The organism is Streptomyces sp. QH1-20, assembly GCF_041283565.1.
Lineage (GTDB): Bacteria > Actinomycetota > Actinomycetes > Streptomycetales > Streptomycetaceae > Streptomyces > Streptomyces syringius.
Genome location: NZ_CP166299.1, coordinates 1,723,193 through 1,836,979, shown reverse-complemented (window position 1 = coordinate 1,836,979; position 113,787 = coordinate 1,723,193). Strand labels below are relative to the sequence as shown.

The 113,787-nt window shown below is 72.0% G+C and carries 100 protein-coding genes, 1 tRNA gene and 4 pseudogenes (1 of these 105 running past the window's edge); 72 read left to right on the top strand and 33 right to left on the bottom strand.

Features of this window, described 5'->3' with window-relative positions:
• A protein-coding gene (locus AB8O64_RS08170) for a hypothetical protein (RefSeq protein ID WP_370418566.1) crosses the window boundary here: on the top strand, positions 1 to 266 show its 3' end. It extends 466 nt beyond the left edge of the window; the window shows 266 of its 732 coding nt (coding positions 467–732); the start codon falls outside the window, past its left edge; the stop codon is at positions 264 to 266.
• Between the two features lie 73 nt (positions 267 to 339).
• Here the strand turns inward: AB8O64_RS08170 and AB8O64_RS08165 are convergent, their stop codons facing one another.
• Complete coding sequence (locus tag AB8O64_RS08165; protein ID WP_370418565.1) at positions 340 to 2,643, bottom strand: helix-hairpin-helix domain-containing protein; 2,304 nt, start codon at positions 2,641 to 2,643, stop codon at positions 340 to 342.
• The gene (locus AB8O64_RS08160) at positions 2,640 to 3,623 is read right to left on the bottom strand and encodes an aldo/keto reductase (RefSeq protein WP_370418564.1); all 984 of its coding nucleotides are present in this window, start codon (positions 3,621 to 3,623) and stop codon (positions 2,640 to 2,642) included. The genes AB8O64_RS08165 and AB8O64_RS08160 overlap by 4 nt, the downstream gene beginning before the upstream one ends.
• Before the next feature lie 151 nt (positions 3,624 to 3,774).
• On the opposite strand from AB8O64_RS08160, the gene AB8O64_RS08155 reads away from it, so the two are divergent.
• Positions 3,775 to 4,824 (top strand): LLM class F420-dependent oxidoreductase, encoded by a 1,050-nt coding sequence (locus tag AB8O64_RS08155; protein WP_356454769.1) that lies wholly within the window; start codon positions 3,775 to 3,777, stop codon positions 4,822 to 4,824.
• Between the two features lie 290 nt (positions 4,825 to 5,114).
• Positions 5,115 to 5,903 (top strand): ferritin-like domain-containing protein, encoded by a 789-nt coding sequence (locus tag AB8O64_RS08150; protein WP_370418563.1) that lies wholly within the window; start codon positions 5,115 to 5,117, stop codon positions 5,901 to 5,903.
• Between the two features lie 17 nt (positions 5,904 to 5,920).
• Here AB8O64_RS08150 and AB8O64_RS08145 read toward each other — a convergent pair whose 3' ends face one another.
• Positions 5,921 to 6,913: a magnesium and cobalt transport protein CorA gene (locus tag AB8O64_RS08145; protein ID WP_370418562.1), complete on the bottom strand. Its 993-nt coding sequence runs from the start codon at positions 6,911 to 6,913 to the stop codon at positions 5,921 to 5,923.
• A 73-nt stretch (positions 6,914 to 6,986) separates the two neighbouring features.
• On the opposite strand from AB8O64_RS08145, the gene AB8O64_RS08140 reads away from it, so the two are divergent.
• The 4 genes from AB8O64_RS08140 (at position 6,987) to mshC (ending at position 10,558) form a co-directional block, all read left to right on the top strand.
• The gene (locus tag AB8O64_RS08140; protein ID WP_365375391.1) at positions 6,987 to 7,682 is read left to right on the top strand and encodes a histidine phosphatase family protein; all 696 of its coding nucleotides are present in this window, start codon (positions 6,987 to 6,989) and stop codon (positions 7,680 to 7,682) included.
• Positions 7,683 to 7,837: 155 nt separating this feature from the next.
• A complete protein-coding gene (locus tag AB8O64_RS08135) occupies positions 7,838 to 8,428 on the top strand; it encodes a DUF3090 domain-containing protein (RefSeq protein ID WP_130877003.1) in 591 nt (196 codons plus the stop codon).
• Positions 8,392 to 9,222: an SCO1664 family protein gene (locus tag AB8O64_RS08130; protein ID WP_370418561.1), complete on the top strand. Its 831-nt coding sequence runs from the start codon at positions 8,392 to 8,394 to the stop codon at positions 9,220 to 9,222. Before AB8O64_RS08135 ends, AB8O64_RS08130 begins: the two co-directional genes overlap by 37 nt.
• A 106-nt stretch (positions 9,223 to 9,328) precedes the next feature.
• The gene (gene mshC / locus AB8O64_RS08125) at positions 9,329 to 10,558 is read left to right on the top strand and encodes a cysteine--1-D-myo-inosityl 2-amino-2-deoxy-alpha-D-glucopyranoside ligase (protein ID WP_370418560.1); all 1,230 of its coding nucleotides are present in this window, start codon (positions 9,329 to 9,331) and stop codon (positions 10,556 to 10,558) included.
• Positions 10,559 to 10,722: 164 nt separating this feature from the next.
• Here mshC and AB8O64_RS08120 read toward each other — a convergent pair whose 3' ends face one another.
• The 5 genes from AB8O64_RS08120 to AB8O64_RS08100 form a co-directional block, all read right to left on the bottom strand.
• Positions 10,723 to 11,775 carry a PAC2 family protein gene (locus tag AB8O64_RS08120; RefSeq protein WP_370418559.1) on the bottom strand — a complete coding sequence of 351 codons (1,053 nt, stop codon included), beginning with the start codon at positions 11,773 to 11,775 and terminating at the stop codon, positions 10,723 to 10,725.
• Positions 11,776 to 12,069: 294 nt separating this feature from the next.
• Positions 12,070 to 13,677, bottom strand: coding sequence for a glycerol-3-phosphate dehydrogenase/oxidase (locus tag AB8O64_RS08115; protein ID WP_130876999.1), 1,608 nt, complete (start codon positions 13,675 to 13,677; stop codon positions 12,070 to 12,072).
• A 2-nt stretch (positions 13,678 to 13,679) separates the two neighbouring features.
• The gene (glpK, locus tag AB8O64_RS08110) at positions 13,680 to 15,224 is read right to left on the bottom strand and encodes a glycerol kinase GlpK (protein WP_370418558.1); all 1,545 of its coding nucleotides are present in this window, start codon (positions 15,222 to 15,224) and stop codon (positions 13,680 to 13,682) included.
• A gap of 46 nt (positions 15,225 to 15,270) precedes the next feature.
• Positions 15,271 to 16,053 carry an MIP/aquaporin family protein gene (locus tag AB8O64_RS08105; RefSeq protein WP_356454748.1) on the bottom strand — a complete coding sequence of 261 codons (783 nt, stop codon included), beginning with the start codon at positions 16,051 to 16,053 and terminating at the stop codon, positions 15,271 to 15,273.
• Positions 16,054 to 16,503: 450 nt separating this feature from the next.
• A complete protein-coding gene (locus AB8O64_RS08100; protein WP_130876996.1) occupies positions 16,504 to 17,268 on the bottom strand; it encodes an IclR family transcriptional regulator in 765 nt (254 codons plus the stop codon).
• 283 nt (positions 17,269 to 17,551) lie between these two features.
• Between AB8O64_RS08100 and metH the strand changes: the two genes are divergently transcribed.
• The 4 genes from metH to AB8O64_RS08080 all read left to right on the top strand — a co-directional run bounded on the left by metH (position 17,552) and on the right by AB8O64_RS08080 (position 25,720).
• Positions 17,552 to 21,058 (top strand): methionine synthase, encoded by a 3,507-nt coding sequence (gene metH / locus AB8O64_RS08095; protein ID WP_370418557.1) that lies wholly within the window; start codon positions 17,552 to 17,554, stop codon positions 21,056 to 21,058.
• A 271-nt stretch (positions 21,059 to 21,329) separates the two neighbouring features.
• On the top strand, positions 21,330 to 22,031 hold the full coding sequence (locus tag AB8O64_RS08090) for an HAD family hydrolase (RefSeq protein ID WP_370418556.1): 702 nt from the start codon (positions 21,330 to 21,332) through the stop codon (positions 22,029 to 22,031).
• Positions 22,032 to 22,455: 424 nt separating this feature from the next.
• Positions 22,456 to 24,054, top strand: coding sequence for an ABC transporter substrate-binding protein (locus tag AB8O64_RS08085; protein WP_370418555.1), 1,599 nt, complete (start codon positions 22,456 to 22,458; stop codon positions 24,052 to 24,054).
• Positions 24,055 to 24,121: 67 nt separating this feature from the next.
• A complete protein-coding gene (locus tag AB8O64_RS08080; protein ID WP_356454758.1) occupies positions 24,122 to 25,720 on the top strand; it encodes an ABC transporter substrate-binding protein in 1,599 nt (532 codons plus the stop codon).
• A 121-nt stretch (positions 25,721 to 25,841) separates the two neighbouring features.
• Here AB8O64_RS08080 and AB8O64_RS08075 read toward each other — a convergent pair whose 3' ends face one another.
• Both AB8O64_RS08075 and AB8O64_RS08070 read right to left on the bottom strand, forming a co-directional pair.
• Positions 25,842 to 26,513 (bottom strand): response regulator transcription factor, encoded by a 672-nt coding sequence (locus AB8O64_RS08075; RefSeq protein WP_087928839.1) that lies wholly within the window; start codon positions 26,511 to 26,513, stop codon positions 25,842 to 25,844.
• A 13-nt stretch (positions 26,514 to 26,526) separates the two neighbouring features.
• On the bottom strand, positions 26,527 to 27,567 hold the full coding sequence (locus tag AB8O64_RS08070) for a RecB family exonuclease (protein WP_370418554.1): 1,041 nt from the start codon (positions 27,565 to 27,567) through the stop codon (positions 26,527 to 26,529).
• Between the two features lie 124 nt (positions 27,568 to 27,691).
• Between AB8O64_RS08070 and AB8O64_RS08065 the strand changes: the two genes are divergently transcribed.
• The 3 genes from AB8O64_RS08065 to AB8O64_RS08055 all read left to right on the top strand — a co-directional run bounded on the left by AB8O64_RS08065 (position 27,692) and on the right by AB8O64_RS08055 (position 30,842).
• The gene (locus AB8O64_RS08065; RefSeq protein ID WP_370418553.1) at positions 27,692 to 28,933 is read left to right on the top strand and encodes a site-2 protease family protein; all 1,242 of its coding nucleotides are present in this window, start codon (positions 27,692 to 27,694) and stop codon (positions 28,931 to 28,933) included.
• Between the two features lie 66 nt (positions 28,934 to 28,999).
• On the top strand, positions 29,000 to 29,905 hold the full coding sequence (locus tag AB8O64_RS08060) for a tRNA (adenine-N1)-methyltransferase (RefSeq protein WP_356459076.1): 906 nt from the start codon (positions 29,000 to 29,002) through the stop codon (positions 29,903 to 29,905).
• Positions 29,906 to 30,278: 373 nt separating this feature from the next.
• Positions 30,279 to 30,842 carry a hypothetical protein gene (locus AB8O64_RS08055; protein ID WP_370423818.1) on the top strand — a complete coding sequence of 188 codons (564 nt, stop codon included), beginning with the start codon at positions 30,279 to 30,281 and terminating at the stop codon, positions 30,840 to 30,842.
• 4 nt (positions 30,843 to 30,846) lie between these two features.
• On the opposite strand, the gene AB8O64_RS08050 is transcribed toward AB8O64_RS08055, so the two are convergent.
• Entirely contained in the window at positions 30,847 to 31,143 is a 297-nt protein-coding gene (locus tag AB8O64_RS08050; protein WP_130876987.1) for a ferredoxin, read from the bottom strand.
• Positions 31,144 to 31,385: 242 nt separating this feature from the next.
• Here AB8O64_RS08050 and arc point away from each other — a divergent pair, with 242 nt between their 5' ends.
• From arc to prcA, 5 genes are all read left to right on the top strand, one after another.
• Positions 31,386 to 33,152 carry a proteasome ATPase gene (arc, locus tag AB8O64_RS08045; RefSeq protein ID WP_370418552.1) on the top strand — a complete coding sequence of 589 codons (1,767 nt, stop codon included), beginning with the start codon at positions 31,386 to 31,388 and terminating at the stop codon, positions 33,150 to 33,152.
• A gap of 339 nt (positions 33,153 to 33,491) precedes the next feature.
• A complete protein-coding gene (gene dop / locus AB8O64_RS08040) occupies positions 33,492 to 35,003 on the top strand; it encodes a depupylase/deamidase Dop (protein ID WP_356459073.1) in 1,512 nt (503 codons plus the stop codon).
• Positions 35,004 to 35,148: 145 nt separating this feature from the next.
• On the top strand, positions 35,149 to 35,367 hold the full coding sequence (locus AB8O64_RS08035; RefSeq protein WP_011027899.1) for a ubiquitin-like protein Pup: 219 nt from the start codon (positions 35,149 to 35,151) through the stop codon (positions 35,365 to 35,367).
• Between the two features lie 235 nt (positions 35,368 to 35,602).
• Positions 35,603 to 36,448, top strand: a complete 846-nt coding sequence (prcB, locus tag AB8O64_RS08030) for a proteasome subunit beta (protein ID WP_370418551.1) — start codon at positions 35,603 to 35,605, stop codon at positions 36,446 to 36,448.
• A 49-nt stretch (positions 36,449 to 36,497) separates the two neighbouring features.
• Positions 36,498 to 37,274, top strand: coding sequence for a proteasome subunit alpha (gene prcA / locus AB8O64_RS08025; RefSeq protein WP_370418550.1), 777 nt, complete (start codon positions 36,498 to 36,500; stop codon positions 37,272 to 37,274).
• Positions 37,275 to 37,404: 130 nt separating this feature from the next.
• On the opposite strand, the gene AB8O64_RS08020 is transcribed toward prcA, so the two are convergent.
• The gene (locus AB8O64_RS08020) at positions 37,405 to 38,436 is read right to left on the bottom strand and encodes a LacI family DNA-binding transcriptional regulator (RefSeq protein ID WP_370423817.1); all 1,032 of its coding nucleotides are present in this window, start codon (positions 38,434 to 38,436) and stop codon (positions 37,405 to 37,407) included.
• Between the two features lie 218 nt (positions 38,437 to 38,654).
• Here AB8O64_RS08020 and AB8O64_RS08015 point away from each other — a divergent pair, with 218 nt between their 5' ends.
• The 13 genes and pseudogenes from AB8O64_RS08015 (at position 38,655) to AB8O64_RS07955 (ending at position 51,270) form a co-directional block, all read left to right on the top strand.
• Positions 38,655 to 39,914, top strand: a complete 1,260-nt coding sequence (locus AB8O64_RS08015) for an MFS transporter (protein ID WP_370423816.1) — start codon at positions 38,655 to 38,657, stop codon at positions 39,912 to 39,914.
• A gap of 9 nt (positions 39,915 to 39,923) precedes the next feature.
• A complete protein-coding gene (gene pafA / locus AB8O64_RS08010) occupies positions 39,924 to 41,285 on the top strand; it encodes a Pup--protein ligase (RefSeq protein WP_356458563.1) in 1,362 nt (453 codons plus the stop codon).
• Positions 41,286 to 41,451: 166 nt separating this feature from the next.
• Positions 41,452 to 42,462 carry an FKBP-type peptidyl-prolyl cis-trans isomerase gene (locus AB8O64_RS08005; RefSeq protein ID WP_370418549.1) on the top strand — a complete coding sequence of 337 codons (1,011 nt, stop codon included), beginning with the start codon at positions 41,452 to 41,454 and terminating at the stop codon, positions 42,460 to 42,462.
• Positions 42,463 to 42,530: 68 nt separating this feature from the next.
• The gene (locus AB8O64_RS08000; protein ID WP_370418548.1) at positions 42,531 to 42,902 is read left to right on the top strand and encodes an FKBP-type peptidyl-prolyl cis-trans isomerase; all 372 of its coding nucleotides are present in this window, start codon (positions 42,531 to 42,533) and stop codon (positions 42,900 to 42,902) included.
• A 116-nt stretch (positions 42,903 to 43,018) separates the two neighbouring features.
• Positions 43,019 to 43,132 (top strand): annotated as a pseudogene (locus AB8O64_RS07995) (WYL domain-containing protein); the annotation flags it as partial.
• Positions 43,133 to 43,273: 141 nt separating this feature from the next.
• A pseudogene (locus AB8O64_RS07990) lies at positions 43,274 to 44,113 on the top strand (helix-turn-helix transcriptional regulator); the annotation flags it as partial.
• Between the two features lie 71 nt (positions 44,114 to 44,184).
• Positions 44,185 to 45,147 carry a WYL domain-containing protein gene (locus tag AB8O64_RS07985; protein WP_356458558.1) on the top strand — a complete coding sequence of 321 codons (963 nt, stop codon included), beginning with the start codon at positions 44,185 to 44,187 and terminating at the stop codon, positions 45,145 to 45,147.
• A gap of 35 nt (positions 45,148 to 45,182) precedes the next feature.
• The gene (locus tag AB8O64_RS07980; protein WP_184733662.1) at positions 45,183 to 45,422 is read left to right on the top strand and encodes a hypothetical protein; all 240 of its coding nucleotides are present in this window, start codon (positions 45,183 to 45,185) and stop codon (positions 45,420 to 45,422) included.
• Between the two features lie 107 nt (positions 45,423 to 45,529).
• Positions 45,530 to 45,739, top strand: a complete 210-nt coding sequence (locus AB8O64_RS07975) for a hypothetical protein (protein ID WP_130876975.1) — start codon at positions 45,530 to 45,532, stop codon at positions 45,737 to 45,739.
• A 227-nt stretch (positions 45,740 to 45,966) separates the two neighbouring features.
• Entirely contained in the window at positions 45,967 to 46,248 is a 282-nt protein-coding gene (tatA, locus tag AB8O64_RS07970) for a Sec-independent protein translocase subunit TatA (protein ID WP_370418547.1), read from the top strand.
• 128 nt (positions 46,249 to 46,376) lie between these two features.
• Complete coding sequence (gene tatC, locus AB8O64_RS07965) at positions 46,377 to 47,282, top strand: twin-arginine translocase subunit TatC (RefSeq protein ID WP_370423815.1); 906 nt, start codon at positions 46,377 to 46,379, stop codon at positions 47,280 to 47,282.
• 142 nt (positions 47,283 to 47,424) lie between these two features.
• A complete protein-coding gene (locus AB8O64_RS07960) occupies positions 47,425 to 48,396 on the top strand; it encodes a diacylglycerol kinase (RefSeq protein ID WP_370418546.1) in 972 nt (323 codons plus the stop codon).
• A gap of 45 nt (positions 48,397 to 48,441) precedes the next feature.
• Entirely contained in the window at positions 48,442 to 51,270 is a 2,829-nt protein-coding gene (locus AB8O64_RS07955) for a DEAD/DEAH box helicase (protein ID WP_365378646.1), read from the top strand.
• Between the two features lie 151 nt (positions 51,271 to 51,421).
• Here AB8O64_RS07955 and AB8O64_RS07950 read toward each other — a convergent pair whose 3' ends face one another.
• The 4 genes from AB8O64_RS07950 to AB8O64_RS07935 form a co-directional block, all read right to left on the bottom strand.
• Positions 51,422 to 52,351 (bottom strand): ADP-ribosylglycohydrolase family protein, encoded by a 930-nt coding sequence (locus AB8O64_RS07950; RefSeq protein WP_370418545.1) that lies wholly within the window; start codon positions 52,349 to 52,351, stop codon positions 51,422 to 51,424.
• Between the two features lie 102 nt (positions 52,352 to 52,453).
• Entirely contained in the window at positions 52,454 to 53,104 is a 651-nt protein-coding gene (locus tag AB8O64_RS07945) for a hypothetical protein (protein ID WP_370418544.1), read from the bottom strand.
• Positions 53,105 to 53,141: 37 nt separating this feature from the next.
• Positions 53,142 to 54,032: a siderophore-interacting protein gene (locus tag AB8O64_RS07940; RefSeq protein WP_370418543.1), complete on the bottom strand. Its 891-nt coding sequence runs from the start codon at positions 54,030 to 54,032 to the stop codon at positions 53,142 to 53,144.
• Between the two features lie 79 nt (positions 54,033 to 54,111).
• Positions 54,112 to 55,017, bottom strand: a complete 906-nt coding sequence (locus AB8O64_RS07935; protein ID WP_370423814.1) for a 5'-3' exonuclease H3TH domain-containing protein — start codon at positions 55,015 to 55,017, stop codon at positions 54,112 to 54,114.
• Between the two features lie 262 nt (positions 55,018 to 55,279).
• Here AB8O64_RS07935 and AB8O64_RS07930 point away from each other — a divergent pair, with 262 nt between their 5' ends.
• The 3 genes and pseudogenes from AB8O64_RS07930 (at position 55,280) to AB8O64_RS07920 (ending at position 59,112) form a co-directional block, all read left to right on the top strand.
• Positions 55,280 to 56,416: a glycine betaine/L-proline ABC transporter ATP-binding protein gene (locus AB8O64_RS07930; RefSeq protein WP_370418542.1), complete on the top strand. Its 1,137-nt coding sequence runs from the start codon at positions 55,280 to 55,282 to the stop codon at positions 56,414 to 56,416.
• Positions 56,409 to 58,264, top strand: a pseudogene (locus AB8O64_RS07925) (ABC transporter permease/substrate binding protein); the annotation flags it as partial. The gene AB8O64_RS07930 and the pseudogene AB8O64_RS07925, both read left to right, overlap by 8 nt.
• Before the next feature lie 107 nt (positions 58,265 to 58,371).
• Complete coding sequence (locus AB8O64_RS07920) at positions 58,372 to 59,112, top strand: helical backbone metal receptor (protein WP_370418541.1); 741 nt, start codon at positions 58,372 to 58,374, stop codon at positions 59,110 to 59,112.
• Here AB8O64_RS07920 and AB8O64_RS07915 read toward each other — a convergent pair.
• On the bottom strand, positions 59,039 to 60,196 hold the full coding sequence (locus tag AB8O64_RS07915; RefSeq protein ID WP_370418540.1) for a TDT family transporter: 1,158 nt from the start codon (positions 60,194 to 60,196) through the stop codon (positions 59,039 to 59,041). The genes AB8O64_RS07920 and AB8O64_RS07915 overlap by 74 nt on opposite strands.
• A gap of 70 nt (positions 60,197 to 60,266) precedes the next feature.
• On the opposite strand from AB8O64_RS07915, the gene AB8O64_RS07910 reads away from it, so the two are divergent.
• Positions 60,267 to 61,217 carry a LysR family transcriptional regulator gene (locus tag AB8O64_RS07910; protein ID WP_370418539.1) on the top strand — a complete coding sequence of 317 codons (951 nt, stop codon included), beginning with the start codon at positions 60,267 to 60,269 and terminating at the stop codon, positions 61,215 to 61,217.
• Between the two features lie 19 nt (positions 61,218 to 61,236).
• Here AB8O64_RS07910 and AB8O64_RS07905 read toward each other — a convergent pair whose 3' ends face one another.
• The 3 genes from AB8O64_RS07905 to AB8O64_RS07895 all read right to left on the bottom strand — a co-directional run bounded on the left by AB8O64_RS07905 (position 61,237) and on the right by AB8O64_RS07895 (position 64,318).
• Positions 61,237 to 61,947, bottom strand: coding sequence for a gamma-glutamyl-gamma-aminobutyrate hydrolase family protein (locus tag AB8O64_RS07905; RefSeq protein WP_370418538.1), 711 nt, complete (start codon positions 61,945 to 61,947; stop codon positions 61,237 to 61,239).
• 47 nt (positions 61,948 to 61,994) lie between these two features.
• The gene (gene eat, locus AB8O64_RS07900) at positions 61,995 to 63,464 is read right to left on the bottom strand and encodes an ethanolamine permease (RefSeq protein WP_370418537.1); all 1,470 of its coding nucleotides are present in this window, start codon (positions 63,462 to 63,464) and stop codon (positions 61,995 to 61,997) included.
• 104 nt (positions 63,465 to 63,568) lie between these two features.
• Positions 63,569 to 64,318 (bottom strand): FadR/GntR family transcriptional regulator, encoded by a 750-nt coding sequence (locus AB8O64_RS07895; RefSeq protein ID WP_370418536.1) that lies wholly within the window; start codon positions 64,316 to 64,318, stop codon positions 63,569 to 63,571.
• Positions 64,319 to 64,390: 72 nt separating this feature from the next.
• On the opposite strand from AB8O64_RS07895, the gene AB8O64_RS07890 reads away from it, so the two are divergent.
• The 4 genes from AB8O64_RS07890 (at position 64,391) to AB8O64_RS07875 (ending at position 69,375) form a co-directional block, all read left to right on the top strand.
• Entirely contained in the window at positions 64,391 to 65,758 is a 1,368-nt protein-coding gene (locus tag AB8O64_RS07890) for a glutamine synthetase family protein (RefSeq protein WP_370418535.1), read from the top strand.
• Between the two features lie 11 nt (positions 65,759 to 65,769).
• The gene (locus tag AB8O64_RS07885) at positions 65,770 to 67,125 is read left to right on the top strand and encodes an aldehyde dehydrogenase (protein ID WP_370418534.1); all 1,356 of its coding nucleotides are present in this window, start codon (positions 65,770 to 65,772) and stop codon (positions 67,123 to 67,125) included.
• Positions 67,126 to 67,243: 118 nt separating this feature from the next.
• Positions 67,244 to 68,029 (top strand): 3-oxoacyl-ACP reductase, encoded by a 786-nt coding sequence (locus tag AB8O64_RS07880; RefSeq protein ID WP_370418533.1) that lies wholly within the window; start codon positions 67,244 to 67,246, stop codon positions 68,027 to 68,029.
• Between the two features lie 77 nt (positions 68,030 to 68,106).
• Entirely contained in the window at positions 68,107 to 69,375 is a 1,269-nt protein-coding gene (locus AB8O64_RS07875; RefSeq protein WP_370418532.1) for a haloacid dehalogenase-like hydrolase, read from the top strand.
• A gap of 83 nt (positions 69,376 to 69,458) precedes the next feature.
• Here the strand turns inward: AB8O64_RS07875 and AB8O64_RS07870 are convergent, their stop codons facing one another.
• Positions 69,459 to 70,676: an alanine racemase gene (locus AB8O64_RS07870; protein WP_370418531.1), complete on the bottom strand. Its 1,218-nt coding sequence runs from the start codon at positions 70,674 to 70,676 to the stop codon at positions 69,459 to 69,461.
• Positions 70,677 to 70,874: 198 nt separating this feature from the next.
• Here AB8O64_RS07870 and AB8O64_RS07865 point away from each other — a divergent pair, with 198 nt between their 5' ends.
• The 4 genes from AB8O64_RS07865 (at position 70,875) to AB8O64_RS07850 (ending at position 74,808) form a co-directional block, all read left to right on the top strand.
• On the top strand, positions 70,875 to 71,774 hold the full coding sequence (locus AB8O64_RS07865; protein ID WP_370418530.1) for a hypothetical protein: 900 nt from the start codon (positions 70,875 to 70,877) through the stop codon (positions 71,772 to 71,774).
• Entirely contained in the window at positions 71,771 to 72,943 is a 1,173-nt protein-coding gene (mycP, locus tag AB8O64_RS07860) for a type VII secretion-associated serine protease mycosin (RefSeq protein WP_370418529.1), read from the top strand. The genes AB8O64_RS07865 and mycP overlap by 4 nt, the downstream gene beginning before the upstream one ends.
• A 170-nt stretch (positions 72,944 to 73,113) precedes the next feature.
• The gene (locus AB8O64_RS07855) at positions 73,114 to 73,857 is read left to right on the top strand and encodes an SseB family protein (RefSeq protein ID WP_370418528.1); all 744 of its coding nucleotides are present in this window, start codon (positions 73,114 to 73,116) and stop codon (positions 73,855 to 73,857) included.
• Positions 73,858 to 74,076: 219 nt separating this feature from the next.
• Positions 74,077 to 74,808, top strand: a complete 732-nt coding sequence (locus tag AB8O64_RS07850) for an MIP family channel protein (RefSeq protein ID WP_365378743.1) — start codon at positions 74,077 to 74,079, stop codon at positions 74,806 to 74,808.
• Between the two features lie 25 nt (positions 74,809 to 74,833).
• Here AB8O64_RS07850 and AB8O64_RS07845 read toward each other — a convergent pair whose 3' ends face one another.
• A complete protein-coding gene (locus AB8O64_RS07845; RefSeq protein WP_370418527.1) occupies positions 74,834 to 75,226 on the bottom strand; it encodes a DUF1844 domain-containing protein in 393 nt (130 codons plus the stop codon).
• Positions 75,227 to 75,663: 437 nt separating this feature from the next.
• Here AB8O64_RS07845 and infC point away from each other — a divergent pair, with 437 nt between their 5' ends.
• From infC to AB8O64_RS07795, 10 genes are all read left to right on the top strand, one after another.
• Complete coding sequence (gene infC, locus AB8O64_RS07840) at positions 75,664 to 76,326, top strand: translation initiation factor IF-3 (protein WP_130877080.1); 663 nt, start codon at positions 75,664 to 75,666, stop codon at positions 76,324 to 76,326.
• A gap of 130 nt (positions 76,327 to 76,456) precedes the next feature.
• Positions 76,457 to 76,651 carry a 50S ribosomal protein L35 gene (rpmI, locus tag AB8O64_RS07835; RefSeq protein WP_071964711.1) on the top strand — a complete coding sequence of 65 codons (195 nt, stop codon included), beginning with the start codon at positions 76,457 to 76,459 and terminating at the stop codon, positions 76,649 to 76,651.
• A 101-nt stretch (positions 76,652 to 76,752) separates the two neighbouring features.
• Positions 76,753 to 77,139, top strand: a complete 387-nt coding sequence (rplT, locus tag AB8O64_RS07830) for a 50S ribosomal protein L20 (RefSeq protein ID WP_102921913.1) — start codon at positions 76,753 to 76,755, stop codon at positions 77,137 to 77,139.
• Between the two features lie 135 nt (positions 77,140 to 77,274).
• The gene (locus AB8O64_RS07825; protein ID WP_130876953.1) at positions 77,275 to 78,126 is read left to right on the top strand and encodes an RNA methyltransferase; all 852 of its coding nucleotides are present in this window, start codon (positions 77,275 to 77,277) and stop codon (positions 78,124 to 78,126) included.
• 135 nt (positions 78,127 to 78,261) lie between these two features.
• Positions 78,262 to 79,311 (top strand): ATP-binding protein, encoded by a 1,050-nt coding sequence (locus AB8O64_RS07820; RefSeq protein ID WP_365215185.1) that lies wholly within the window; start codon positions 78,262 to 78,264, stop codon positions 79,309 to 79,311.
• 138 nt (positions 79,312 to 79,449) lie between these two features.
• Positions 79,450 to 80,571 (top strand): phenylalanine--tRNA ligase subunit alpha, encoded by a 1,122-nt coding sequence (gene pheS, locus AB8O64_RS07815; protein ID WP_184733637.1) that lies wholly within the window; start codon positions 79,450 to 79,452, stop codon positions 80,569 to 80,571.
• Complete coding sequence (gene pheT, locus AB8O64_RS07810; RefSeq protein ID WP_370418526.1) at positions 80,571 to 83,099, top strand: phenylalanine--tRNA ligase subunit beta; 2,529 nt, start codon at positions 80,571 to 80,573, stop codon at positions 83,097 to 83,099. Before pheS ends, pheT begins: the two co-directional genes overlap by 1 nt.
• 225 nt (positions 83,100 to 83,324) lie before the next feature.
• Entirely contained in the window at positions 83,325 to 84,533 is a 1,209-nt protein-coding gene (locus tag AB8O64_RS07805; protein ID WP_370418525.1) for a PP2C family protein-serine/threonine phosphatase, read from the top strand.
• 127 nt (positions 84,534 to 84,660) lie between these two features.
• Positions 84,661 to 85,998 carry a tetratricopeptide repeat protein gene (locus AB8O64_RS07800; RefSeq protein ID WP_370418524.1) on the top strand — a complete coding sequence of 446 codons (1,338 nt, stop codon included), beginning with the start codon at positions 84,661 to 84,663 and terminating at the stop codon, positions 85,996 to 85,998.
• A 46-nt stretch (positions 85,999 to 86,044) separates the two neighbouring features.
• A complete protein-coding gene (locus AB8O64_RS07795; protein WP_130876947.1) occupies positions 86,045 to 86,575 on the top strand; it encodes an NUDIX hydrolase in 531 nt (176 codons plus the stop codon).
• Positions 86,576 to 86,613: 38 nt separating this feature from the next.
• On the opposite strand, the gene AB8O64_RS07790 is transcribed toward AB8O64_RS07795, so the two are convergent.
• Positions 86,614 to 86,871: a hypothetical protein gene (locus AB8O64_RS07790; protein WP_130876946.1), complete on the bottom strand. Its 258-nt coding sequence runs from the start codon at positions 86,869 to 86,871 to the stop codon at positions 86,614 to 86,616.
• A gap of 175 nt (positions 86,872 to 87,046) precedes the next feature.
• Positions 87,047 to 87,904, bottom strand: coding sequence for a 3-hydroxybutyryl-CoA dehydrogenase (locus tag AB8O64_RS07785; RefSeq protein WP_130876945.1), 858 nt, complete (start codon positions 87,902 to 87,904; stop codon positions 87,047 to 87,049).
• Positions 87,905 to 88,102: 198 nt separating this feature from the next.
• Between AB8O64_RS07785 and AB8O64_RS07780 the strand changes: the two genes are divergently transcribed.
• On the top strand, positions 88,103 to 89,356 hold the full coding sequence (locus AB8O64_RS07780; protein ID WP_370418523.1) for a glycoside hydrolase family 10 protein: 1,254 nt from the start codon (positions 88,103 to 88,105) through the stop codon (positions 89,354 to 89,356).
• A gap of 41 nt (positions 89,357 to 89,397) precedes the next feature.
• On the opposite strand, the gene AB8O64_RS07775 is transcribed toward AB8O64_RS07780, so the two are convergent.
• Both AB8O64_RS07775 and AB8O64_RS07770 read right to left on the bottom strand, forming a co-directional pair.
• Complete coding sequence (locus AB8O64_RS07775; protein ID WP_130876943.1) at positions 89,398 to 89,598, bottom strand: DUF1918 domain-containing protein; 201 nt, start codon at positions 89,596 to 89,598, stop codon at positions 89,398 to 89,400.
• A 165-nt stretch (positions 89,599 to 89,763) separates the two neighbouring features.
• Positions 89,764 to 90,729, bottom strand: a complete 966-nt coding sequence (locus AB8O64_RS07770) for a DMT family transporter (RefSeq protein WP_370418522.1) — start codon at positions 90,727 to 90,729, stop codon at positions 89,764 to 89,766.
• On the opposite strand from AB8O64_RS07770, the gene AB8O64_RS07765 reads away from it, so the two are divergent.
• The 3 genes from AB8O64_RS07765 (at position 90,728) to AB8O64_RS07755 (ending at position 93,795) form a co-directional block, all read left to right on the top strand.
• Complete coding sequence (locus tag AB8O64_RS07765; RefSeq protein WP_356458869.1) at positions 90,728 to 92,173, top strand: PLP-dependent aminotransferase family protein; 1,446 nt, start codon at positions 90,728 to 90,730, stop codon at positions 92,171 to 92,173. The genes AB8O64_RS07770 and AB8O64_RS07765 overlap by 2 nt on opposite strands.
• 53 nt (positions 92,174 to 92,226) lie before the next feature.
• Complete coding sequence (locus AB8O64_RS07760; RefSeq protein WP_370418521.1) at positions 92,227 to 93,384, top strand: methyltransferase; 1,158 nt, start codon at positions 92,227 to 92,229, stop codon at positions 93,382 to 93,384.
• Between the two features lie 123 nt (positions 93,385 to 93,507).
• Positions 93,508 to 93,795, top strand: coding sequence for a hypothetical protein (locus AB8O64_RS07755; protein WP_370418520.1), 288 nt, complete (start codon positions 93,508 to 93,510; stop codon positions 93,793 to 93,795).
• A gap of 40 nt (positions 93,796 to 93,835) precedes the next feature.
• Here the strand turns inward: AB8O64_RS07755 and AB8O64_RS07750 are convergent.
• Positions 93,836 to 94,997 (bottom strand): annotated as a pseudogene (locus AB8O64_RS07750) (RNA polymerase sigma factor).
• Between the two features lie 8 nt (positions 94,998 to 95,005).
• Entirely contained in the window at positions 95,006 to 95,416 is a 411-nt protein-coding gene (locus AB8O64_RS07745) for a YciI family protein (protein WP_365378717.1), read from the bottom strand.
• A gap of 152 nt (positions 95,417 to 95,568) precedes the next feature.
• Between AB8O64_RS07745 and argC the strand changes: the two genes are divergently transcribed.
• The 5 genes from argC (at position 95,569) to AB8O64_RS07720 (ending at position 100,599) form a co-directional block, all read left to right on the top strand.
• Entirely contained in the window at positions 95,569 to 96,597 is a 1,029-nt protein-coding gene (argC, locus tag AB8O64_RS07740) for an N-acetyl-gamma-glutamyl-phosphate reductase (RefSeq protein ID WP_370418519.1), read from the top strand.
• A 130-nt stretch (positions 96,598 to 96,727) separates the two neighbouring features.
• The gene (argJ, locus tag AB8O64_RS07735) at positions 96,728 to 97,879 is read left to right on the top strand and encodes a bifunctional glutamate N-acetyltransferase/amino-acid acetyltransferase ArgJ (RefSeq protein ID WP_370418518.1); all 1,152 of its coding nucleotides are present in this window, start codon (positions 96,728 to 96,730) and stop codon (positions 97,877 to 97,879) included.
• A complete protein-coding gene (gene argB, locus AB8O64_RS07730; protein ID WP_370418517.1) occupies positions 97,876 to 98,832 on the top strand; it encodes an acetylglutamate kinase in 957 nt (318 codons plus the stop codon). Before argJ ends, argB begins: the two co-directional genes overlap by 4 nt.
• On the top strand, positions 98,829 to 100,049 hold the full coding sequence (locus tag AB8O64_RS07725) for an acetylornithine transaminase (protein ID WP_370418516.1): 1,221 nt from the start codon (positions 98,829 to 98,831) through the stop codon (positions 100,047 to 100,049). Before argB ends, AB8O64_RS07725 begins: the two co-directional genes overlap by 4 nt.
• A gap of 7 nt (positions 100,050 to 100,056) precedes the next feature.
• Positions 100,057 to 100,599, top strand: a complete 543-nt coding sequence (locus AB8O64_RS07720; protein WP_356458852.1) for an arginine repressor — start codon at positions 100,057 to 100,059, stop codon at positions 100,597 to 100,599.
• A gap of 85 nt (positions 100,600 to 100,684) precedes the next feature.
• Here the strand turns inward: AB8O64_RS07720 and AB8O64_RS07715 are convergent, their stop codons facing one another.
• On the bottom strand, positions 100,685 to 101,761 hold the full coding sequence (locus AB8O64_RS07715; RefSeq protein ID WP_370423813.1) for a glutamate--cysteine ligase: 1,077 nt from the start codon (positions 101,759 to 101,761) through the stop codon (positions 100,685 to 100,687).
• 163 nt (positions 101,762 to 101,924) lie between these two features.
• Here AB8O64_RS07715 and AB8O64_RS07710 point away from each other — a divergent pair, with 163 nt between their 5' ends.
• On the top strand, positions 101,925 to 102,845 hold the full coding sequence (locus AB8O64_RS07710) for a DUF72 domain-containing protein (RefSeq protein ID WP_370418515.1): 921 nt from the start codon (positions 101,925 to 101,927) through the stop codon (positions 102,843 to 102,845).
• A 72-nt stretch (positions 102,846 to 102,917) separates the two neighbouring features.
• On the opposite strand, the gene AB8O64_RS07705 is transcribed toward AB8O64_RS07710, so the two are convergent.
• Positions 102,918 to 102,991 (bottom strand) — tRNA-Pro (locus AB8O64_RS07705).
• Between the two features lie 253 nt (positions 102,992 to 103,244).
• Here AB8O64_RS07705 and AB8O64_RS07700 point away from each other — a divergent pair.
• The 5 genes from AB8O64_RS07700 (at position 103,245) to AB8O64_RS07680 (ending at position 109,241) form a co-directional block, all read left to right on the top strand.
• The gene (locus AB8O64_RS07700) at positions 103,245 to 104,438 is read left to right on the top strand and encodes an argininosuccinate synthase (RefSeq protein ID WP_356459192.1); all 1,194 of its coding nucleotides are present in this window, start codon (positions 103,245 to 103,247) and stop codon (positions 104,436 to 104,438) included.
• 118 nt (positions 104,439 to 104,556) lie between these two features.
• Positions 104,557 to 105,990 carry an argininosuccinate lyase gene (gene argH / locus AB8O64_RS07695; protein ID WP_370418514.1) on the top strand — a complete coding sequence of 478 codons (1,434 nt, stop codon included), beginning with the start codon at positions 104,557 to 104,559 and terminating at the stop codon, positions 105,988 to 105,990.
• 77 nt (positions 105,991 to 106,067) lie between these two features.
• Positions 106,068 to 106,616: a TetR/AcrR family transcriptional regulator gene (locus AB8O64_RS07690; protein WP_184733615.1), complete on the top strand. Its 549-nt coding sequence runs from the start codon at positions 106,068 to 106,070 to the stop codon at positions 106,614 to 106,616.
• Positions 106,613 to 108,169 (top strand): MFS transporter, encoded by a 1,557-nt coding sequence (locus tag AB8O64_RS07685; RefSeq protein WP_370418513.1) that lies wholly within the window; start codon positions 106,613 to 106,615, stop codon positions 108,167 to 108,169. The genes AB8O64_RS07690 and AB8O64_RS07685 overlap by 4 nt, the downstream gene beginning before the upstream one ends.
• Before the next feature lie 244 nt (positions 108,170 to 108,413).
• Complete coding sequence (locus AB8O64_RS07680; protein WP_370418512.1) at positions 108,414 to 109,241, top strand: alpha/beta fold hydrolase; 828 nt, start codon at positions 108,414 to 108,416, stop codon at positions 109,239 to 109,241.
• A 133-nt stretch (positions 109,242 to 109,374) separates the two neighbouring features.
• On the opposite strand, the gene AB8O64_RS07675 is transcribed toward AB8O64_RS07680, so the two are convergent.
• Positions 109,375 to 110,046 (bottom strand): 1-acyl-sn-glycerol-3-phosphate acyltransferase, encoded by a 672-nt coding sequence (locus tag AB8O64_RS07675; RefSeq protein ID WP_130876926.1) that lies wholly within the window; start codon positions 110,044 to 110,046, stop codon positions 109,375 to 109,377.
• A gap of 231 nt (positions 110,047 to 110,277) precedes the next feature.
• Here AB8O64_RS07675 and AB8O64_RS07670 point away from each other — a divergent pair, with 231 nt between their 5' ends.
• From AB8O64_RS07670 to AB8O64_RS07660, 3 genes are all read left to right on the top strand, one after another.
• The gene (locus AB8O64_RS07670; RefSeq protein WP_370418511.1) at positions 110,278 to 111,453 is read left to right on the top strand and encodes a glycerophosphodiester phosphodiesterase; all 1,176 of its coding nucleotides are present in this window, start codon (positions 110,278 to 110,280) and stop codon (positions 111,451 to 111,453) included.
• Positions 111,454 to 111,697: 244 nt separating this feature from the next.
• On the top strand, positions 111,698 to 112,249 hold the full coding sequence (locus tag AB8O64_RS07665; protein ID WP_370418510.1) for a sigma-70 family RNA polymerase sigma factor: 552 nt from the start codon (positions 111,698 to 111,700) through the stop codon (positions 112,247 to 112,249).
• An 81-nt stretch (positions 112,250 to 112,330) separates the two neighbouring features.
• Entirely contained in the window at positions 112,331 to 112,861 is a 531-nt protein-coding gene (locus tag AB8O64_RS07660; RefSeq protein ID WP_370418509.1) for a GNAT family N-acetyltransferase, read from the top strand.
• 67 nt (positions 112,862 to 112,928) lie between these two features.
• Here the strand turns inward: AB8O64_RS07660 and AB8O64_RS07655 are convergent, their stop codons facing one another.
• Positions 112,929 to 113,411, bottom strand: a complete 483-nt coding sequence (locus tag AB8O64_RS07655; protein WP_370418508.1) for a hypothetical protein — start codon at positions 113,409 to 113,411, stop codon at positions 112,929 to 112,931.
• A 2-nt stretch (positions 113,412 to 113,413) separates the two neighbouring features.
• Positions 113,414 to 113,773: a hypothetical protein gene (locus tag AB8O64_RS07650; protein WP_370418507.1), complete on the bottom strand. Its 360-nt coding sequence runs from the start codon at positions 113,771 to 113,773 to the stop codon at positions 113,414 to 113,416.
• Between the last annotated feature and the right edge of the window lie 14 nt (positions 113,774 to 113,787).

The window sequence follows — 113,787 nt, the reverse complement described above, 5'->3', positions numbered from 1 at the left end:
GGCACAAGGAATTCGGCCTGGAGGAAGGCGATTCCACCCTGTGGGTGGCGGCGGCCGACGACCCCGCCGAGCCCGGCGAATGGCTGTCCGCCCCCTTCGAGCAGGCCGATCCGCAGCGGGTCATCTGCCGCTTCGACGTCAGCGCCGTCTTCGACGAGGAACTCGACCTCGACGAGGACGGTGACGACGAGGACGGCGACGAGGGGGCCCCGAAGGGTGCGGAGCCGCAGGACGGGGACGCGAGGTCCCCGGGCCCCGGGCACTGAGGGACTCCGCTCATCGAGGTCGGGTGACCCCGGGGCGCGGGCGGCGGCCCGCCCCGGGGTCACCCGTCGGTGCTCAGGCCTCGGACTGGGGTGCCCGCAGCAGGGACCGCAGCCGGGTGGTCCGCTCCTTCGCCGGGATCTCGGCCACCGCGCGGGGCAGTGCCTGGTCCACGCCGTGCACGACCGACAGATGCCGCTCGCCCCGGCTGAACGCGGTGTAGATCCACGACCTCGTCAGCTCCTGGGCGGCGTCGCCGGGCAGCACCACCACGGCCGCCGGCCAGCGCGTACCGGCAGCCTGGTGCGCGGTGACGGCCCAGCCGTGCCGCACCGTCCCGCCCACCCGCTCGGGCGGGACGACGACGGGCGAGCCCGCGCAGTCCAGCCGGAGCCCCGCCGCGTCCGCCGAGACGACCGTGCCGGGGACCATACGGCCCGGCGCCGGTACGTAGGCGATGCGGTCGCCGGGGTCGAAGCCGCCGAACCGGCCCGGGCCGGGGTTGAGCCGCTCCTTCAGCGCCGCGTTGAGCGCCCGGGTGCCGACGGCACCGCCGTGGCCCGGGGTGATCACCTGGGTGTGCTCGGCGGGCACGCCGATGGCGCGCGGCACCGAGTCCGCGACGAGCTGCACCGTGCGGTGCACGGCTTCGCCCGCGTCCCGGACCGGGACGATCACGACCTCCTTGCCGGGGGCGTCCACGGTGGTCAGCTCACCGATCCCGATGCCCGACACCAGCTCGCCGATCGGGCCCGCGTCCGGGGTGCGCGAGACGACCGCGGGGCAGGCCCGCGCGGCCACCACGTCCGCGAAGACCCGGCCGGGGCCGGCCGACCACAGCACGCCGGGGTCACCGCTCAGCACCAGCCGGGTGCCGTCCGTCAGCGACTCCACCAGCATCGCCGCCGTCTCCACGTCCAGCTGCGGGGCGTCCAGCACGGCCAGCACATCGAGCGCGAGGGCGCCTTCCGCGTCCCGCCCGGGGCCCTCCTGGCCGGACAGTAGTCCGGTGACGGTGACCGCGTCGGGGTCGCCGAGCGCGACCAGACGCCGCTTGCCGTCCTCGGTGTGCGCGGCGGCACAGGCCCGCAGGCCCAGGGCGCGGGCCGCGAGGACGAGGGCGAGGGGCTCCGCGCGGGCCGCCTCGCCACCGCTGTGCGTCACCAGCCCGGAGGCCGCGACGGCACGGATCAGCTCCGCGGCGGAGGGGGAGGGCGCGGCGGCAGCGGCGGCCTCCCAGTCGGGTGCCGCGTCGGATGCCGCCGGGCTGTCAGTGGGGGGTTCCGCACCGGATCCGGCTCCGGCCTCCTGCTCGTCCCCACCGCCGTCCGCGACAGCGTCGGCATCCGCGGCGGCGCGCGCCGGCTCCGTGCCCAAGGTGCTGATCAGCCGGGCGAGGCCGTCGGCCAGGCTTTCCTCCGCCATCGCGTAGCGGTCCAGCCCCAGCAGCAGCCGGACCGGGACCTCCGCCTCCGAGCCGTCCGGCTCGGGGCGGGCGGCACCCGGGGTCTCCAGGGCCTCCTGGAACACCAGCACCGAGCCCTCCGCGAGCGCGCTCTGCAGCGCCTCGTCCGGCTCCGGCACGGACTGCTTGCCGAGCGCGGTGCGCAGCACCGACGCCTCCAGCACGGTGTGCCCGGCGAGCGCGGCGCGCTCCAGCAGCCAGCCGACCAGGGCCTGGCCCCGGCGCTCGTCACCCGGACCGCACTCCGGGCCCAGCAGTGCCCGCGCGAAGCCGTCCGCCTGCTCCGGGCGCACGCCCGGGACGGCCAGCAGCTGCCAGGGGTCGTCGCGCAGGGCCTCGGCGGCCTGCTCCCCGAGCACGCCGACCACCTGCTCGGCCAGCGTCTGGGGGGCGCCGCCCGCGGTGAGCACCTGCCGTACGCCGTCCAGCCCCTCGGCGCTGATGTGCAGGGCCGGGCGCGGGGGAGCGGCGGGGGCCGCGGGTGCCGTCGGCGCGGGCGCGGTGGCCCGCTCGGGCCGGGGCGCGGCGCCGCTGTCCGGCGCCGGCGCGGCGGGGACCCGCCTGCCGCCGGACGGTCCGGTGAAGAACGACGCTGCCGGGCGCTCCCCGCTCTCCACGGCCCGCACCGCGGCCGCCAGCGCCTCCGCGGCGGCGGACCGGCTCCCGCCGCCCGAGGCGGGGGCCCCGGCCTCGGCCGCCGGAGCCGGCTGCTCCGCCGGCTGCTCCGGGGACCCTTCCTCCCGCGCGCCGTCCTCGGCCTCACGACCGTCGCCGTCCGTCCCGGCCCCGGTGTCGTCGGCGGGGGCGGCCGGTGACGCGGCGTCGCCCGGCTCGCCCGGCTCGGCCGGGGCGGCCTCCTCGGGGGAGGGCGCGGACGCGTCCTCGACGGCGAGGGGGTCGCGGTCGGTACTCACAGCGTGCTCCAGTCCTGATCGGGATAGCGGTGCACGGGCGCCGACACATCGTCGAGCGCCTGGCAGATCTCGTCTGGAAGAGTAAGGCTCTCCACTGACAACGCGGCTCCGAGCTGCGCCGCGTTCCGCGCGCCGACGATCGGGGCGACCACGCCGGGCCGGTCGCGCACCCACGCGAGAGCCACCTGCAAGGGGGTCGTGGCGAGCCCGTGGGCGGCCGTGGTGACGGCGTCGACGACGCGGGTGGCGTCGGCGTCCAGATAGGGCTCGACGAAGGAGGCGAGATGGTCGGAGGCCCCCCGTGAGTCGGTGGGCGTCCCGTGGCGGTACTTGCCCGTCAGCACGCCCCGGCCGAGCGGTGAGGACGGCAGCACCCCGATGCCCAGGTCGAGCGCGGCGGGCAGCACCTCGCGCTCGATGCCGCGCTGCAGCAGCGAATACTCCATCTGCGTGCTGGCCAGCCGGGTGCGTGTGCCTGGCCCGGCGAGCTGCCAGGTGGCGGCCTTGGCGAGCTGCCAGCCGCAGAAGTTGGACACCCCGGCATAGCGGGCCCGGCCGCTGCCGACCGCTATGTCGAGCGCCTGCAGCGTCTCCTCGATCGGGGTGAAGGGGTCGAAGGCGTGGATCTGCCACAGGTCGACGTAGTCCGTGCCCAGCCGCGTCAGCGAGGCGTCGAGCGCGGAGAGCAGATGGCCCCGCGAGCCGTCGAAGCGCCGGTCGGGGTCGGGGACGCTGCCCGCCTTGGTCGCGACGACCAGGTCGCGGCGCGGTACGAGGTCCTCCATCAGCCGGCCGAGGACGTACTCCGCGCCGCCGTCCGCGTAGACATCGGCGGTGTCGACGAGGGTGCCGCCCGCCTCCCAGAACATCTTGAGCTGCTCGGCGGCGTCGAATTCGCCGGTGTCCCGGGCCCAGGTGAGGGTGCCGAGCCCGATCCTCGAGACCCGCAGTCCCGTGCGGCCGAGATGCCTTGACTCCATGAGCGCTGAGGTTACTGGCCGTGGCCTGGGCCGTGGCCGCCTGTGGACAGCCGCCTGTGGACAACGTGCCGATGACGTACCCCAGGTCGGCGCGCTACAGTCCCCGGAACAACGACGTTACTGATCGGTAAGGGGCGCCCGCATGGCTCGCATGAGGCTCGGAATCAACCTCGGCTACTGGGGAGCCGGGATGGACGCGGACAACCTCGCGGTCGCCCGCGAGGCCGACCGGCTGGGCTACGCGGTCTGCTGGGCGGCCGAGGCGTACGGCTCCGACGCGCCCACCGTGCTCGCCTGGGTCGCGGCGCAGACCGAACGGATCGACGTCGGTTCGGCGATCTTCCAGATCCCGGCCCGTACGCCCACGATGACGGCCATGACGGCCGCGACCCTCGACTCGCTCTCCGGCGGCCGGTTCCGCCTCGGCCTCGGGGTGTCCGGCCCGCAGGTCTCCGAGGGCTGGTACGGCGTGAAGTTCGACAAGCCGCTCGCCCGCACCCGTGAGTACGTCGAGATCATCCGCAAGGCCATGTCCCGTGAGCGCGTCGCCCACGACGGCGACCACTGGACGCTGCCGCTGCCCGGCGGCCCGGGCAAGCCCATCAAGCTCACCGTCCACCCGGTGCGCGAGCACATCCCGCTCTACATCGCGGCCATCGGCCCGAAGAACCTGGAGCAGACCGGCGAGATCGCCGACGGCGCCCTCGTCGTCTTCTTCGCGCCCGAGCACGCCGAGGAGACCACCCTGGGCGCCCTGCGGGCCGGCCGTGAGAAGGCGGGCAAGGACCTCGACGGCTTCGACCTCGTGCCGACCGTGCCCATGGCCGTCGGTGACGACGTGGACGCCCTCGCGGACCTCTTCCGCCCGTACACCGCCCTCTACGTCGGCGGCATGGGCAGCGCCAAGCAGAACTTCTACAACAAGCTCGCCCAGCGCATGGGGTACGAGAAGGCCGCCGCCGAGATCCAGGAGAAGTACCTCGCCGGGGACAAGGCGGGCGCCGCGGCCGCGGTGCCGCGCGAGCTGATCGACTCCACCACCCTGCTCGGCCCGGTGGAGCGCGTCGCCGACCGGATGCAGGCGTACGCGGAGGCCGGGGTCACCACCCTGTCGCTGGCCCCCGCGGGCTTCACCCTGGACGAGCGGATCGCGAGCCTGCGGGCCGGCGTGGACGCCCTGGAGCGAGCCGGTCTCGCCTAGGCCTGTCCGGCGGGTCCCCGGGTGCACCCCCGCCGCGCGGTGCGCGTAGTGGTCCGCGGGACGACTGCGGCCGTGGTGGGGGCTCGGGGGGCCTTCCCCGCCACGGCCGTCACCGAGGACAACGCCCCGTACGGCCCCGTGGTTACGCACCGCGGGGCCCTTCGTCGTTCCTTGACCCGCCGTTCCCCCGCCGTCCGGCATTCGGCCGAGCGGGCGGCCCGAGCGTTTGCCGCACCCTGCCCGGCGCAGTTGACTTTGCCTTCGGGGCGTCGTGCACGGAGGTGGCAGCCATGCTCTCGGCCAGAAGCGTGTTCCAGGAGATCCTCGACAACGACGAGTCGTACCGGCTCTTCTGCTCCATCGCCGCCGGCGGCGAATCGCAGGGGGCCTGGGAGAACGGCCGGATCGCCGCGCTGGCGCCGCCCGAGCTGCAGACCCTCGCACCCAAGATCGCCCGGCACGGCGCGGACGAGGACAAGCACGGCCGGATCTTCCTCGCCCTGCTCCGCAGACGGGGGCTGGAGCCGGTGCCGGTCCCGCCGGAGACCGATTACACAGCCATCCTCGAACGCCGGGGCATCGGGCTTCCCCACACCAAGCTGCGTGCCGACACCCCGCTCACCGAGCGGGACATCGTCGCCTACCTCTCTCACAGCCGGGTCACCGAGCAACGCGCCTCCGAGCAGATGGGCCTGCTCACCAAGCACTTCGGCGAGCACCCCGAGGTCGGCAGGGCGATCAAGATGATCTGTCACGACGAGGCCAATCACCTCGCCTACTGCCACGAGGAGCTGCTGCGGCTCGCCGCCGCCGGATACGGCCGGACGATCCAGGCGATCCTCCGGGAGAGCGCGCTCGCCGAGATCGTGGTCTACCGGGACGTCAGCCTCGCGGTGATGGGCCACATGGGCCGCATCCTGCGGTGGCCGAAGGCCAAGTCCACGGCGCTCACGGCGGGCATCCGCGCCCTGCACGGGTACGAGCGGCTCGGCGGCTGGCGGCGGATGGTCGGACTGCGACTGCCCGACCGCCTCGACGCGCTGCACGGCCCCGCCGACCCCGCCCCCGGGTTCGCCTGACCCCACCCGCCGCGCCCTCAGAGCCAGCCGCGCCGCTTGAAGAGCCGGTGCAGCAGGAACTCCAGCACGACCAACAGGCCCAGCACCGCGGGATACCCCCAGGGCTCGCGCAACTCCGGCATGTGGTCGAAGTTCATCCCGTACACCCCGGCGATCATCGTCGGGAGGGCCGCCATGGCCGCCCACGCCGAGATCTTGCGCATGTCGTCGTTCTGCTGGACGCCGGTCTGCGCGAGGTGGGCCGACAGGATGTCCGAAAGCAGTCGGTCCAGGCCCTCCGCGGACTCGTTGACCCGGGTCAGGTGATCACTCACATCGCGGAAGAACGGCTGGGATCCGCTGTCCACGAACGGCAGCCGCGCCTCCGCGAGCCGGGTCATCGGCTCGGCCAGCGGGACCGTCGCCCGCCGGAACTCCACGACCTGCCGTTTGAAGGCGTAGATCCGCGAGGCGGTGTTCCTGTTGTCCCCGCCGACCGGCGCGAACACCTCGGCCTCCAGCTCCTCCAGGTCCACCTGGAGCGCCGCCGCCACATCGATGTAGTGGTCCACGACGGCGTCGCTCACCGCGTACATCACCGATGTCGGACCGTGCTTGAGCACCTCCGGCTCGTGTTCCAGCCGCTGCCGCACGCGCGCGAGCGGGCTGCCCTCGCCGTGGCGGACGGAGACGACGAAGCAGTCGCCGACGAACAGCATCAGCTCACCGGTGGTGACGGTGCCCGCCGCGTCGTCGTAGGTGAGGGGCTTGAGCACCATGAACAGCGAGTCGTCGTACACCTCCAGCTTCGGACGCTGGTGCGCGTTGAGCGCGTCCTCGACGGCCAGCGGGTGCAGCTCGAACTCGTTCGTCACCAGGTCGAACTCGTCCTCCGTGGGCTCGTACAGCCCGACCCACACGAAGGAGTGCCCCTTGGCGCGCGCCTCCCGCAGCGCGTCCGAGAGGTCGGTGGGGCCCTCCGTCCGTTGCCCGTCCCGGTAAATGCCGACGTCGACGATCACGACAGGCATTCTTCCGCCAATCCGTCCGCAGCGCACCGGAGGGGCGCCTGGGGCGCCCGGTTACGGACGTAGGCTGGTCGTCATGCCCACGCTGATCCTGCTCCGGCACGGCCGGTCCACCGCCAACACCGGGGGAGTGCTCGCCGGGTGGACCCCCGGGGTCGCCCTCGACGAGCGCGGCGCCGCCCAGGCGGCCGCCCTCCCCGCCCGGCTCCGCGACGTGCCGCTCGCCGTCGCCGTCGCCAGCCCGCTCCAGCGCTGTCAGGAGACCCTGGCACCGCTGCTCGCCGCGCGGCCGGAGCTGCCGTCGCACACCGACGAGCGGATCGGCGAATGCCACTACGGCGACTGGTCGGGCCGCAAGCTCGCCGAACTGCACGACGAGCCGCTGATGGCTGTCGTGCAGCAGCACCCCTCCGCCGCCGCCTTCCCCGGCGGGGAGTCCGTACGCGCCATGCAAGCGAGGGCGCTGGACGCGGTCCGCGACTGGAACGAGCGGATCGAGCGGGAACACGGCCCGGACGCCGTCTACCTCATGTGCACGCACGGCGACATCATCAAGGCGCTCGTCGCCGACGCGCTCGGCCTCCACCTCGACCTCTTCCAGCGGATCGCCGTCGACCCCTGCTCGGTCACGGCCATCCGCTACACCCGGCTGCGGCCCTATCTGGCGCGCCTCGGCGACACCGGTGACCTGGCCGATCTCGCCCCGAGCGGGCAGCCGCCGACGGAGCGCGAGGGGGACGCGGCCGTCGGGGGTGGTGCGGGAGCACCGTGATCGTCGTGCGCAGTAGGGTGGTGAGGCGGGGGTGCCCGCCTCGCTGCCGGTGATCACCTCGCCGGAGCAGGCCGTACCGCACCGCGCACGACTCACACCGACCCGCCCCGAGCCGTACAACCACTCCGACCACCCGAACCAAATGGAGCAGGACGTTGTCCCGTCAGGTGTTCCTCTATGACCCGCCGGACCGATTCGTCGCCGGTACGGTCGGGCTGCCGGGCCGCCGCATTTTCTTCCTCCAGGCCTCGGCGGCCGGCCGGACCACCAGCGTCATGCTGGAGAAGACCCAGGTGGAAGCGCTCGCCGAGCGCATCGACGAGCTGCTGGACGAGGTGGTCCGGCGCACCGGCGGCAATGCCCCGGTGCCGGCCGTGGCCCCCGCCGAACTGGCCGACACCGCCCCCCTGGACACCCCCGTCGAGGAGGAGTTCCGGGTCGGCACCATGGCGCTGGCCTGGGACGGCGAGCACGAGCGGATGGTGGTGGAGGCGCAGGCCCTCGTGGAGCTGGCGGCCGACACCGAGGAGGACCTCGCCGAGGCCGAGGAGCGGTTGCTCAAGGACGAGGCGAACGGGCCGCCGATGCTGCGGGTGCGGCTGACCGGCACCATGGCCCGCGCGTTCGCCAAGCGTGCCCTCGAAGTCGTCAACGCCGGCCGCCCGCCGTGCCCGCTGTGCAGCCTGCCGCTCGACCCGGAGGGACACGTATGTCCGCGCCAGAACGGATACCGCCGCGGAGCGTGACCCCGCACGAGCTGCTGGCACTGGGCGAGCTGACGGTGCGCGGCCGGGTCCGCGAGGCGTCCAACGCGGTCCTGTACTGCACGGTCGCCTACGAGGGCGTCACCGCCTCCTGTGTCTACAAGCCGGTCGCCGGGGAGCGCCCGCTGTGGGACTTCCCCGACGGGACGCTGGCGCAGCGCGAGGTGGCGGCGTACGAACTCTCCGAGGCCATGGGCTGGGGACTGATCCCGCCGACGGTGCTGCGCGACGGCCCGTACGGCGAGGGCATGTGCCAGCTGTGGATCGAGGGCCCGGACGAGGAGACCGCCGGCGCGGAGCTGTTGGCGCTGGTCGAGGGCGAGGAGCCGGGCCCGGGCTGGAAGGCCGTCGGCTTCGCGGAGGTGGGGGAGGACCGCACCGCGCTGCTGGTGCACGCCGACGACGTGCGGCTGCGGCGGCTGGCCGTGCTCGACGCGGTGATCAACAACGGTGACCGCAAGGTCGGCCATCTGCTGCCCGCGGCCGACGGGCGGCTGTACGCGATCGACCACGGCGTGACCTTCAACGCCGACGACAAGCTGCGCACCCTGCTGTGGGGCTGGGCCGGCGAGCCACTGCCCGAGGAGGCCCTGGAGGCCCTACGGCGACTTTCGGCCGATCTGGCCGAGGAGCGCCCGCTCGCCGCCCGACTGGCCGAGTTGATCACCCCCGCCGAGATCGAGGCGCTGCGCGCCCGGGTCGCGGACCTCCTGCGGACCGGACGGCACCGCGAACCCAGTGGACAGTGGCCCGCCATCCCCTGGCCGCCGGTCTGACCGGGCCTGTCCGTGCGGATTGGCCGAGATCGCGCAAGAGCCGGTCTTCGGCCAACAGCCGAGTCCGGTTCGTATCCGGAACATGCGTCCGGTTAGGCTTCAGGACATGCATGCCTGGCCCGCTTCTGAGGTACCCGCCCTGCCTGGCAGTGGCCGCGACCTCCGGATCCACGACACCGCGACCGGCGAGCGAGTGACCCTCGTCCCCGGTCCCGTCGCCCGTATCTATGTCTGCGGCATCACGCCGTACGACGCCACCCACATGGGGCACGCGGCGACCTACAACGCGTTCGACCTCGTGCAGCGCGTGTGGCTCGACACCAAGCGGCAGGTCCATTACGTCCAGAACGTCACCGACGTCGACGACCCGCTGCTCGAGCGGGCCCTCGCCAACGGCGACGACTGGACCGCGCTCGCCGAGCGCGAGACCGCCCTCTTCCGCGAGGACATGACCGCGCTGCGGATGCTTCCGCCGCGGCACTACGTGGGCGCCGTGGAGTCGATACCCAAGATCGTTCCCCTGGTGGAGCGGCTGCGTGACGCCGGTGCCGCCTACGAGCTCGAAGGCGACGTCTACTTCTCCGTCGCGTCCGACAGCCACTTCGGCGAGGTCTCCGGCCTCGACGCGGAGGCGATGCGACTGCTGTCCGCCGAGCGCGGCGGCGACCCGGACCGCCCCGGCAAGAAGAACCCCCTCGACCCGATGCTGTGGATGGCCGCCCGCCCGGGCGAGCCCAGCTGGGACGGCGCCTCCCTCGGCCCCGGCCGCCCGGGCTGGCACATCGAGTGCGTCGCGATCGCCCTCGAACACTTCGGCATGGGCTTCGACGTCCAGGGCGGCGGCAGCGACCTCGTCTTCCCGCACCACGAGATGGGCGCCTCGCACGCCCAGGCGCTCACCGGCGAGCACCCGTTCGCCAAGACCTACGTGCACGCGGGCATGGTCGCCCTGGACGGGCAGAAGATGTCCAAGTCCAAGGGCAATCTGGTCTTCGTCTCCCGGCTGCGCCGCGACGGCGTCGACCCCGCCGCCATCCGGCTCGCCCTGCTCGCCCACCACTACCGGGCCGACTGGGAGTGGACCGACGCCGTCCTGACCGAGGCCGTCGAGCGCCTCGGCCGCTGGCGTGCGGCCGTCTCCCGCCCGGACGGGCCGTCCGCCGACGCCCTGGTCGAGGAGATCCGCGACGCCCTCGCGGACGACCTCGACGCCCCGGCCGCGCTCGCCGCGGTCGACCGCTGGGCCGCCGCCCAGACCGCCGACGGCGGCAGCGACGAGGGGGCGCCCGGCGTCGTCTCCCGGGCCGTCGACGCGCTGCTCGGCGTGGCCCTGTGACGGGCTGACCCCCGCGCTTTCCCCAGGAGGGTGCTCCCCGGCTCCAACGGCCGGGGAGCACCCTCCTTCGTTTCCGCCGCCGAAGGCTTCTGGGACGACGGCGCCCGGGGCGCCCGCGTCGGTCCCGGTCATCCCGGGCGCTGTCGCGTCACGGTCCTGGGCGGTCAGTCCTTGCCGTCCGGCCCCTTGTCGTTCGGCCCCTCGGGGGCCGGTCCGGTGCCGGGGTCCTCGTCGGACGCCGGCGCCTGCGACTCGTCCTTGGGCTGGGGCTTCGGCGGCCGCGTACGGCCGCTGGAGGTGTCGCGGAGGTACGAGGAGTCCCGGCCGTCGGCGACGCCGGGGTCGGTGCCGAGGCCGGGCTGGCCCGGCCCGGGCTGGCCGTCGCGGCGCCGCAGATAACGCTCGAACTCCCGGGCGATGGCCTCGCCGGAGGCCTCCGGCAGCTCGGCGGTGTCCCGCGCCTCCTCCAGCGACTGGACGTACTCCGCGACCTCGCTGTCCTCCGCCGCCAGTTGGTCCACGCCCAGCTGCCAGGCCCGCGCGTCCTCCGGCAGGTCGCCGAGCGGAATCCGCAGATTGACCAGGTCCTCCAGGCGGTTGAGGAGCGCCAGGGTCGCCTTCGGGTTCGGCGGCTGCGAGACGTAGTGCGGCACGGCCGCCCACAGGCTCACCGTCGGGATGCCCGCGTGCGTGCACGCCTCCTGGAGAATGCCGACGATGCCGGTCGGGCCCTCGTAGCGGGACTCCTCCAGATCCATGGTGCGCGCCAGGTCCGGGTCGGAGGTGACGCTGCTGACCGGCACGGGCCGGGTGTGCGGGGTGTCACCGAGCAGCGAGCCCAGGATCACGACCATCTCCACCCCCAACTCATGGGCGAAGCCGAGGATCTCGTTGCAGAACGAGCGCCAGCGCATGCTCGGCTCGATGCCCCGGACCAGGACCAGATCGCGCGGCGTCGCCCCGCCCGTGCGCACCACGGAGAGCCGGGTGGTCGGCCAGGTGACCTTGCGGACCCCGCCGTCCAGCCACACCGTGGGCCGGTTGACCTGGAAGTCGTAGTAGTCCTCGGCGTCGAGCGCCCCGAAGACCTCGCCCTTCCACTCGCGGTCGAGGTGCGCGACCGCGTTGGAGGCGGCGTCCCCGGCGTCGTTCCACCCCTCGAAGGCACAGATCATGACCGGGTCGATCAGCTCGGGAACCCCCTCAAGCTCGATCACCCAGCGCCTCCTTCCGACCGGGGCGGAACGGAGGTCCGTGCCACCGCCGGTTGCAGTTCCGTGCAGTTCTGTCGTGGGTCCGCGGGCCCGTCGGTCGCCCGTCGTCGGCCCGCTCCCCGCGTGCGACCTCAAGCCTACGGCTTCCGCGTCCCGCGGTCGCGACCCCGTACGACCGGAGGTGCCCCCGCGGTCGCTCCCCGGGCCGCCGGGGGCGCCCGCGGGACACGCGTCGAGGGGAGAGACGCAGCGTCTCTCCCCTCGACGGGTGATGCGGTGCCGCGGTGCGGCCGGGCGTCAGCCCTTGTCGCCCAGCATGTCCTTGACCTTGGCGCGGACGTCCTCGGAGTCCAGGCCGCGGATCGTCAGGGTCGTGCGGCGGCGCAGCACGTCGTCGACCGTCTCGGCCCACTCGTGGTCACGGGCGTAGACGACCTGGGCCCAGATCTCGGGGCCGTCGGGGTGGATGCGCTCGGCCAGCTCCGGGTTCTCGTTCGCCAGGCGCGCGATGTCGAAGGACAGCGAGCCGTAGTGCGAGGCGAGGTGACGGGCGGTCAGCGGGTCCATGCGGCTGCCGGGCTCACGGTCCACCAGCAGTCGGTGGGCGACCGCGTTGGGGTTGGAGATACCGGGCAGCGGGGTGCGGCGGACCAGGTTGGAGATGGGCTCCATGTCCTCGGTCAGCGGGCTGCCGGGGAGCTTGGCGAGCTTGCTCATGACCGTACGGCCGATGTGGCGGTAGGTCGTCCACTTGCCGCCGGCGACGGACAGCATGCCGCCCTTGCCCTCGGAGACGACCGTCTCGCGCTTGGCCTGGGCCACGTCGCCGGGGCCGCCCGGCAGCACGCGCAGGCCCGCGAAGGCGTACGTCATCAGATCGCGGTCGAGGTCCGCGTCCTGGATGGAGAACGCCGCCTCGTCGAGGATCTGCTGGATGTCCTCCTCCGTGGCGCGGACGTCGGCCGGGTCGCCCTCGTACGCGGTGTCGGTGGTGCCGAGGAGCAGCTGGTCCTCCCACGGCAGGGCGAAGGTGATGCGGTACTTGTCGATCGGGGTGGCCATGGCGGCCTTCCACGGCGACTTGCGCTTCATCACGATGTGCGCGCCCTTGGAGAGGCGGATGGAGGGGGCGGCGCCCTTGTCCTCCATGGTGCGCAGGTGGTCGACCCAGGGACCGGTGGCGTTGAGCACGACGCGGGCGTTGACGCCGAACTCGGTGCCGTCGGTGCGGTCCTTGAGCTCCGCGCCGGTCACCTTGCCGTGCGTGAAGCGCAGACCGGTCACCTCGGCGTGGTTGAGCACCACGGCGCCGGACTCGACGGCCGCGCGGACCGTCATGACGGCCACGCGCGAGTCGTTCATCTGGTGGTCGTAGTAGACCGCGACGGCCTTGAGGTTGTCCGTGCGCAGACCCGGGTTGGCGGCCTGGGCCTTCGCCGGGGAGATGACCTTGCCGACGCCGTCGCCGAAGGCGGACAGCGCGGAGTAGGCGAAGACACCGGCGCCCAGCTTGGCGGCGCCGACCGGGCCGCCCTTGTAGACCGGCAGGTAGAAGGTGAGCGGGTTGACCAGGTGCGGGGCCACGTCCTTGGCCAGCACCCGACGCTCGTGGTGGTTCTCCGCCACCAGCTTGACCGCGCCGGTCTGCAGGTAGCGCAGACCGCCGTGGACGAGCTTGGAGGAGGCGGAGGAGGTGGCGCCGGCGAAGTCGCCGGCGTCCACCATCGCGACCCGCAGTCCGGACTGCGCGGCGTGCCAGGCCACCGAGGTGCCCAGGATGCCGCCGCCGATCACCAGGAGGTCGTACGTCGCGTTGGACAGTCGGTCCCGGGTCTCGGCGCGGCTCGGGTTGGAACCGGCAGCCGGGTGCGTCCCGAGGGTCGGGACGCTCTGCAGGGTGCTCATGATTACTCCTCGTCCTCGATCCAGCCCATGGTCCGCTCGACGGCCTTGAGCCAGCTCTTGTACTCGCGGTCACGCGTGTCCGCGTCCATCCGGGGTGTCCACTCGGCGGCCCGGCGCCAGTTGGCGCGCAGGGCGTCGGTGTCCGGCCAGAAGCCGACGGCGAGGCCGGCGGCGTAGGCGGCGCCGAGGCAGGTGGTCTCGGCGACCATCGGGCGCACCACGGGGGCGTCCAGGAAGTCCGAGAGCGTCTGCATCAGCAAGTTGTTGGAGGTCATGCCGCCGTCGACCTTGAGCGCGGTCAGCTCGACGCCGGAGTCCTTCGTCATGGCGTCGGTGATCTCGCGGGTCTGCCAGGCGGTGGCCTCGAGCACGGCGCGGGCGATGTGCGCCTTGGTGACGTAGCGGGTCAGACCCGCGATGACACCACGCGCGTCGGAGCGCCAGTAGGGGGCGAACAGGCCGGAGAAGGCCGGCACGAAGTACGCGCCGCCGTTGTCCTCGACGGAGCTGGCGAGCGTCTCGATCTCGGCCGCGCTCTTGATCAGGCCCATCTGGTCGCGCATCCACTGCACGAGGGAGCCGGTGACGGCGATGGAGCCCTCGAGGGCGTAGACCGGCTTCTCGTCACCGATGCGGTAACCGACGGTCGTCAGCAGGCCGTTGTAGGAGTTGACGGGCTCGTCGCCGGTGTTCATCAGCATGAACGTGCCGGTGCCGTACGTCGACTTGGCCTCGCCCTCGGAGAAGCAGGTCTGGCCGAACAGGGCCGCCTGCTGGTCGCCGAGCGCGGAGGCGACGGGCACGCCGTCCAGCGCGCCGCCCTTGGCGGTGCCGTAGACCTCGGCGGAGGAGCGGATCTCCGGCAGCACGGCGACGGGGATCTCCATCGACTCCGCGATGCGCTCGTCCCAGGCGAGGCTGCGCAGGTTCATCAGCATCGTGCGGGAGGCGTTGGTGACGTCGGTGACGTGCACGCCGCCGTCGGTGCCACCGGTGAGGTTCCAGATGACCCAGGAGTCCATGGTGCCGAAGAGGATGTCGCCGGCCTCGGCGCGCTGGCGCAGGCCCTCGACGTTGTCCAGCAGCCAGCGGACCTTCGGGCCGGAGAAGTAGCTCGCCAGCGGCAGGCCGGTCTCGCGGCGGAAGCGGTCCTGGCCGACGTTGCGGCCGAGCTCCTTGCAGAGACCGTCGGTGCGGGTGTCCTGCCAGACGATCGCGTTGTGGACCGGCTCGCCGGTGTTCTTGTCCCACAGCAGCGTGGTCTCACGCTGGTTGGTGATGCCGATCGCCTTGACGTCGGCGGCGGTGATGCCCGCCTTCTCGATCGCGCCGGCGACGACCTGCTGGACGTTGGCCCAGATCTCGGTGGCGTCGTGCTCGACCCAGCCCGGCTTCGGGAAGATCTGCTCGTGTTCCTTCTGGTCGACGGAGACGATGCGGCCGTCCCGATCGAAGACGATGCAGCGGGACGAGGTGGTGCCCTGGTCGATCGCGGCGATGAACGGGCCCGTGCCGTGGGAGCCGGTCGTGGTGTTCGCGTCGGTCATGGTGTGTGTGCTCCTGGGAAAGTCTGAAGGTCTCGGCGGCGGGTGCTCAGAACGCGATCTTGTGGATGCCTGCGGCGAGCGCGGCACCGATGAGCGGTCCGACCACCGGTACCCAGGCGTAGCCCCAGTCCGAACCGCCCTTGTTGGGCAGCGGCAGCAGCGCGTGCACGATGCGCGGGCCGAGGTCGCGGGCGGGGTTGATGGCGTAACCGGTCGGGCCACCGAGCGAGAGGCCGATGCCGACGACGACGAGGGCGACCATCAGGGTGCCGGTGCCGCTCACGGCCAGGCCCTTGGTCAGGCCCAGGGTGAGGATGAAGAGCACCAGCGCGGCGGTTCCGATGATCTCCGTGACGAGGTTCTGCACCGCGTTACGGATCTCGGGGCCGGTGGAGAAGATGCCCAGCACCGGGCCGGCCTGGGGGGTCGCGGTCTGGTCGACCATGCCCTCCTTGGGGTTCAGGCTCGCGACCAGCTCCGGGTCGGTCAGGTGAGCCCTGAACTGACCGTAGTAGGCGAGCCAGACCAGCGTGGCGCCTATCATCGCGCCGAGCAGCTGGGAGCCGATGTAGAGCGGCACATCGCTCCACTCGACCGCACCGTCTATGGCGAGGCCGAACGTGACGGCGGGGTTGAGGTGCGCACCGGACTTGGCGCCGATGTAGGCACCGGCCAGTACGGCGAAGCCCCAGCCGAATGTGATGGCCAGCCAGCCCGCGTTGAGCGCCTTCGAGCGCTTCAGAGTGACGGCGGCGCACACGCCGCCGCCGAGCAGAATCAATACTGCTGTACCGATGAGCTCACCGGTGAAGATGTCGGAGCTGGACACCCGCGACTCCTTTGTCCTTCGTCCAGGGGAAGGCGAACCCCGGGTCCCTCCGGTGGTCCGCACCCTCCGAGAGGGCGGTGATCGGTCCCGCGGCAGTGTCCACCATAGCGAATATTGTCGTTAGGTGTTCGACAATGCCGACCGATGAACGGCAGTTTTCTGCACTGTTAAGGGCGCGTCAAGGGTCCTGTGACTGAAAACTCGTGGTTGACGCGGCCGAAAATCATCGTTCGGCTACTGGCTGGTACGCAGTGCTACTGGCCGGTATCCGACGGTGCCGATCTTGGTGAGATGTCGATCTTGAGCCGTTTTCCCGGAGCGGTCGCGCCGTGGCCCGCCGGTCGATTCTCGCCCCGCGCCCGCCCCTGGCTCAGACTGTTTCCGGTCGGCGGCTGATCGTTTCTCGGCCAGCGCATGCCCAGGCCAAAGGCCCAGTGCCGGGCCCGGGGCTCAGAAACGCCCCGCGCCCAGGTCGCGGGAGACCGCCCGCGCGCAGTCCCGCACCGCGGCCACCAGCTGCGCGCTCAGCTCCCCGCCCTCGCGCACGCGCTCCACCGCGCCGGTGATGCCCACCGCGCCCACCGGCATCCGCCGCCGGTCGTGGATGGGGGCGGCGACCGAGGCCACGCCCTCCCAGGTCTCCTCGACGTCGGCGGCCCAGCCCCGGGCCCGGGTCAGGTCCAGGATCTCCTCGAAGTCGCCGAGGCCCGTCACCGTGTGCGGCGTGAACGCCTCGCGCTCGGCCTCCGCCACCTCGCTGTGCGCCACCGGGTCATAGGCGCACAGCACCTTGCCCAGGGCGGTGCTGTGCAGCGGCTGCATCGCGCCGACCTCCAGCACCTGACGGCTGTCGTCGGGTCGGAAGACATGGTGGATGATCAGCACGCCCTGCTGGTGGAGCACGCCCAGATAGACGCTCTCACCGCTGGAACGCGCCAGGTCGTCGGCCCATACGAGCGCCCGCGCCCGCAGTTCGTGGACGTCCAGATAGCTGTTGCCCAGGCGCAGCAGTTCCGCGCCGAGCTGATAGCGCCCGGAGGCGGGGTCCTGCTCGACGAAGCCCTCCTGCTGCAACGTGCGCAGGATGCCGTGCGCGGTGCCCTTCGCGAGCCCCAGCGCCGAGGCCACATCGGACAGACCGAGCCGTCGCTCACCCCCTGCGAGCAGCCGCAGCATCGCCGCCGCCCGTTCGAGCGACTGGATGGTCCGAGCCATCGAGCAACCTCCCTCACATGCCGTTCGGCAATGCTGAACACTATCGGCCGATGCCGACCAAGGGGTAGCTGACCGCGGACCCTTCCATGATCGCCGAGAGCGCGGGGCGGCTCGCACCAGGGCTCCGACCAGCCAGTATCGGACGACTGTTTCAGGCCGCACCAGTGCGCCCGTCAGATGAGATGCCCTCTCCCATCCATGGTGGTGCCAGCTACGCTGACGACGTGCGCCTTCTGCCGGAAGGCGTAAAGCCGACAGCCGTCGCAACCCCGGGAGCACTTCCATGGCCTCGTACACGCCATCGACCGCCAGTTCCGCCCGAGCCTCCGCCCTGCGTGAGGCGCTCGCCACCCGCGTCGTGGTGGCCGACGGGGCGATGGGCACGATGCTCCAGGCGCAGGACCCCAGCCTCGAGGACTTCCAGCAGCTGGAGGGCTGCAACGAGATCCTGAACGTCACGCGGCCCGACATCGTGCGCTCGGTGCACGAGGAGTACTTCGCCGTCGGCGTGGACTGCGTGGAGACCAACACCTTCGGCGCCAACCTCGCCGCCCTCGGCGAGTACGACATCCCCGAGCGCATCTTCGAGCTGTCGGAGTCGGGCGCGCGGATCGCCCGCGAGGTCGCGGACGAGTTCGCCGCGCGCGACGGCCGCACCCGCTGGGTGCTCGGCTCCGTCGGCCCCGGCACGAAGCTGCCGACCCTCGGCCACGCCCCGTACGTCAAGCTGCGCGACGCCTACCAGCAGAACATCGAGGGCCTGATCACCGGCGGCGCCGACGCGATCCTGGTGGAGACCACCCAGGACCTGCTCCAGACGAAGGCGTCCGTCATCGGCGCCCGCCGCGCCCTGAAGGCGACCGGCGCCGATCTGCCGCTGCTGGTCCAGGTGACCGTCGAGACGACCGGCACCATGCTGCTCGGCTCCGAGATCGGCGCGGCGCTCACCGCCCTGGAGCCGCTGGGCATCGACATGATCGGCCTCAACTGCGCGACCGGCCCGGCCGAGATGAGCGAGCACCTGCGCTATCTCTCCCGCCACGCCCGCACCCGGGTCTCCGCGATGCCCAACGCCGGCCTGCCGGTCCTGGGGAAGAACGGGGCGCACTACCCCCTGACGCCCGCGGAGCTGGCGGACGCGCACGAGACGTTCGTCCGGGAGTACGGGCTCTCGCTCGTCGGCGGCTGCTGCGGCACGACCCCCGAGCATCTGCGGCAGGTCGTCGAGCGGGTCCGGGACATGCGGCCCACCGAGCGGCAGCCGCGGCCCGAGCCGGGCGCCGCCTCGCTCTACCAGACGGTCCCCTTCCGCCAGGACACCTCGTACCTGGCCATCGGCGAGCGGACGAACGCCAACGGCTCGAAGAAGTTCCGCGAGGCCATGCTGGAAGGCCGCTGGGACGACTGCGTCGAGATGGCCCGCGAGCAGATCCGCGAGGGCGCCCACCTGCTCGACCTCTGCGTCGACTACGTAGGCCGGGACGGCGTCGCGGACATGGCGGAGATCGCCGGCCGGTTCGCCACCGCCTCCACGCTGCCGATCGTGCTGGACTCCACCGAGCTGGAGGTCATCCGGGCGGGCCTGGAGAAGCTCGGCGGCCGGGCCGTCATCAACTCGGTGAACTACGAGGACGGCGACGGGCCCGAGTCCCGCTTCGCCAAGGTCACCGAGCTCGCCGTCGAGCACGGCGCGGCGCTCATCGCGCTGACCATCGACGAGGAGGGCCAGGCCCGCACCGTCGAGCACAAGGTCGCCATCGCCGAGCGGCTCATCGAGGACCTCACCACCAACTGGGGGGTGCTGGAGTCGGACATCCTCATCGACTGCCTCACCTTCACCATCTGCACCGGCCAGGAGGAGTCCAGGGGCGACGGCATCGCCACCATCGAGGCGATCCGCGAGCTCAAGCGCCGCCACCCCGAGGTGCAGACCACGCTCGGCCTGTCCAACATCTCCTTCGGCCTCAACCCGGCCGCCCGGATCGTGCTCAACTCCGTCTTCCTGGACGAGTGCGTCAAGGCCGGGCTCGACTCGGCGATCGTGCACGCCTCGAAGATCCTGCCGATCGCCCGGCTGGAGGAGGAGCAGGTCAAGGTCGCGCTGGACCTGATCTACGACCGCCGCGCCGAGGGCTACGACCCGCTGCAGCGGCTCATGGAGCTCTTCGAGGGCGTCAACACCAAGTCGATGAAGGCCGGCCGGGCCGAGGAGCTCCTCGCCCTGCCGCTGGACGAGCGGCTCCAGCGCCGCATCATCGACGGCGAGAAGAACGGCCTGGAGACCGACCTCGACGAGGCGCTCACCACCCGCCCCGCCCTGGACATCGTCAACGACACCCTGCTGGAGGGCATGAAGGTCGTCGGCGAGCTGTTCGGCTCCGGCCAGATGCAGCTGCCGTTCGTCCTGCAGTCCGCCGAGGTCATGAAGACCGCGGTCGCCTATCTCGAGCCGCACATGGAGAAGAGCGACGCGGAGGGCAAGGGCACCATCGTGCTGGCCACGGTCCGCGGCGACGTCCACGACATCGGCAAGAACCTCGTGGACATCATCCTCTCCAACAACGGCTACAACGTCGTCAACCTCGGCATCAAGCAGCCCGTCTCCGCGATCCTGGAGGCCGCCGAGGAGCACCGGGCGGACGTGATCGGCATGTCCGGGCTGCTGGTGAAGTCCACCGTGATCATGAAGGAGAACCTGGAGGAGCTGAACCAGCGCAAGCTGGCGGCCGACTACCCGGTGATCCTCGGCGGGGCCGCGCTGACCCGCGCCTACGTCGAGCAGGACCTGCACGAGATCTACGAGGGCGAGGTCCGCTACGCCCGAGACGCGTTCGAGGGCCTGCGGCTGATGGACGCCCTGATCGCCGTCAAGCGCGGCGTGCCCGGCGCGACGCTCCCCGAGCTGAAGCAGCGCCGGGTGCCCAAGCGCGAGACCGCGGTCGTCGAGGAGGAGGAGCCGGAGGGCTCCGTGCGCTCCGACGTCGCCGTCGACAACCGCGTCCCCGAGCCGCCGTTCTGGGGCACCCGGGTCATCAAGGGCATCCCCCTGAAGGACTACGCGTCCTGGCTGGACGAGGGCGCGCTCTTCAAGGGCCAGTGGGGCCTCAAGCAGGCCCGGGCCGGCGGCCCCACGTACGAGGAGCTGGTGGAGACCGAGGGCCGGCCCCGGCTGCGCGGCTGGCTGGACAAGCTCCACACGGAGAACCTGCTGGAGGCGGCCGTCGTCTACGGCTACTTCCCGTGCGTCTCCAAGGGCGACGACCTGATCCTGCTGCACGAGGACGGCACCGAGCGCACCCGCTTCACCTTCCCCCGCCAGCGCCGCGGGCGCCGGCTGTGCCTCGCGGACTACTTCCGCCCGGAGGAGTCCGGCGAGACGGACGTCGTGGGCCTGCAGGTCGTCACGGTCGGCTCGCGGATCGGCGGGGCCACGGCCGAGCTGTTCGCCGCCGACGCCTACCGCGACTACCTCGAGCTGCACGGGCTGTCGGTGCAGCTGGCGGAGGCCCTCGCCGAGTACTGGCACGCGCGGGTCCGGTCCGAGCTGGGCTTCGCGGGCGAGGACCCGGCGGACGTGGAGGACATGTTCGCGCTCAAGTACCGCGGCGCCCGCTTCTCCCTCGGCTACGGTGCCTGCCCCAACCTGGAGGACCGCGCGAAGATCGCCGACCTGCTGGAGCCCGAGCGGATCGGCGTCCAGCTCTCGGAGGAGTTCCAGCTCCACCCGGAGCAGTCCACGGACGCCATCGTCATCCACCACCCGGAGGCGAAGTACTTCAACGCGCGGTAGCGCGGGGAAGGGGCTGGGGTCCGGGGTCAACCCCGGGTGGGCACGGCAACGCGCGGTAGCGCGGGGAAGGGGCTGGGGTCCGGGGTTACCCCCGGGTGGGCACGGCAACGCGCGGTAGCGCGTAAGCGCGGGGGAGCGGGCCCGGGCCCGACGAGTCCTGAATATCGAAGTGACGCACGGTAATGACCGCCGTACACTTGTCTGTCCGGTGAAGGCCGGTCCGCCCCACGTGGCGGACCGGCCTTCTCGTCCCCCCTGGAGGTGTGCCCGTATGACCAGCAGCATTCCCGCTGTGGACGCCCGCTCGGCAGCCGGCTCGGCCCTTCAGGCCGTTCTGCTCGACATGGACGGCACCCTCGTCGACACGGAGGGTTTCTGGTGGGACGTGGAGGTCGCGGTCTTCGCCGAGCTCGGGCACCAGCTCCTCGAGGAGTACCGCCAGGTCGTCGTCGGCGGCCCCATGACCCGTAGCGCCTCGTTCCTGATTCAGGCCACCGGCGCGAAGATCGCCCTCACCGAGCTGACCGTCCTGCTCAACATGCGCTTCGCCGAGATGATCGGCCAGGGCGTGCCGCTGATGCCGGGTGCCAGACGGCTGCTCGCGGAGCTGGCCGCGCACGGCGTCCCGACCGCCCTGGTCTCCGCCTCGCACCGGCACATCATCGACCGGGTGCTGGACACCCTCGGGGCGGAGAACTTCGCCCTGACCGTCGCGGGCGACGAGATCGCGCGGACGAAGCCGCACCCGGACCCGTATCTGGAGGCCGCGGCCAGGCTCGGCGTGGACCCGGCGCGGTGTGCCGTGATCGAGGACACCATGACCGGTGTCGCGGCCGCCGAGGCGGCCGGCTGCCGGGTGCTGGCGGTGCCGTCCGTGGCCCCGATCCCGCCCGCCGCGGGACGCACGGTCGTCGGTTCGCTGGAGGAAGTCGATCTCACTTTCCTGCGCGGCCTGATTACGGGAATGCACTGAACCATGCACTGAGCGTGCCCCGCGTAATGACCAAGGAACTCTCGGCGCCGGAGTGATTGTTTTCCGTGACGAATGCGCTGGCTGAATTCCCGTAGTCGGCGATGGGGCGGCATGAGTGACGTTCGTCACCGGATTCAGGGGTGTCCGGCAGGCCTCAGGCGCCCTCGAAGTGCTTCCGTGCGGGCCGGAGCGCACCCTTGTGTCCCGATTGATGATCTCCTGCGTGAATCGTTCCGGCGTCCGGATATCGGTGATCCGTCGGCTGTTATCACCGCGTGATATTCCTTCAACTTCGCCGTGTTCCGGGGGCAGTGGCCTCGCGCACTAATCTTTTCGCGAGAACTTCACGGCTGCCCGGGTGACCAGCACAACCGACATCGGTATGGTCCCGGGACCGATCGCATCGCAGGGAGAACCCCAGACAATGAACCGCAAGACGTTGGTGCTGCCGACCGTGGCAGGCCTGCTGGCCCCCGTCCTCGTCGCTTGTGGCGGGACCGACGGAGCCGGAGCGGGCAAGAGCGCCATCGTCATCGGCACCACCGACCGGTTCGAGGAGACGACGGACGCCCCGGCGCCCTTCGACCCCGCCGTCGCGTACGACATCGGCGCCTGGAACGTCCTGCACAGCACCTTCCAGACGCTGCTGCGGCTGCCCCGCTCGGGCACCGCCCCGATCGCCGACGCCGCCTCCAAGTGCACCTTCGGGGACCGCCGCAACGAGCAGTTCCGCTGCACGCTGCGCAGCGGGCTGAAATTCTCCAACGGCCACGCGCTCACCGCCGAGGACGTCAAGTTCTCCATCGACCGCGCCCGCGCCATCAACTTCGAGAACGGCCCGGTCTCGCTGCTCAACAACATCGACTCGGTGGAGACACCGAGCGACCTCGAGGTGGTCTTCCACCTCAAGTCGCCCGACGCGACGTTCCCGCAGAAGATCGCCACTCCGGCCGCGGCCATCGTCGACAGCGAGACGTACTCCAAGAACAAGCTCGACAACGGCTTCAAGATGGCCGGCTCCGGCCCGTACACCCTGGAGACCGAGCAGAAGGACGGCCGTGTCGTCAAGGCCGTCTTCACCAAGAACAAGGACTACCAGGGTCCGCTGAAGCTGCAGAACGACAAGGTCGAAATGCGCTTCTACGACGACTCGCAGACGATGGAGAAGGCGCTCAAGTCCGGCGACATCGACATCATCAACCGGACGCTGTCCCCGCAGCAGATCAGCCGGCTGCGGTCCACCACGACCAAGGGCGTCCGCTTCATCGAGGCCCCGGGCCAGGAGATCAGCATCCTCGCGTTCAACACCGAGGACGCGGCGGTCAAGCCGAAGGCCGTGCGCCAGGCCATCGCCCAGCTGGTCGACCGGCAGTCCCTGGCCAAGGAGGACTCGGACCGCACGAACGACCCGCTGTACTCGATCGTGCCCAGCGGCATCACCGGTCACCAGAACTCCTTCTCCAACCGGTACGAGGCGCCCAGCGTCGACAAGGCCCGCGCCATTCTGCGCGCCGCGCACATCGACGCCCCGGTGCCGCTGACCCTCTCGTACACCACGGACCACTACGGCGAGGCCACCGGCAAGGCCTTCAAGAACCTGCAGAAGCAGCTGAACTCCAGCGGGCTCTTCAAGGCGAAGCTCCAGGGCGTGAAGTGGTCGGAGTTCCGTCCCAACGCCTCGGCCGGCAAGTACGCCGTCTACGGCATGGGCTGGTTCCCCGACTTCCCGGACCCGGACAACTTCGTCGCGCCGTTCATCGGCAAGGACAACTTCCTGCAGTCCCCGTACCGGAACGCGAAGATCAGCAACGAACTGATCCCGCAGTCCCGTCAGGTGACCCAGCGGGACGCGGCAGCCAAGTACTTCCAGCAGGCCCAGGACATCGTGGCCGAGGAAGTCCCGGTGCTGCCGCTGTGGCAGGGCAAGCAGTACGTGGCCGCCCGGGACCGGATCACCGGTGCCGAGTGGGCGCTCAACTCCGCCTCCGAGATGCAGCCGTGGGAGCTCGGCCGCGGCAAGTGAGGCACAGCTGTTCAGTCCCATCCTTCCGATCTCTTCAGACGATCAAGAAACTGTGAGGAACGTGCACGTGAGGAAACGTGACCAGTGGCTTGCCGCCCCGCTCGGCGCGGGGCTCGCCGCCGCCCTGCTCACCGGGTGCGGTTCGGACGACGGCGAGGCGGCCGGCACCGGTGAGTCGGTGGTCATGGGGATGTCCGACGAGGTCGTGTCCACCGACCCGGCCTCCGGCTACGACCCGGGCTCCTGGCTGCTCTTCAACAACGTCTTCCAGTCGCTCCTGAGCTTCCCCAAGGGCAGCACGACGCCCCAGCCGGAGGCCGCCAAGGAGTGCAGCTTCAAGGACGGGGGCAGCACGGTCTACCAGTGCAAGCTCCGGGACGGCCTGAAGTTCAGCAACGGCCACGACCTCACCTCCGAGGACGTCGCCCACTCCTTCCGCCGCACGCTGAAGATCAACGACAAGAAGGGTCCGGCGTCCTCCCTGCTCTCCTCGATCAAGGAGATCAAGACCCCGGACAAGTCGACGGTCGTCTTCCAGCTCAAGCGGCCCGACGCGACGTTCCCGCAGAAGATCGCCTCCGGCGCCGGCTCCATCGTGGACCACCACGAGTACCCGATGGACAAGCTGCGCACCGACGGCAAGGCCGTCGGCTCGGGTGTCTACAAGCTCGATTCGTTCGACAAGAAGCAGGCCAAGTTCTCGGTCAGCAGCACCTACCAGGGTGCCGCGAAGGTCCAGAACCGCGGCGTCACGATGAAGTTCTTCCACGGCCAGCAGGAGGAGCTGAAGACCGCGGTCCAGAAGGGCGACGTCGACATCGCCTACCGTGGTCTGGCCATGAAGGACATCGCCGACCTCGAGGCCGCCGAAGCCGGCGACAAGAAGAACCTCGAGGTCGTCGAAGGCAGCAGCGCCGAGGTCCAGCACCTGGTGTTCAACACCAAGGACCCGGTGGTCGGCAAGGTCGGCGTGCGCAAGGCCATCGCGTACCTGATCGACCGCAGCACCCTCGTCCGTGACGTCTACAAGCGGACCGCCGAGCCGCTGTACTCGATCGTCCCGAGCGGCATCACCGGCCACAAGACGCCGTTCTTCGAGGCCTACGGCGACCGCCCGCAGCCCGACAAGGCCGCCGCGGCCCTGCGGTCCGCGAACGTCTCCGGCAAGGTCAAGCTCACCCTGTGGGCCACGCCGATCCGTTACGGACCGGGCACCGTGCCCGCGTTCAAGGAGATCGCCAAGCAGCTCAACGCGAGCGGCCTCTTCGACGCGGACGTGCAGAGCGTCCCGTTCGACGAGTACGACAAGGGCATCACCGAGGGCAAGTACGGCGTCTACGTGAAGGGCTGGGTCCCCGACTACCCGGACCCGGACAACTTCACGGCGCCCTTCTTCGGCAAGGACAACGTGCTCTCCAACAACTACGAGTCGAAGGAGATCACGGGGAAGATCCTGCCGACGACCGCCGCCCAGGGCAGCCGCCCGGCGACCGTCCCGGACTTCGCCCGTCTGCAGACCACCGTCGCCCAGGACCTGCCGATCCTGCCGCTGTGGCAGGGCAAGCAGTACGCGGTGGCGAACAAGCAGATCACCGGTCTGCAGTGGACCCTGGACTCCTCGACCGTCTTCCGGTTCTGGGAGATCAGCAAGGCCGCCAAGGACTGACCGTGAACGACTGAGAGGGGCCGGTACGCCGTCGACGGCGTACCGGCCCCTCTCGGTTTTCCCGTTCCGGGACGAGCTCTCTGCGTTCCGCTTCGAGCGCGGGGCGCTGCCCGCCGGGCGGCTACTGCGCGCCGGGGCGCACCAGGCCGCTCTCGTAGGCGTAGACCGCGGCCTGGACCCGGTCCCGCAGCCCCAGCTTCGTCAGCACATGCCCCACGTGCGTCTTGACCGTCGTCTCGCTGACGAACAGATCCGCCGCGATCTCCGCGTTCGACAAGCCGCGGGCCACCAGCTTCAGGACCTCGACCTCGCGGTCGGTCAGCGTGTGCAGCGTGTCCGGCAGCGGTTCCTCGCCGGACGGCAGATGCCCAGCGTACTTGTCCAGCAGCCGCCGGGTGATGCTCGGCGCCAGCATCGCCTCGCCGCCCGCCACCACCCGGATCGCCTGCACCAGCTCATGGGCCGGCGCGTCCTTGAGCAGAAAGCCACTGGCCCCCGCCCGCAGCGCCTCCACCACGTACTCGTCGAGGTCGAAGGTGGTCAGCACCAGGACCTTGGCCGGGCCGTTCCGCTCGGGGCCGGTGATCTGGCGGGTCGCCTCGACCCCGTCCATCCGCGGCATCCGGATGTCCATCAGCACCACATCGGGCTGCAGCGCCCGGACCTGGTCCAGTGCCTGGAGACCGTCCCCGGCCTCGCCGACGACCGCGAGGTCCTGCTCGGCCTCGAGGATCATGCGGAAGCCGGTGCGCAGCAGCGGCTGGTCGTCGACCAGTAGGACGCGGATCGCCACAGGAACTCCTTCGCTAGACCGGGTCCATTCTGCCCTGACCCTCCCCGTCGGCCACCACCCGGCCGCCGGCGTCGGCACCGGTCTCCGCACCGGCGTCGGCACCGGCCCCGGGGGCGCGCTGTGCGGGCAGGGGCAGCGGGTACGGCGGGGGAGTGCCCCCGAACTCCGGACAGACGGCCTGGTGGTCGCACCAGCCGCACAGCTTGGTGGGCCGCGGCCGCCAGTCGCCGGTCTCCGTCGCCAGCGAAATGGCCTCCCACAGCGCACGCAGCCTGCGCTCCACGGCCAGCAGCTCCGCCTCCGTCGGGTCGTACGTCAGCACATCACCACTGCCCAGGTAGACCAGCTGGAGCCGGCGCGGGACCTGCCCGCGCAGCCGCCACATCACCAGGGCGTAGAACGTCATCTGGAACAGGGCTTCCGACCGGTACTGCGGAGCGGGGGCCTTGCCCGTCTTGTAATCGACGATCCGCACCTCTCCCGACGGCGCCACGTCCACCCGGTCGATGAAGCCGCGCAGCGTCAGCCCCGCCTCCCCGGCGGCCCCCTCGCCCCCGCGGCCTTCGAGCACCGTCTCCACGTACAGCTCGCGGTCGGCGGGCTCCAGGCGCGTCGGGTCCTCCAGCGTGAACCACCGCTCGACCAGCCGCTCCGCGTCCGCCAGCCAGCGGGCCAGCCGCTCGCCGTCCTGCTCGCCGTCCTCCCCGAGGAACAGCTCCGCGAGCTCCGGCCGGGCCGCCAGCAGCTTCTCCCACTCGCCCGGCACCAGGCCCTTGGCCCGTCCGGCCGTGCGCTCGGCCGCCGGGGCGTCGAAGAGCCGCTCCAGCACCGCGTGCACCACCGTGCCCCGGGTCGCCGCCGCGCTCGGCTTCTCCGGCAGTTTGTCGATCACCCGGAAGCGGTAGAGCAGCGGGCACCGCATGAAATCGGCCGCGCGCGACGGCGACAGCGCGGCCGGCCGCGCCGCCCCGGCAGGCCTGGCGGCAGGCCCGGCGGACCGGTCGGCCGCGCGCTCGGAGCCCGGCCCGGTGGAATTGTCGGTGGCGATACCCATGACAGATAACCCTACGGCCCGTCACTGACAGTCGGGCGAATACCATCGACGACAGACCCCCTCGCACTGCATGATCAGTGAACGGCACCAGCGGTGCGGGGGCCGCAGCCGACGAGGGGACACCGTGGACAACAGCGGGAAGGGCCAGTCCGGCGGGGGCGCCGGTCACGGGGCCGGGCCCGGCGACGGCAAACCGGGACGGCCGCGGACGGGCGGCGGCATCCTCATGGGCCGCCCCTTCGGCGTCCCCGTCTACGTCGCCCCCAGCTGGTTCCTCGTCGCCGCCCTCATCACCTGGGTCTTCGGCGGCCAGCTCGACCGGGTGCTGCCCGAGCTCGGACGCGCCCGGTATCTCGTCGCCCTCTTCTTCGCCGTGGCCTTCTACGCCTCGGTGCTCGTCCATGAACTCGCGCACACGGTCGCGGCCCTCCGCTTCAAGCTCCCGGTGCGCCGCATCCAGCTCCAGTTCTTCGGCGGCGTCTCCGAGATCGAGAAGGAGACCGAGACCCCCGGCCGCGAATTCGTCCTCGCCTTCGTCGGCCCGCTGCTCTCCCTCGTCCTCGCCGGCGTCTTCTACCTCGGCATGCAGGGTGTCGAGCCCGGCACCGTCCCCGGCGTCCTGCTCGCCGGCCTGATGATCTCCAACCTGCTCGTCGCGGCCTTCAACCTGCTGCCCGGCCTGCCGCTGGACGGCGGCCGGATGCTCCGCGCCGTCGTCTGGAAGATCAGCGGCAAGCCCATGACCGGCACCGTCGCCGCCGCCTGGGTCGGCCGCGCGCTCGCCGTCGCCGTGCTCATCGGCCTCCCGCTCCTGACCCACGCCCGCGGCGGCCTCGGCGACGGCGACTCCGAGAGCCTCGGCGGCCTCGACTCGCTCACCGACGCCCTGCTCGCCGCCATCCTCGCCGCGATCATCTGGACCGGGGCGGGCAACGCCCTGCGCATGGCCCGGCTGCGCGAGCGGCTGCCCCACCTCAGCGCCCGCACCCTCACCCGGCGCGCCGTGCCCGTGGAGGCCGCCACCCCGCTCTCCGAGGCCCTGCGGCGGGCCAACGAGGCGGGGGCCCGGGCGCTGGTCGTCGTCGACGGACAGGGCCGGCCCGCCGCCCTCGTCCGCGAGGCCGCCATCGTCGGCGTCCCCGAGCACCGCCGCCCCTGGGTCGCCGTCAGCGGCCTGGCCACCGACCTCAAGGACGGCATGCGGGTCTCCGCGGAGCTCTCCGGCGAAGAGCTCCTCGACACCCTCCGGGCCACCCCCGCCACCGAATACCTCGTGGTCGAGGAGACCGGGGAGGTCTACGGCGTCCTCGCCACCACCGACGTCGAGCGGGCCTTCGTCGCCGCCATGGCGCGGCCCTCCTCCTGACCCCCGCGGCGGCCGGCCGGCCCGCCGTGGTCAACAGGCGCCGCGCACGCCCGGTAGTCTGGTCACATGTCCGAACCGACCGGTGCCGCCCGCCGACGCGGGCCCTTCCAGGTCGGGGACCAGGTCCAGCTCACCGACCCCAAGGGACGCCACTACACCTTCACGCTCGAAGCCGGGAAGCAGTTCCACACCCACAAGGGTGCCTTCCCGCACGACGAGCTGATCGGTGCTCCCGAGGGCAGTGTTGTCCGTACCACGGGAAACGTCGCCTACCTCGCGCTGCGCCCCCTGCTCCCCGACTATGTCCTGTCCATGCCGCGCGGAGCCGCCGTGGTCTACCCCAAGGACGCGGGGCAGATCCTGGCGATGGCCGACATCTTCCCCGGCGCCCGCGTCGTGGAAGCGGGTGTCGGCTCCGGCTCCCTCAGCAGCTTCCTGCTGCGCGCCATCGGCGACCAGGGCATGCTGCACTCCTACGAGCGCCGCGCCGACTTCGCCGAGATCGCCACCCAGAACGTGGAGCGCTACTTCGGTGGCCCCCACCCCGCGTGGCAGCTCACCGTCGGCGACCTCCAGGACAATCTGTCCGACACGGACGTCGACCGGGTCATCCTCGACATGCTCGCCCCCTGGGAGTGCCTGGAGGTCGTCCGCAAGGCACTCGTGCCCGGCGGCATCCTGTGCTGCTACGTGGCGACCACCACGCAGCTCGCCCGGACCGTCGAGTCCATCCGTGAGATCGGCTGCTTCGCCGAGCCGTCGGCGTGGGAGTCCATGGTCCGCACCTGGCACGTCGAGGGCCTGGCCGTACGCCCCGACCACCGGATGATCGGTCACACCGGCTTCCTGCTCACCGCCCGCCGCCTCGCGGACGGCGTGGAGCCGCCGCTGCGCCGCCGCCGTCCCGCCAAGGGCGCCTACGGCGACGACTACACCGGCCCCGGCAGCACCAGCGGATCCGCCGAGCGCTGACCCCCACTCGACCCCGGTGCCGCCACCGGGTTCCGTGCGCACACCACGCGCGGAACTCGGTGGCGGCACTTCTGCGTTGAGGCACGCGGAAGGCACATCCGCGACGTCACCTCCACGGTGACCGGCCGAGGGAACCCCATCGAGCGGCACCCTCCGCCCGCTGTTCCCCGGCACCGGACCGTGTGGCACGATGCTGGGCACCCCCCGCAGCCACAGCTCTCACAGGAGTTCAGCCCGCGTGCAGCCTCCGGCCGGCCCCGAATCGTTCCCGCCGCCCCACTCTGCGTCCTTCCCGCCGCCCCGCCCTGCGGCTTCCCCGCCGCCCCACCCCGCGTCGGTCCCCGAACGGCCCGCGCACAACCGCAGCCGCCCCGTGCACTGGATCGCGACCGCCGCGGCACTGGCCGCCGTGCTCCTCGGCGCCGCGCTCGCCGGCCCCGACGACGCGACCGCGACCACCACCGTCACCGCCTCCGCGCCCGGTTCGGCGCCCGGCTCCGTGCCCGACGCCGGCACCCCGCCCGCGGCGGCCCCCGATCCCCGGACGGCGCGCTACCCGGTCGACTGCGGCGGAACATCGGTGGACGTCGTGCGACGGGCCGCGGCCGACCTCGACGGCGACGGACGGCCGGAGACGGTCGCCGTGGTGCGCTGCCACTCGGAGACGGGCACCCGGCCCAGCGGGATCTACGTCCTCGCGCCGCCGCCCGCGAAGGACGCCGCACCCCGCGTCATGGCGACCCTGGTCGACCCCGGGCAGAAGATGAGCGTCACCGGCTTCGCGGTGAGCGGCAGCGGTACGGTTTCGGCCACGCTGCTCGGCTACTCCGACAAGAAGGTGCCGCGTTGCTGCCCGGATCTGCGCCGGGCCGTCGAATGGCGGTGGAAGGGCGGCAAGTTCGCCCTCACGGCACTCCCCGTCGCGGGGAGTGCGTGAGACGTCACTCGGCGTCGGGTCCGTAGACCTCGACCTTGTCGGCGACGCGGCGGACGTGGATGCAGTCCCCCGGGCACTCCTTCGCCGAGTCCCGGACATCGCTCAGCAGCGGCAGCGGCACGGGCGTGGTGGCGCCCTTGTCCTGCAGCAGCTCGTCGTCCGCGCTCTTCACATACGCCAGCCCGTCGATATCCAGCTCGAAGACCTCCGGGGCGTACTGCACGCAAATGCCGTCGCCCGTGCACAGGTCCTGGTCGATCCAGACTTCCAGCTCGTCGAGGCCTTCGTTCCGCACGGTCATCTCGCCTGCCGTTTCCTACCTACGTGAACCAATTGGAGCCAGCACTGACGGGTGTTGACCGACTCGACGATACAACCGCCCGCTTTCCGATGTTGATGGGTGGGTATTCCCCTGACGTGAGGACGTGCGCAAGGGTGAAGATCGGACACACTCCGACCGGGTTTGTGATCTAGGGGTTTCAACCTGCACCAGCCCAGGTAGGGTCTGGAAGCGTCCAGCTCCCCTTGGAGGAGGTGAGGACCGTGGCAGCCCACGACGACGACATGAACCGCGGCATCCGGCCCGGGCGAGGGTCTGACGACCCCGCGGGCCAGGTTGCCTATCTCGAGCAGGAGATCGCCGTCCTGCGGCGCAAGCTCGCCGACTCTCCGCGTCACACGAGGATTCTCGAAGAGCGGATCGTCGAGCTCCAGACCAACCTGGCCGGGGTGTCCGCTCAGAACGAGCGGCTCGCCAACACCCTCCGCGAGGCCCGCGACCAGATCGTGGCCCTCAAGGAGGAAGTGGACCGGCTCGCACAGCCGCCGGCCGGCTTCGGTGTCTTCCTGCAGACCAATGAGGACGGCACGGCCGACATCTTCACCGGAGGGCGGAAACTCCGGGTCAATGTCAGCCCGAGCGTCGAGGCCGAGGACCTCAGGCGTGGCCAGGAGGTCATGCTCAACGAGGCGCTCAATGTGGTCGAGGCCATGGCCTTCGAGCGGGCCGGGGACATCGTCACCCTCAAGGAGATCCTCGAGGACGGCGAGCGGGCCCTGGTCATCGGGCACACCGACGAGGAGCGGGTGGTGCGGCTCGCCGAGCCGCTGCTGGACGTCACCATCCGCCCCGGCGACGCCCTGCTGCTCGAATCCCGGTCCGGCTACGTCTATGAGGTCATCCCGAAGAGCGAGGTCGAGGAGCTCGTCCTCGAAGAGGTCCCGGACATCGACTACACGAAGATCGGCGGACTGGGAAACCAGATCGAGCTGATCCGCGACGCGGTCGAGCTGCCGTACCTCTACCCCGACCTCTTCAAGGAGCACGAACTGCGGCCGCCCAAGGGCGTGCTGCTCTACGGCCCGCCCGGCTGCGGCAAGACGCTCATCGCCAAGGCGGTGGCCAACTCCCTTGCCAAGAAGGTCGCCGAGGTCACCGGCAAGCCCGCGGGGAAGAGCTTCTTCCTCAATATCAAGGGCCCCGAACTGCTCAACAAGTACGTCGGGGAGACCGAGCGGCACATCCGGCTCATCTTCCAGCGCGCCAGGGAGAAGGCGAGCGAGGGCACACCCGTCATCGTCTTCTTCGACGAGATGGACTCCCTCTTCCGCACCCGCGGCTCCGGAGTCAGCTCGGACGTGGAGAACACCATCGTCCCGCAGCTGCTCTCCGAGATCGACGGCGTGGAGGGCCTGGAGAACGTCATCGTCATCGGTGCCTCGAACCGCGAGGACATGATCGACCCCGCGATCCTGCGGCCCGGCCGGCTCGACGTCAAGATCAAGATCGAGCGTCCGGACGCCGAGGCGGCCAAGGACATCTTCTCCAAGTACCTCACCGAGACCCTGCCGGTCCACGCGGACGACCTGGCCGAGCACGGCGGGTCGGCCAGGGCCGCCGTCGCCGGCATGATCCAGTCGGTCGTCGAGCAGATGTACGCGGAATCCGAGGAGAACCGCTTCCTCGAGGTCACGTACGCCAACGGCGACAAGGAAGTCCTGTATTTCAAGGACTTCAACTCGGGCGCGATGATCCAGAACATTGTGGACCGGGCGAAGAAAATGGCCATCAAGGCATTCCTCGACCAGAACCAGAAGGGCATTCGCGTCTCCCATCTGCTCGCCGCCTGTGTGGACGAGTTCAAGGAGAACGAGGACCTTCCCAACACCACCAACCCGGACGACTGGGCCCGGATCTCCGGCAAGAAGGGCGAGCGGATTGTCTTCATCCGCACCCTCGTCACCGGAAAGCAGGGCGCGGACACCGGTCGCTCGATCGACACCGTGGCCAATACCGGCCAGTATCTGTAACACCGTCGTCCGGCTGCGGATGTCCTCGTCCCGCCCTTGGCGCCTCGGTGCCGGGTCGGGTGCTCCGGGGGCGTCCGCAGCCGGACGCTTTTGCGCCGGGCGGGCCCCGGCGCGTCCGAAAAACACCCGGGAGGCCCCGGCGGGCACGAGGCGGCCCGGCCGGGCCGGGCGCGGCACGAACCGGAGCAATGACTGTAATGATCTCCCCACCGCCGCAAAGCCGTTCTAGGCTCTTCGGTACCGGGCCACGAAGCACGTGGGGGAAGCGCACGGACCGGAAGAGCAGCGGTACTTGAGCGGCGACCCCACCACGGGGCGCCGCCGGGCTAGGAGGGCCGCATGACCGTACGGCGAGTAATGGGCATCGAGACGGAGTACGGGATCTCCGTCCCCGGTCACCCGAACGCCAATGCCATGCTCACCTCGTCCCAGATCGTCAATGCCTACGCGGCTGCGATGCACCGGGCGCGACGAGCCCGCTGGGACTTCGAGGAGGAGAACCCGCTGCGGGACGCCCGCGGCTTCGACCTCGCCCGCGAGGCCGCAGACTCCAGCCAGCTCACCGACGAGGACATCGGCCTGGCCAATGTCATCCTCACCAACGGCGCACGGCTCTACGTGGACCACGCCCACCCCGAGTACAGCTCGCCGGAGATCACCAATCCGCGCGACGCCGTGCTGTGGGACAAGGCGGGCGAGCGCATCATGGCCGAGGCCGCCGAGCGCGCCGCCCAGCTGCCCGGCGCGCAGCCGATCCACCTCTACAAGAACAACACCGACAACAAGGGCGCCTCCTACGGCACCCACGAGAACTACCTGATGAAGCGGGAGACCCCCTTCTCGGACATCGTGCGCCATCTGACGCCGTTCTTCGTCTGCCGGCAGGTCGTCACCGGCGCCGGCCGCGTCGGCATCGGCCAGGACGGCCGCGAGCACGGCTTCCAGCTCAGCCAGCGCGCGGACTACTTCGAGGTCGAGGTCGGCCTCGAGACCACCCTCAAGCGGCCCATCATCAACACCCGCGACGAGCCGCACGCCGACGCCGAGAAGTACCGCAGGCTGCACGTCATCATCGGTGACGCCAATCTCTCCGAGATCTCCACCTACCTCAAGCTCGGCACCACCGCCCTGGTGCTGTCGATGATCGAGGACGGCTTCATCGCCGCCGACCTGGCCGTGGACCAGCCGGTCCGCACCCTCCACCAGGTGAGCCACGACCCCACGCTGCGCCGGCTCATCACGCTGCGTAGCGGCCGTACGCTCACGGCCGTACAGCTCCAGATGGAGTACTTCGAGCTGGCCCGCAAGTACGTGGAGGACCGCTTCGGCGCGGACGCGGACGAGCAGACCAAGGACGTCCTCGGCCGCTGGGAGGACGTGCTGAACCGGCTGGAGCGCGATCCGATGAGCCTCGCCGGCGAGCTGGACTGGGTGGCCAAGCGCGAGCTGCTGGAGGGCTACCGCCGCCGGGACACCCTGGACTGGGACGCCGCCCGGCTGCATCTGGTCGATCTGCAGTACGCGGACGTACGCCCCGACAAGGGCCTGTACAACCGGCTGGCGGCCCGCGGCCGGATGAAGCGGCTCCTGGAGGAGGACGAGGTCCAGCGGGCCATCACGGCCCCGCCGGAGGACACCCGGGCCTATTTCCGCGGCCGCTGCCTGGAGCAGTACGCGGACGACGTGGCCGCCGCCTCCTGGGACTCGGTGATCTTCGATCTGCCCGGCCGTGACTCTCTGCAACGGGTGCCCACGCTGGAGCCACTGCGCGGGACCCGCAATCACGTCAAGGAGCTCCTGGACCGCTGTCGCACGGCCGAGGAACTGGTCCGCGTCCTGTCCGGGGGCTGAGTGGGGTCTGAGGAGACTGCGTTCTGGGAATCATCACGGTGGCCCCGGGACGTTGTAGCAAGTGCAGGGCCGATCGCGGACCCTGCTTGTAGGGTCTGAACAGGTACATCTGATCTTGTACGTCGAACCGAGCGGGGTGAGGGATATGGCGACCAAGGACACCGGCGGCGGGCAGCAGAAGGCCACGCGTTCCACGGAGGAGGTCGAGGAGCAGGCGCAGGACGCGCAGGCTTCGGAAGACCTCAAGGAGCGCCAGGAGAAGCTGTCGGACGACGTGGACTCCGTGCTGGACGAAATCGACGATGTACTCGAGGAGAACGCCGAGGACTTCGTTCGCTCGTTCGTCCAAAAGGGCGGGGAGTAGCAGGCAGTGCCCGTGATGAACGGGATCTCCACCGGGACGAGTTACGTGCTCCGGCGGAGCGGCGGGACGGGGCACGCGTGAGGTGTCCCGCCGCTCCGGGCGGGCAGATGAACAGCGATCATGGGACGGGTAAGGTCCCTGGCATACGGTGCTCCGGCCGCGGTGCGGCACCGGGGCGGTTCAAGGACCAGGCGGACGTGATGGGGCGGGCCGCCGCATATCTGGAAGGAAACGCGTGGAAGCCAACACTCGTAGCATCGGGCGTCTGCCGGCTGCCTTCCTGACGCCCGGCTCCTCGTCGTTCATGGATTTCCTCGGCGCGCACTCCCCGGACCTGCTGCCGGGCAATCGGCAGCTGCCTCCGCTGAAGGGCGCCGTCGAGGCGCCGCACGGCACGACCATCGTCGCCGCGTCCTTCCCCGGCGGTGTGGTGCTCGCCGGTGACCGGCGGGCGACGATGGGCAATGTCATCGCGCAGCGGGACATCGAGAAGGTCTTCCCGGCCGATGAGTACTCGGCCGTCGGCATCGCCGGCACGGCCGGGCTGGCCGTCGAGATGGTCAAGCTCTTCCAGCTCGAGCTCGAGCACTTCGAGAAGGTCGAGGGCGTCCAACTCTCCCTGGAGGGCAAGGCGAACCGGCTGTCCACCATGATCCGCAGCAACCTCGGCATGGCCATGCAGGGCCTCGCCGTGGTGCCGCTCTTCGCCGGCTGGGACGTCGATCGCAACAAGGGCCGCATCTTCTCCTACGACGTGACCGGCGGGCGCTCCGAGGAGCACGGCTTCGCGGCGACCGGCTCCGGCTCGGTCTTCGCGCGCGGTGCGCTGAAGAAGCTCTTCCGGGAGGACCTGACGGAGGATCAGGCCACCACGCTCGTCGTCCAGGCGCTGTACGACGCGGCCGATGACGACTCGGCGACCGGTGGGCCCGACCTCGCCCGCCGTATCTATCCGATCGTCACCGTCATCACCGACGAGGGGTTCCGGAGGCTGACCGACGCGCAGTGCGCCGAGGTCGTCCGCGCGATCCACGAGCGGCGCCTGCAGGAGCCGGACGGCCCGCGGGCCGCGCTGCTCTGACGCCCCACGGAACCTTTACCCGCCACTGACAGAAAGGGACGGAGAGCCGGTGTCGACGCCGTTCTATGTCTCACCCCAGCAGGCCATGGCCGACCGCGCCGAGTACGCCCGCAAGGGCATCGCCCGCGGCCGTAGCGTCGTCGTACTCCAGTACACCGACGGCGTTCTCTTCGTCGCCGAGAACCCATCCCGCGCCTTGCACAAGGTCAGCGAGATCTACGACCGGATCGCCTTCGCCGCGGTCGGGAAGTACAACGAGTTCGAGAATCTGCGGATCGGCGGTGTGCGCTACGCCGATCTGCGCGGCTACACCTACGACCGCGACGACGTGACGGCCCGGGGTCTCGCGAACGTCTACGCCCAGACGCTGGGCACGATCTTCTCCAGCGCCGCGGAGAAGCCCTACGAGGTCGAGCTGATCGTCGCCGAGGTCGGGGCCGGCCCCGAGGACGACCAGATCTACCGGCTGCCCCACGACGGCTCGATCGTCGACGAGCACGGCTCGGTCGCGGTCGGTGGCAACGCCGACCAGATCAGCAGCTACCTCGACCAGCGGCACCGGGACGGGATGACCCTCGCCGAGGCGCTCAAGCTCGCCGTCGAGTCGCTCACCCGCGACAACAACGGCGGTGAGCGCACCCTGACCGCCGAGCAGCTAGAGGTGGCGGTCCTGGACCGGACGCGACCGCAGCAGCGCAAGTTCAAGCGGCTGCTGGGCCGTCAGCTCTCCCGACTGCTCGAGGGCCACGCCACCGATGTGAGCGTCGACGAATCCGAGGAGGCCGCTCCCGGCGCGGGCGCGGACGAGACGCCGGGTGCGCCGTAGGGCCACGGTGTCTGCACCACCGCTGCGCGGCGGTGTCCTCAAACGCCGGACGGGCTGAAATCAGCCCGTCCGGCGTTTGAGGACGCGCCCGCAGGGCGCTGGCCGCCGCAGGCGGCACGACAGCCCGCGGTCACCTCACTCCGTCGGCGCGAGCGCCGTCATGCGAGGAGGAGCCGCGGGCGACGAGCTCCACCGGCAGCGTCGTGGGGGCGGCCGGCCTACCGTCCAGGACGGTCATCAGGGCCCGCATGCCCGCCTCGCCCACGGCCTCGGCCGGCAGCCGCACCGTCGTCAGCTCCGGCTCGACGGCCGTCGCCAGCGGAAGATCGTCGAAACCGGTCACCGAGACGTCGTCGGGCACGCGCAGCCCCAGCCGCCGGGCGGCCTTGCAGGCGCCCGCCGCCAGGATGTCGCTGTCGCAGATCAGCGCGGTGGGCCTCGGCCCGGGGCCGGTGAGGGCCCGCTCGGCGGCCGCCCGGCCCGCCCGCACGTCGAGGGCCGCGGGCTCCGTCGCCAGCACCGCGTCCACGACCCCGCTCAGGGTGTCCGCCAGCGCCCGGGCCCGTACGTGGAAGGTCCAGGAGTCGACGTCGGCCGCGAGATGGGCGAACCGGCGGTGGCCGAGCCCCAGCAGATACTCGGTGACCTGGCGCATGCCGTCGGCGATGTCGAGGTTGACGGTCGCCGACGCCTCCGTCCGCCCGGGGTCGCTGTCGAGCATGACGAGGGGAAGATCGCCGTCGCGGATGTCGGCCAGGGCGTCCACCGCCATGGAGGAGGCGATGACGCCGTCCAGGGTCGCGCGGGCGGAGGCGAAGGGGTCGCGAGCGGGCCCGGTGCCCTCCGGTGAGGGATAGAGGACCACGCCGACCCCGTGCTCGGCCGCGGCCCGGGCGGCACCGGTGTAGACGCGGGCGAAGAACTCATTGGTGAGCGCGGGGACCACCAGCAGCGCCGTACGGGTGCGGCCCAGCCGCAGATTGCGCGCCGCGAGATTCGGCCGGTAGCCCAGCTCCCGCGCGGCGGTGCGCACGGCCTCGGCGGTCCGCTCGGAGACCCGGCCGCGCCACTTGTCGCCCATGACCAGCGAGACGGTGGCCTGCGACACCCCCGCGGCCCGCGCCACGTCCCGGCTGGTGACCCGCGCGCGCGGCTGCCCCAGCTCCCGGACGTTCGGCCACCGCTCGTCACCGCGCGCCGCCGCCCGCCCGCGCCACGACCCCTGCTCTGTCTCCGCCACCGGTCCGCGCCCCTTTTCCTGTTCCCCGCCTGTTTCCCGCCTCCCCGCGAGTGGACCCCCGGGTTGCCGACATGGTACGTATAACGCCGAAGGTTATACGTAAAACCCGAGGTGTCTCGGTCAGTGAAGGTGGACAGATGATGGCGGCCGGCTACGGCGAAATGCTCAGGACGCGGCACGCGGCGCGCTTGCTCGCGGGCACGCTGGTGGGGCGGCTGCCGAGCGCCACCGCCGCCCTGGCGATCGTGCTCTTCGCCCGCGCGGAGGGCGGCAGCTACGCCCTCGCGGGCGCGCTGTCGGCCGTCTACGGCGTGGGCAACGCCATCGGCCAGCCGCTGCTGGGCCGGGCCGTGGACCTCTTCGGCCAGCCCCGCGTGATGCTGCCCTCCGCCGTGCTCTCCGCGCTCGGCATGGTGCTGTTCTGCCTGATCGGCCTGGAGCCGCTGCCGCTGGCCTACGCGGCCATGGTCGTCGCCGGATTCTTCACCCCGCCCCTGGAGGGCGGTCTGCGCGCCCTGTGGCCGGACGTCCTCAAGCGCGAGGACCGCATCCACGCCGCGTACGCGCTGGACGCCATCGCCCAGGAAGTCATGTACGCCGTCGGCCCGCTGGCCGTCACCCTGATCGTGGCCGCCTGGTCCGAGGCCGCCGCGCTGCTCGTCATCAACGCGATAGGCGTCCTCGGCGCCCTGGCCGTGGTCACCTCCCCGCCCTCCCGCAAGTGGCGCAGCGCGCCCCGTGAGGCGCACTGGCTCGGGGCGCTGCGCTCGCGCGGTCTGCTCGTGCTGCTCGGGGCGTTCTTCTTCGTCGGCTCGGCCCTCGGCTCGATATCCGTGGCGTCGGTGGCGTACGCCGACGAGCACGGCGGCGGGATGGTCTCCAGCTATCTGCTGTCCGCCCTCGGCGTGGGCGCGCTCATCGGCGGTGTCGTCTACGGCGGCCGGCAGTGGCCGGGCGAGCCCGAGCGCCGGCTGCGGATGCTCGTCGCGGGTCTCGCGGTCTGCTATCTGCCGCTCCTGCTCGTCCCGGGCGTCGTCGCCATGACCGTGCTCGCCGGTGTGGCCGGAGTCTTCCTCGCGCCGTCGCTCGCCTGCGCGTTCGTCGTCGTGGACCGCCACGCGCCGCGCGGCACCGTCACCGAGGCCTTCTCCTGGCTGGTGACCGCCTTCGGTGTGGGTGCCTCGATCGGTATCGCCGTCGTCGGCCCGGCCGTGGAGTACGGCGGCTCGAAGGCCGGTTTCGCGGTCGCCGTGGGCGGTGGCGCGGTCGCCCTGCTGGTGCTCCTGGCGGCGCAGCGCTCCTTCGGGCCCCCGGTCGCCGTGGCCGAAGCCGGTGTGTTGCCGGAAAATGATCGAATCGGTGCTGTCGAACCCGGTTTCAGCGCAGGGCATCAGGCGTAATGTTCAGACATGGATCGCCGCATTTTCGGGCTGGAGAACGAGTACGGCGTCACGTGCACGTTCAGGGGACAGCGCCGACTGTCACCTGACGAAGTGGCGCGCTACCTCTTCCGCCGTGTCGTTTCCTGGGGCCGCAGCAGCAATGTCTTCCTGCGGAACGGCGCCCGCCTCTATCTGGACGTGGGATCGCACCCGGAATACGCAACACCCGAGTGCGACAACGTGATCGAGCTGGTCACGCACGACAAAGCGGGCGAGCGCATTCTCGAAGGTCTGCTCGTCGACGCCGAGCGCCGCCTGCACGAGGAGGGGATCGCGGGCGACGTCTATCTGTTCAAGAACAACACCGATTCCGCCGGAAACTCCTACGGATGCCATGAGAACTACCTCGTGGCCCGGCACGGGGAGTTCTCCCGGCTGGCGGACATCCTCATCCCCTTCCTCGTCACCCGGCAGTTGCTGTGCGGGGCGGGGAAGGTGCTCCAGACCCCGCGCGGCGCGGTGTACTGCGTCAGCCAGCGCGCCGAGCACATCTGGGAAGGCGTCAGTTCCGCCACCACCCGCTCGCGTCCGATCATCAACACCCGGGACGAGCCGCACGCGGACGCCGAGCGCTACCGCCGACTGCACGTCATCGTCGGCGATTCGAACATGTCCGAGACGACCATGCTGCTGAAGGTCGGTGCCACCGATCTCGTCCTGCGCATGATCGAGGCGGGCACCGTGATGCGGGACCTGACCCTGGAGAATCCGATCAGGGCCATCCGCGAGGTCAGCCACGACACCACCGGCACCCGCAAGGTGCGCCTCGCCAGCGGCCGGGAGGCCTCCGCCCTGGAGGTCCAACAGGAGTACTACGAGAAGGCCGTGGACTTCTGCGAGCGCCGGGGCATCCGCACCGGCACGGTCGAGCGCGTCCTGGAGCTGTGGGGCCGCACGCTGGAGGCCATCCGGGACGAGGACCTGGACCGGATCTCCACCGAGATCGACTGGGTGATGAAGTACCAGCTGATCGAGAAGTACCGCGCGAAGAACAACATCACCATGTCCCATCCGCGGGTCGCCCAGATAGATCTGGCCTACCACGACATCCACCGCCGCCGGGGGTTGTACTACCTCCTGGAGCGGCGCGGCCAGGCCGCCCGGGTCTGTAACGACCTCAAGATCTTCGAGGGCAAGTCCGTACCCCCGCAGACCACCCGGGCCCGGCTGCGCGGCGACTTCATCCGCCGCGCGCAGGAGCAGCGCCGGGACTTCACCGTCGACTGGGTGCATCTCAAGCTCAACGACCAGGCCCAGCGCACGGTGTTGTGCAAGGACCCCTTCCGGTCGGTGGACGACCGGGTGGAGAAGCTGATCGCCGGGATGTGATCCCGGGCTCCGCTCCGCATGAAGGTTGTATGAGAGTGGTACGAGCGCGGTCGGTGCCGGGCCCCGGGGTCCGGCATCCGACCGTGTCGGGCAGGGTTGATCGACAGAGCACAAGCCGTAAAGTGGCGGGCACTGCCAAGCCACCCCCCTAGCCCGAGTTGGACTGATGCTGCAATTCCTCGGGGGCCGACCCCCGCTCTCTCGCTCGTACTCGAAGAACCCGCGTCGCTTCGCCGTCGCGTTGGCCGTGCCCGCCCTGCTCTTCGCCGCCACGGCGTGCGGGTCGGAGGACGGTGGCTCCTCCGACGCGCAGGTGAAGGTGGAGGGGAAGTTCGGGGAGAAGCCCGAGATCTCCACCCCCAAGGACGCGAAGCCCGCCGACAAGCTCGTCGTCAAGACGCTCACCGAGGGCTCGGGCGAGAAGGTGGAGAAGGGCGGCTTCGTGCGGCTCGACTTCGCCGGGCAGACGATGAAGGACAACAAGTCCCTGGGCGGTACGTGGACGACCCAGCCGGGCGCCAAGGGCCCCCGCCGCCAGATGGTGGCGCAGGTCGGCCAGCCCAGCCAGGAGATGCCCGCCAAGGTGCTGGACGAGGTGATCGGCAAGAAGGCGGGCACCCGCTTCGAGGTCGAGGGCACGGCGAAGGCGCTGATCGGGGATCAGCTCAACCCGCAGGCGGGCGTCAAGCCGGAGGACGGCCTGGTGTGGGTGATCGACGTCGTGGCGACGACGAAGGTCGACCCCAAGAGTGAGGTCAAGGGCGACCAGGCCGCCCCGGCCTCGGGCATGCCCGAGGTGAAGTACAACTCCCGGAAGGCCGCGAGCATCACCATCCCCAAGGGGGAGAAGGCGCCGACCGACCTCAAGGAGCAGGTGCTGATCAAGGGCAACGGCCCGGAGGTCAAGGCGGGTGACGGCCTGATCGCGCAGTACACCGGTGTGAAGTGGGAGAACGGCGAGAAGTTCGACTCCTCCTGGGACCACAACGGCGCCACGGCCTTCCAGATCGGCACCGGCTCGGTCGTCCAGGGCTGGGACAAGGGCCTGGTCGGCAAGCGCGTGGGGGACCGGGTCGAGCTGGTCATCCCGCCGAAGCTGGGTTACGAGGGCCAGCCGCAGAGCGGTCTCGACAAGAACACGCTGGTCTTCGTCGTGGACATCGTGGGCAAGGTCTGACCGTCTCCAGGTTGGAGATCTGCCAGAATTGCACGGTTGTCTGCAAGATTCTTTCGTAGGAGCACTTCGTGAGCATCGACAAGCCCGAGATCGACTTCCCGGGCGGCGAGCCGCCGGCCGACCTTGAGATCAAGGACATCTGGGAGGGCGACGGCGCCGTCGCCAAGGCCGGCGACACGGTCAAGGTCCACTACGTGGGCGTTGCCTTCTCCACCGGCGAAGAGTTCGACGCGAGCTGGAACCACGGCACCCCGCTCCAGTTCCGGCTGGGTGCCGGCCAGGTCATCGCCGGCTGGGACCAGGGCATCCAGGGCATGAAGGTCGGCGGCCGCCGCCGGCTGACCATTCCCGCGCACCTCGCCTACGGCGACCGTGGCGCGGGCAACCGGATCGCCCCGGGCGAGACGCTGATCTTCGTCTGTGACCTGATCGCGGTCTGAGACGGTCGTAAGTGAAGGCCGAGGGCCCATGCCTCCTGGCATGGGCCCTCGGCTTTTGCCGTACGACGCGCGAGCGGTACGGTCAACGGTTGAGAGCACAAGTAGAGAGGGCGTCGATGGCGATTGCCAAGGCCGAGCGGCTGATGAACCTGGCGCTGTGCCTGTTGGGCACCCGCCGGCCGCTCAGCAAGCGGGAGTTGCGGGGCTCGATCGAGGCGTACTTGGAGGCCTTCGGGCCGGGGAACGCCGCGGCTTTCGGGCCGGGGAACGCTGCGGCCTTCGGGCCGGGGAACGCCGCGCCTGCCGGGCAGCCGGGGGAGGCCGGGGCGGATGCCGTCGGCGCGGCACCGGGCAAGCGCTCCGGGGCGGGCAGCTCCGAGGACGCCTTCAACCGGATGTTCGAGCGCGACAAGGACGATCTGCGCGAGCTGGGCCTGATCATCGAGACCGTCGAGGGCATCGACGGGGAGATCGGCTATCTCGCCCGCCGTGACAGCAACCGGCTGCCTCCGATCACTCTCGACGTCGAGGAGGCCGCCGCCCTGGGCCTGGCCGCGAAGGTCTGGCAGCAGGCCCGGCTCGCGGGTGCCGCCAGTGGCGCGCTGCAGAAGCTGCGCGCGGCCGGCATGCCGCTCGCGGAGGACGCGTACGAGAGCCAGAGCGCCCTCGAGCCGCGCATCCCCGTGCACGAGGCGGCCTTCGAGCCGCTGATGCTCGCCGCCCGTGACCGCCGGACCGTCGTCTTCGACTACCACAAGGCCAATGCCGCCCGCCCCGAGCAGCGGCACGTCGAGCCGTGGACCTTGGAGTGCTGGCGCGGCCATTGGTATCTGGCCGGCTGGGACCGTGACCGGGGTGCCGAGCGGGTCTTCCGGCTCTCCCGCATCACGGGGAAGGTCCGTTCGCGGGCCGTGCCGTTCACCGTGCCGGTGCCGGACCACGTCACGGTCCGCGAGACGGTCGAGAGCTGGTCGGGCGAGACGGCGACCCGTACGGCCCGGATCACCGTGCGGGCCGGTCACGGTTATCCGCTGCGGGCCCGTGCCACCGTCACCCGGGATCTGGGCGACGGCTGGGACGAGCTGGAGATTCCTTACGGGCACGGGCTGGACGCCTGGCTGGTGGAGTTCGGCCCCGATGTGAAGGTGCTCGAACCGGCCGAGCTGCGGGCCGATGTGCTCGACCGGCTGCGCGCCGTGGCCAAGGGCTGAGCCCGCCCCGCCCGAGCGGGACCAGTTCGGACCAGAGTTGACCAGAGTGGAAGGGCACGGACCGACTTCTTATGGCCGGCAACGCCATTGACCAGACCCGGCGGATGCTTTCGCTGGTGACCTACCTGCGCGAGCGCCCCGGCGCCCGTGTCACCGATGTGGCCCGCGCCTTCGGCATCACCGAGGACGAGCTGATCGGTGACCTCGACGTGCTGCCGATGTGCGGGACGAGCTTCCGGGGCGGCGATCTGCTGGACATCGACACCGACGGCGACCGCATCTGGTGGCACAACCCCGACGCGTCGGGCACCAGCACGGGCGAGCCGCTGCGGCTGGCGGCCGACGAGGCCACCGCGCTGCTGGTGGCCGCGCGTGCCGTCGCCACCCTCCCCGGGCTGCGCGAGAGCGACCGGCAGGCCCTGCTGCGCGCCACCGCCAAGCTGGAGGCCGCGGCCGGGGAGGCCGCGGGCGCCAGCTCCCGGCTCTCGGTCACCTTCGAGTCCGAGGGCGGGGTCTTCGCGGACGTCGACCGGGCCATCGCCGAGCGCCGCCGGCTGTGGCTGCGCTACTACTCGCCCGCGCGGGACGAGCTCACCGAGCGCGAGGTCGACCCGATCCGGCTGTTCGCCGTGGGCCACACCTATATGGAGGCGTGGTGCCGGCTTTCAGAGGCCCGCCGCACCTTCCGGCTCGACCGGGTCGCCGAGATCAGGCTGCTCGACGAGCCCTCCGACCCGCCGCCGGTCGAGCTGCGCGATCTGTCCGAGAGCCTGGTGCAGCCCGCGGCCGAGGACCCCGAGGTGGTCGTCGAGGTCGGCCCCGGCGGACGCTGGGTCGCCGAGTACTACCCCCACGACAGTGCCGAGGAGCTGCCCGACGGCGGTCTGCGGATCACGCTGCGCACCCCCGACCCGGCCTCGCTGCGCCGGCTGGCGCTGCGGCTCGGCCGGGACGGGCGGATCGTCTCCCCGCTCGCGCTGGCCGACAGCGCGCGGGACGCGGCCCGCGAGGCGCTCGCGGCGTACGGAGAGTAGGAGGGCGGGGCCAGGTGAAAGCGACAGGGGACGTGATGAACGTGAGGACCACGGCCGCCGCCGTCTTCAAGGCGGCCTGCCCCGACTGCCGGGGGCGCTTCGAGCTGGCCGCGGGCGCGCTGCGGCTGGCGATCGGGGCCAGCCACCGGACCACCTTCTACTCCTTCACCTGTCCGGACTGCGGTTCGGCGGTCCGCAAGCCGGCCGGGGAGCGGATCGTGGAGCTGCTGACCGGTGGCGGCGTGCGGACCCTGCGGCTGCACTCGACGGTGTGACCCGCCTCTTCCAGCCAGCTCCCGGCTCTTTCCCGCCCGTTTCCCGCCCCCTTCCGGCCGTGCCCCTCCCGCTCCGCCGGTCCTTTTCCGCCCGATAGGCTCCTCCCATGCTCTGGCCCATGCTCGCCATCGCCCTCGCCTTCTGCGGCATCGCCGTGCTGGGTGTCCTCGCCGCACGGGTGTTCGTCGAAGTGCGCCGGCTGGCCCGGCAGGTGGCGACGAGTTCGCAGCGCATCACCCGTGCCGCCGAGGACCTCGAACGGGCCGCGACCCCGCTCGCCGCGCAGACCGCACACACGCTGCGTCAGGACGGATGACCGGTGGTCACCGGGCTCGCACGGCCCCTGCTGGGGGTTCGGGCCGGGCGGTAGTCTGGACCGGATGGCCCTGAGGCGAGGCGCAGGGTCACGTACGGGAGTACGCACAGGGATTGCCCAGCGTTTACCCCTGCGCGTTACGATCGCTGACGTACGCCTGGTGGACATATGTCCGATCAGTCGGCCAGCCCCACACCCATGCCGCTTCGGTGAGAAGGTAATCGCTTATGTTCGGAAGGCTCGGCGCCCCCGAGATCATTCTCATTCTCGTCGTCATCGTCCTGCTGTTCGGTGCGAAGAAGCTTCCGGACATGGCGCGCTCCCTCGGCAAGTCCGCCCGGATCCTCAAGAGCGAGGCCAAGGCCATGAAGTCCGAGGGCCAGGACAACGCCTCCGCCCCGGCCGACCCGCCGGCCTCCACCACGCCTCGTACGATCAAGGCCGCTCCCGGTGATGTCGCCGGTGCCCGCCCGGTGACCGAGCCGGGCGACCGCACCACGCAGCACTGAGCAGCCGTACAGACCCAGCACTGACCGAGGGATCGGGCCGGCCGTCCTTGGCGTCCGCCTGCCGCACGAGATAGGGACGTGGGTTGCTCAAGTCTGCCCGCAAGAAGGAGAAGGACCCCGAGGGGCGGATGCCGCTCGCGGAGCACCTGCGGGAACTGCGGAACCGCCTGGCGAAGGCGGTGCTGGCCATTGTCGTGGTGGCGCTCCTCGCCGCGTTCTACAACACGCAGCTGATGGACTTCCTGTCCAGCCCCGTTCCCAAGTGCCCCGACCGCGACCTGGCCCAGAGCCACGGCGGCAACTGCGCGGTCCTGACGTTCAACTCCTTGGGAGCGCCGTTCGGGACGGTGGTGAAGGTGTGCCTGCTCGCGGGCGTCACGATCTCCTCCCCGGTCTGGCTCTACCAGCTGTGGGCGTTCCTCGCCCCCGGTCTGCACAAGAACGAGAAGAAGTACACGGTCGCCTTCGTGGCGACGGCCGCTCCCCTCTTCGTCGCGGGCGCCTACCTCGCCTACCTGATCATGCCCATGAGCATGCGGGTGCTGCTCAGCATCACCCCGGAGACCGCGGCCAACACCCTCAGCCTGAACGACATCCTCGACTTCACGGTCCGGATGATCCTGGTCTTCGGCCTGGCCTTCGAGCTGCCCCTGATACTCGTCATGATGAACATGGTGGGCATGGTCACGGGCAAGACCATGGCCACGTGGTGGCGCGGCGTCGTGATGGGCATCTTCGTCTTCGGCGCGATCGCCACGCCCAGCACCGACCCGTTCGGCATGTGCATCCTCGCCGTTCCGATCATCATCCTGTACTTCTTCGCCGTCGGGTTCTCCCTCCTCAACGACAAGCGGCGTGCCAGGAACAACCCCGACGCCCTGCTCGACGACGACGAGGCGTCCCCGCTGGACCTCACCCCGCTGCCCCTCGGCGACTCCGAGCCGATGCCGGCCCTCCCGGGGCAGGCCGGTGCGAGCGGTGACGCGGGCGGCGAGCGGCCCACCCGCCGGGGCGGCTACGACGACGTGACCTGATCGGGCACGGACGGCTGACGGACACCGACGCCGCGGGGCGGTCGCCAGGACGGCGACCGCCCCGCGGCGTCCGTGTACCCGGCGGCCGCAAGGTCTCGGCCAGGCGTGGGGCGGGCCGTCGACGAGCCGGTAGTGTCCCGGCGTGACCAGCGACATCACGCTCTTCGTCAACCCCACGGCGGGCCGCGGCCGGGGCGCCCGCGCCACCCGGCCCGCCGCCCGGGTGCTCCGTGACGCGGGCTTCGGTGTCCGTACGGTCCTGGGCGAGGACGCGCGCGACGCCCTGCGACGGGCACGGCAGGCCGTCGCGGCCGGTACGGACGCGCTGATAGCCGTCGGCGGGGACGGCGTGGTCTCGCTCGCCCTCCAGGCCGTCGCCGGGACCACGACCCCCCTCGGGGTGGTGGCCGTCGGCACCGGCAACGACTTCGCCCGCGCGAGCGGCCTGCCCGTCCGCGACCCCGAGGCCGCGGCCCGGCGCATAGCGGCCGCCCTCAAGGGGGACGGCGGGCGGCCCGTCGACCTCGGCCGGGTGACCCGCGGCGACGGCACCGGCCCGGGCGACCCCATGGAGGCCGGCACCTGGTTCGGCACCGTGCTCGCCTCCGGCTTCGACTCCCGGGTCAACGACCGGGGCAACCGCATGCGCCTGCCCATCGGGCGGCTGCGGTACGACGTGGCCGTACTGGCCGAGCTGGCGGCGCTGAGACCCCTGCCGTACCGGATCCGCCTCGACGACGGGCCGTGGCAGCAGGTGGCGGCGACCTTGATCGCGATCGGCAACGGCGATTCGTACGGCGGCGGCATGCGCATCTGCGGGGACGCGCGCATGGACGACGGGCTCTTCGACATCACCGTCGTCGGCCCCTGCAGCCGCTCGACCCTGCTCAAGGTCTTCCCCAAGGTGTACAAGGGCACCCACCTCGACCATCCCCGGGTGACCGTCCACCGGGCGGCGAGGGTGACGCTGGAGGCCGCCACCGACGGCCCCCTCCGGGCGGGCCCCGCCGCAGGGGCCGGCATCACCGGATACGCCGACGGCGAGCCGCTCGGTGTGCTGCCGCTCACCGCCGTGACGGTGCCCGGGGCGGTGCGGCTGCTGGGAGCTCAATAAAGATCGGGTGCGCTGTCAGGGGTCCCCGGTAGGCTCGTACACAAGATGACCGACGACACCATGTCCCCTGCTGAGCGCTACGCCCTGTCCCGGGTGCGCGCCGCGGAGCAGGCCACCGCGCTCGCTCCCTTCCGCGAGATGTACGACTTCGAGCTGGACCCCTTCCAGATAGAGGCCTGCCGGGCCCTGGAAGCCGGGAAGGGAGTGCTGGTCGCGGCGCCGACCGGCTCCGGCAAGACCATCGTGGGCGAATTCGCCGTCCACCTGGCCCTGTCCCAGGGCCGCAAATGCTTCTACACCACGCCCATCAAGGCGCTGTCGAACCAGAAGTACAGCGACCTCGTCAGGCGCTACGGCGCAGACAAGGTCGGCCTGCTCACCGGCGACAACAGCGTCAACGCCGACGCCCCGGTGCTCGTCATGACCACCGAAGTGCTGCGCAACATGCTCTACGCGGGCTCCCAGGCGCTGGCCGGCCTCGGTCACGTGGTCATGGACGAGGTGCACTACCTCTCCGACCGCTTCCGCGGCGCCGTCTGGGAAGAGGTCATCATCCACCTCCCCGATTCGGTGACCCTGGTCTCCCTGTCGGCCACCGTCTCCAACGCCGAGGAGTTCGGCGACTGGCTGGACACGGTGCGCGGCGACACCGAGGTGATCGTCTCCGAGGAGCGGCCCGTCCCCCTCTGGCAGCACGTGCTGGCCGGCCGGCGGATGTACGACCTCTTCGAGGAGGAGACCGACCACGGCGGCCGCGGTGCCGCCCGGCGCGAGGTCAACCCCGACCTGCTGCGCATGGCCCGCATGGAGAACAGCCGCACCTACAACCCGCGCGAGCGCCGCCGCGGCAAGATGGTGCGCGAGGCCGACCGCGAGCGGGAGCGCCGTCAGCGCAGCCGGATCTGGACACCCGGCCGCCCCGAGGTCATCGAGCGGCTCGACTCCGAGGGCCTGCTGCCCGCCATCACCTTCATCTTCAGCCGCGCGGGCTGCGAGGCGGCCGTGCAGCAGTGCCTGTACGCGGGCCTGCGGCTCAACGACGACGCGGCCCGGGCCAGGGTCCGGGAGATCGTCGAGGAGCGCACCGCCGCCATCCCCGACGAGGACCTGCACGTCCTGGGGTACTTCGAGTGGCTGGAGGGCCTGGAGCGGGGCATCGCCGCGCACCACGCCGGCATGCTGCCGACCTTCAAGGAGGTCGTCGAGGAGCTCTTCGTCAAGGGCCTGGTCAAGGCCGTCTTCGCCACCGAGACCCTCGCCCTCGGCATCAATATGCCCGCCCGCACCGTCGTGCTGGAAAAGCTCGTCAAGTGGAACGGCGAGCAGCACGCCGACATCACCCCCGGCGAGTACACCCAGCTGACCGGCCGCGCCGGGCGGCGCGGCATCGACATCGAGGGTCACGCGGTCGTGCTCTGGCAGCGCGCCATGGACCCCGACGCGCTCGCGGGCCTCGCCGGTACGCGCACGTACCCCCTGCGCTCCAGCTTCAAGCCGTCGTACAACATGGCGGTCAACCTCGTCTCGCAGTTCGGCCGGCACCGCTCGCGGGAGCTGCTGGAGACCTCCTTCGCCCAGTTCCAGGCCGACAAGTCGGTCGTCGGGATCTCCCGGCAGGTGCAGAAGAACGAGGAGGGCCTGGCGGGGTACCGCGAGGCCATCGAGTGCCACCTGGGCGACTTCGAGGAGTACGCGCGGCTGCGCCGTGAGCTGAAGGACCGCGAGACCGAGCTGGCCAAGCAGGGCGCCAACCAGCGCCGGGCCGCCGCCGCGGCCGCGCTGGAGAAGCTCAAGCCCGGCGACGTCATCCACGTCCCCACCGGAAAGTTCGCGGGGCTGGCCCTGGTGCTGGATCCCGGTCTGCCCGCCGGGCGCACCGACCCCCGCCGCGGCTACGACCCGCACGACGGGCCGCGCCCGCTCGTCCTCACCGCCGAGCGGCAGGTCAAGCGGCTCGCCGCGATCGACTTCCCGGTGCCGGTCGAGGCGCTGGAGCGGATGCGGGTGCCCAAGTCCTTCAATCCGCGCAGCCCGCAGTCCCGCCGCGACCTGGCCTCCGCGCTGCGCACGAAGGCCGGGCACATCGAGCCCGACCGGCACCGCAAGCAGCGTTCCGCCGCCGCGGACGACACCGAGATCACCCGGCTGCGCACGGCCCTGCGCGCGCACCCCTGCCACGGGTGCAACGAACGGGAGGACCACGCCCGCTGGGCCGAGCGCTATCACCGCCTGCAGCGTGACACCCGTCAGCTGGAGCGGCGCATCCAGGGCCGGACGAACACCATCGCCCGCACCTTCGACCGCATCTGCGCGCTGCTGACCGACCTCGGCTATCTGCGGGCCGACGAGGTGACCGACGACGGCCGCCGGCTGGCGCGGCTCTACGGCGAGCTGGACCTGCTGGCCTCCGAGTGCCTGCGCGACGGCGTGTGGGACGGTCTGGGGCCGGCCGAGCTGGCGGCCTGCGCCTCGGCCCTGGTGTACGAGGCCCGCGCGGCCGACGACGCGGTGGCGCCGAAGCTGCCCACGGGCGCGGCGAAGGACGCCCTCGGCGAGATGGTCCGGATCTGGGGCCGGCTGGACGCCCTGGAGGAGGAGCACCGGATCAACCAGGCGGAGGGCGTCGGCCAGCGCGAGCCCGATCTCGGCTTCGCGTGGCCCGCGTACCGCTGGGCGTCGGGGCACGGGCTGGACGAGGTGCTCCGCGAGATCGAGATGCCCGCGGGCGACTTCGTGCGCTGGACCAAGCAGCTGATCGACGTCCTCGGACAGATCGCCGCGGCGGCCCCCCAGGGCAGCCCGGTCGCGCGCAACGCCCGCAAGGCGGTCGATGGTCTGCTGCGCGGGGTCGTCGCGTACTCGTCTGTGGGCTGACATTGCTTGTCCGGCGGGTTTCGGGGGGCCGGCCGTGTTTGCCGCCTGCGGCGGCGGGCGCCCTGCGGGCGCGTCCTCAATCGCCGGACGGGCTGCTGTGCCTTGTCCTCAATCGCCGGACGGGCTGAAAGCAGCCCGCCCGGCGATTGAGTCAGAGCCCTTGCGCCAACCGCTCCGCGAGGCGCAGGAATTCGGGCAGGCGCAGCACCCGGTCGCCGTAGCCGGGCAGCGGCAGATGCAGGGCCGCTGTCCAGCGTTCGGGGATCGCCTCGTACCCGTACACCGCACCGGCCAGGCCGCCCGTGACCGCCGCGACGGTGTCCGTGTCGCCGCCGAGGTCGATGGCCGCGCGTAGGGCGTCCTCGAACGAACCGGTCGTCCGCACCGCCCACAGTGCCGAGCCGAGGCAGGGCCAGACCGCGCCGTTGACCTCCGTGGCGTCCGAGGGGTGCCAGTCGGGGGCCAGGACCGTCGCCCAGCGGGCGCGGTGGTCGGGGTGGACGGCGGCGAGGGCGTCCGGCACGGCGGCCGACGGGTCGTCGCCGTCGAGCGCGACGCGCACCAGGTCGTGGAAGACGGCGGTGCCCTCCCCGGTGGCGGGGTCGCCGTGGGTGAGGGCCGAGATGCGACGCGCCGCTTCCATAGTCGCCTCGCGCCCGGCGCCCGCGAAGTGGACGGCCGAGGTGGTGGCACGCATCAGGGAGCCGTTGCCGGCGGCGCGCACATTGATCCGGAAGTGCTCGGCCGCGGCCCGGTCCCAGGGCCGGCCGTTGGTGAGGACGTCCTGGGTCTGCAGCCCGATGTCCTTGGGGGAGCCCGCCGCCCACCGCTGGAAACGCCCGAAGATGTCGGGCAGGTCCAGCCCGTTCCGCTCGACGAGGGACTCGCCGACGAGGACGGCCATCTGCGTGTCGTCGGTGGCCTCACCGGGATCCCAGCCGCCGCCCCCGCACATCTGCCCGCGGCCGTCGGGGAAACGGGCGGTGTACGCGCCGGGCGGCCCGAACTCGAAGGGTGCGCCGAGCGCGTCCCCGACCGCCGAACCGACGACCGCCCCGATGGCCCTGCTGCTGCGATCCATCCCGCTGACGCCCCTTCCGTCGATGATCCGGTCATCATGCCGCATGCCGGAAGGGCGCCGTCGGGCCATGACCGGCCGCACCGCCGGGGCCGGCCGCGGCCCTTACGCGGAGGTGCCGGGGCCGCTCCCGCCGGGGGCCGGGCCGCGCCGGCGCCGGGCCAGGGCGTAGGTACCGGCGGCGGCCAGCACGGCGGCGCCGACGCCCACGGCGGCCACCGTGCCGACGCCGAAGCCGGCCTCGTCGTCGTCCTCGCCGTCCTCGTCGCCCTCGTCGTCCTCCGGGCCCAGGGCCGACTCGCTGGTCTTGTCCTTGACCTCGTCGTAGTCCTTCGGGCCGGCGCAGAACTCGCGGTTGCCGGGGTCCATTTCGGCCACCACGGTCAGATCGACGGTGTCCACGGCCTCGCCCTGGCCGTGGTCCTTCAGCTCCACCGGATAGGTGCCGGGCTTGATGTCACAGAGGACCATGCCCCGCCCCGAAGCGTGGGGCGTGCCGTCCTTGCCCTCGCGGAACTCCTCCGCCTTGATCTTGACCGGTTCGACGAAAGCGGGTGATTCAAGGGTCACGTAGCCGTTGTCGTCGTCGAGCGTGGCCTCTTCGATCGTCACGACGAACTCGGCCTCACGGCCGCGCTGGGTGGGATCGCTGGTCGAGACGGTCCAGTAGGGGTCCTCCGCCGAGGCGCCCGCGGCGGAGGTGAGGACGAGGGCCGCGGCGGCGACGCTCGTGAGGACTATCCGGACACGCTTCATGGGCCGAGGATATCCGTGGCCCCGGCCCGCTCCCAGCTCAGGAGCCGGAGGAGGCGGCGCCGCTCTTCCCCGCCGCGGAGCCCGCCGCGGACCCTGCCTCTTGTTCCGCCTCCACCTGCTGGTTCCACTCGCGCTTCGAGGCCTGCCAGCCGTCCTCGTCGTGACCGCGACGCCAGTAGCCGGAGATGGACAGCCGCTCGCGCGGCACCTCGCGCTCCATGCGCAGATGGCGACGCAGCTCCTTCACGAAGCCCGCCTCGCCGTGCACGAAGGCCTGCACATCGCCGGGCGGGAAGGCGAGCGCGCGCACGGCCGCGACGAGGGCGTCGCCGACGGGCGCCGCGCCGCGGTGCAGCCAGGTGATCTCGACGCCGTCGGGCAGGGTCAGCTTCTGCTCCTCGGCCGCGTCCGCGACCTCGACGAACGCGGTGACGCGGGCGCCCGCGGGCATCCGCTCCAGGGCGGCGGCGATCGCGGGCAGCGCGCTCTCGTCACCGGCCAGCAGATGCCAGTCGGCGGCCGGGTCGGGGGAGTAGGCGCCGCCGGGGCCGAGGAAATAGATCTCCGCGCCCGGCTGGACGCCCGCGGCCCACGGGCCGGCCAGGCCCTCGTCGCCGTGGACCACGAAGTCCACCGCCAGCTCGCGCGTGGCCGGGTCCCAGGAGCGCACGGTGTAGGTGCGGGTGCTGGGCCACTGCTCGCGGGGGAGGTCGCGGCGGATGACCTCCATGTCGAACGGCTCGGGGTAGCTGACGCCCGGGACGGGGAAGAGCAGCTTGACGTAGTGGTCGGTGTGCTCGCCGGCGGTGAACTCCGCCAGCCCGTCGCCGCCGAGGACCACGCGCACCATGTGGGGGGTCAGCCGCTCGGTGTGGATCACACGCGCGCGGTGGAGCATCGGCTTCTTGCGAACGGGACGGTCTGCCATGGCTTCTCCCCTGAACACTGCTAAGTAAGGTACACCTAACCTAACAGCTCCTCCGGTGGAAACCGGTGAGAATGGGTGCTCAGCGGGCGAGAACGGTGACCAGCCGCTGCAGGGACCCGCCCAGACCCCACCGCTCCGCGAGGGCGAGCAGCGCCTCCGGGTCGCGCGGGACGGACGGCAGCCTGGGGTCGAAGGACGCCAGCGACACCTCGGAGGCGACGCGCACCACCTTCGGCGCGACCGCCAGATAGGGGCGGGCCTCGTCCAGCCGCTTGCGCTGGGTCGGGGTGAGCCTGCTCGCCGGGTCGTCCACCGCCGCCATGATCCCGGCCAGGTCGCCATGGGCGGCCAGCAGCTTCGCGGCCGTCTTCTCACCGATCCCCGGCACGCCCGGCAGTCCGTCGCTGGGGTCGCCGCGCAGCAGCGCCAGGTCGGCGTAGCCGGGGCCGTCCACCCCGTACTTCTCCCGCAGCAGCGCCTCGTCGACGACCTGGAGCGTGCCGACGCCCTTGAGCGGATACAGCACCCGCACCCCCCGCCGGTCGTCGACGAGCTGATAGAGGTCGCGGTCGCCGGTGACGATGTCCACCGGGCCCGTCGCCCGCCCGGCGAGCGTGCCGATCACGTCGTCGGCCTCGAAGCCGAGCGCGCCCACGCGGGCGATGCCGAGCGCGTCGAGCACGCTGTCGATGACCGGCACCTGGGGGGAGAGGGTGTCGGGGATCTCCTCCTCGTCCGGCGCGCCGGTGAGCTCCTCCGCGACCCGGTGCGCCTTGTACGACGGGATCAGCTCGACCCGCCACTCGGGCCGCCAGTCGAAGTCCATGCAGGCCACGAGGTCGTCGGGGTGGTGGTCCTGGACGAGCCGGGCGATGAAGTCCAGCAGGCCGCGCACCGCGTTCACCGGGGTGCCGTCGGGGGCGCGGACCGAGTCCGGCACCCCGAAATAGGCGCGGAAGTACAAGGAGGCGGTGTCGAGGAGCATCAGGCGTCGCGTCACGGGGTCGATGATGCCGCACGCCTGTGACAGCCGGTCGCAGGCCCACCGCCCGCCCGCCTAGGCCGGGCCCGGGATGTGAGGCCGATCACTGTTCGGTTTGCGATGAATGCCCTGGGGCAGGCGCGGCATCGGAGCGAACCCCGGTCACACGTGTCCCACACGTTGCCCGGCGCGCGGACCGATGCCGCACCGCTCCACGGCCCGTCACCCGTCACCGGGGACGCCCCACCGGGGGCGGCGGACCGTCATGAGTTCGACCCGAGAGGTGTATGTGTCCAGGCTGCACGTCGAGCACTTGTACAAGGTGTTCGGCAGACGACCCGAAGCCGCCGTGAAGCGGCTCGAAAGCGGCACCGACCGCGACGAGCTGCGCGCCGACGGCACCACCGCGGCGGTCATCGACGCCTCGTTCGACGTCGAGGCGGGTCAGATCTTCGTGGTCATGGGCCTTTCCGGATCCGGCAAGTCCACGCTGCTGCGCATGCTGAACGGACTGCTGGAACCGACCGCCGGGCGCGTGCTCTTCGACGGTCAGGACCTGACCGCGCTGCCCCCCGCCGAGCTGCGCTCGGTCCGCTCCCGGAAGATCAGCATGGTCTTCCAGCACTTCGCCCTCTTCCCGCACCGCAGCGTGCTGGAGAACGCCGCGTACGGCCTGGAGGTGCAGGGCGTGCCCCGCGCGGAGCGCGAGAAGCGCGCCACCGAGGCCCTGGAGCTCACCGGTCTCAAGGGCTGGGAGACCTCCTGGCCCGACGAGCTGTCCGGCGGCATGCAGCAGCGCGTGGGCCTCGCCCGCGCGCTCGCCACCGACGCCGACCTGCTGCTGATGGACGAGTCCTTCAGCGCGCTCGACCCGCTGATCCGCCGCGACATGCAGGACCAGCTGCTGGAGCTGCAGACGCGGCTGAAGAAGACCATCGTCTTCATCACCCACGACCTCAACGAGGCCATGCGCCTCGGTGACCGGATCGCGGTCATGCGCGACGGCCGGATCGTGCAGAACGGCACCGCCGAGGACATCCTCGTGCGGCCCGCCAACGACTACGTCGCCTCCTTCATCCAGGACGTGGACCGCTCCCGGGTCCTCACCGCCGGATCGATCATGGACGAGCCGGGCAGTGCCCTGGCGGCCGACGGCACCACCCGTAGCGCGCAGGACGTCCTCGACGCCGCGCCCGCCACGGTGGACGCCGACACCCCCGTCGCCGAGCTGTTCACCCCCTTCTCGCACAGCGGCGACGTGGTCGCCGTCACCGACGCCGACGGCACGCTGACCGGGGTCGTCACCCGCGACCGGATGCTGGCCGCGCTCGGCGACCAGCCGCGAGGCCCCGAAGCGCCCCTTGCGAAGGAGTCCGAGCAGGAGGTGACCGCCCGTGCCTAGGATCAACCTCGGTGACGGCGTCGAGAACGCCGTCGACTGGCTCCAGAACCACCTGGGCTGGCTGTTCGACTTCATCAACACCGTCCTGACCGGGATGTACGACGGTGTCGAGGCCGTGCTCGGCGCGCCCCACGCGCTGCTCATGGCCGGCATCCTGGCCGTCGTCGCCTGCTGGCTGCGCGGACTGCTCGCCGGTGTGTGCACCTTCGCCGGTATGGCGCTCATCGACTCCTTCGGCCTGTGGGACGAGGCGATGGCGACGCTGTCGCTGGTGCTCGTCGCCAGCGTCATCACCCTGCTGGCCGCCGTGCCGCTGGGCATCTGGGCGGCGCGCAGCCGCACCGTGAGCGGTGTGCTGCGGCCGGTGCTGGACGTCATGCAGACGATGCCCGCCTTCGTCTATCTGATCCCCGGCGTGATGTTCTTCTCCATCGGGCCCATCCCGGGTCTGATCGCGACGATCGTCTTCTCGATGCCGCCCGGCGTCCGGATGACCGAACTGGGCATCCGGCAGGTCGACGGCGAACTCGTCGAGGCCGCCCGGGCCTTCGGCACCACCCCGCGCGACACCCTCACCCGGGTGCAGCTGCCCCTCGCCCTGCCCACGATCATGGCGGGCGTCAACCAGGTCATCATGCTGGCGCTGTCCATGGTCGTCATCGCCGGCATGGCGGGCGCGGGCGGCCTCGGTGAGTCCGTGTACGCGGCCGTCACCCAGGTCCAGATCGGTGGCGGTGTCGAGAGCGGCCTCGCCGTCGTCGTCCTCGCCATGTACCTGGACCGGATGACCGGCGCCCTGGGCCAGCGGGTCTCCCCGATCGGCCGCCGGGCCGCCGCCAAGGCCGCCGCGTCGGCGCGGGGCCTGGCCTTCCTGCGCTACCGGCCCGGCACGGCGGTCGCCACCGTCGGCATCGTGGTCCTCGCGCTCGTCGCCGGCGGCATGAACCTCACCCACGGCGACGACCGGGAGACCACCGCGAGCGGTCCGAACGTCGGCCGGGGCAAGCAGATCAAGCTGGGCTACTTCCCCTGGGACGAGGCCGTCGCCTCCACCTACCTCTGGCAGAACATCCTGGAGGACCGGGGTTACAAGCCGACCGTCCAGCAGCTCGACCCCGGCCCGCTGTACACCGCCCTCGCCCAGGGCCAGATGGACGTGCAGTTCGACTCCTGGCTGCCCACGACCCACAAGCAGTACATGGACCGCTACCGCGACAAGCTCACCGACCTCGGCGCCTGGTACGGCCCGACGTCGCTGGAGCTGGCCGTGCCCGAGTACGTCAAGGACGTCGACTCGCTGGAGGACCTGAAGGGCAAGGGCGGACAGTTCGGCGGGAAGATCGTCGGCATCGAGTCCAGCGCCGGGATGATGGGCACGCTGAACGACAAGGTGATGGGGGAGTACGGCCTGAGCGGTGAGTACAAGGTGCTCTCGTCCTCCACCTCCTCGATGCTCGCCGGGCTGGACCGGGCGTACAAGAAGCAGGAACCGATCGTCACCACCCTGTGGTCCCCGCACTGGGCGTACGGGAAGTACAAGCTGAAGAAGCTCAAGGACCCCAAGGGTGCCTGGGGCAAGGGCGAGGAGATCCACGCCGTCGCCAAGAAGGACTTCGGCTCGGACTTCCCTGACGTCACCCAGTGGCTGAAGAAGTTCAAGATGTCCGAGAAGGACCTCGCCTCGCTGGAGGTCGAGATCCAGAACGGTGGCAAGGGCAAGGAGAAGGAGTCCGCCCGCCGCTGGATGGACAAGAACCCCGGCACGGTCGACAAGCTCGCACCGGTGGGCGCGGCGTCGTAAGCGGTCGCGACGGCGGGCGCCCTGCGGGCGCGTCCTCGAACGCCGGACGGGCTGCACATGCAGCCCGTCCGGCGTTTGAGGACAGAGCACAGCAGCCCGTCCGGCGTTCGAGGACAGAGCCCCAAAGAGGCTCGTACGGACGTACGGTGGACGGATGGCCGGTCGCAGCGCCGTACGGCGCGTCGTCTCCCTCGTCCCCTCCCTCACCGAGGCCGTGGCCGCCGGTGCGCCCGAGCTGCTCGTCGGGGCCACCGACTGGTGCGAGCACCCCGCCGGGCTCGACGTCGTACGGATCGGGGGCACCAAGAACCCCGACCTGGGCCGGATCGCCGCCCTCGCGCCCGACCTCGTCATCGCCAACGAGGAGGAGAACCGCGCCCCCGACCTCGGCGCGCTGCGCGCCGCCGGGCTGGAGGTGCTGGTCACCGAAGTGCGTTCGCTTCCCCAGGCGTTCAGGGAGCTGGAGCGGGTCCTGGTGCGCGGCTGCGGGCTGGCCCGGCCCGGCTGGCTGGGCGACGCGGAGGACGCGTGGCGGGACGTGACCGCCCCGGGCCCGCCCCGCCGGGCGGTGGTGCCGGTGTGGCGACGGCCGTGGATGGTCCTCGGCCGGGACACCTTCGCGGGCGACGTGCTCGCCCGGCTCGGTGTCGTCAATATCCACGCCGGGCACGGCGAGCGCTATCCACGGATCCCGCTGGAGGAGCTGAACGCCTGCGGGGCCGACCTCGTCGTGCTGCCCGACGAGCCGTACCGCTTCAGCGCCGACGACGGCCCCGAGGCGTTCCCCGGGCTGCCGTCGGCGCTGGTCAGCGGCCGTCATCTCACGTGGTACGGACCGTCGTTGACCCAGGCACCGCAGGTGCTGGGAGCGGCGCTCGCAGCAGCCGGCCGCTGACCAGCCCGCGCAGCGTGCCCGCCGCCGCGACGGCCCACGCCACGACGAGCAGGGCGTAGAGCCCGACGGCCAGGCCGGTGAACGCGGTCAGCCCGGTGTGGCGGGCGAGTCCCGCGGCGCCCGTCACGCAGGTGCCGACGGGGAAGGTGAAGCCCCACCAGGTCATGGCGAAACGCATCCCGCCCCGGAAGGCCCGCACTGTCATAGCCGTGGCGAGCGCGAGCCACAGCAGCGCGAAGCCCGTCACCGGGACGCCGTAGAGCACCGCGAAGGAGGCCGCCGCCTGCGCGTGGGGCGCGGCGACGGCGTCGGGGGCCACGTCGGCGAGATTGCCCAGGGCGGTCGTCGACTGGCCCAGCGGGCCGAGCACGAGGAAGAGCGTCGGCGTCAGGGCCAGCGGCAGCGGGCCGTGGTGCACGAGCCGGCCAAGGACGGCCGGCAGCATCAGCAGGACCGCCAGCAGGCTCATGCCGAACAGCGCGTAACAGCCCAGCAGCATCGCCTCCCGCCACTGCCCGGCGGGCAGCCGCGGCACCAGGGCCGGGCCGAGCGCGGCGGACACCATGGGTGCGACGACCGGGAGCAGCCACACGGGGGAGGCGGTGCCCGGCGCTATCGAGTGCCGGGTCACCATCAGATACGGAATGCCCGCCGCCGCGGCCAGTCCGATCAGCGTGCCGCCCACCCAGAGCACGGCGTCGACGGCCACCGCGGCGGGTTCGCCGATGACGTCCGCCCCCACCGAGAGCGTGGCACCGCCGACGGCGAGGAGCGCCATCGCCAGGCACCCGTAGAACGGGGCGACGGCCGGGTCGGCCAGGTGCCGCCTGGCCTGGTCGGCGTGGCGCCGCCAGTGCACGGCCCGCGCGACGAGGAGCACGATCAGTGCCAGCGCGGCCAGGGCCCACACCACCTCCAGCGCCCCGCGCAGACCGGGCACCCGCACGGGCAGCGCCGCCCCGGACGCGGCCACGATCGCGGTGCCCATCACGGCGGCGTACCAGTTCGGCCCGAGGTGCCGGACCCCTGGGCGGGCCAGGGGGCGCAGGAGGGGACTGGGACGCGGGGGCGTGAGCGTGGTCATGGTTCAACGGTGCGGCCCGGGCGGGGCGGCCACCAGGGACCACGGACCTATGAGGGCATAAAGTGGCTTTATGAGCGAAGCGGGTGCGGGCAGCGGACCGTCGTCGGGGCCCACCACGCCCGGCGGGGTGCTCGCGCACCGGGTGCCGGACCTCGGGGCGCTGGAGCTGCTGCTCGCCGTGGCGCGGCTGGGCAGCCTCGGGCGCGCGGCGCGGGAGCTGGGCATCACCCAGCCGGCCGCCAGCAGCCGGGTGCGGACCATGGAGCGGATGCTCGGCGTCGCGCTCGTCGAGCGGTCCCCCCGCGGCTCACGGCTGACCGACGCCGGGGTGCTCGTCACCGACTGGGCCCGGCGGATCGTGGAGGCGGCCGAGGCCTTCGACGCCGGGGCGCAGGCGCTGCGGGGCCGGCGGGACTCGCGGCTGCGGGTGGCGGCGAGCATGACCATCGCGGAGTATCTGCTGCCGGGCTGGCTGATCGCCCTGCGGACGAGGCGGCCCGGCACGGCGGTCTCGCTGTTCGCCGGGAACTCCTCGGCCGTCGCCGAGCGGCTGCTGGCCGCGGAGGCCGATCTCGGCTTCGTCGAGGGCCTGGCCGTGCCGCCCGGCCTGGACGGCGCGGTCATCGGCCACGACCGGCTCGTGGTCGTCACCGCGCCCGGCCACCCCTGGGCCCGCCGCCGTGCCCCGCTGGACGCGGCGGAGCTGTCGGCGACCCCGCTGATCCTCCGCGAGCGCGGCTCGGGCACCCGGCAGGTCCTGGACGCGGCGCTGGCCTCGCACGGGGGCGTGGCCGAGCCGTTGCTGGAACTGGCCTCGACGACCGCCGCCAAGGCGGCCGTCGTCAGCGGCGCGGGCCCCTCGGTCCTCAGCGAACTGGCCGTCGGCGAGGAGCTGGCGGCCCGCCGCCTGGTGGAGATCCCGGTGCCGGGCGTCGGCCTCCGCCGCGACCTGCGCGCCGTCTGGCCCACGGGCCACCGCCCCACCGGCCCGGCCCGGGACCTGTTGGGGCTGACGCGCTGAGCCCGGCCCGGGCAGGAGCTCAGCCCCGCCGCGCCGCGGCGCGCACCAGGGCCTCGATCAGCCGCAGGTCGTCCAGGGCCTCCGGGTGCCACTGGACGCCCACCCGGAAGGAACCGCCCGGGTACTCCAGGGCCTCGACCGTGCCGTCCTCCGCGTGGGCCGTCACGACGAGGCCCTCGCCGAGGCGGTCCACCGCCTGGTGGTGGTGGGTGGCCACGTCGCACTGTTCGGACAGCAGACCGCCGGTGAAGGTGCCCGGCACCGGCTTGACCGGGTGTGCGGTGAAGGAACCCGCCACCGGATTGTGGTCCTCGTGTCCCACCTCGTCCGGCAGGTGCTGGACGAGCGTGCCGCCCGCGTGGACGTTCATCAGCTGCATGCCGCGGCAGATGCCGAGCACCGGTACGTCCTGCTCCAGCGCGGCGGCCAGCAGCGCCAGCTCCCAGCGGTCCCGCTCGGGCACGGGGGCACCCGCGCGGGGGTGCGGCTCCTCGCCGTACAGCGCCGGGTCCAGGTCCTCGCCGCCGGCGAGGACCAGACCGTCGAGGCGCCGGACGACCGCGGCGGCGGTGGCCGGGTCGTCGGGCGGCAGCATGACGGCCAGGCCGCCGGCCCGCTGGACGTAACTGGGGTAGGCGGCCGGCAGCAGCGCGGTCGGCAGGTCCCAGGCCACCCCCCAACGGGCCTGTGTGAGATACGTGGTGACACCGATCAGCGGCTGGCTGTCCAACGGTCTTCCTCTCCACTCCCCGCCCGCGTCCGTCCGCGGTGCTGTGATCATTCGCGTGCCAACTCTGCCTCGGCCGCGGCCAGTGCGGCGAATTCCTCCTCGGGGGCGCTCGCCACCAGCCGGTGCCGGCTGTAGAAGGCGAAGTAGCCCGCGGCCACGACGTACACGCCGAGGGCGATGACCGCCGCGGTGACGTCCACCAGGAAGGTGGCCACCAGCGCCGAACAGGCCAGCAGGAAGGCGATCGTCGAGGTGACGACGCCGCCGGGGGTGCGGTACGGGCGGGCGAGGCCGGGCTCGCGGCGGCGGAGCACGATGTGGGAGAGCGACATCAGGGCGTAGGAGATGGTGGCGCCGAAGACGGCGACATTGAGCATGCGCGCCCCGTCCCCGCTCGCCGCGGCCAGGGCGAAGCCGAGCGCACCGGGCACCAGCAGACCGAGGTAGGGGGCCTTGCGACGGCTGGTGAGGGAGAGGAAGCGGGGGAGGTAGCCGGCCCGGGAGAGGGCGAAGAGCTGCCGGGAGCCCGCGTAGATGAGGGAGAAGAAGGAGGCCACGAGCCCGGCGAGCCCCGCGTAGTTCACGATGCGGCCCAGCGTGGTGGGGTGCCCGTCGTCCTGGAGCGCGGCGACGAGCGGATTGCCCGCGTCCTTCATGGCGTCGGCGCCGCCCGCGCCCGTGGAGGCGAGGAAGGTGAGCAGGGCCAGGAGCAGCAGGATGCCCATGGCGGTGGCCATGGCGCGGGGCAGGGTGCGCGCGGGGTCCTTGGTCTCCTCGGCGGCCAGCGGCACGCCCTCGACCCCCAGGAAGAACCACATGCCGAAGGGGAACGCCGCCCAGATGCCCAGCAGCCCGAACGGCAGCCAGGAGGAGGCGCCGAACGCGTCCGGGTCGACGGGGATGTCGTGCAGCCGCGCGGCGTCGAAGTCGGTGAACGCGCCGACCGCGAAGACCAGCAGCGCCGCGACCGCGATGCCGGTGACCACGAAGCTGAAGCGCAGGGCCTCGCCGACGCCCCACAGATGGATGCCGATGAAGAGGACGAAGCAGGCCAGGTACACCGGCCAGCCGGAGGTCAGGCCGAACAGGTGCAGCGACTCGACGTAGTCGCCGATGAAGAGGGAGATCGCGGCGGGCGCGAGGACGTACTCGATGAGGATCGCGGTCCCGGTGAGGAAGCCGCCCCAGGGGCCGAGCGCGCGGCGGGCGAAGCCGTAGCCGCCGCCGGCGGTGGGCAGGATGGACGCCAGCTCGGCGAGCGCGAAGACCATACAGGTGTACATCAGGCCCATCAGGACGGCGGCGATGGCGAGTCCGCCGAAGCCGCCGTGCGCGAGGCCGAAGTTCCAGCCGGAGAAGTCACCGGAGACGACGTAGGCCACGCCCAGACCGGTGAGCAGCAGGGGTCCGGCGCTGCCCCGGCGCAGGGTGCGTTTGTCCAGATACGCCTGCGAGTCGGAGCCCTCCCCGGACGGGGCGGCCGGCGGTGCGCTGGGTGACTCCGTGCGATCGGCCATGAGCCGCTCCTGCCTCGGGGGTAAAGGTTTTGCGCCATACCTTTGCCGTGGCGTCGGCGGAAAAGCAACCCCCTTGCGTAAAACGCTGGTTACCAGCGCGTTACTCAGCCGAGAAATCCCCGCAGAAGGGCCGCCGTGCCGCAGCAGTGCTCCCGCATCACCTCGCGCGCCCCGTCCGCGTCCCCGTCCAGGACCGCCTCGACGAGCGCGGTGTGCTGCGCCTGGGAGTGCTCCAGGTTCCGCACCAGCAGGGGAATGCAGTCGAGCAGGTCGTTGACGGATGCCCGGACCGCGGCGTACTGGGCGGCGAGGGACGGGGAGCCGGACAGTTCGGCGAGGGTCAGATGCAGCATCGTGTCCAGCCGGCGGTAGTCGGCGAGCGGCGCGTCGTGGGTGGCGGCCAGTGCCCCGCGCAGCCGGGCGGCCTGCTCCTCGGAGAGCCCGTGCGCGGCACACAGCCCCGCCGCGCCCACCTCCAGGACCTCGCGGAAGCGCAGCGTGTCCTCGACGTCCACCGTCGCCACCCGCCGCCGCAGCTCCTCCGCGCCGGTCGCGGCCGGCGCCGCCGCGCGGTCGAGGACGAACGTGCCGCCGTACCGGCCGCGCCGGCTCTCCACCAGCCCCTGGTCCTGGAGTACCTTCAGCACCTCGCGCAGGGTCACCCGGCTGATCTGGAGCCGCTCGGCCAACTCGCGCTCGGCGGGCAGCCGTTCGCCGTGCGCCACCAGGCCCAGCCGCACGATCTGGAGTATCTGCTCCAGGGCCTCCTCGAAGCCGTTGCCCGCGCGGACCGGCCGCAGCACCGGCGCCAGCCGGTCCGCACCGGTTCCGCCCGCCGCGTCCATCGAGTTCATGAAGCCCCTTCCCAATCAATGGTCTACGGGCCTACCTTAAGACCTCCGGTCGCACCGACAGGAGGCAACACTGTGGCAGACCGCACGCCCCCGCTCGCCGTCGAGGAGCTGCGCATGCTCGTCGACCGCGGGGAGATCGACACTGTCGTCCTCGCCTTCACCGATATGCAAGGAAGGCTCCAGGGCAAGCGGTTCGCGGCCCGGTACTTCCTCGACCAGGTCCTCGAGCACGGCACCGAGGGGTGCAACTACCTCCTCGCCGTGGACGTCGACCTCAACACCGTCGCCGGCTACACCATGTCGTCCTGGGAGCGCGGCTACGGCGACTTCGCCATGCACGCCGACAGCGCCACCCTGCGCCTCGCCCCCTGGAACCCCGGCACCGCGCTCGTCACCGCCGACCTCGCCTGGCACGACGGCTCACCCGTCCTCGCCTCGCCCCGGCAGATCCTGCGCGGCCAGCTCGACCGGCTCGCCGAACGCGGCTGGAGCGCCTACGCGGGCACCGAGCTGGAGTTCATCGTCTTCAAGGACACCTACGAGGAGGCGTGGGGCCGCGGCTACCGCGGTATGACCCCCGCCAACCAGTACAACGCCGACTACTCCGTCCTCGGCACCGGCCGCGTCGAGCCGCTGCTGCGCCGCATCCGCAACGAGATGGGCGCGGCCGGCATGACGGTGGAGTCCGCGAAGGGCGAGTGCAATCTCGGCCAGCACGAGATCGTCTTCGTCTACGACGACGCCCTGACCACCTGCGACCAGCACTCCGTCTACAAGACCGGGGCCAAGGAGATCGCCGCCCAGGAGGGCATGGCGCTCACCTTCATGGCCAAGTACGACGAGCGCGAGGGCAACTCCTGCCACATCCACCTCTCGCTGCGCGACGAGACCGGGGCGTTCGTGCTCGCCGACGACGACGGCCCCTACGGCATGTCGAAGACGATGCGGCACTTCCTCGCCGGACAGCTCGCCGCCCTGCGCGACTTCACCCTGCTGTACGCGCCGAACATCAACTCCTACAAGCGCTTCCGCCCGGGCTCCTTCGCGCCCACCGCCGTCGCCTGGGGCCCGGACAACCGCACCTGCGCCCTGCGCGTCGTCGGCCACGGCCCCTCGCACCGCTTCGAGAACCGGCTGCCCGGCGGTGACGTGAACCCCTACCTCGCCGTCGCCGGCATGGTCGCCGCCGGACTGTACGGCGTCGAGAACGAGCTGGAGCTGCCCGAGGCCTGTACCGGTAACGCCTACACCGGCGACGCCGCCCATGTGCCGACGACGCTGCGCGAGGCCGCCGAACTGTGGGGGAACAGCCCCATAGCGCGCGCCGCCTTCGGTGACGAGGTGGTCGAGCACTACCTGCACATGGCGCGCGTCGAGCAGGAGGCCTACGACGCGGCCGTCACGGACTGGGAGCGGTTCCGCTCCTTCGAGCGGATGTAAGGACCACCACGTTGCACGAGATCATCAACCCGGCGACCGAAGAGGTCATCGCCACCGTTTCGGCCAGCACCCCCCAGGACGTCGACGCCGCCGTCACCCGGGCGGGCGCCGCCCAGCGCGCGTGGGCGGCGCTCGCCCCCGGCGACCGGGCCCGGCAGCTGCGCCGCTTCGCCTCCGTCGTCGACCAGCACATCGAGGAGCTGGCGCTGCTGGAGGTCCGGGAGGCCGGCCACCCCATCGGCAACGCCCGCTGGGAGGCGGGCAACGTCCGCGACCTGCTCGACTACGCCGCGGGCGGCGTCGAGCGGCTCACCGGCAGCCAGATCCCCGTCGCCGGCGGACTGAACATCACCTTCCACGAACCGCTCGGCGTCATCGCCGTCATCGCCCCGTGGAACTTCCCGATGCCCATCGCCGCCTGGGGCCTCGCCCCCGCGCTCGCCGCGGGCAACGCCGTCCTCCTCAAGCCAGCCGAGACCACCCCGCTCACCGCCCTGCGGCTGGCCGAACTCGCGCTGACGGCCGGACTGCCCGAGGGCCTCTTCCAGGTCCTCCCGGGAGACGGGCCCGTCACGGGCGACGCCCTCGTGGAGCACCCCGGCATCGCCAAGGTCGTCTTCACCGGCTCCACCGCCGTCGGCAAGCAGATCATGGCCAAGTGCGCGGCGGGCGTGAAGCGCGTGACCCTCGAACTCGGCGGCAAGAACCCCAACATCGTCTTCGCCGACGCCGACATCGAGCAGGCGGCCGCGAGCGCCCCGGGATCGTTCCTCGACAACACCGGCCAGGACTGCTGCGCCCGCAGCCGCATCCTGGTGCAGCGCAGCGTCTACGACCGCTTCATGGAACTGCTGGAGCCCGCGGTCAAGGCCTTCGTGGTCGGCGACCCCGCCGACCCGGCCACGCAGATGGGCCCGCTCGTCTCGGCCGCGCACCGCGAGCGCGTACGGTCCTTCGTCCCCGAGTCCGCGCCCGCGGCGATCCGCGGCGAGGTCCCCACGGGCAAGGGCTTCTGGTACCCGGCGACCGTCCTCACCGGTGCCCCCGACGACCGCGTGGCTGTGGAGGAGGTCTTCGGCCCCGTGGCCGTGGTGCTGCCCTTCGAGGACGAGGCGGACGCGGTACGGATCGCCAACACCACCCCCTACGGACTGTCCGGGTCGATCTGGACCCGGGACGTGGGCCGGGCCGTCCGTGTCTCGCGGGGCGTCGCCGCGGGCAACCTCTCCGTGAACTCCCACAGCAGCGTCCGCTACTGGACGCCGTTCGGCGGCTTCAAGCAGTCCGGCCTCGGCCGGGAGCTGGGGCCCGACGCGCTGGCCGCCTTCACCGAGACCAAGAACGTGTTCCTGAGCACCGAGGCCTGAACACCGGGCCCGAGCCCGCAGGGTTCCGGGACGGCCACATCGGCGGCCGTCCCGGAGCACCCCCACTTCTCCCCACGCACGCCCCAACCGCTGCCCCAGCCAGAGAAAGGCCACTGCCTTGACCGACCAGACCCCCGTCTGCCGCCGACTCGTCGGCCGCACCGCCGTCATCACCGGAGCCGGCAGCGGCATCGGCCTGGCCACCGCCCGACGGCTCGCCTCCGAGGGCGCCAACGTCGTCTGCGCCGACATCGACGAGACCGCCGGCAAGGCGGCCGCCACCGAGGTCGGCGGTCTCTTCGTCAAGGTGGACGTGACCGACCCCGAGGAGGTCGAGGCGCTCTTCAAGACCGCCTTCGACACCTACGGCTCGGTCGACATCGCCTTCAACAACGCCGGCATCTCGCCGCCCGACGACGACTCCATCCTCACCACCGGCCTCGACGCCTGGAAGCGCGTCCAGGAGGTCAACCTGACCTCCGTCTACCTCTGCTGCAAGGCGGCGCTGCCCTACATGCAGCGCCAGGGCAAGGGCTCCATCATCAACACCGCCTCCTTCGTCGCCCGGATGGGCGCCGCCACCTCGCAGATCAGCTACACCGCCTCCAAGGGCGGCGTGCTGGCCATGTCCCGCGAGCTGGGCGTGCAGTTCGCCCGCGAGGGCATCCGCGTCAACGCCCTGTGCCCGGGGCCGGTCAACACCCCGCTGCTCAAGGAGCTCTTCGCCAAGGACCCCGAGCGGGCCGCGCGCCGGCTGGTGCACGTGCCGGTGGGCCGGTTCGCCGAGCCCGACGAGATCGCCGCCGCCGTGGCCTTCCTCGCGAGCGACGACTCGTCCTTCGTGAACGCCGCCGACTTCCTCGTCGACGGAGGCATCGCGGGCGCGTACGTCACCCCGCTGTAAGGTCCATGATCAGTACCGGGACCGGCCACCCGGCCGGTCCCGGTGTGTGTCCTGCCCCCATGCGCCAATGAGGACGTATGCGTAACAAGCACGCCATAGTCATCGGTCTCGCGATCACCGCGGCCCTCACCGCCTCGGTGCCCGCCACCGCCGCGGCCCCCGCCTCCGCGCCCCGGTCGCACTGCCCGCAGCTCGACAAGAACATCAAGTGGTTCGGCGACAACCGCGCCAAGCTCCAGAAGATGATCGACGAGCGCGGCACCTGCTCCGGCAAGGGCGGCCCCCGCCCCGTCGCCGCCTTCGACTGGGACAACACGGTCGTCAAGAACGACATCACCGATGCCACCCTCGCCTGGGCCCTCAAGCACGACAGGATCCTGCGGCCGAAGAGCTGGAAGGACACCAGCGTCTGGCTCACCCCGGCCGCCGACAAGGCCCTCACCAAGGCGTGCGGCACGTCCGTGCCGGTCGGCAAGCCGCTGCGCACCTCGAAGAACACCGCCTGCGCCGACGAGATCTTCGAGATCCGGGAGAAGTCGCAGACCATGGCCGGCGAGGCGGCCTTCGCCGGCGACTGGAACCACCGGCGCACGGTACCCGCGTACGCCTGGATCCCGCAGCTGTTCAGTGGCCACACCCCGGCCGCGCTGACCTCCTTCGCCAAGAAGGCGCGCGCCGAGCAGCTCGCCGCGCCCGTCGGGGCCAAGCAGACCGTCGGCACGCACACGCTCGCCGGCTACGTCCGCTACTACGACCAGCAGAAGGACCTGATCCGTACGCTCAAGGCGGCCGGTTTCGACGTCTACATCGTCTCCGCCTCCGCCGAGCCGATCGCCGAGGCGTGGTCCAGCGGTGTCGGTCTCGACCGCAAGCACACCATCGGCATCCGCAGCGTCCTCGACCGCGGCCGCCTCACCCCCGGGATCAAGGGCTGCGGCGGCGTCGCGGACGGCCCCGGCGGGGCGCTCCCGTACATGGACGGCAAGCGCTGCATGATCAACCAGGAGATCTTCAAGATCAAGGGCGCCAAGGCCTGGAAGCAGCAGGACTACGCGCACCGCATCGCGCTCGGCGCCGGTGACGCCGACACCGATGTGACGTTCGTGAACGACGCGACCGGCGCCCACGTCGCCATCAACCGCAACAAGCCCGAGCTGATGTGCCGCGCCTTCGACAACGCGGACGGCCGCTGGGTGGCCAACCCGATGTTCATCGAGCCCATGCCGCGCAAGTCCGGCAGCTACCCGTGCGCGACCGCCGGCGCCACGAACGAGGACGGCACGCACGGCCCGGTGCGCCGCGCCGACGGCTCGGTCATCCCCGACCAGCTGGACCTCGCGTACTGACCGGACCTCGCGCACTGAGCGGGAGCGGACAACAAGGACAGGGGACGGCGTCGATCGACGCCGTCCCCTGTCCGTACCGGTCCTCAGACGAAGGTGCGGCCCTCGCCCCGGTAGGTGGGGACGCTCTCCACCACCCGGTCACCGTCGACGAGCCGCAGCAGCGCGAAGCGCTCGCACAGCTCCCCGGCCTTCGCGTGCCGGAACCACACCTTGTCGCCCACCAGCAGATCATCGGCGGGCTGCCCGACCAGCGGCGTCTGCACCTCGCCCGCGCCCTCCCGCGCGGTCAGGCGCAACCCCGCGGGCAGATACGGCACCGGCAGCCGGTCCGTACCCGCGGCCCCCGACGCCGGGTAGCCGCCGCCCAGCACGGTCACCACCCCCACCCCCGGGCGGCGCACCACCGGCAGGGCGAACAGCGCGGCGGGCCGGCCCCGGAAGGAGGTGTAGTGGTCGAACAGTCGCGGCGCGTACAGCGCCGACCCGGCCGCCACCTCCGTGACCGCCGCCTCCGCCGCGGTGTGCTGCACACTGCCCGAACCGCCGCCGTTGACGAACTCCAGCTCCGCCACGGCCCGCACCGCCCGTACCGCCTCGGCCCGACGGACCGCCAGCTCCCCGCGCGCCGCCGTCTGCATCAGCCGGACCGCCCGCGACCGCACCGGCCGCCCCGCGACCGCGTCACCGACGCCCGCCACATGCGCCTCGTACGCCATCAACCCCACCAGCCGGAACCCCGGCCGACGGTCGATCAGGTGGGCCAGCTCCGCCAGCGCCCCCGGCTCCCACAGCGGCGAGCGCAGCGCACCGATCCGCACCCGCCCGCCCAGTAACCGCAGCGACGTGTCCAACTCCAGGCACACCCGCACCTCTTCGGTCCGGCCCAGCCCGGCCCGCGCCGCGTCGATCAGCGCCAGCTGCGCCGGGTCGTCCACCATCACCGTGACCGCGTCCGCGAGCTTGGGGTTCGAGACCAGCTCGGCGTATCCCTCCCGGTCGGCCGACGGATACGCCAACAGCACATCGTCGAAGCCCGAACGCGCCAGCCACAGCGACTCCGCCAGCGTATGGCTCATCACCCCCGCGAACCCCTCGCGCGCCAGCACCCGCTCCAGCAGCGCACGGCAGCGCACGGACTTGCTCGCCACCCGGACGGGCTTGCCCCGCGCCCGCCGCACCAGATCCCCGGCATTGGCGTCGAACGCCCCGAGATCGACCACGGCCAGCGGTGCGTCCAGATGGGCCGTCGCCCGGTCGTAGCGGACCCGGTCGGCGGCGGAACCGACGGTGTGAGCAGCCATGGCGGGCAGCCTGCCAGAGGGAATCAGCCCTGAACAGAGGGCCGTCACCGGCGAATGGCCCGTGCGGCTCCCCGCCCCGTAGAGTGTCCGCGCACGCCACGGCCCACCCGCCGGTGGCGGGTTGTACGGATTCGAACCGGCCTGTCCCGAAGGGCGATCGGGCGGTATGGCGAGCCGGCTCGCGAGGGGGAGCGCAAGTTGAGCACCGAAGCGGACCCCATGCTGCCGTCCGCGCCCCTCGCCCGGACCCCCCTGCCCACCCTGGCGCCGGACGCCTGGCAGGCCCCGCCATGGCCGGGCGCCCCCGGGCCGCCGCCGGACGGCACCGAGCCCTGCGGCCCCCGCAGACGCCCCGGGCGCACCGCCGCGGCCGCCGCGTGCGCGGTCCTCGGCCTCGGCCTCATCGGCGGCGCCGTCGCCGGCACCTGGCTCACCGCGCCGGGGGAGCGCGGCGCGGCCGAAACCGCCTACGCGCGCGGCGCCGACCTCTGGCGGATCGTGCCCGTGGACACCCTCTTCCCCCGCACCGTGCACGACGCCATGGCCGGACCCGGAGGAGCCGCCCGGCACTGGACCCGCATCGGCGTCGCCGCCGACGCCGACTGCAGGGGCGCCTTCGATCCCCTGCTGGCCAGGGCATTGGCGCCCGTCGGCTGCAAGCGGTTGCTGCGGGCCGCGTACACCGACGCCACCTCGACCCGCGTGACCACCGTGGGCCTGCTCGTCACCGACACCGACGCGACCGGCATGCGCGCCCTGCGCAAGCGGTTCACCGGCGAACGCCTCGGCGAGCGCCCGGATCTGATGCCCCGCCCGTACGCACCGAAGGGCACCGCCGCCGAGCGCTTCGGCGACGCCCAGCGCGCCAGCTGGCGCATCAGGGTCCTGACCGACGCCCCGGCCGTCGTCTACGCCGTGACCGGCTTCGCCGACGCCCGCACGGGCACCCCGCCCCAGCCGGCCGAACAGGCCATCCGCCCCGACGCGACCACCGCCCCCGCCCAGGCGGGCCTCGGCCACGACGCGAACACACTCGCCGGCCGACTGGAACAAGGCGTCCGACAGGCCGTGACACGACCTCAGGAGACCGACCGATGACGGTGCGCGACGGCGTCCGCCGGGCCGCCATCGCGCTGGCCGCCGCCACGCTCGTCACCCTGCCCGCGGGGCCCGCCGGGGCCGACACCATACGGGCCCAGGAGTGGGCCCTCGACGCCCTGCGCACCCAGGACGCGTGGAAGACGACCAAGGGCGCGGGGGTCACCGTCGCGGTCCTCGACACCGGTGTCGACGAGGGACACCCCGACCTCGAGGGCCAAGTCCTGCCCGGCAAGGACCTCGTCGGCTTCGGCGCCCGGCGGGGCGACCGGGCGTGGGCCCGGCACGGGACCGCCATGGCGGGCATCATCGCCGGACGCGGCCACGGCGACGACAACGCCGACGGCGTCCTCGGCATCGCCCCGGAAGCGAAGATCCTGCCGGTCCGGGTGATCCTGGAGGACAAGGACCCGGCCCGCCCCCGGGCCCGCACCGCACGCGGCGGCGCCCTCGCCGACGGCATCCGCTGGGCCGCCGACCAGGGCGCCGACGTGATCAACCTGTCCCTCGGCGACGACAGCGACTCCGCCCACCCCGAACCCCGCGAGGACGCCGCCGTCCGGTACGCCCTGAGCAAGGGCGCCGTCGTCGTCGCCTCCGCCGGCAACGGCGGCGAGCACGGCGACCACGTCTCCTACCCCGCCGCCTACCCCGGGGTGATCGCCGTGGCCGCCGTCGACCGCTACGGCAGCCGCGCCGCGTTCTCCACCCGCCGCTGGTACGCGACCGTCAGCGCGCCCGGTGTCGACGTCGTCATCGCCGACCCCGACCGCCGCTACTACGAGGGCTGGGGCACGAGCGCCGCCGCCGCGTTCGTCTCCGGCGCCGTGGCCCTCGTCCGCGCCGCGCACCCGGGCCTGAGCCCGGCCCAGATCCGCGAGCTCCTCACGTCCACAGCCCGGGACACCCCGCGCGGCGGCCGCTCGGACGCGCTGGGCGCGGGGCTGGTCGACCCGGCGGCCGCGATTGCGCGGGGTTCGCGTCTGCGCCCCTCGGGGAGCGGGCCGCGTATCGCACGCGACTACACGGGCCGGTACTTCGGGCCCGGCCCGCACTCGTCGGACTCCTCCGAAACCGGGGCCCCCGTGCCGGCCTTGGCTGCGGGAACGGTGGGGGTCGCGCTGCTCGTCGCGGCGGTTGTGCTTTGGCGTGGCCGCCGCCGGTCGTGACGTCACCCGCTGCGCGGGGCTGTCAGGTCGGTGCCACGGGAGGCCCGACACCGCACCTGAACAGCCCCGCGCAGCGGCAACGGCTCCGCGCCAGCGGGAAACGCGGCCGCACCCGCCAACCCCCGGGGGGACCCGCAGAGACCCACATCCCCGGCCGGTAGGCTCAAACCGTGGAGCGAAAGAACATCCCGGACCCCGGTTTCTCCGACGACAACGGCTCCGCCGACCCCGCCCTCGCGGCGGCGCTCGCCGCGTGGTCGGCCGATCCTTCCGCCGACGACGCCGAGGCCGGCGTCCTTGGCGCCCTGCGAGCCGCACGGCTGCTCGTGCCGGTGGTCGCCGTGCTCGGTGAGGTGGAGACCGGGCCGGACGGGCTGCGGCGCGAGAAGACCAGCGACATGGCCGTGCCGACGCTCCAGGCGCCGGACGGGCGCAAGGCGCTGCCGGCGTTCACCTCCATCGAGACCCTGGCCCGCTGGCGCGCGGACGCGCGCCCCGTGGCCGTGCCCCTGCACCAGGCGCTCCAGGCGGCCGCCCACGAGAAGGCGGACACGATCGTGCTGGACCTCGCGGGGCCCGTGCCGTACCAGCTGACGGGCCCGGCCCTGCTGGCCCTGGCGGAGGGGCGGGACAGCGCGGACCCGTCGGCCGACCCGGCCGTCACCGACGCCCTGCGGTCCGTGCTGGCCGCCGAGGCCGGCGTGCTGCGCGCGCACCTCGCGCCGTCCGCGGACGCCGACGGCACCCTGGCGCTCGCCCTGGCCGACGGCGCCGTACCCGCCGAGGTGGTCCGGAAGGTCGCGGAGGCCCTCGCGGCGGACGACGTGCTGCGGGCCCGGCTCGTCAAGGGGCTGGACCTGGCCCTGCTGCCGCCCGGGGCGGCGGTCCCGGGGGAACCGCTCTTCAGCCGCTGATCCCCTGCGGGCTGCTCCGCGTGCCGCCTGCGGCGGCGTGCGCCCTGCGGGCGCGTCCTCAATCGCCGGACGGGCTGGTTCTGGTGCCCGCCCGCTCCGAAGCCAACAGGCGCCCGGCCTGAGACCGTCCGACAATGCGAGGACAGTCCACGAGATCCCCGGGAGGACGCCATGGACGCCGTGAAACTGGGATCACTACGGCTCGACCGGCTCGACCCCGTGCAGAAGCGGACCGTCGCGGCCGAATTCCTCGGGACCCTGCTGCTGGTCTTCTTCGCCGTCGGATCCGCGGTCCTCGCGGCCGACTACATCGGCGTGCTCGGCATCGCGCTGGCCTTCGGATTCACTCTTCTGGCCCTGGCGTACGCCCTGGGGCCCATATCGGGCTGTCACGTCAACCCGGCGGTCACGCTCGGTCTGCTGCTGGAGGGGCGGATCAGCCGACGGACGGCGCTGGAGTACTGGATCGCGCAGCTGCTCGGCGGCATCGTGGGGGCGGCGCTGCTGTTCCTGCTGGCCAAGCAGGTGCCGGGGCTGAAGACGGACGGCGCCTTCGGCAGCAACGGCTTCGCCGACCGGTCGGCCGTGCACCTCAACACCGGCGGCGCGTTCCTCGCGGAGGTCGCGATGACCTTCCTGCTGGTCCTCGTCGTCCTGTCGGTGACCCACAAGGTCGCCGTCGTGGGCTTCGACGGGCTGCCCATCGGTCTGGCGCTCGCCGTGGTCCACCTGGTGGGCATCCCGCTGACCGGCACGTCCGTGAACCCGGCCCGCAGCCTGGGTCCGGCTCTCTTCGCGGGTGGCGGGGCGCTCTCCCAGCTGTGGCTGTTCCTCGTCGCCCCGCTGATCGGGGCCGCGCTGGCGGCCTTCGCGCACCGGATCACCCATCCCCGCATGGGTCCGGCCCATCTCGCGGACGAGCTCTCCACGGAGCCCCGCCCGGCGGCCTGAGGCCGCCGGGACCGGGGACGGGGGCTCAGCCGAAGACCGGGCCGGTGTACTGCTCGCCCGGGCCCTTGCCCGGCTCGTCCGGTACGACGGAGGCCTCACGGAAGGCCAGCTGGAGCGACTTCAGGCCGTCGCGCAGCGGTCCGGCGTGGAAGTTGCTGACCTCGGTGGCGCTGGCGGTGACCAGCCCGGCGAGGGCGGTGATCAGCTTGCGGGCCTCGTCCAGGTCCTTGTGGTGCTCGCCCTCCTCGGCGAGGCCCAGGTTGACCGCCGCCGAGCTCATCAGGTGCACCGCGACCGTCGTGATCACCTCGACCGCGGGCACGTCCGCGATGTCACGGGTCATGCTGTCGAAGTCCGGCGCCTCGTCGGAGGGGGCCGACGGGGCCGACGGGGTGGACTCGGGGGTGGCGTCGCTCATGGTTGCTCTTCCGCTTCGGGTCCGGCCGCTCGTACGGGATCGACGTACGGGTCCTGGTGCCGGACGTTTCTCGTGCCGGACGATGTGTCCCGGCCGATGGGCCCAGCCTAGGGCCCGGCTCCGGCCGAGTGGGGACCGGGCCGGGTCACTGCTATGCTGGATATCGACCGGCTGGACACTCGCGTGCCCGGCCCACAAGTGGAGGCTCCGATCTCCCACCTCGCACGGCCCCCGGGTCGGCAGGTCTCCGGTCAGGCGACGCCCATCGTTCCGTACGGACGATGTGGAATCGCTGTTGCGCCTCGCGGTTGACCGCGGTGGTGCTCCCGGTGTTTGAGGAGCCCCCGCCTGTGTCCCGTCCGGGGCGTTTTTTGCGTCACGAGCACGACGCGGGGGTCATCCCGAACAGACGTTACGCGGCTGTCCGCCAGACAACCGTGTGGTGCTACCTAGGAGGCCCCATCAGCACCGAGCCCCGCATCAACGACCGGATTCGCGTCCCCGAGGTGCGACTCGTCGGTCCGAGCGGCGAGCAGGTGGGCATTGTGCCGCTCGCCAAGGCCCTTGAGCTCGCGCAGGAGTACGACCTCGACCTGGTCGAGGTTGCCGCTTCCGCCAGGCCGCCGGTCTGCAAGCTCATGGACTACGGCAAGTTCAAGTACGAGTCGGCCATGAAGGCCCGTGAGGCGCGCAAGAACCAGGCGCACACGGTCATCAAGGAGATGAAGCTCCGGCCGAAGATCGACCCGCACGACTATGACACCAAGAAGGGTCACGTCGTCCGGTTCCTCAAGCAGGGCGACAAGGTCAAGATCACGATCATGTTCCGTGGTCGCGAGCAGTCCCGCCCCGAGCTGGGCTACCGACTGCTGCAGCGGCTGGCGGAGGACGTCCAGGACCTCGGTTTCGTCGAGTCGAACCCGAAGCAGGACGGCCGAAACATGATCATGGTTCTCGGTCCTCACAAGAAGAAGACCGAGGCGATGGCCGAAGCCCGCGAGGCGCAGGCCGCTCGCAAGGCGGAGCGCCAGGGTGCCTCCGCCGAGCAGGAGCAGCCCGCCGAGCAGGAGCAGTCCGCCGAGGAGCCTGCAGAGGCGTGATCCAGGGGCCCCGCGGCCCTGGATTACCCGGCCCGGGGCACCGCCCCGGGCACCAACCGAACCAAGCTGACGCTTCCGTGCGCCCGTTTCCCGGGCCCGGGGGAGTGCCACCGACGAGGAGATACGGCGCATGCCGAAGAACAAGACGCACTCCGGTGCCAGCAAGCGCTTCAAGATCACTGGCTCCGGCAAGGTCATGCGCGAGCGCGCCGGCAAGCGCCACCTGCTCGAGCACAAGTCGTCCAAGCTGACGCGTCGCCTCACCGGCAACGCCGAGATGGCCCCGGGCGACGCCAAGAAGATCAAGAAGCTTCTCGGCAAGTGACGTTTCGCACCCCGCTCGCCCGGGGTGCGCGTCGGACCGGGACCCAATCGAATTCGGGCCGCGTGAGAATCCACCGCGGCCCCGCTACAAGGAGTTAACAAGTGGCACGCGTCAAGCGGGCAGTCAACGCCCACAAGAAGCGCCGGGCGATCCTCGAGGCGGCCAAGGGCTACCGCGGCCAGCGGTCGCGCCTGTACCGCAAGGCCAAGGAGCAGGTCACCCACTCCCTGGTCTACAACTACAACGACCGCAAGAAGCGCAAGGGCGACTTCCGTCAGCTGTGGATCCAGCGCATCAACGCCGCTGCCCGCCAGAACGGCATGACGTACAACCGCCTCATCCAGGGTCTGAAGGCCGCCAACATCGAGGTGGACCGCAAGATCCTGGCCGAGCTCGCGGTCAACGACATGAACGCGTTCGCCGCGCTCGTCGAGGTCGCGCAGAAGGCTCTGCCGGCCGACGTCAACGCCCCGAAGGCCGCCGCCTGATCCGGCGCCCCAGGCAGTCGATCGGACCCGCAGGCCCCCGCGGCCTGCGGGTCCATCGTTTTTGTGCCGTCGCCTTCCTCGCCTTCCTGCCTTCTGTCCTCCTTCTCCCCGTGACCACGAAGTGAGCCGCCGCCCATGGGCACCCCCGAGCTGATCTCCCCGCGCTCTCCCCGCGTCATCGCCGCCCGCCGGCTGGCCAAGCGCAATTTCCGGGTCAAGGAGCGACGGTTCATCGCCGAGGGCCCCCAGGCGGTCCGCGAGGCGATCGAGCACCGCAGCGGCGGCGAGCCCACCCTCATCGAGCTGTTCGCGACCGTCGAGGCCGCCGAGCGGCACGCCGAGATCGTCGAGGCGGCCCTGGCCGCCGGGGTCCGGGTGCACTACGCCGAGGACGACGTGATCGCCGAGCTCTCGCAGACGGTCACCCCCCAGGGCCTGGTCGGCGTCTGCCGCTTCCTCGACTCGCCCTTCGAGGAGATCCTCGCCGCCCGCCCCAAGCTGATCGCCGTCCTCGCGCACGTCCGCGACCCCGGCAACGCCGGTACGGTCCTGCGCTGCGCCGACGCCGCGGGCGCGGACGCCGTGGTGCTCACCGACGCCTCGGTGGACCTGTACAACCCGAAGTCCGTACGCGCCTCCGTGGGCTCCCTGTTCCATCTGCCGGTCGCCGTCGGGGTCCCCGTCGAGCAGGCCGCGCGCGGGCTGCGGGACGCCGGGGTCCGGGTGCTGGCCGCCGACGGCGCGGGCGTCGACCTCGACGCCGAGCTGGACCGGGGCGCGATGGGCACCCCCACCGCCTGGATCTTCGGCAACGAGGCATGGGGCCTGCCGGAGGAGACCCGGGCGCTCGCCGACGCGGTCGTACGGGTGCCGATCCACGGCAAGGCCGAGAGTCTGAACCTCGCGACGGCCGCCGCCGTGTGCCTGTATGCCTCCGCCCGTGCGCAGCGTGCAGCCGGAGGGTGCCGCTCCGTGACCTCCAGCTAGTAGGGTTGCGGTCCGGGGGCTCGGGAGGGGGTGCGGGTGGTGAACGTCAGGACTTCCGGGAGAGTGGCCGACACCTGTCCGGACGCCTCCCACGGTTCCCATGGGACGCCGGTCACCGGCGCGGGCGGGCTCGGGTTGCACCCCGACGACCTGCCGGACGGCCTGGTCGTCGCCGACGACACCGGCCGGGTCACCTGTTTCAACGCCGCCGCGGCCCGCATCACGGCCGTACGGCCCGGTGACGCGCTGGGCCGGCCGCTGGAGCGGGCCCTGCCGCTGGAGGATCTGGACGGCCGCCGCTGGTGGACCCTGACCGATCCGTACGGCGGGCTCACCACCCGGGTCGGCCAGCCGGAGCGCAAGCTGCTGCTCCCCGGCGGCCGCGAGGTGCTCGTCTCCGCCCGGTACGTCCGCGAGCGGCCGAACGGGCCCGTGATCCGGCTTGTCGTCCAGCTGCGCGGCACCGAGGCCCGTCGGCGCACCGAGCGCAGCCACGCCGAGCTGATCGCCACCGTCGCCCACGAGCTGCGCTCGCCGCTGACCTCCGTCAAGGGCTTCACCGCGACCCTGCTGGCGAAGTGGGAGCGCTTCACCGACGACCAGAAGCGACTGATGCTGGAGACCGTCGACGCCGACGCCGACCGGGTCAACCGGCTCATCGCCGAGCTGCTCGACATCTCCCGGATCGACTCCGGGCGGCTGGAGGTGCGCCGCCAGCCCGTCGACATCGTCGGCGCCGTCCGCCGGCACGTCCAGGCCCACACCGCGGCCGGACAGCGCGCCGAGCGGTTCCGGGTCAGGGTCGTGGAGCCGCTGCCCGCGCTCTGGGCCGATCCGGACAAGATCGACCAGGTGCTGGGCAACCTGCTGGAAAACGCGGTGCGCCACGGCGAGGGAACGGTCACCATAGAGGTCGCACCGGCCCGGATGAAGGCCCACACGGAGGGAACGGCGGTCACCGTGAGCGATGAGGGCCCCGGCATCCCCGAGGAGTCGATGGGCCGTGTCTTCACCCGCTTCTGGCGGGGCAGCAAGCGCGGCGGCACCGGCCTGGGCCTCTACATCGTCAAGGGCATCGTCGAGGCGCACGGCGGGACGATCACCGTGGGACGCACCCCGCACGGTGGCGCGCAGTTCCGATTTACCCTGCCCGTGGGCGCCCCGGCCTTCCTGACCCAGGCCTGAGCGCGGCCCGCGGGCCCACCCGACCATCCGCGCCCTTTAGACTCGACCTTTGGCACCTTTGGCACGACCTTGGCACCAACTCAGTCGGGCAAAGCCGCGCAGCGAAGCGAAGCCAGCCAATCGGAAGCACGGGAAGAGATGTCCGCACCCAATAAGTCGTACGACCCTGTCGAGGTCGAGGCACTGAAACCGGAAGAGATCGAGCGGATGCGGGACGAGGCGCTCGCCGCCTTCGCCGCCGCCGGCGACCTCGAGGCCCTCCACGAGGCGAAGATCGCGCACACCGGTCCCGCGTCGCCGCTGTCCCTCGCCAACCGCGAGATCGGCGCGCTCCCGCCGCAGGCCAAGGCCGAGGCCGGCAAGCGCGTGGGCATGGCCCGCGGCGCCGTCAGCAAGGCCCTCGCCGCCCGCCAGGTGGAGCTGGAGGCGGAGCGCGACGCCCGTGTGCTGGTCGAGGAGGCCGTCGACGTCACCCTGGCGTACGACCGCGTCCCCACCGGCGCCCGGCACCCGCTGACCACGCTCTCCGAGCGCATCGAGGACGTCTTCGTCGCGATGGGCTACGAGGTCGCCGAGGGCCCCGAGGTCGAGGCCGAGTGGTTCAACTTCGACGCCCTGAACTTCGAGCCGGACCACCCGGCCCGCGCCATGCAGGACACCTTCTTCGTCCAGGACGGCGACGGCAAGGCCGACTCCGGCGTCGTGCTGCGCACCCACACCTCCCCGGTGCAGGTCCGCAGCATGCTCGACCGTGAGCCGCCCATCTACGTGATCTGTCCGGGCCGCGTCTACCGCACCGACGAGCTGGACGCCACGCACACCCCGGTCTTCCACCAGGTCGAGCTGCTCGCCATCGACGAGGGCCTGACCATGGCGGACCTCAAGGGCACCCTGGACCACATGGTCCAGGCGCTCTTCGGGGCCGGTGTGACCACCCGGCTGCGGCCGAACTACTTCCCGTTCACCGAGCCGTCCGCCGAGATGGACATGCGGTGCTACGTGTGCCGCGGCGAGTCGGTCGGCAACCCCGACCGCCCCTGCCGCACCTGCTCCAGCGAGGGCTGGATCGAGCTGGGCGGCTGCGGCATGGTCAACCCGCGCGTGCTGGTCGCCGCGGGCATCGACCCGGAGAAGTACAGCGGATTCGCCTTCGGGTTCGGCATCGAGCGCATGCTCATGTTCCGCCACAACGTCGAAGACATGCGAGACATGGTCGAGGGTGACGTGCGCTTCACCCGGCCGTTCGGGATGGAGATCTGATGCGGGTCCCGCTTTCTTGGCTGCGGGAATACGTCGACCTGCCGGCCGGTGAGACCGGTCGCGACGTACAGGCCAAACTCGTCGCCGCCGGCCTCGAGGTCGAGCGTGTCGAGCAGCTCGGCGCCGGCCTCAAGGGCCCCCTGGTCGTCGGCAAGGTCCTCACGATCGAGGAGCTGGAGGGCTTCCGTAAGCCCATCCGCTTCTGCACGGTCGATGTCGGTCAGGCCAACGGCACGGGCGAGCCGCAGGAGATCGTCTGCGGCGCGCGCAACTTCTCCGTCGGCGACAAGGTCGTCGTGGTGCTCCCCGGCGCCGTGCTGCCCGGCGACTTCGCGATCGCCGCGCGCAAGACCTACGGCCGCACCTCCCACGGCATGATCTGCTCGGGTGACGAGCTGGGCATGGGCGACGACGGCACGGGCGGCATCATCGTCCTGCCGCCGGAGCACGAGGTGGGCACCGACGCCATCGAGCTGCTCGAGCTCGTCGACGAGGTCCTCGACATCGCCGTCACCCCCGACCGGGGCTACTGCCTGTCGATGCGCGGCGTGGCCCGCGAGGCCGCGACCGCCTACGGGCTGCCGCTGCGCGACCCGGCCCTGCTGGACGTGCCCGCGCCCAACAGCTACGGCTACATGGTCAAGGTCGCCGACCCGGCCGGCTGCGACCGCTTCACCGCCCGCACGGTCACCGGCCTCGACCCCGAGGCGCACTCGCCGATCTGGCTCCGCCGCCGGCTGCAGAAGGCGGGCATGCGCCCGGTCTCGCTGGCCGTCGACGTCACGAACTACGTGATGCTCGAGCTGGGCCAGCCGCTGCACGCCTACGACCGGTCCCGCATCGACGGGCCGATCGGTGTGCGCCGCGCCGAGCAGGGCGAGAAGCTCGTCACCCTCGACGGCACCAAGCGCGTGCTGGACGCCGAGGACCTCGTCATCACCGACAACAACGGGCCGATCGGGCTCGCGGGCGTCATGGGCGGGGCCAACACCGAGATCGCGGACGCCACGGCCGACCCCGAGACGGGCGCGGTCAGCGGCACCACCGAGATCATCATCGAGGCGGCGCACTTCGACGCCGTCTCCATCGCGCGCACGGCCCGCCGTCACAAGCTGTCCTCCGAGGCGTCCAAGCGCTTCGAGCGCGGCGTCGACCCGAACGCCGCGTCCGCGGCGGCCCAGCGGACCGTGGACCTGATGGTCCTGCTGGCGGGCGGCAGTGCCGAGGCCGGTGTCACCGAGATCGTCGCGCCCAGTGGGCCCCGCACCATCTCGATCAGCGCCGACCACCCCGACCGGGTGGCCGGTGTCGAGTACGGCCGGGAGACCGTCGTCCGCCGCCTCCAGGAGGTCGGCTGCGACGTCTACGGGCAGGACGAGCTGATCGTCACCGTGCCCAGCTGGCGGCCGGACCTCACCGACCCCAACGACCTGGCCGAAGAGGTCATCCGCCTGGAGGGCTACGAGAACCTGCCCTCCACCCTGCCGCAGCCCCCCGCCGGGCGCGGTCTGACCGAGCGGCAGCGTCTGCACCGCCGGGTCGGCCGCGCGCTCGCCGGCGCGGGCTTCGTCGAGGCGCCCAACTACCCCTTCATCGGGGAAGAGGCCCTCGATCACCTCGGCCTGGAGGCCGACGACGCGCGCCGCTCGGTGGTGCGCCTGGTCAACCCCCTCGCCGACACCGAGCCGGCGCTGCGCACCACGCTGCTGCCGGGGCTCTTCGGCGCCCTGCGCCGCAACGACGGCCGCGGTGAGCGCGACCTCGCGCTCTTCGAGACGGGCCTGGTCTTCCAGCCGACCGGTGACGAGCGTCGCTCGGTCCGGCTGCCGGTCGACCGCCGCCCGACCGACGAGGAGATCGCCGGCCTCGACGCCGCGCTGCCCCGGCAGCCGCGGCACGTGGCCGCCGTCCTCGCCGGGGCGCGCGAGCTGCCCGGCTGGTGGGGCCAAGGCCGTCCGTCGGGCTGGGCGGATGCCGTCGAGGCGGCCCGCACGGTCGCCCGTGAGGCCGGTGCCGAGCTGCTCGTCCGCCAGGACCAGCGGGCGCCGTTCCACCCCGGCCGGTGCGCCGCCTTCTTCGCGGTGGTCGACGGCGCGGAGGTGTTCGTCGGCAGCGCCGGCGAGCTGCACCCGCGCGTGACCAAGGCGTTCGGCCTGCCGGAGCGCACCTGCGCGATGGAGCTCGAGCTCGATCTGCTGGAGCGGGCGGGCAGCGGTGTCGCGCGGGCCCCGCACGTGTCCACCTTCCCGGTGGCGACCCAGGACGTGGCGCTCGTCGTGGACGCCTCGGTCCCCGCGGCCGACGTCGAGGCCGCGCTGCGGTCCGGTGCGGGCGAACTCCTCGAGTCGCTGCGCCTGTTCGACGTCTTCACCGGCGAACAGCTCGGTGCGGGCAAGAAGTCGCTGGCCTACGCGCTGCGCTTCCGTGCCGCCGACCGCACGCTGACCGCCGAGGAGGCCACGGCCGCCCGCGACGCCGCGGTCGCCGCGGCCGTCGAGCGCACGGGAGCCGCCCTGCGCGGCGCGTAACACCGAGGGCACGGCCCGCCGCCTGGTGCTGTCTGGCCGGCGGCCGTATGCACACAGCGCAGGGGCGCATCCGGATCTCCGGGTGCGCCCCTCGTCTATGGGCATATGTCTGACCCACGTTCCGAATATCACTCAATAGGGTGGAAATGGACGTTCTGGTCGTTACTTCGGCGTGAGTGCTCGCGAGAATCGAGCGCGTCATTGCTGCTAGGGGGGCCGCTGGGCATGATTCGTACAGGGGTGGGGCGGTGCTGGCGGGGTCTGGTGTTCGCGCTGCCCGGACTGTGGGTGCTCGGGGTGGTGGTCTGGGAACTCCTGAGCCCGAGGGGCACCCCCTTCATTCAACTGCTCGCCGCCGCGCCCGCCATCGCCTGCGCCGGCAGCGGGCGCCGTCAGTGCGTGGTGCTCGGCGGCGGCTGCGCGCTCTTCGCGCTCGTCCCCCTCGGTTCGTCCGGTCACGCGGACCCGGTGGGCCGTGCGGGCACCTGCTGCGCGATCCTCGCCGTCGTCGTGGCCGGCTACTTCACCACGGGCCGCAGACTGCGGATGCTGCGCGAGCTGGAGCGGCTGCGCGAGATCGCCGCCACCGCGCAGCAGGCCCTGTTGCGTCCCCTGCCGCCCCGGATCGACGGGATCACCGTCGCGGGCGGGCATCTGTCGGCGAGCGAAGGGGCCCTGGTCGGCGGCGATCTGTACGAGGCGCTCGCCACCCCGCACGGGGTGCGCATCGTGATGGGCGACGTCCGCGGCCACGGACTCGGTGCGATCGGCACCGTCGCCGCCGTGCTCGGCAGCTTCCGCGAGGCCGCCCACGACGAGGTGGAACTGCCGGGCGTGCTGCGGCGGTTGGAGCGTGCCCTGCAGCGGCACCTGGGTCAGCGGGCGGGTGCCGAGCCCCGGACACCGCCGCCGAAGCAGGAGGACGAGCGGGAGCGGTCCTGCGCCGAGGAGTTCGTCACCGTGCTGCTGCTGGAGCTGCGGGCCGACGGCGAGGTCGCGGTGCTCAACTGCGGGCATCCCTGGCCGTATCGGCTCCGCGGCACGGCCGACGGCGGTGCGCGGGCCGTCGCGGTGACCCCCGGGGAGCCGCTGCCGCCGCTGGGGGCCTTCCCGCTGCCGGCCGAGGTGCCCGTCCTGCGGCTGCCCCGGCTGCTGCCCGGCGACGCCCTGGTGCTGCACACCGACGGCGCCGAGGACGCGCGGAACGCGGCGGGGGCGTTCTTCCCGCTGGAGAGCGCCCTGGCCGAGGCGGCGCACGGTGTGCCCATCGTGCCCGCCACGGTCGTCGAGCACGTCCGTGGCGCGCTGCTGCGGCACACCGGAGGCCTGCTGACCGACGACGTCGCCCTGTTGGCCCTGCGGGACGACCGCCAGCGCATCCCGGTGCGCACGCCCCACGCCGATCTCGCGCGCGTCTGCCGGCCCCGGTCCTGACCTCTCCCGGCGGCTCCCGGCGGCCGGAAAGAGCCGCCCGGCGGCCACGCTCGGCGGTGGCCCGTTCACACCCCGTGCGAAGGGATCTCCCTTACGCTGATCCCACCGAGCGTTTCCGGAGGGCAGGATGGAGCCCAACACTCTGCTCGACGCCATTCTCGACGAGGCGGGGATCTCCCACGCGGGCCTGGCCGCCCATGTCAACGCGGCCGGCCGCGCCCGTGGACTGGCGTTGCGCTACGAACACACCGCCGTCGCCCGCTGGTTGCGCGGCCAGCGGCCGCGTGGCCAGGTGCCCGACCTGATCTGCGAGGTCCTCGGCGAGCGGCTGCACCGCGCGCTGACCCTCGACGACATCGGCCTCGGCACCCCCGGCAGCCCGAGGGTGCCGGGCACCCCGCTCTCCGGTTTCGTCGAACGGGCCACCGCGCTGTGGCGGTCCGACGAGCAGCAGCGCGAGCACGTCGTCAGCGCCCCGGCGGTGACCGGCACCCCCGCCGTGATCCCGGTCTGGGAGTGGGAGAATCCGCCCGAGGACGCCGACGTCTCGCGGCGCGGTCTGACCCGGGTGTCCATGGACGACATCGAGATGCTGCGCGCGGCCCGCGCGCACTACGAGCAGATGTACCGCAAGGCGGGCGGCATCGCGACCCGCGCCCGGGTCGTCGGCTTCCTCAACTCCGAGGCCGCGCCCCTGCTGCGCGGCAGCTACCCCGATGAGACGGGGCGTCAGCTGCACCGCGCCACCGGGGGCCTGGTCGCGGTCGCCGGGATCTGCGCGTACGACTCCGACGCGCACGGACTGGCCCAGCGCTATTTCCACCAGGCGCTGCGGCTCGCCAAGGCCAGCGGGGACCGCGGGCTCGGCGCGTACGTCATAGCCCTTCTCGTCAACCAGTCGCTGTTCATGGGGGAGTACCGGCAGGCGGTGGCCTTCGCCGAGTCCGCGCTGCGGGCGGCGGGCGCGAACCTCACCCCGGCGCTCGCCGCCGACCTCTACGCCATGCAGGCCAAGGCCTATGCCCGGCTCGGCGACGGCGGCGGGGCACTCGCCTGCATCCGCCGCGCCGAGACCGCCGCCGAGCGCATCCACCGCGGCCAGGAGCCCGCCGAGACCGGCTACGTACAGCCCGGACTGGTGAACGTGCAGGTCGCCGAGGCGCTGCTCAGCCTCGGTGACCTCGGACCCGCCCGTGAGCACGCGGACCGGGCGGTCGACACCCCCGCGCACGACCGGGGCCGTGTCCACCGGCTCGCCATGCTCACGCACATCGAGCTGCGTCAAGGAGACGCGGACAAGGCGGTGGCCACCGCGCGGGAGATGACCGAGCAGGCGAGAGGCATGGAATCGCAGCGGTTACGGGACCGGCTCCGAGCGGTGCGCGAGCACCTGATCGAAAGTGGGTGCGCGGCCACGGCCGAGGCCGCCGAGATGATCGACGGGGCGCTGCGCGTGCCCTTGTGAGGACAGCGCCCGGGAGGTGGCCACCTCGGCGGAAGGTGGCATACACGTGCGTTGGAAGAATCTCAGCGAGCGGAGCGTCTACGAGAACCGGTGGTTCCGGGTCAATCTCGCGGACGTCGAACTCCCCGACGGCCGCCACCTCGACCACTTCCTGATCCGGCTGCGGCCCGTCGCCGTGGCCACGGTGGTCAATGAGGCGAACGAGGTTCTGCTCCTGTGGCGGCACCGTTTCATCACCGACAACTGGGGCTGGGAGCTGGCCGCCGGGGTCGTGGAGGACGGCGAGGACATCGCCCGAGCCGCGGCCCGTGAGATGGAGGAGGAGACCGGATGGCGGCCGGGCCCCCTGCGGCACCTGATGACAGTGGAACCGTCCAACGGTCTCACCGACGCCCGGCATCACATCTACTGGACGGACGAGGCCGAGTACCTCGGTGATCCGGAGGACGGCTTCGAGTCGGACCGCCGGGAGTGGGTGCCGCTCAAGCTGGTGCCCGACATGATCACCCGCGGTGAGGTCCCGGCCGCCAACATGGCGGCCGCGCTACTGCTGCTGCACCATCTGCGGCTCGGCTGACCGCCGGGCCCGCACCGCGGGCCGGGAGCGTCCCGCGCTCACCGGCCGGCCGCCTGCCAGACGGCGACCCCCAGGGCGGCGAGGCCGGTGAGCGCGGCAAGTGACGGCAGCGGCCACCTGCCGTGTTCCAGGGCCCGTACCCGGCCCGTCATCTCGTTGATCTCGCGTTCCGACTGATCGCTGCGCTGGGTGAGGAGGGCGAGGTGGCCGTCGATGCGGGCGACCCCGACATCGAGGCTACGACGTAATTCCGCGAGCTCGGCCGACTTGACGGCGTGCTCGGGATGGCTGGTCACGGTCCGTTCCCCTTCCGGAGGGCTCTGCCAGGTGGTGTCCGACGAGGTGAGTCAACCGCGTGGACAGGCGGGGCGGGAGCGTGTGCGGAGGGTATATGCGAGTCACCGCCGCACACCCCGTGTGAACACGGGGTGTGCGGCGGTGACATGGCGCGACGGGCGGGCTCGGTACGGCTCAGTACGAGTAGAAGCCCGAGCCGGTCTTGCGGCCCAGCCGGCCCGCGTCGACCATGCGCTGGAGCAGCGGGGGAGCGGCGTACAGCGGCTCCTTGTACTCCTGGTACATGCTGTCGGCGACGGAGGCGACGGTGTCCAGACCGATCAGGTCGGAGAGCTTGAGCGGACCCATGGGGTGCGCGCAGCCCAGCTCCATGCCGTTGTCGATGTCCTCGCGGCTGGCGATGCCGGACTCGAACATGCGGATCGCGGAGAGCAGATACGGAATCAGCAGCGCGTTCACGACGAAGCCGGAACGGTCCTGGGCGCGGATGGCGTGCTTGCCCAGGATCTTGCCGACCAGCGCCTCGGCGCGCTTGATCGTCTCCTCGCCGGTGGTCAGCGCCGGGATCAGCTCGACGAGCTGCTGCACCGGGGCCGGGTTGAAGAAGTGGATGCCGATGACCTGGTCGGGCCGCGAGGTCGCGACGGCCAGCTTCACCAGCGGGATGGAGGAGGTGTTGGAGGCCAGGATCGCGTCCGGGCGGGTGACCACCTGGTCGAGCACCTGGAAGATCTCGGTCTTGACCTGCTCGTTCTCGACGACCGCCTCGATGACCAGGTCGCGGTCGGCGAACTCGCCCAGGTCGGTGGTGAAGCTCAGCCGTGCCAGGGTCGCGTCGCGCTCCTCCTCGGTGATCTTGCCGCGTTCGGCGGCCTTGCCGAGGGAGTTGGTCAGACGGGTGCGGCCGAGCTCCAGGGCCTCACCGGTGGTCTCCGCGACCTTGACGTCCAGGCCGGAACGGGCACACACCTCCGCGATGCCCGCGCCCATCTGACCGCAGCCCACCACTCCGACGCGTGTCACGTCGGCCACTGAGTCCGTCACATCGTGCCTTTCGCTGATCTTGGTCGACCGGCGAGGAGCTTGTCCTCCCACCGATCGTGTCGGTGTGGAGACCCCCGGCTCCCGCCTCGGTCCAGACGTTACTCCGCGACAGGCGGTGCTGATGGGGCCGGGGCGGGCATGCTCTGCGCATACGGTGTGACCGATCCGACAAGGAGTGGCACGCATATGGGACGTATCAGCCGAAGAGGGTTCACTGTGGCGGCCGCGGGTGCGATGTCCGTCATGCTGGCGACGGGTGAGGCGCGGGCGCGGATTCCGGCGGCGGACGCCGTGGACGACGAAGCCAGGCGGAAGCGTGAATTCCGAGGCATGTGGACCGCGACCGTCGTGAACATCGACTGGCCGTCCAGGCCGGGGCTCGAGCCGGAGGCGCAGCGGGCCGAGCTGCTCGCCCTGTTCGACACGGCCGTCGCCCGGCGGCTCAATGCCGTGATCCTGCAGATCCGCCCCACCGCCGACGCCTTCTGGCCCTCCCCGTACGAGCCGTGGTCGGAGTATCTGACCGGCACTCAGGGCAAGCACCCCGGCTGGGATCCGCTCGCCTTCGCGGTGCGGGAGGCACACCGGCGCCGTCTGGAACTGCACGGCTGGTTCAACCCCTACCGCGTCGCCAACCACACCGACCCTGCCCGGCTGGTCGCCACCCACCCGGCGCGGCAGCACCCCGACTGGGTGCTGCCCTACGGCGGAAAGCTGTACTACAACCCCGGGCTGCCCGAGGTCCGGCGCTTCGTCCAGGACGCGATCCTCGACGCGGTCACCCGCTACGACCTCGACGGCGTGCACTTCGACGACTACTTCTACCCGTACCCGGTGGCCGGGCAGGCCTTCGACGACACCGCCGCGTTCGAGCGCTACGGCACGGGCTTCCCGGACCGGGCGGCCTGGCGGCGGGACAACATCGACCGGCTGGTGCACGAGATGGGGGTGCGGATCAAGAGACGCAAGCGGCACGTGAAGTTCGGGATCAGCCCCTTCGCCATCTGGCGCAACCGGACGACCGATCCGCTGGGCTCCGACACCCGCGCCGGGGTGCAGACCTACGACGATCTGTACGCCGACACCCGAAGATGGGTCCGCGAGGAGTGGATCGACTACATCGTTCCGCAGATCTACTGGCACATCGGCTTCGCCGCCGCCGACTACGCCAAGCTCGTCCCCTGGTGGGCGGAGACCGTGCGCGGCACGGACGTCCATCTCTACATCGGCGAGGCGCTGTACAAGGCGGGGGCGGCGGGCCAGCCCGCGCCCTGGCAGGACCCGGCCGAGCTCTCCCGCCACCTCGACCTCGGCCGGAACCACCCCGAGGTGCGCGGCAACATCTACTTCTCCACGAAGCAGGTCGTCGCCGATCCCATCGGGGCGATGGCGCGCGTGGTCGCCGACCACTATCCCGACCGCGCGCGCCCGCCGCGCTGACCGTGGAAGGACCCAGCGGAGGTAATCGGCTGGGGAGAGGGCTAGATCTGCTCTCCGGACTTGCGGTGGTCCACGCTGGTGTCGGGGCCCGGCGACATGATCGTCTCGTGCCCGTTCGCCGCGCGGACGCGGAACGGCGGCGTGCCGTTCGGGCCCAGCACTTCCACGATCTCCACGACCCGGTCGTGCTCCCCGACTACGCGGCCGTGCGTCACCAGGCGGTCGCCCTTGCTCGCATGCATCGACGGTGCCCTTCCGTTCGAGGTCCCCGATTCGAGGTCCGACACGTGCACTGGGATGTGCCGCCAATTCTACGGTGACCGGCGGTATATGGCTCGCCCCTCGGCCGTTCGGGTCGGGGGCGGGCCCGGGGCGGGCCATGGCCCGCCCCGGCGGCGGGCGGCCCCTCAGCCGCGGGCACGCTGGGTGACCGCGATGCAGACGAGCACGGCGACGGCGGCGGCCGGCGCGGCGGGCGTCAGCCGCTCGCCGAGCAGCGTCACCGACCACAGCAGGGTGAGCAGCGGCTGCGCCAGCTGGAACTGGCTGGCCTTCGCCACGCCGATCACGGCCATGCCGCGGTACCACACCACCATGCCCAGCAGCTGGCTGCCCGCCACCAGCCAGACGAGTCCGGCGACGGTGTGTCCGGTCAGCCGCACGGGCTCAGAGAGCAGGGCGACGGCCGCCCCGGCCAGCGCCAGTGGCAGGCACAGGACGAGCCCCCAGCCGACGACCTGCCACCCGGGCATCTCGCGCGCCAGCCGGCCGCCCTCCGCGTAGCCCGCCGCGCACACCAGCAGGGCCACGAACAGATACAGATCGCCGACGGTCGGCGTGCCACCGCTCTGCACCAGAGCGAAGGTGATGACCACGAAGGCTCCCGCCAGCGCCGCCGCCCAGAACACGCGCGAGTGCCGGGCCCCGGTCCGCAGTGCCGCGTACGCGGCCGTGGTCAGCGGCAGCAGCCCGACGACGACGGCGGCGTGCGCGGTCGTGGAGGTCTGGAGGGCGAGCGTCGTCAGCAGCGGGAAGCCCACGACGACCCCCGCGGCGACGATGGCCAGCCCGCCCCAGTGGCGGCGGGCGGGCACCGGCACCCGCAGCGCGAGCAGCCCGCCGCACGCGATGAGGGCCGCCAGCGTCATCCGGCAGGTGGTCACCGACCACGGGCCGAGCCCCTCCAGCGCCCAGGCGGTGGCGGGGAAAGTCAGCGAGAAGGCGCAGACACCGAGCGCGGCGAGGACGGTGCCGAGGGTGAGGCGCGCGGAGTCGCCGCCGGGACGCTTCGGCTCGCCCGCCGGAGCGGTGGGCCGGTCGAGGCCGCTCACTGCTATCGCTGTCGGGCGGGTAGCGCTATCTTGTGCTCTCATGCATGAGCGTAGCAGCGTCGCCGAACTGGCCGGAGTCCTTCGAGGGGAGCTCAACCGCTACTCCGAAGGTGAGAAGCTGCCGTCCAGTCGGGCCCTGGTCGACCGGTTCCGGGTCAGCCCCGTGACCGTCTCCCGGGCGCTGGCCGCCCTGGCGGCCGAAGGCCTGGTCGTCACCCGCCCGGGAGCCGGGGCCTTCCGCGCCGTCCCGCACGGCCCGGCCGTCCGCCTCGGGGACACCTCCTGGCAGCAGGTCGCCCTCAGCGTCGAGACCCCCGGCGAGTCGGTGCCCCGGTCCGTGGACGCCTCGGGCGTGCTCGCGACCCTCTCCGAGCCGCCGCCCGGCGTCATCGAGCTCAACGGCGGTTATCTCCACCCCACCCTCCAGCCCGAGCGCGCCCTGGCCGCGGCCCTCGCCCGGGCCGGCCGCAGACCGGGCGCCTGGGGCCGCCCACCGGTCGAGGGCGTCGGGGAACTGCGGGCCTGGTTCGCCCGCCAGATCAGCGGCCCGGCCGGCACGGTCAACGCTTCCGACGTGCTGATCACCGCCGGCGGCCAGAGCGCCCTCACCGCCGCACTGCGCGCCCTCGCCCCGCCCGGCGCGCCCGTACTCGTCGAATCCCCCACCTACCCCGGCATGCTCGCCGCCGCCCGCGCCTCCGGGCTGCGCCCGGTGCCCGTACCCGCCGACGAGCGGGGGGTGCGCACCGATCTGCTCGCCGAGGCGTTCGCGGCCAGCGGGGCCCGGGTCTTCGTCTGCCAGCCGCTCTTCCAGAACCCGACCGGCGCGGTCCTCGCCGACGAGCGGCGCGGTGAGGTCCTCCGGGTCGCGCGGGAGGCCGGCGCCTTCGTCATCGAGGACGACTTCGCCCGCCGCCTCGCCCACGAGGACGCCCCGCCGCTGCCGCCCACGCTGGCCGCCGACGACCCCGACGGCATCGTCGTCCACGTCTGCTCCCTGACCAAGGCCACCTCGGCCAGCCTGCGGGTGGGTGCCCTCGCCGCCCGCGGCCCGGTCCTCGACCGGCTGCGGGCCATCCAGGTCGTCGACAGCTTCTTCGTGCCCCGGCCCGTCCAGGAGGCCGCGCTCGAGCTCGTCGGCTCACCCGCCTGGCCCCGCCACCTGCGCAACATCGCCGCCCAGCTGCGCACCCGGCGCGAGGCGCTGCTCACCGCCCTGGCCCGGGAACTCCCCGGGCTCACCGTGGAGTTCGTACCACCCGGCGGTTACCACATGTGGCTGCGGCTCCCCGACGGCACCGACGAGAGCGCCCTGGTCGCCGCCGCCCTGCGGGCCGGGGTCGCCCTCGCCGCCGGCCGCCCGTACTTCTCCGCCGAGCCCCCCGCCCCCCACCTGCGCCTGAGCTTCGCGGCCGTCGCCGGCCCGGCGGAGCTGGCGGAGGGCGTGAGCCGGCTGCGCAGGGCCTGCGAGGAGACGCTGGGGTGAGCGTCCGGCGCGATGGCCGGACGGGCCCGGGACTCGGCTAGCCTGAACGCACAATGAACTGTTTGACGACGTCATGGGGTGAGTTCACGCTCACCCGCTTCCCCGAGGACTCCCGCGACAGACTGCGCGCCTGGGACGCCTCCGACGCGTATCTGCTGCGGCACCTCGAAGGAATCGACGGCGAGCCCACGGACCTGTCCGGCACGGTCGTCGTGCTGGGCGACCGGTGGGGCGCCCTCACCACCGCGCTCGCCGGACACCGCCCCGTACAGATCACCGACTCCTACCTCGGCCGCCGGGCGACCCGCGCGAACCTCGCGCGCGCCGGTGTCGACGAGGACTCGGTGCGGCTGCTGTCGACCAGGGACACGCCGCCGGAGCGCATCGACGTCCTGCTCGTCCGGGTGCCCAAGAGCCTCGCGCTCCTGGAGGACCAGCTGCGCCGCCTCGCACCCGCCGTCCACGCGGGAACCGTCGTCGTCGGCACGGGCATGGTCACCGAGATCCACACCTCGACGCTCAAGCTGTTCGAACAGATCCTCGGCCCGACCCGCACCTCGCTCGCGGTGAAGAAGGCCCGCCTCATCTTCTGCGCGCCCGACCCCCGGCTCGCCCGGACCCCGAGCCCCTGGCCGCGCAGCTACACGCTGCCCACCGACGTCGGGGCGGCCTCGGGCCTGACCGTCACCAACCACGCGGGAATCTTCTGCGCCGAACGCCTCGACATCGGCACCCGCTTCTTCCTGCGCAACCTCCCGCGCCGCCGCGGCCCCGAGCGCGTCGTGGACCTCGGCTGCGGCAACGGCGTGGTCGGCACGGCCGCGGCCCTCGCCAACCCCGAGGCCGAGGTGCTCTTCGTCGACGAGTCCTACCAGGCGGTGGCCTCCGCGGAAGCCACCTTCCGCGCGAACGCGGGCACCGCCGGCCGGGCGGCGGAGTTCCGGGTGGGCGACGGACTGTCGGGCGTACCGGCCGCGTCGGTGGACCTGGTGCTGAACAACCCGCCGTTCCACACCCACCAGGCGGTGACCGACGCGACCGCGTACCGCATGTTCGCCGGATCGCGCGAGGCGCTGCGCCCCGGCGGCGAGCTGTGGGTCATCGGCAACCGCCACCTCGGCTACCACGTGAAGCTGCGCCGCCTCTTCGGCAACTGCGAGGTCGTCACGAGCGACCCCAAGTTCGTCATCCTGCGCGCGGTCAAGCGCTGACGGAGGCGGGGCCCGGACGGCGCCGGGAAGGTTGCGGGGGTACCCCGGCGGGCGGAGATTGGTACGGGGCCGCCACCGCGACGGCCGGGGGAGGGGCCGGACCGACCACCCGAGGAGCCCTCCGTGGCGATCTTCATCCATGCCAGCCTGCCGGGCGTCACGGCGGCGCAGTACGGCGCCCTGAACAGCGCGTTGCGGGAGCTGCCCGGCGAGCCCTTCGAGGGCTGCCTCGCCCATGTCGCCGTCACCACGGAGGCCGGGCTGCAGGTCTTCGACCTGTGGGAGAGCGAGGAGGCGATGGTGAAGTTCACCGAGCGTCTGACGCCGCACGCCGAGCAGGCGGGCTTCCCCGCGGCGGGCGAGCCGCCCAAGGCCCTGCCGGTGCACAACTACTGGCTGCCCGGGGCGTAGCGGAACGGGCCACGCCTGGGGACGGTCCGAGCGTGCCCCGTCACTGACGCAGACGGGCGTTGAGCCGGGCGGCCCGGCGCGTCAGGTGGTCGCGCTCGGCGAGATCGGTCGCCTTCCCGGCCGCCTCGGCGTACAGCCGTGCCGCCGTCGCGCTCATGGAGGTACGCCGCCACGGCGGCTCGGCGGGGCACGGCGTGTCCCTTGCCCGATGACGTCGGGGAGGCCTCGTCCAGCGCCGCGAGCGCCGCCAGCCCGGCGCGCGGCCCTTCGGCCTCGCCGACGGCCACCGCGCGGTTGAGCCGGACGACCGGGCTGTCGGTCAGCCGCGTGAGCTCGTCGTACCACTCGACGATCTGTGCCCAGTCGGTCTCCTCGGCGGTGGGCGCGTCGGCGTGGAGTGCCGCGATGGCGGCCTGGGCCTGGTATTCGCCCAGCCGGTCACGGGCGAGGGCCGCCTGGAGGATCCCGATGCCCTCGGCGATCACTTGTGTGTCCCACCGGCCGCGGTCCTGCTCGGCGAGCGGCACCAGGCTGCCGTCGGGCGCGGTCCGGGCCGCGCGCCGGGCGTGGTGGAGCAGCATGAGGGCGAGCAGCCCCGCCACCTCCGGGTGGTCGACCGCGGCCGCGAGCTGCCGGGTGAGCCGGATGGCCTCGACGGCGAGGTCCACGTCACCGGAGTAGCCCTCGTTGAAGACCAGGTAGAGGACGCGCAGCACGGTGGTGACGTCGCCCGGCCGGTCGAACCGCACGCCGGAGACCGTGCGCTTGGCCCGGCTGATGCGCTGGGCCATCGTCGCCTCGGGCACCAGGTAGGCCTGGGCGATCTGCCGGGTGGTCAGCCCGCCCACGGCGCGCAGCGTGAGCGCGACCGCGGACGACGGCGTGAGTGACGGGTGGGCACACAGGAAGTAGAGCTGGAGCGTGTCGTCGACGCCGGGCGCGGGACCGGGCGCCGGCTCCTCGTCGACGAGACCCTCGCGCCGGCGGCGGGCGGTGTCCGCGCGGGTCGCGTCGAGGAACTTGCGCCAGGCCACGGTGACCAGCCAGCCCTTCGCATCCCGCGGCGGGTCGGCCGGCCAGGCGCGGACCGCCTCGACGAGCGCTTCCTGCACGGCGTCCTCGGCCGCCGCGAAGTCGGCTCCGCGGCGGACGAGGACGGTGAGCACGCTCGGCGTGAGGCCGCGGAGCAGGGCCTCGTCCAGCTGAGAGGTCACTCCGTGACGGTGGGCGACGACACGCCGTAGAACGGGCGCAGCTCGAGCCACTCGTGGATCGGCTTGCCGCCCGCCCCGGGGGCGGCCGACAGCTCCCCGGCCAGCTCGACGGCGCGCTCGTAGCTGTCGACGTCGATCACCATCCAGCCGGCGATGAGGTCCTTGGTCTCGGCGAACGGACCGTCGGTGACCGGCGGGCGTCCCTCGCCGTCGTAGCGGACCCACGTCCCCTCGGGGGCGAGCGCCTGACCGTCGACGAACTCGCCGGTCCCCTCCAGCCGGGCCGCGAAGTCGCGCATGTACTGCATGTGGGCCGAGATCTCCTCCGGCGCCCATTGGTCCATGGGCACGTCGTTCACCGGAGCCGGGGCGCCGCGGTAGTGCTTGAGCAGCAAGTACTTGGCCATCGTGATTCTCCTCGGTGCTGTGCGACCCATTCTGGTCGCGTTCACCGCGGGGACGGAGCCGGACACGGGTTCTCGACATCGGCGTCCGCATTCCTGGGCATTGCATAAAACTTCTTAGCTCCGTATAGTCATGCCATCGCCAAGGAGGACCGATGGCAGTGCGTGCGGCAGTGGCGGGAGCGAGTGGATACGCGGGCGGGGAGTTGCTGCGCCTGCTGCTCGCGCACCCCGAGGTGCGGATCGGGGCGCTGACCGGGAATTCCAACGCCGGGCAGCGGCTCGGGGCGCTGCAGCCGCATCTGCCGCAGCTCGCCGACCGGGTCCTGGAGCCCACGACAGCCGAGGTCCTCGCGGGCCATGACGTCGTCTTCCTCGCGCTGCCGCACGGGCAGTCCGCCGCCGTCGCCGAGGAGCTCGGGGACGGGGTGCTGGTCGTCGACTGCGGGGCGGACTTCCGGCTGAAGGACGCGGGGGACTGGGAGCGGTTCTACGGCTCGCCGCACGCGGGGACCTGGCCGTACGGGCTGCCGGAGCTGCCCGGCGGGCGGCAGGCGCTGCGCGGCGGGAAGCGGATCGCCGTTCCCGGCTGCTATCCGACGGCCGTCTCGCTGGCGCTCTTCCCCGCGTACGCCGCCGGGCTCGCCGAGCCCGAGGCCGTGATCGTCGCCGCGTCCGGCACGTCCGGTGCGGGCAAGGCGGCCAAGCCGCACCTGCTCGGCAGCGAGGTCATGGGTTCCATGAGCCCGTACGGTGTCGGCGGCGGCCACCGGCACACCCCGGAGATGATCCAGAACCTCTCCGCCGCCGCCGGTGAGCGGGTCACCGTCTCCTTCACCCCGACCCTGGCGCCGATGCCGCGCGGCATCCTCGCCACGTGCGGCGCGAAGGCCCGGCCGGGCGTCACGGCGGAGAGCCTGCGGGCCGCGTACGAGAAGGCGTTCCAGGACGAGCCGTTCGTACGGCTTCTGCCCGAGGGGCAGTGGCCCTCGACCGCCGCCGTCTACGGGGCGAACACCGCGCTGGTCCAGGTCGCCCTCGACGAGGCGGCCGGGCGGATCGTCGCCATCAGCGCGATCGACAACCTCACCAAGGGCACCGCGGGCGGCGCGGTGCAGAGCATGAACATCGCCCTCGGCCTCCCGGAGGAGCTGGGGCTGCCGCTCACCGGAGTCGCGCCGTGATCATCAGGCGCGTCTTCGCCACCGTGCTCGCCCGCTTCGTGCCGTGCGACACCCCGGCCGCCCCGCGGCAGAAAACACCCACGCCTACTGGATCGCTTGTCGCGTCCGGAGCAGTGAACAAGGAGATGCAGTGAGCGTCACGGCAGCAAAGGGATTCACGGCGGCGGGCATCGCCGCCGGGATCAAGGAGAGCGGTCATCCCGACCTCGCCCTCGTGGTCAATGAGGGCCCCCGTCTGGCCGCCGCCGGCGTCTTCACCTCCAACCGTGTCAAGGCCGCCCCTGTCCGCTGGTCCGAGCAGGTGCTCAAGGGCGGTCAGGTCTCGGCCGTCGTCCTCAACTCCGGTGGTGCCAACGCCTGTACCGGTCCGCTGGGTTTCCAGGACACCCACGCCACCGCCGAGAAGGCGGCCGAGGTGCTGGGGGGCAACGCGGGGGAGATCGCCGTCGCCTCGACCGGCCTCATCGGGGTGCGGCTGCCGATGGACAAGCTGCTGCCGGGCATCGGGAAGGCCGCCGCCGAGCTCTCCGCGCACGGCGGCGAGAAGGCCGCCATCGCCATCAAGACCACCGACACCGTCCACAAGACCTCCGTGGCCCAGGGCGACGGCTGGACCGTCGGCGGTATGGCCAAGGGCGCGGGCATGCTCGCGCCGGGCCTGGCCACGATGCTCGTCGTCCTCACCACCGACGCCGATGTCGACGCGGCCGGACTGGACGCGGCTCTGCGGTCCGCCACCCGGCAGACCTTCGACCGGGTCGATTCGGACGGCTGTATGTCCACCAACGACACCGTGCTGCTCCTCGCCTCCGGCGCCTCGGGCGTCACCCCCGCCCAGGACGCCTTCGCCGAGGCCGTACGGACCGTCTGCGACGACCTCGCCCGCCAGCTCATCGGTGACGCGGAGGGTGCCTCGAAGGACATCCGCATCGAGGTCGTCGGCGCCGCCACCGAGGACGACGCCGTCGAGGTGGGCCGCTCCATCGCCCGCAACAATCTCCTCAAGTGCGCCATCCACGGCGAGGACCCCAACTGGGGCCGGGTGCTCTCCGCCATCGGCACCACCTCGGCGGCCTTCGACCCGGACCGGCTCAATGTCGCCATCAACGGTGTCTGGGTCTGCAAGGACGGTTCGGTGGGCGAGGACCGCGAACTCGTCGACATGCGCTACCGGGAGGTGCGGATCACCGCCGATCTGTCGGCCGGGACCGAGTCCGCCGTCATCTGGGCCAACGACCTCACCGCCGACTACGTCCACGAGAACAGCGCGTACTCCTCATGAGCGACTCCTTCCCGGCGCCGGACACCACCCCGGCCACCACGCCGCCCACCGCCCGTAAACACACCGCCCTGCCCAAGGCCCGCACCCTCGTCGAGGCGCTGCCCTGGCTGACGCGGCATCACGGCAAGACCGTCGTCATCAAGTTCGGCGGCAACGCCATGGTCGACCAGGAGCTGAAGGCCGCCTTCGCCCAGGACGTCGTCTTCCTGCGCCACGCGGGCCTGCGCCCGGTCGTCGTGCACGGCGGCGGGCCGCAGATCAGCGCGCAGCTGGAAAAGCTGGGCATCGCGTCCGAGTTCAAGGCCGGGCTGCGGGTCACCACCCCCGAGGCGATGGACGTCGTACGGATGGTGCTCGCCGGGCAGGTGCAGCGCGAGCTGGTCGGGCTGCTCAACGAACACGGGCCGCTCGCCGTCGGCATGACCGGCGAGGACGCCCACACCATGACCGCCACCAAGCGCTACGCCGAGATCGACGGCGAGCGGGTGGACCTCGGCCGGGTCGGCGAGATCGCCGAGATCGACACCGGGGCGATCCAGGCCCTGCTGGACGACGGCCGCATCCCCGTCGTCTCCTCCATCGCCCGCAGTGCGGACGACGACCATGTCTACAACGTCAACGCCGACACCGCCGCGGCCGCCCTCGCCGCCGCCCTCGGCGCCGAGACGCTGATGGTCCTCACCGATGTCGAGGGCCTCTACGCGGACTGGCCCAACAGCGACGACGTCATCAGCCAGCTCACCGCGAGCGAGCTGGAGACCCTGCTGCCGGAGCTGGCCAGCGGGATGGTCCCCAAGATGGAGGGCTGTCTGCACGCCGTGCGCAACGGCGTCACCACCGCCCGCGTGATCGACGGCCGGGTCCAGCACTCGATCCTGCTGGAGATCTTCACGGACGAGGGCGTCGGCACGATGGTCGTGCCGGACCAGCCGGTCGAGGGGGCCACGCTGTGAGCAACGACGAGCTGACCAGGCGCTGGCAGGGCGCCCTGATGGACAACTACGGCACGCCCAGGATCCCCCTGGTGCGCGGCGCGGGCACCGAGGTCTGGGACGCGGACGGCAAGCGCTATCTGGACTTCGTCGGCGGCATCGCCGTGAACGCCCTCGGCCACGCCCACCCCGCCGTCGTCCGGGCGGTGTCGGAGCAGATCGCCACCCTCGGCCACGTCTCCAACCTCTTCACCGCCGAGCCCCCGGTCGCGCTCGCGGAGCGGCTCCTGACGCTCGCCGGCCGCCCCGGCCGGGTCTACTTCTCCAACTCCGGCGCCGAGGCGATCGAGGCGGCCTTCAAGATCGGGCGGCGTACGGGCCGCACCCACATGGTCGCCACCCTCGGCGGCTTCCACGGCCGCACCATGGGCGCCCTGGCCCTCACCGGCCAGCCGGCGAAGCAGGACCCGTTCCTGCCGCTGCCCGGCGAGGTCACGCACGTCCCGTACGGGGACGCCGAGGCGCTGCGCGCCGCCGTCAGCACCGACACCGCGCTGGTGGTGCTGGAGCCGGTGCAGGGCGAGAACGGTGTCGTCGTGCCGCCCGCGGACTATCTCGCCGCCGCCCGCGAGATCACCCGGGCCACCGGAACGCTCCTGGTCCTGGACGAGATCCAGACAGGTATCGGCCGTACCGGCCACTGGTTCGAGCACCGGGCGCAGGGCGTCGAGCCCGATGTCGTCACCCTCGCCAAGGGCCTCGGCGGCGGCCTGCCGATCGGCGCGACCCTGGCCTTCGGCCCCGCCGCCGACCTGCTGACGCCCGGTCAGCACGGCTCGACCTTCGGCGGCAACCCGGTCGCCTGCGCGGCCGCCCTGGCGGTTCTGGACACCCTCGCGGCCGACGGGGTACTTGACACGGTCAAGCGCACGGGAGAGTTGCTGCGTGACGGGATCACCGCCCTCGGGCACCCACTGGTCGACCACATCCGTGGCGCGGGCCTTCTGCTGGGTATTGTCCTTTCCGAGCCCCTCGCACCGAACGTGCAGCAGGCGGCACAGGACGCCGGACTCCTGGTGAACGCGGTCGCACCCCATGTGGTGCGGCTGGCCCCTCCGCTGATCATCACCGAAGATGACGTGGAAACGTTCCTCCGGGCGCTGCCCGGTGTCCTGGACGCTGCCGCGGGGGCGCACGAGGCCGACGGGGCCCATGGGGAACGACGATCCGGAGACTGACGAGACGATGACCGAGGCGCAGGAGCCCGAGCCGTTCCACGGCGGGCAGGCAGTACCGCAGACCCGCACCGCCCGCCACCGCCGGATCGTGGACATCCTCGGCCGGCAACCCGTACGGTCACAGAGCCAGCTGGCCAAGCTGCTCGCCGACGACGGCCTGTCCGTCACCCAGGCGACGCTCTCCCGCGACCTCGACGAGCTGGGCGCGGTCAAGATCCGCAACACCGGTGGCGAGCTGATCTACGCCGTGCCCTCCGAGGGCGGCGACCGCACCCCGCGAGCTCCGCTGGGCGAGTCCGCGACCGAGGCCCGGATGGGCCGGCTGGCGGCCGAGCTGCTGATCTCGGCGGAGGCGTCCGCCAACCTCGTGGTCCTGCGCACCCCGCCGGGGGCCGCCCAGTTCTTCGCCTCGGCGATCGACCAGGCGGGGGTCCACGAGATCATCGGCACGATCGCCGGTGACGACACCGTCATGCTCATCAGCCGCGACCCCAAGGGCGGCCAGGCCCTGGCGGACCACCTGCTGCGGCTGGCCCAGAAGGAACGCTGAGCCCCGCCGCGGCCCCCCGCCGTCGTGTCCCCGCGCAGGGGGCCGACGGCAGGGGGCCGCGCGATCCCGTCCGCCCCGGGCCGGGTCAGGAGGCGGTGCGGGCGACGGCGTCCGCGACGACCGCCCGGAGCTCGCCCGTGCGGCGAAGGCTCTCGCGCTGCGCACCGGCCCCGCCGCCGCTCTTCAGCAGCCGTTCCGACGACTCCCGCACCCACGGAAGGTCCCCCGCGTCCGAGAGGGCTTCGCGGACGTGGGCCACCAGTGCCCGTACCACCGTCGCCGCGGGGGCGGGGGCCCACGTCAGCGGATGGACCAAGCGGTCCGACACCCCGGACTTCGCGGCCTGCCAGCCCGTCAGCCGCAGCAGCCCCACCGTGGCCGGCTCCGGCGGTTCCCCCGCACGCCACGCACGGGCCGCCGTCTCCACCAGCGCCCGGGTCAGCGCCGCGATCAACACCGTGTCCTCGGCGTCCAGGCACACGTCCGCCACCCGGATCTCCACGGTGGGGTAGTGGCGCGACAGACGCGCGTCGAAATAGATCATGCCGAGGTCTATGAGCGTCTCCGTCGCCAGAAGTGCCCCCACCCGGGCGTGGTACTCCTCGGCCGAACCGAACACCTCCACCGGGCCCGCGGACGGCCAGCGGCCCCAGACCTGGCTGCGGTAGCTGGCGTAACCGCTGTCGTCGCCCTGCCAGAAAGGGGAGTTCGCGCTGAGCGCCAGCAAGGGGGCCAGCCACGGCCGGATCCGGTCCAGGACCGCGACCCCCTCCTCGTCCGACTCGACGCCCACGTGGACGTGGCAACCGCAGGTGAGCTGCTCCTGGGCGGTCATGCCGAACTCCGCCGCCAACTTCCGGTACCGCCGCCCCGCGCTCAGCGACGGATCGACCCGCAGCGGCGACGTGGCCAGCGCCGCGACCTCCGCCCCGGCGCGCCGCGCCTGCTCCGCCGCCGTGCGCCGGCCCTGGCGCACCTCCGCGGCCAGGACCGTCATATCGGTCGTCGGCGATGTGGCGGTCTCCAGCTGTTCCCGCTGCAACTCCTTCTCCAGGCCCGCCTCGTCCCCGGCCCGCTCGAGCACCGTTCCCGCGACCGCGCGGGGACTGCCGGTGTCCGGGTCCACGAGAAGGAGCTCCTCTTCCACACCGACGCTGCGCATCGCCACTGCCCCTCTCCGTGGTCCACGGGGCCCGCTGGCTCCCGGGACATGCTGATTCCCGCAGCCGCACGGAATACTCCGTCGGCGACCGGGCGGAGCAGTGCGACAGCGGTGCGTGCCCGGCCGGTACTGGGGGTGGCCGGTACGGGGTAGCCGACCGCCCATGGCGAAGATTCTCGTGGGCACGTGTTCCTGGACGGACCCCTCCCTCGTGAGCAGCGGCTGGTACCCACCCGGGGCCCGCGACCCCGAGGGCCGGTTGCGGCACTACGCGGAGCGTTTCCCCGTGGTGGAGGTCGACGCGACGTACTACGGCCTGCCCAGCACGCGCAACAGCCGGCTCTGGGCGGAGCGGACGCCCGAGGGGTTCACCTTCGACGTCAAGGCCTTCGCGCCCCTGACCGGCCACGCCGTACGGGCCGGGGCCCTGCCCGCTGATCTCCGGCCGGCGGGCCCGGCGCAGCGCCGACTGGCGTGCGCCGAACTCCCGCCCGGGCTGACGGCCGAGCTGTGGGAACGCTTCACGGGCGCGTTGCGCCCCCTGCGGGACTCCGGCCGACTGGGCAGTGTGCTCCTGCAGTTCCCCCCGTGGCTGCGGCCGGGCCCCCGGGCTCACGCGCGGCTGGCCGCGTGCCGTGAGCGCGCGCCGGCACTGCCCCTCGCGGTCGAGTTCCGCCACCCGGCGTGGCTGGTGCCCGACGAGCTGCCGCGCACCCTGGAGGTACTGCGCGCCCACCGCATGGCCCTGGTGGCCGTCGACACCGCGCGGACCGTACCCGGGGCCATGCCGCCGACCGACGACGTCACCCACCCCGGCCTGGCGGTCGTCCGCTTCCACGGGCGCTCCGAGGCCTGGGGAACGGGCAGCAAGGAGGACCGCTTCCGGCATCGCTACACGGCTGCCGAACTGACCCCGTGGACGGAACGGATACGACGGCTCGCCCAGCGGGCCGAAGAGGTGCACGTCCTGTTCAACAACTGCTGCGCGGACGCCGCGGTCGACGCGGCCGCGACCATGCGGGAGCTGCTCACCGACACCGCGGACCTCGCGGACGCGGTGACCTTTCCGGGCCCCGGGCGGTGAGAGGGCACCAGGGCACACGAAAGAAGCCTCCGACGCACGGTTTCCCGTGCGTCGGAGGCTTCTTCAGCACCGTCGGGACGACAGGATTTGAACCTGCGACCCCTTGACCCCCAGTCAAGTGCGCTACCAAGCTGCGCCACGTCCCGGTGCACGCCCCGTCTGCGGGTTTCCCCTGAACGGGCGCGCAGAAGAAAAATACCCTGTTCCGTGGCGAATATCGAACTCGGGTCGCCGACCCCTTCGCGCGCGGCCCGCGCACGGCCCTCGCGGCCGCCGTCGGCACGCCCCTGCGAGGCGTGACTCCCCCCTGCCGACGCCCTCCCGACCCACCCCGTTGACGAAACATACGGTGGAGTGCATACTTATACCCATCAGCGTTTGCACCGTAAGGAGAAACCCGTGACCGAGCGCGTCGTACTCGCCTACTCCGGCGGCCTGGACACCTCCGTCGCCATCGGCTGGATCGCCGAGGAGACGGGCGCCGAGGTCATCGCCGTCGCCGTCGATGTCGGCCAGGGCGGCGAGGACCTGGACGTCATCCGCAAGCGCGCGCTCGCCTGCGGTGCGGTCGAGGCGGAGGTCGCGGACGCCAAGGACGAGTTCGCCGACGAGTACTGCCTCCCGGCGATCAAGGCCAACGCCCTCTACATGGACCGCTACCCGCTGGTCTCCGCCCTCTCCCGGCCGACGATCGTCAAGCACCTCGTCGCCGCGGCCCAGAAGCACGGCGCGACCACGGTCGCCCACGGCTGCACGGGCAAGGGCAATGACCAGGTGCGGTTCGAGGCCGGTATCTCCTCCCTCGCCCCGCAGCTCAAGTGCATCGCGCCGGTCCGTGACTACGCCATGACCCGGGACAAGGCCATCGCCTTCTGCGAGGCGAAGAACCTCCCGATCGCGACCACCAAGAAGTCCCCGTACTCCATCGACCAGAACGTCTTCGGCCGGGCCGTCGAGACCGGCTTCCTCGAGGACATCTGGAACGCGCCGATCGAGGACGTCTACGACTACACCGCCAACCCGGCCACCCCCCGGGAGGCCGACGAGGTGATCATCACCTTCGAGCAGGGCGTCCCGGTCGCCATCGACGGCAAGCCCGTCTCCGTCCTGCAGGCCATCCAGCAGCTCAACGAGCGGGCCGGTGCGCAGGGCGTCGGCCGGCTCGACATGGTCGAGGACCGGCTGGTGGGCATCAAGTCCCGCGAGATCTACGAGGCGCCCGGCGCGATCGCGCTGATCACCGCGCACCAGGAACTGGAGAGCGTCACCGTCGAGCGCGAGCTCGCCCGGTACAAGCGGCAGGTCGAGCAGCGGTGGAGCGAGCTGGTCTACGACGGCCTGTGGTTCTCCCCGCTCAAGCGGGCCCTGGACGGCTTCATCGCCGAGGCCAACGAGCACGTCTCCGGCGACATCCGGATGACCCTGCACGGCGGCCGGGCCGTCGTCACCGGCCGGAAGTCCGAGCAGTCGCTCTACGACTTCAACCTCGCCACCTACGACACGGGTGACACCTTCGACCAGTCGCTGTCCAAGGGCTTCATCGAGATCTTCGGCCTGTCGTCGAAGATCGCCGCCAAGCGTGACCTGGTCTGACCCGTCGCGTTAAGCGCCGCGACACGCCTTTCACCCTTGTCTTCGCAGTGACTTCACCGCCGCCTCCCCGCCCCTGGCGGGGAGGCGGCGGCACACCACCAGCCTTGAGGAGCAGCAAGTGAGCAACGCCAGCAGCGGCGACGTACGGCTGTGGGGCGGCCGGTTCGCGGACGGACCCGCCGAGGCCCTCGCCAAGCTCTCCGCGTCCGTCCACTTCGACTGGCGTCTGGCGCCCTACGACATCGCGGGCTCCCGCGCGCACGCGCGCGTGCTGCACCAGGCCGGTCTGCTGACGGCCGACGAGCTCCAGCGGATGCTCGACGGCCTCGGGCTGCTGGAGGCCGACGTCGCGGCCGGCACCTTCGTCGGCGCCATCGCCGACGAGGACGTGCACACCGCCCTGGAGCGCGGGCTGCTGGAGCGGCTCGGCCCCGACCTCGGCGGCAAGCTGCGCGCCGGCCGGTCCCGCAACGACCAGGTCGCCACGCTCTTCCGGATGTATCTGCGCGACCACGCCCGGATCATCGGCGGACTGATCACCGATCTCCAGGAGGCCCTGGTCGGGCTGGCGGAGGCGCACGCGGACGTCGCCATGCCGGGCCGTACGCATCTCCAGCACGCCCAGCCGGTGCTCTTCGCCCATCACGTCCTCGCCCATGTCCAGGCGCTGGGCCGGGACGCCGAGCGGCTGCGGCAGTGGGACGAGCGCACGGCCGTCTCCCCGTACGGCTCGGGCGCGCTCGCCGGGTCCTCCCTCGGGCTCGACCCGGAGGCGGTCGCCGCCGACCTCGGCTTCGAGCGCGGTTCGGTGGGCAACAGCATCGACGGGACGGCCTCGCGGGACTTCGTCGCCGAGTTCGCCTTCATCACCGCGATGATCGGCATCGATCTGTCGCGGATCGCCGAGGAGATCATCATCTGGAACACGAAGGAGTTCTCCTTCGTGACCCTCCACGACGCCTTCTCCACCGGCTCCTCGATCATGCCGCAGAAGAAGAACCCGGACATCGCGGAGCTGGCCCGGGGCAAGTCGGGGCGGCTCATCGGCAATCTGACCGGTCTGCTGGCGACGCTCAAGGCCCTGCCGCTGGCCTACAACCGCGACCTCCAGGAGGACAAGGAGCCGGTCTTCGACTCCTGCGACCAGCTGGAGGTCCTGCTCCCGGCCTTCACCGGGATGATGGCGACCCTCACCGTCAACCGTGCCCGGATGGGCGAACTGGCCCCCGCGGGTTTCTCGCTGGCCACCGACATCGCCGAGTGGCTCGTCAAGCAGGGCGTGCCGTTCCGCGTGGCGCACGAGGTCGCGGGGGAGTGTGTGAAGGAGTGCGAGGCGCGGGGCATCGAGCTGGACGAGCTGACCGACGAGCAGTTCGCCGCCATCTCGCCGCACCTGACCCCCGAGGTCCGCACGGTCCTCAATGTGCCCGGCGCCCTCGCCTCGCGCTCCGGCCGGGGCGGTACGGCCCCGTCGGCGGTCGCCGTCCAGCTGACCGAGGTCAAGGCCGACCTCGCGGTCCAGCGGGAATGGGCGGACGCCAAGCGGGGCTGACCGGCTCACCCTGGGAGCGCTGAGACAACGATCACCCGAATGAGACATCACTGTCTCATTCGGGTTATCGTCGTCTCATGAGTGTCGATCGTGACCATGTGCTCGCCGAGGCGGCCGCCCTGCTCACCCGCAAGGCGACCGCCTCGATGGACGAGATCGCCAAGGCGGCCGGAATCAGCCGCGCCACCCTCCACCGCCACTTCGCCGGGCGCGACGCGCTCGTACGGGCCCTGGAGGACCTGGGCATCGAGCAGTTCGAGCGTGCCCTGGACGAAGCCCGGACCGAGGAGGGCGACGCGGCCGAGGCACTGCGCCGGCTCATCGCGGCCACCGAACCGGTCGCCGGGATCATGGCCTTCCTCTACACCGAGAACCAGCTCTACGAGGCCGGCCTCAACGAGGGCTGGAACCGGCTCGACGCCCGCGTCACCGCCCTCTTCCAACGGGGCCAGGAGGAGGGCGCCTTCCGGCTGGAGCTGTCACCCGCCTGGCTCACCGAAGCGCTCTACGGACTGATCGGTGCCGGGGCCTGGGCCGTACAGGACGGCCGGGTGGCCGCCAAGGACCGCACCCGCATGGTCGCCGAGCTGCTGCTCGGCGGCGCGCAACGGAGGATGAAACAGTGACCGGCCCCACCGAGAGCCATACCAGCAGCCCCAGCGGCGGCCCGCAGTCGGAAGCGCCGCGCCCCGGGCGCTGGCTCGCGCTCACCGTCCTCGTGCTCGCCGTCCTGCTCGTCGCCATCGACGCGACCGTCCTCGGTCTCGCGACGCCCTTCCTCAGCGAGGACCTGCGCCCCTCGGGCACCCAGCTGCTGTGGATCGGCGACATCTACTCCTTCGTCATCGCCGGACTCCTGGTCTCCATGGGCAGCCTCGGTGACCGCATCGGGCGCAAGAAGCTGCTGCTGACCGGCGCCGTGGCGTTCGGCGCGGTGTCGGTGCTCAACGCCTACGCGACGAGCCCGGAGATGATGATCGTCGCCCGTGCCCTGCTGGGCGTGGCGGGCGCGACGCTGATGCCCTCCACCCTCGCCCTGATCCGCAACATCTTCCACGACCCCAAGGAGCGCAGCTTCGCCATCGGCATCTGGGGTGCCATGGCCTCCGCGGGCGCGGCCGTGGGCCCGGTCGTGGGCGGTTTCCTGCTGGAGCACTTCTGGTGGGGCTCGGTCTTCCTGATCAACCTCCCGGTCATGGCCGTCCTCGTCCTCGTCGGCATCAAGCTGCTGCCCGAGTCGCGCGACCCCTCGCCCGGCCCGTGGGACCTGCCCAGCGTCGCCCTGTCGATGATCGGCATCGTGGCGGTCGTCTTCGCGATCAAGGAGGGCGCGGCGAACGGCCTCCACTGGTACGTCCTGCTCGCGGCCGCCGTCGGCGCGCTGGCGCTGGTGTGGTTCGTCCGCCGGCAGCTCACCCTGCCCTCGCCCCTGCTGGACATGCGGCTCTTCCACCACCGGGGCTTCTCCGGCGCGGTCCTCGCCGATCTGCTGACCATCCTGGGCCTGTCCGGGCTGGTCTTCTTCCTCTCGCAGTTCCTGCAGCTGGTCCAGGACCGCGACCCGCTGGAGGCGGGCCTCGCGGAGCTGCCGGCCGCCGTCGGCGCGGTCACCGCGGGTCTGCTCGCGGGCAAGGTGGCCCGGCGCTACTCCGTGCGGTCCGTGGTGGCGGGCGGGCTCGGTGCCATCGGCCTCTCCCTCGCCGTGCTCGTGTGGCTGCACGCGGACACGGCCTATCCGATCCTCGGTGCGGTGCTGCTGCTCGTCGGTGTGGGGGCGGGCTTCTCCTTCACCGTCACCGCCGACGTGATCCTCTCCAGCGTGCCCAAGGAGCAGGCGGGCGCGGCCTCCGCGGTCTCCGAGACGGCCTACGAGCTCGGCGCCGCCCTCGGCATCGCCCTCCTCGGCTCGGTCGTCACCGGTGTCTACTCCGACTTCGCCACCCCCGAGGGGGTCCCGTCCGCCGCGGCGACCGAGGCCCATGAGTCCCTGGGCGGCGCCGTCGAGATGGCCGCCGACCTCCCGGCGGACACCGGCGGGGCCCTGCTCGCCTCGGCCCAGGACGCCTTCGTCGACGGCCTGCAGATCGCCTCGGGCGTCGGCGCGGTGGTCCTGCTGGCGACGGCGGTCGCCGCCTGGTTCCTGCTGCGCGGGCAGCGGCTGGAGGGCGGCGGGCACTGAGGCTCCCCGGCGGAGCCGGAACACCACGCGAACCGTCACGTGGACCGCTACGCAAACCGTCACGCGGACCGGAGCAACATGCTCCGGTCCGCGTGACGTTTTCGTGAACAAAAGTGTCTTGACGGGGTCCTTATGTGCGCGGAAACATCGTGGTTACCGGTCGGTATTGCCGAACAGCGTTCGGCTGGTGTGTCCGGACGACGACGTTTCGGACGAGAGTCCCGTGCCTCGAAGGAATCCCCCCATGCGTCTGCGTAGAACAGTCCGGTTCCTGATCGCCGCCGCGGCCACCGCCGCGCTCGGCCTCACCGGTCTCTCGGCCCCGGCCGCCGCGTCGGTGCTCGACGTCCCGCCCGGCGGCGCCAACGACTGGTCCTGCAAGCCGGATTCGGCCCACCCGCAGCCCGTCGTTCTGGTCAACGGCACGTTCAAGCTGATGGCGGAGAACTGGTCCAAGATCTCGCCCAAGCTGAAGGAAGCGGGATACTGCGTCTTCGCCTTCAACTACGGGAACTTCGAGACCGACCCGATCCCGGAATCGGCCGCCGAACTGCGGGACTTCGTCGAGGCCGTGCGGGGCGCGACGGGGGCCGCGAAGGTCGACATCGTCGGCCACAGCCAGGGTGGCATGCTGCCGCGCTACTACGTGAAGTTCCTCGGCGGCGCCGACAAGGTGGACGACCTCGTCGGCATCGTCCCCTCCAACCACGGCACGAAGAACCCCCTCGCGATCCCCGCGGGCTGGACCTTCTGCCCGTCCTGCGTGGACCAGCAGGCCGGCTCCGAGCTGCTGCAGAAGCTCAACGCCGGTGACGAGACCCCGGCCGGACCGGACTACACGGTCATCACCACGCGCTACGACGAGGTCGTCATCCCGTATACGAGCGCGCTGCTCACCGGGGACAAGGAGCACCTCACCAACGTCGTGCTCCAGGACAAGTGCCCGCTCGACCTCTACATGCACGACCAGGCGACCAAGGACCCGGTCGTCGCCCAGTGGGTGCTGAACGCCCTGGCCCGCAAGGGCCCGGCCGACCCGGGCTTCCAGCCGCGCTGCCTCGGCGGGGCGTAGGCGCACCACCGCTGCGCGGCGGTGTCCTCACACGTAAAACGCCGGACGGGCTGAAAGCCCGTCCGGCGCTTGAGGACAGAGCGCGATAGCCCGTCCGGCGTTCAAGGACGCGCCCGTAGGGCGCTCGCCGCCGTCAGGCGACCTGGCGTGCCTTGGTCGCGTACATGTCCACGTACTCCTGGCCCGACAGCCGCATGACGTCGCTCATGACCTCGTCGGTGACGGCCCGCAGGACGTAGCGGTCGCGGTCCATGCCCTCGTAGCGGGAGAAGTCCAGCGGCTCCCCGAAGCGCACGGTCACCGGCGCGATCCGGGGCAGGCCCTTGCCGTTCGGCTGGACCTTCTCCGTGCCGACCATCGCGAACGGCACCACCGGCGCGCCCGTCATCAGCGCGAGGCGCGCGATGCCGGTACGGCCGCGGTAGAGACGGCCGTCGGGGGAGCGGGTGCCCTCCGGGTAGATGGCGAAGACCTTGCCCTCCTGCAGGACGCGGTTGCCCGTCATCAGCGCCGCGGCGCCACCGCGGCCGCCGTCACGGTCCACCGGGATCATGCCGGACGAGGTGAAGAACCACGCCATCAGCCGGCCCTTGACGCCCTTGCCCGTGACGTACTCGTCCTTGCCGATGAAGAAGACCTGCCGCTTGAGGACCAGCGCGAGGAACAAGGAGTCCACGAAGGTGACGTGGTTACCGGCCAGGATCACCGGACCGTTCTCGGCGATGTGCTCCACGCCCTCCACCTTCGGGCGGTACAGGACGCGCATGAGCAATCCGAGAAACGCCTTGAGCAAGATGCGGGACAACGGGCCCTCCGGTCGTGATGTTCGGTGTGGCGCATGCCTGCGCAGGTGAGGACGATACTCGCGGGTACCTCCCCCGCGCACACCGGGTTCACGGACTGGATACACAGCGTTGACGTGAGTTTCCACCACGTTCCCACCCCGTCTTCCCCTATGACAGTCGTACGTGTCTACGATCGGCGCGTCTGACAGGTGCCGGACAGGTGCCGGACGAAAGCACAACGAGGAGTGTTCATGCAGCAGGAGCAGCGGCCGGGCAGGCGCACGCTGCTGGGGGCCGCCGCGGCCCTCGGCGCAGGAGCGGTCGTCGCGGGTGGTGCGGCGGCCCCGGCGGTGGCGGCGGCCGGCGGCACGGACCGCGCGGGTCACGCCGGCCACGGCGGCTCGTACAAGGACCTGCCGAAGCCGACCGTCATCGGTCACCGCGGCGGCAGCGGCTACCGGCCCGAGCACACCCTCGGCTCCTACCAGTTCGCCCTCGACAACGGCGCGGACGTCATCGAGCAGGACGTCGTGCCCACCAAGGACGGGCACCTCGTCTGCCGCCACGAGAACGACATCACCGGTACCACCGATGTCGCCTCCCGCCCCGAGTTCGCGTCCCGCAAGACGACCAAGACCGTCGACGGCGAGGCGCACACCGGCTGGTTCACCGAGGACTTCACCCTCGCCGAGCTGAAGACGCTCCGCGCCAAGGAGCGCATCCCCGCCACCCGCGGGCACAACACCCTCTACGACGGCCGCTGGCAGGTGCCCACCCTCGAAGAGGTCCTGAAGTGGGCCGACGAGCAGGGCCGCAAGCGCGGCCACCGGATCTGGCTGCACATAGAGACCAAGCACCCCACGTACTTCCGCAAGGCCGGCCTCGGCCTGGAGGAGCGCCTCGCCAAGCTGCTGCGCCGCTACGGTCGCTCCGGGCGCAACAGCCACACCTTCCTGCAGTCGTTCGAGCCCGGCAGCCTCCAGCGGCTGAACCGGCTCGGCGTCGACTGCCCCAAGGTGCTCCTGCTGGACGACCTGAACACCCGCCCCTGGGACTTCGTCGAGGCCAAGGACCCGCGCACGGTCGCCGACCTCATCACGCCCAAGGGCCTGAAGTGGGTCACCGGCTTCGCCCAGGGCATCGGCCCGTGGCTGAACCTGATCATCCCCCGGGACAAGAACGACAAGCTCACCAAGCCCACCACCCTCGTCCGTGACGCGCACGCCGCGGGGCTGATCCTGCACCCCTACACGATGCGCAACGAGAACAGCTTCCTGCCCGCCGACTTCCGCCGCGGCACGGACCCCAACGCCTACGGTGACGTCTTCGGCGCGTTCAAGACCTACTTCGCCACCGGCATCGACGGCATCTTCTCGGACAACTGCGACACCGCGGCCCTCGCGCGGGCCGACTTCGTCAAGGGCTGAGCCGCTCCACCGACGGGGAGCCCGCGTCAAGGGTGACCCCCGTCAACGGACGGCCCCGCCCCGGTGCGGGGGCGGGCGGCGCCACGGCGTACGCCCACCCCCGCGCCGGGCCGGGCCACACCGGCCTCTCGCGCCGGGGGCCCACGCCGCCGACCACTCCTTCCCCGTGCGGTAAACCCACTCGTACGAGTGATGGCGGCCCGTCCCCGGAAACCGGCGGCGGACCCGGCACGTCCCGCCCGGCATGACACCGAACGATCTTCTGACCTCGCTGCGCCCGCTGCTGGCGGCGGAGTGCGCGGCGGAGGCCCCGGCGGCCGGGGTGGACGCGGCCGACCTCGAACAGGGCGTCTGGGTGCGGCTGCTGAGCGAGGGCCGCCGCGGCCCGTCCCTGCTCGGCCGGGGCGGGGGAGCCGCCGCGCGGTTACGCGCCGCGGTACGGGCCGAGGCCCGCGCCGCGCGCCGCCGCGCCCGGCACGAGGTGCCGTACGACCCCACCGGCACCGAGCCGCCGGAACCCGCCCCGGCCCGCGACGGGTCCCGTGTCGAGCAGGAGGTGCTCGCCGCCGAGACGGGCCGCGAACTGCGCGCCGCCGTGCGGCGGCTGCCCGGCCGGTGCCCCCGGCTGCTGAGTGCGCTGCTGTCCGGAAGCGACCCCACCTACCGGGAAATCGCAGGGGAGTTGGGTATCTCACAAGGATCTTTGGGGCCGGTACGTTCCCGATGCCTGGGATGCCTGCGCAGAATGCTCATGGCGGAGGTTGCGGCTCCTGAACGCGGGGGAAAGGAGCGTTAGACAGCCGACGTCACGGAGGCGACGTGCACCGCGGCGGCTCCTGTCAGAGCGGACCGAACCGAAAAGGGGAGGCATGCGCACATGGGCATGAGCGTGACCATCTCTGCGGCGACCGAGCACGATGCCGAGCAGATCTTCAAACTCCAGTACCTCTGCTACCAGAGCGAAGCCGAGCTGTACGGCGACTACTCCCTCGAACCTCTGACGCAGAGCCTCGACGCGCTCCGCGCCGAACTGGGCGACGGCTGTGTGCTGGTGGCCCGGCTGGGCGAGGAGGTCGTCGGGTCGGTGCGCGGCACGGTCGACGGGCAGGGAACGGCCGTGATCACGGGGCTCATCGTGCATCCGCGGATGCGGCGGCACGGTCTGGGCGGCCGGCTGCTCGGCGCGCTGGAGGAGCGGCTGGCGGGGGAGTGCTCCGCACGTCTGTACCGCCTCGCCACCGGCCAGCGCAGCGAGGGAAACCTGCGGCTCTACCGCAAGTGGGGCTACGCCCAGACCGGCACCGAGCAGATCACCCGGAAGCTCACTCTGGTGACGCTGGAAAAGACCGTGCGGACGGCACCGGACGCGCGGGATGCCCCGGAGTCCGTCTACGCGCCGAGCGCGTGAACCGCGTCCGGCGCGGCTGCGGGCCGTCGGTGCCGCCTGCGGCGTCAGGCGCCCTGCGGGCGCGTCCTCAATCGCCGGACGGGCTTGATGTGGCTGGGCTCAGCCGCTGGCGCGCGGACCGCCGCAGCCAGATCATCGCGGTCACCGGCAGGATCACCGGGATGAAGAGATAGCCCATGCCGTAGTCCGACCAGACCGTCGCGTCGGGGAAGGCGGACGGTTCGGCGAGCGTCCAGGTGCCGACGACGAGGACACCGGCCAGCTCGGCGGCGCAGCACACCAGCGCCGCCCTGCGGGCCGTCTCGCCGCCGCGCACCAGGGAGTACGTGATGAAGGCGTACACCACCGCGGCGATGGCGGACAGGACGTAGGCGAGCGGCGCCCGGCCGAAGTCCAGGATCATCTGCACGACGGAACGGGACGCCGCCGCGACGGTGAAGACCCCGTAGAGCCAGACGAGCAGCCGGCCCGGGCCGCTGCCGAGGTCGAAGCCGGGTTTGTCACCGGACGCGCCGGCGGCGCCTTCGCGCACCTTCACGGGTTCGGACACGGTCAGCCTCCCCAGATGTCGTACAGCCGTACTTCGAGCACCGCGAGGATCACGGCACCCGCCGAGACGGTCGCCGAGCCCCAGCGGGTCCGCTCGGCCAGCGACATGAAGCCCGCGGCCGGTACGGCGGCCGCCGAGCCGAGCAGATACGCGAGGAAGATCGCCGTGCCCTGTGCGGGCTCGTCGCCACCGGCCAGCCGCACCACGCCGACGACGAGCTGGACGAGCGCCAGGAGGGACACCACGGCCATGCCGATGAAGTGCCAGTCCTTGGTGGACTGATCGCGGGAGAACGCGAAGCCGCACCAGGCGGCAAGTGCGAGGGCGGCCAGGCCGACCGCGAGCGTCAGCGCGTCGATCACCGGGGCCTCCGGGC

What these genes read in the sequence shown, in the direction of transcription:
- AB8O64_RS07770 (WP_370418522.1), bottom strand. Translation starts at nt 90,729, where the DNA reads ATGAGAGCACAAGATAGCGCTACCCGCCCGACAGCGATAGCAGTGAGC.
- argB (WP_370418517.1), top strand. Translation starts at nt 97,876, where the DNA reads ATGAGCGACTCCTTCCCGGCGCCGGACACCACCCCGGCCACCACGCCG.
- AB8O64_RS07985 (WP_356458558.1), top strand. Translation starts at nt 44,185, where the DNA reads ATGGCCGGCAACGCCATTGACCAGACCCGGCGGATGCTTTCGCTGGTG.
- AB8O64_RS07660 (WP_370418509.1), top strand. Translation starts at nt 112,331, where the DNA reads ATGGGCATGAGCGTGACCATCTCTGCGGCGACCGAGCACGATGCCGAG.
- AB8O64_RS08155 (WP_356454769.1), top strand. Translation starts at nt 3,775, where the DNA reads ATGAGGCTCGGAATCAACCTCGGCTACTGGGGAGCCGGGATGGACGCG.
- AB8O64_RS07805 (WP_370418525.1), top strand. Translation starts at nt 83,325, where the DNA reads ATGATTCGTACAGGGGTGGGGCGGTGCTGGCGGGGTCTGGTGTTCGCG.
- AB8O64_RS07870 (WP_370418531.1), bottom strand. Translation starts at nt 70,676, where the DNA reads ATGGCTGCTCACACCGTCGGTTCCGCCGCCGACCGGGTCCGCTACGAC.
- AB8O64_RS07670 (WP_370418511.1), top strand. Translation starts at nt 110,278, where the DNA reads ATGCAGCAGGAGCAGCGGCCGGGCAGGCGCACGCTGCTGGGGGCCGCC.
- AB8O64_RS07950 (WP_370418545.1), bottom strand. Translation starts at nt 52,351, where the DNA reads ATGGATCGCAGCAGCAGGGCCATCGGGGCGGTCGTCGGTTCGGCGGTC.
- AB8O64_RS07760 (WP_370418521.1), top strand. Translation starts at nt 92,227, where the DNA reads ATGAACTGTTTGACGACGTCATGGGGTGAGTTCACGCTCACCCGCTTC.
- AB8O64_RS08160 (WP_370418564.1), bottom strand. Translation starts at nt 3,623, where the DNA reads ATGGAGTCAAGGCATCTCGGCCGCACGGGACTGCGGGTCTCGAGGATC.
- AB8O64_RS07910 (WP_370418539.1), top strand. Translation starts at nt 60,267, where the DNA reads ATGAGCGAAGCGGGTGCGGGCAGCGGACCGTCGTCGGGGCCCACCACG.
- AB8O64_RS08150 (WP_370418563.1), top strand. Translation starts at nt 5,115, where the DNA reads ATGCTCTCGGCCAGAAGCGTGTTCCAGGAGATCCTCGACAACGACGAG.
- AB8O64_RS07940 (WP_370418543.1), bottom strand. Translation starts at nt 54,032, where the DNA reads ATGGCAGACCGTCCCGTTCGCAAGAAGCCGATGCTCCACCGCGCGCGT.
- AB8O64_RS07690 (WP_184733615.1), top strand. Translation starts at nt 106,068, where the DNA reads ATGAGTGTCGATCGTGACCATGTGCTCGCCGAGGCGGCCGCCCTGCTC.
- AB8O64_RS08035 (WP_011027899.1), top strand. Translation starts at nt 35,149, where the DNA reads ATGGCGACCAAGGACACCGGCGGCGGGCAGCAGAAGGCCACGCGTTCC.
- AB8O64_RS07780 (WP_370418523.1), top strand. Translation starts at nt 88,103, where the DNA reads ATGGGACGTATCAGCCGAAGAGGGTTCACTGTGGCGGCCGCGGGTGCG.
- AB8O64_RS08090 (WP_370418556.1), top strand. Translation starts at nt 21,330, where the DNA reads ATGACCAGCAGCATTCCCGCTGTGGACGCCCGCTCGGCAGCCGGCTCG.
- AB8O64_RS07915 (WP_370418540.1), bottom strand. Translation starts at nt 60,196, where the DNA reads ATGACCACGCTCACGCCCCCGCGTCCCAGTCCCCTCCTGCGCCCCCTG.
- AB8O64_RS07930 (WP_370418542.1), top strand. Translation starts at nt 55,280, where the DNA reads ATGAGTTCGACCCGAGAGGTGTATGTGTCCAGGCTGCACGTCGAGCAC.
- AB8O64_RS08005 (WP_370418549.1), top strand. Translation starts at nt 41,452, where the DNA reads ATGCTGCAATTCCTCGGGGGCCGACCCCCGCTCTCTCGCTCGTACTCG.
- AB8O64_RS07775 (WP_130876943.1), bottom strand. Translation starts at nt 89,598, where the DNA reads ATGCATGCGAGCAAGGGCGACCGCCTGGTGACGCACGGCCGCGTAGTC.
- AB8O64_RS08070 (WP_370418554.1), bottom strand. Translation starts at nt 27,567, where the DNA reads ATGGGTATCGCCACCGACAATTCCACCGGGCCGGGCTCCGAGCGCGCG.
- AB8O64_RS07715 (WP_370423813.1), bottom strand. Translation starts at nt 101,761, where the DNA reads ATGCGCAGCGTCGGTGTGGAAGAGGAGCTCCTTCTCGTGGACCCGGAC.
- dop (WP_356459073.1), top strand. Translation starts at nt 33,492, where the DNA reads ATGACCGTACGGCGAGTAATGGGCATCGAGACGGAGTACGGGATCTCC.
- AB8O64_RS07845 (WP_370418527.1), bottom strand. Translation starts at nt 75,226, where the DNA reads ATGAGCGACGCCACCCCCGAGTCCACCCCGTCGGCCCCGTCGGCCCCC.
- pheT (WP_370418526.1), top strand. Translation starts at nt 80,571, where the DNA reads ATGCGGGTCCCGCTTTCTTGGCTGCGGGAATACGTCGACCTGCCGGCC.
- AB8O64_RS08015 (WP_370423816.1), top strand. Translation starts at nt 38,655, where the DNA reads ATGGCGGCCGGCTACGGCGAAATGCTCAGGACGCGGCACGCGGCGCGC.
- AB8O64_RS07680 (WP_370418512.1), top strand. Translation starts at nt 108,414, where the DNA reads ATGCGTCTGCGTAGAACAGTCCGGTTCCTGATCGCCGCCGCGGCCACC.
- mshC (WP_370418560.1), top strand. Translation starts at nt 9,329, where the DNA reads ATGCATGCCTGGCCCGCTTCTGAGGTACCCGCCCTGCCTGGCAGTGGC.
- pafA (WP_356458563.1), top strand. Translation starts at nt 39,924, where the DNA reads ATGGATCGCCGCATTTTCGGGCTGGAGAACGAGTACGGCGTCACGTGC.
- mycP (WP_370418529.1), top strand. Translation starts at nt 71,771, where the DNA reads ATGACGGTGCGCGACGGCGTCCGCCGGGCCGCCATCGCGCTGGCCGCC.
- glpK (WP_370418558.1), bottom strand. Translation starts at nt 15,224, where the DNA reads ATGACCGACGCGAACACCACGACCGGCTCCCACGGCACGGGCCCGTTC.
- AB8O64_RS07745 (WP_365378717.1), bottom strand. Translation starts at nt 95,416, where the DNA reads ATGGCCAAGTACTTGCTGCTCAAGCACTACCGCGGCGCCCCGGCTCCG.
- AB8O64_RS08115 (WP_130876999.1), bottom strand. Translation starts at nt 13,677, where the DNA reads ATGAGCACCCTGCAGAGCGTCCCGACCCTCGGGACGCACCCGGCTGCC.
- AB8O64_RS08100 (WP_130876996.1), bottom strand. Translation starts at nt 17,268, where the DNA reads ATGGCTCGGACCATCCAGTCGCTCGAACGGGCGGCGGCGATGCTGCGG.
- AB8O64_RS07765 (WP_356458869.1), top strand. Translation starts at nt 90,728, where the DNA reads ATGCATGAGCGTAGCAGCGTCGCCGAACTGGCCGGAGTCCTTCGAGGG.
- AB8O64_RS08085 (WP_370418555.1), top strand. Translation starts at nt 22,456, where the DNA reads ATGAACCGCAAGACGTTGGTGCTGCCGACCGTGGCAGGCCTGCTGGCC.
- AB8O64_RS07955 (WP_365378646.1), top strand. Translation starts at nt 48,442, where the DNA reads ATGACCGACGACACCATGTCCCCTGCTGAGCGCTACGCCCTGTCCCGG.
- AB8O64_RS07920 (WP_370418541.1), top strand. Translation starts at nt 58,372, where the DNA reads ATGGCCGGTCGCAGCGCCGTACGGCGCGTCGTCTCCCTCGTCCCCTCC.
- AB8O64_RS07665 (WP_370418510.1), top strand. Translation starts at nt 111,698, where the DNA reads ATGACACCGAACGATCTTCTGACCTCGCTGCGCCCGCTGCTGGCGGCG.
- AB8O64_RS07935 (WP_370423814.1), bottom strand. Translation starts at nt 55,017, where the DNA reads ATGCTCCTCGACACCGCCTCCTTGTACTTCCGCGCCTATTTCGGGGTG.
- AB8O64_RS08060 (WP_356459076.1), top strand. Translation starts at nt 29,000, where the DNA reads ATGTCCGAACCGACCGGTGCCGCCCGCCGACGCGGGCCCTTCCAGGTC.
- AB8O64_RS08145 (WP_370418562.1), bottom strand. Translation starts at nt 6,913, where the DNA reads ATGCCTGTCGTGATCGTCGACGTCGGCATTTACCGGGACGGGCAACGG.
- AB8O64_RS07975 (WP_130876975.1), top strand. Translation starts at nt 45,530, where the DNA reads ATGCTCTGGCCCATGCTCGCCATCGCCCTCGCCTTCTGCGGCATCGCC.
- AB8O64_RS07800 (WP_370418524.1), top strand. Translation starts at nt 84,661, where the DNA reads ATGGAGCCCAACACTCTGCTCGACGCCATTCTCGACGAGGCGGGGATC.
- argC (WP_370418519.1), top strand. Translation starts at nt 95,569, where the DNA reads ATGGCAGTGCGTGCGGCAGTGGCGGGAGCGAGTGGATACGCGGGCGGG.
- AB8O64_RS07825 (WP_130876953.1), top strand. Translation starts at nt 77,275, where the DNA reads ATGGGCACCCCCGAGCTGATCTCCCCGCGCTCTCCCCGCGTCATCGCC.
- AB8O64_RS07720 (WP_356458852.1), top strand. Translation starts at nt 100,057, where the DNA reads ATGACCGAGGCGCAGGAGCCCGAGCCGTTCCACGGCGGGCAGGCAGTA.
- pheS (WP_184733637.1), top strand. Translation starts at nt 79,450, where the DNA reads ATGTCCGCACCCAATAAGTCGTACGACCCTGTCGAGGTCGAGGCACTG.
- AB8O64_RS08140 (WP_365375391.1), top strand. Translation starts at nt 6,987, where the DNA reads ATGCCCACGCTGATCCTGCTCCGGCACGGCCGGTCCACCGCCAACACC.
- tatC (WP_370423815.1), top strand. Translation starts at nt 46,377, where the DNA reads ATGCCGCTCGCGGAGCACCTGCGGGAACTGCGGAACCGCCTGGCGAAG.
- AB8O64_RS08130 (WP_370418561.1), top strand. Translation starts at nt 8,392, where the DNA reads ATGTCCGCGCCAGAACGGATACCGCCGCGGAGCGTGACCCCGCACGAG.
- rpmI (WP_071964711.1), top strand. Translation starts at nt 76,457, where the DNA reads ATGCCGAAGAACAAGACGCACTCCGGTGCCAGCAAGCGCTTCAAGATC.
- tatA (WP_370418547.1), top strand. Translation starts at nt 45,967, where the DNA reads ATGTTCGGAAGGCTCGGCGCCCCCGAGATCATTCTCATTCTCGTCGTC.
- AB8O64_RS07945 (WP_370418544.1), bottom strand. Translation starts at nt 53,104, where the DNA reads ATGAAGCGTGTCCGGATAGTCCTCACGAGCGTCGCCGCCGCGGCCCTC.
- AB8O64_RS08050 (WP_130876987.1), bottom strand. Translation starts at nt 31,143, where the DNA reads ATGACCGTGCGGAACGAAGGCCTCGACGAGCTGGAAGTCTGGATCGAC.
- AB8O64_RS07710 (WP_370418515.1), top strand. Translation starts at nt 101,925, where the DNA reads ATGGCGAAGATTCTCGTGGGCACGTGTTCCTGGACGGACCCCTCCCTC.
- metH (WP_370418557.1), top strand. Translation starts at nt 17,552, where the DNA reads ATGGCCTCGTACACGCCATCGACCGCCAGTTCCGCCCGAGCCTCCGCC.
- AB8O64_RS07980 (WP_184733662.1), top strand. Translation starts at nt 45,183, where the DNA reads ATGAACGTGAGGACCACGGCCGCCGCCGTCTTCAAGGCGGCCTGCCCC.
- eat (WP_370418537.1), bottom strand. Translation starts at nt 63,464, where the DNA reads ATGGCCGATCGCACGGAGTCACCCAGCGCACCGCCGGCCGCCCCGTCC.
- AB8O64_RS07895 (WP_370418536.1), bottom strand. Translation starts at nt 64,318, where the DNA reads ATGAACTCGATGGACGCGGCGGGCGGAACCGGTGCGGACCGGCTGGCG.
- AB8O64_RS07875 (WP_370418532.1), top strand. Translation starts at nt 68,107, where the DNA reads ATGCGTAACAAGCACGCCATAGTCATCGGTCTCGCGATCACCGCGGCC.